The organism is Porticoccus sp. GXU_MW_L64 (assembly GCF_052983295.1).
Map to the genome: position 1 here is coordinate 114,161 of NZ_JBRKJK010000006.1, position 115,343 is coordinate 229,503.

Sequence of the window (115,343 nt, forward strand, 5' to 3'; positions counted from 1 at the left end):
CGGCGGTAGCACACCAGGTCGAGCACAATGTCTTTCTTGAATTCGTAGCGGTAATCCATGGCCAGCAAAGTGGCAAACATCACCGCATCCGGGTCATCGCCATTCACATGAATAATGGGCGCCTGCACCATCTTGGCGATTTCTGTGGAGTATTCGGTGGAGCGGGCATCTTCTTTGCGACTGGTGGTAAAACCCACCTGATTGTTGAGCACGATGTGGATGGAACCCCCGGTCTTGTAGGCCCGGGTCTGTGACATCTGGAAGGTTTCCATCACCACACCCTGACCGGCAAAAGCGGCATCGCCGTGGATCAAAATGGGCACCACCTGGCGACCTTGCGGGTCGTTGCGGCGATCCATACGGGCGCGGCAGGAACCTTCCACTACCGGCGAGGCAATTTCCAGGTGCGAGGGGTTAAAGGCCAGCGCCAGATGCACTTCGCCACCGGGGGTCAGCACATTGGACGAGAAGCCCTGGTGGTATTTCACATCGCCGGAGGTGTTGACCAGCTTTTTGCCTTCAAACTCCTCGAACAGCTCTGCCGGATTTTTACCCAGCACATTCACCAGCACATTGAGGCGACCGCGGTGGGCCATGCCCAGCACGATTTCCTTGGCACCGTACTCACCGGCGCGACGAATCAGGCCGTCGAGCATGGGAATCAGGCTCTCACCCCCCTCCAGGCCAAAGCGTTTGGTACCGGGGTATTTGGAGTCCAGGTGTTTTTCCAGACCTTCAGCGGCGGTGAGCCGCTGCAAAACATCGATGCGCGCGCTGCTGTCGTAGTTGGGGCGCGAATGTACGCTTTCCACCCGCTGCTGCAGCCAGCGCTTTTCCGACAGGTCGGTGATGTAACCCACTTCCGGGCCAACGCTGCCGCAATAAGTTTCTTCCAGGGACTGAACAATTTCCCGCAGAGTGGCTTCGTCTTTGCCAATAAACAGGGAGCCGGTTTGGAAAGTGGTGTCCAGGTCGGCGTTGTTGAGGCCGTGGAATTGCAAATCCAGATCCGGTGAACCGGGGCGCCGGGCGAGACCCAGAGGGTCCAGCTTTGCCTTGAGATGACCGCGCGAGCGGTAGGCGCTGATCAATTGCAGAACTTTGACCTGCTTGCGCTCGTATTCGATATTGACCCCGCCGGAACCGGGGGCCGGCGTCATGCGCGCCTTGCGCCGCCCCAACAATTCAAAATGCTGTTGAACGGTGGCGTGGGAAGTATCCGGGCCTGCACCATTGACGCGGGGCAAAGAATCAAAAAAGGCGCGCCACTCGCCGGGCACGGCATTGGGGTCGTGCAGGTAATTTTCGTAGAGCGCTTCCACGTAGTCGGCATTGCCACCGGAAAAATGGCTGCTGCGGATAAACTGATCCATGATGCTTTCTGGCATCGTTAGATTTCCCTCAAAACTCTTTAAAAAGTCAGGCGGATTACGCTTTGCTAATCCGCCCTACGTGCGACTTGCCATAATTTTGCAGGGTGGATTAGCGAAGCCTAACCCACCACCCGGAATCAGCCCTTGTTGGACAGCAGCATATGGCGGATATGGCCAATGGCTTTGGTGGGGTTGAGTCCCTTGGGGCACACCGCCACGCAATTCTGGATGGTATGACAGCGGAATACGCTGAAAGGGTCACTTAAATTTTCCAGCCGCTGTGCGGTGGCGGTATCGCGGCTGTCCGCCAGGAAACGGTAAGACTGCAACAGCCCCGCAGGGCCGATAAACTTGTCCGGGTTCCACCAGAACGACGGGCAGGAGGTGGAGCAGCAGGCGCACAAAATACATTCGTACAGGCCGTCCAGTTTCTCGCGATCTTGCGGGGACTGTTTGCGCTCAACACCCTCCACCGGGGTATCGTTCTGCAGGTAGGGTTCCACCTTTTTGTACTGGGCGTAGAACTGGCTCATGTCCACAACCAGGTCGCGAATCACGGGCAGGCCGGGCAGCGGGCGCAGTACCAGCTTGCCTTTGGGGGCCACTTCCGACAGCGGCTTGATGCAGGCCAGGCCGTTTTTGCCGTTCATGTTCATGCCGTCAGAGCCACATACCCCTTCCCGGCAGGAACGGCGATAGGCCAGGCTGCTGTCCTGGGCCTTGAGCAATTCCAATACGTCCAACACCATCAGGTCGCGACCCTTGGTATCCACCTCATAGCTTTTCATATAAGGGGCGCTGTCGGTTTCGGGGTTGTAGCGGTAGATTTCAACTTTCAACATTGTGCTCATCCCCTCTTAGTAAGTACGTGCTTTGGGTTTGAAGGTATCGACGGTGTTGGGCGTAAAGTTCACCTCCCTCTTGGCCACCCGCTTGTCTTGCGGGAAGTACAGGGAGTGGCACAGCCAGCTGTCGTCGTCGCGTTCCTGGAAGTCTTCGCGGGCGTGAGCGCCGCGAGATTCCTTGCGTTCTTCCGCCGCCACTGCCGTTGCTTCCGCCACTTCCAGCAGGTTTTGCAATTCCAGGGCTTCGATACGGGCGGTGTTGAAAGCGGCGCTTTTGTCGTCCAGGCGCACATTCTCAATACGGGTGCGCAGCGCTGCCAGCTTTTCGATGCCCTCTTTCATAAAGTCGCCACGGCGGAACACGCCAAAGTGATTCTGCATGATGCTCTGCAGCTCGGCCCGCAGCTCGGCGGCGCCTTCGCCATCGTTGCTGCTGTTGACGCGGTTGAGGCGCGCCATGGCTGCGTCGATGTCGGCAGCGCTGGCATCGTCCAGCTCAATGCCTTCGCGCAGCTGTTTCTCGATAAACAGGCCGGAGGCGCGGCCAAACACCACCAGGTCCAGCAATGAGTTACCACCCAGGCGGTTGGCACCGTGCACCGATACACAGGCGGCCTCGCCACAGGCGTAGAAGCCGGGAATAACCACGTCGTTGCCGTTTTCATCCTGGGTCAGCGCCTGGCCATTTACGTTGGTGGGAATGCCACCCATCATGTAGTGACAGGTAGGCACCACCGGAATCGGGTCTTTCGCCGGGTCGGTGTGAGCGAAGGTTTTGGAAAGCTCCATAATGCCGGGCAGACGGCTGTTGAGCACTTCTTCACCCAGGTGATCCAGTTTCAGGTAAACGTGATCGCCGTTCTCGCCACAGCCGCGGCCATCGAGAATTTCCAGAACCATGGAACGGGCCACCACATCGCGCCCGGCCAGGTCTTTGGCGTTGGGGGCGTAACGCTCCATAAAGCGCTCGCCGTCCTTGTTAATCAGGTAGCCGCCTTCGCCGCGACAGCCCTCGGTCACCAACACGCCGGCACCGGCAATACCGGTGGGGTGGAACTGCCACATTTCCATATCCTGCATCGGGAAGCCGGCGCGCAGGGCCATGCCAATACCGTCACCGGTATTGATGTGGGCATTGGTGGTGGAGGCGTAGATGCGGCCAGCGCCGCCAGTGGCAAATACTGTGGCTTTGGATTTTACGTACACCACTTCGCCGTCTTCGATATTGATGGCGATAACACCCACCACCGCACCGGAGCCATTCTTCACCAGATCAACCGCAAACCATTCATTCAGGAAGGTGGTGTTGTTTTTCAGGTTGCTCTGATACAGGGTGTGCAACAGGGCGTGACCGGTGCGGTCAGCGGCGGCACAGGTGCGTGCCGCCTGGCCACCTTCGCCAAACTCTTTGGACTGGCCACCAAAAGGGCGCTGGTAGATGCGGCCTTCTTCGGTGCGGGAGAACGGCAAGCCCATGTGTTCCAGTTCAAACACGGTTTCCGGGCCAACCTGACACATGTATTCAATGGCGTCCTGGTCGCCGATATAGTCCGAACCTTTTACGGTGTCGTACATGTGCCAACGCCAGTCGTCGTTGGGGTCGGCGCTGGCAATGGCGCAGGTAATGCCACCCTGGGCAGATACCGTGTGCGAACGGGTGGGGAATACTTTGGTGATCACGGCAGTGTTAAAGCCGGATTGTGCCATCTGCAGCGCCGCGCGCATGCCGGCACCACCACCGCCCACAACAATACCGTCAAATTCAATAGTTCTTATATCAGCCATGGGTTTTGTATCCCCTCGGATTACGCTGTTGTCAATGTATCGGGATCTGGATGGACGCCTTCTCAGACTCCAACAGTGGCGGATATGGGATGCCGGCAGACCCTTACAAATGGCTCTTTATGTGTTTTGCCATGGGGTTTTCCAGACTTTCCGCAAAAGCCCCCACCCCTTTAAAGCCGGCTGATTATAGGATCGTTACAAGGCCATTACAAATACATAACCACTGTATTTCCCCGGGCTGCAGGCTTTTGTTTCGCCACCCGTGGAAAACACCGTCACAATCGTGTAAATCAGTTACAAAACAGCAATATGAGTTGACATAAAACCCGCCAAACGATAGCTTTCTCCACGGTTATTTATCCAGTTTTTAAGGGTTTCCCCTGTTTCTGGCCTGTTATTTTCTTACACACCTATCCCGATAGTGGTACAGGTGCCCAATTGGAGTTTGTATGTCTGACAAAAAAGCATTTCTTACACTTGAAGGTAGCGACACCCCCATTGAGTTACCTGTATACAGTGGTACCGTCGGCCAGGACGTCGTCAACATCGCTCCATTAGCATCCAACAACCTTTTTACCTTTGACCCGGGCTTTACCGCCACTGCCTCCTGCGAATCAAAAATCACCTATATCGATGGCGCCAACGGGGTTCTATTGCACCGGGGTTACCCGATTGGGCAGTTGGCGGAAAAATCCGAATTTCTGGAAACCTGCTTCCTGCTGCTGAACGGCGAACTACCCAACGCCGAGGAAAAGAAAGACTTTTACAACACCATCACCTATCACACCATGGTGAGCCGCTCTATTGAAGTGTTCCTCAACGGCTTCCGCTACGACGCCCACCCCATGGCCATCATGTGCGGCTCTGTGGGCGCCATGTCCAGCTTCTATCACGACTCACTGGACATCGCCAACCCGGAACACCGGATGATTTCCGCCCACCGCCTGATCGCCAAAATGCCCACCCTGGCAGCCATGTGCTACAAGCACTTCATCGGCCAGCCCTACATCTACCCGGATAACTCCCTGAGTTACTCCGAAAACTTCCTCCATATGATGTTCAACACCCCCTGTGAACACAAGGAAATCAACCCCATTCTGGCCCGTGCCATGGACCGCATTTTTATCCTGCACGCGGACCACGAGCAAAACGCCTCCACCTCAACCGTGCGTTTGGCTGGTTCTTCCGGCGCCAATCCGTTTGCCTGTATCGCCTCCGGTATTGCCGCACTGTGGGGCCCCGCTCACGGCGGCGCCAACGAAGCCGTACTGAACATGCTGGAAGAAATTGGCGACGAGAGCCGTATTGACGAATTTGTCGCCCGCGCCAAAGACAAGAACGACCCCTTCCGCCTGATGGGTTTTGGTCACCGGGTGTACAAGAACTTCGACCCCCGCGCCACCATTATGAAGCAGACCTGCGACGAGGTACTGGAAGCCCTGGGCGTGGAAGACCCCCTGCTGAAAATTGCCAAGCGCCTGGAACAAATTGCCCTGGAAGACGAATACTTTGTGGAGAAAAAACTCTACCCCAACGTGGACTTCTACTCCGGCATTATCCTCAAAGCCATGGGCATTCCGGTGGAAATGTTTACCGTTATCTTCGCCACTGGCCGCACCGTGGGGTGGATCGCCCACTGGAACGAAATGCTCAGCAACGCCTACAAAATTGGCCGTCCGCGGCAACTGTATACCGGCCATGCGCAGAGGGACTATCCGGGATAATAGCTTCGTCAGTTAGTCATAAAGAAACCGTCCAGTTTGGGCGGTTTTTTTGTAGTGGTCGCACGTCTGACGTCGCACGTCGCACGCTAAAACCAATTCCCCCATTGCTGTCATCCTGAGCGTAGCGAAGGATCTCGTACTTCGCTTGAACTGCGAGATCCTTCGCTACGCTCAGGATGACAGTATTGCAGTGGTTTTAGCGTGCGACGTCAGCTTTCTTTGGAACGTAAGGCGTCGTGCGGCCAACGTCTTTACCGATAACCCGCAAACCCATACACTTACCCCCATAAGCACAACAACCACTCCCAGCCGTATGGTGCCGATACTCGCCCGCTTTGTTACTCCCCTGCTCTGCCTCATGGCGGCACTGATTGCCCTGCCCCATGCGGCCAATATCCCCGGCGAGCAACTCGCTGCACTGCCCTACGTAATTTGCGGTCTGGCGGCACTGATCGCCCTGATTGCCCACCAGGGGCGGGAACTGGCCACCGCGCTGCTGGCCATGCTCTGTTACTGGTTAATTCGCAGTTATCTACAAGCGGCGCTATCCAGCCAACCCGCGGGGCAAATATTCTCCCTGCTGGCTCTGTGGCTGCCCATCACCATCGGCGCTCTGCTGCTGTTGCCAGACACCAGCTGGCGCCATCCCAGTGGCCTTATCGCGGTGCTGGCAGCACCGCTGACCACGCTGCTGATGAGCGGCCTGTTTGCCATCAACCCACTGTGGTTCAGCGACCAGGCCAGCGCTTTGCTGGCTACCAGTTTTCACGGTTTAAAACTCCCCACACTGAGCGCATTCCTGTTTATCGCCGTATCATTGCTGGCAACTTTCCGATTGCTGTGGCGCAACAACTACGCTGACAGCAGCCTGCTGGGTTGCGCCCTGCTGACCGGCATTACCCTGGGCTGGCTGCAACTGGCCAACATCTCTGCTCTGCTGTTTGCCACCGCTGGCCTGGTGTTATTGATCAACCAGGTGTTGAGTTTCCTGCACATCGGCTACCGGGATGAACTCACCCAAATCGCCAACCGCCGCGCCCTGCACAAAGCCGCCAAAGAACTGCGCAGCAACTACAGTCTGGCCATGGTGGACATCGATCACTTTAAAAAAATCAACGACAAACACGGTCACGATCTGGGGGACCAGGTACTCAAAGTGGTGGCTGGCAAACTGCGTCAGGTAGGCAGTGGCGGCAAAGTATTCCGCTATGGCGGTGAAGAATTTTGCCTGCTGTTCAATGGCAAAAACGCCGAGCAAACCGAAGACGAACTGGAAAAACTGCGCCAGACCATCGCCGAATACGACATGGTCATGCGCGACAAACACAACCGCCCCCGGCGACAAAAAAACGGCATCAAAAAACGCGGCGCCACCCGCCGCAAAAGCAATATTCGGGTAACAGTGAGCATGGGGCTGGCAGACAGCTCAGTGGCCGATGGCGCTTTTGAGCGGGTAATGAAAGCGGCGGATAATGCACTTTATGGGGCCAAGAGAAGTGGGCGAAATCGGTTGAAGGTGGCGGCGTAACCTGCCTTGCAGGTTACGCTGCCATCCTGAGCAAAGCGAAGGATTTTGTTGAAGAAACCAGGATCTTTCGCTGCGCTCAAGATGACAGTTCTTATCCTCCGTTCCATGCGGGCTAGTCCTGAGTCAATTCTGAGCGTTCAACAACCCGCTTTAAATTCTCCAAACCCGCTTGATAGTCGGGCCCTACAAGACCATCCATCATCAAACCAAAATAGCGGGCCAAAATATTCCAGCCATGGTCGGCGTCGAACGCCCAGATTATTTGGGTGGCATCACCATCGTCACTTAGTTTGAAATAAGCGACTGCGGTGCCTTGCGAGCCAAAATCCAAAAAGGTTTCCAGATATTCACTGGGACGAGAAACGGTGATTTCCTGAGAGCCCGAGCCAACTTGATCACTGTCGCTTTGCCAGGACATTTTGGCGCCAACGCCACTGGCCGGGCCGCTGAATTCATATCGGGTATCGGGATCTTTTGCCACCCACGGGGACCACAAGTTGAATTTTTGATAATCGTTGAGGTAGGCAAAAACTTCAGATTTGGGCGCATTGATTATTGTTGAACGTTCTACGTGGGTACTGCCCGGCAATATAAAACCCACAACCACCAGTAACAGCACAAGTAATAACAAACCTTTGAGTATCTTCATGGTTCTTTCTCCTTGTGATAAATAATGGAAACCACAGGTAGGGTGGATTAGCGAAGCGTAATCCACCAATGGCTCATGGGATGGCGGATTACGCTGCGCTAATCCGCCCTACGGCAATGATCGGGTGGTTTAAATAGCGCTAAAGCCCAACTCCAGGTCTGCTTTTATATCTTCAATATCTTCAAGCCCCACCGCCACGCGAATCAAGCTGTCGCGAATACCCGCCTGTTCCCGCTGTTCATCCGTAAGGCTGCCGTGGGTAGTAGTGGCAGGATGAACAATGGTGGTTTTGGCATCCCCCAGATTGGCAGTAAGCGACAGTAGCTGGGTGCTGTCGATCACTTTCCAGGCTTGCTCGCGACCACCGTGAATCTCAAAGGCCACCACGCCGCCAAAAGCCTTTTGTTGCGCTTTGGCCAGTTCGTGGCCGGGATGATCCGGCAGGCCAGCGTAGTACACTTTGGCCACTTTCGGGTGTTCGTTCAACCACAGAGCCAGCGCCATGGCGTTGGCGGAGTGCGCCTCTACCCGCAGACGCAGGGTTTCCAAACCTTTGAGGAATATCCAGGCATTAAATGGGCTCATATAAGGGCCGGCGGCGCGAATAAACATGCGCACTGCGTTGATATGCTCCTTGCTGCCTACCACCGCACCACCCAGAGCGCGCCCCTGGCCATCGATGTATTTGGTGGCGGAGTGAATAACAATATCCGCTCCCAGCTCGATGGGCTTTTGCAGCGCGGGCGTGCAGAAACAGTTGTCTACCAGCAGCAATGCTTTGTGTTCGTGAGCCAGATTCGCCAATTCGCGAATATCACCAACCACCGCACGGGGGTTGGAAGGGCTTTCGATAAACAGACCCTTGGTGTTGGGTTGTATGGCTGCTCGCCAGCCATCCAGATCGTCCAGCGCCACATAGGATACTTCCAGGCCAAAACGACTCAGGTGTTTGCTGAACAGGGCGATGGTGGCACCGAACACATCTTTGGAACAGATGATGTGGTCGCCAGCGTTAAATAACGCCATGCAGGTACAGAGAATCGCCGCCATTCCCGAAGCGGTACCAATACCTGCCTCCGCTCCTTCCATAGCGGCAATGCGCTCTTCAAAAGTCCTGACAGTGGGGTTGGTGTAGCGGCTGTACACGTTGCCGTCGCGCTCATTGGCAAAGGTCAGTGCCGCTTGCTCGGCGTTGTCGAATACATAGCTTGAGGTGAGGAACAGCGCTTCAGAATGTTCCTGTTCGTGGCTGCGGGAAGTGCCACCGCGAATGGCGATGGTGTCGAGGCTTAGTTTGTTGTTGTCGTTCTTGTTCACGTTTTGTACCCGAAAAATATTTACATCGTCATCGCGAGGAGCCGCAGGCGACGCGGCGATCTCCAACAAGGCACTCCGAAACATAAAGATTGCCACGGCCTACGGCCTCGCAATGACGGGAGTTGTAAGCTACCGTGCCGCCGAAGCGTTGTGAATGCCAATCAAATCTGAGGATTCCGACCCACCGTCTTTGCCACCCTTGGCGTTGTCGTTGCGGGCGGCATTCAGGGCATCCAGGTACGCCTGATCCACATCGCCGGTCACGTACTCGCCATTAAACACCGAGCAGTCAAAATAATTGATGTCGCTGTTGCCTTCTTTGGCGGAGTCAATCAGGTCCGCCAGGTCTTGATAAATCAGCTTGTCGGCGCCGATGCATTCGGCAATTTCCTCAACAGTGCGACCGTGGGCGATCAGCTCCTCCGCCGAGGGCATGTCGATGCCATACACATTAGGGAATTGCACTTCCGGGGCGGCGGAGGCCATATACACCTTATTGGCACCGGCGTCTCTGGCCATCTGGATAATCTCACCACTGGTGGTACCGCGCACGATGGAATCGTCTACCAGCAATACATTCTTGCCCTGAAATTCCAGCTTGTTGGGGTTGAGTTTCTGGCGCACGGATTTTTTGCGCTGCTTTTGCCCCGGCATGATAAAGGTGCGGCCGATATAGCGGTTTTTCATAAAACCTTCGCGCAGCTTCAGGCCAAGGCGCTCGGCAATACTCTGGGCGGCCACCCGACTGGTATCGGGAATGGGTATCACTACGTCGATGTCGTGGTCGGGCATTTCCCGCAGGATTTTTTCCGCCAGTTTTTCTCCCTGGCGCAGACGGCATTTGTATACCGATACATCGTCGATCATGGAATCCGGACGAGCAAAGTAAACGTGCTCGAAAATACAGGGCACCAGCTTGGGGTTGTCTGCACACTGACGGCTGTGAAGGGTGCCGTCCATATCCACAAACAGCGCTTCGCCGGGGTAGACACTGCGCACCAGCTCGTAACCCATGGTGTCCAGGGCAACGCTCTCTGAGGCAATCATGTATTCGCGGCCACCTTTGCATTCGCGCACACCATACACCAGGGGGCGAATACCCAACGGGTCGCGGAAGGCAAACAGGCCGTAATTGGCAATCAACCCCACCACCGCATAGGCCCCGGTGCAGCGACCGTGAAGGCGCTCAATGGCGGCAAAAATATCATCGGCAGCGGGTTTCAATTTGCCCTGGGATTGCAATTCATTGGCAAACACATTGAGCAGCAGCTCGGAATCCGAATCGGTGTTTACATGGCGCATGTCGGATTTGAAAATATGTTCGTGCAATTGCTCAGCATTGGTCAGGTTGCCATTGTGAGCCATGCAAATGCCGTAGGGGGAATTCACGTAGAACGGCTGCGCCAGTGCCGGGCTGGAGCTGCCCGCTGTGGGGTAACGCACATGGCCGATACCCACATTACCCACCAGATGTTTCATATGGCGGGTGTGGAAAACATCTTTCACCAGGCCGTTGTCTTTGCGCTGATGGAACAGGCCGTTTTCACAGGTGGTGATTCCCGCCGCATCCTGCCCCCGGTGCTGCAACATGGTAAGGGCGTCGTACAGTTCCACATTGACGTTACCATTACCAAAAATGCCGACTATGCCACACATATATCAAGGTACCTGAGATTCGCGGTCTGGCTGCTGCAAACCGGTTTGTAAAAAAGTATTTGGGGCTTCCTGCTCTCTGTTGAGCAGGTCTTTCCCCGATTCATACAGAGCGCCACCCATATCACCGGCCCACTGTTCAAACTTGAGAAATTGAGGAATCAACCGCGACTGCTGCCACCAGGGGTCTTCATCCACTGGCAGGGCTTTGGGTACCAGCACCAGAATAATCAACACCAACACCAGACCACGGGCAATGCCGAACAGAGAGCCGATCAGCCGGTCGGTGCCGCTCAAGCCGGTGGCTTTTACCAGCTGACCAATCAGGTAGGTCACCAACATGCCCACCAACAAAGTCGCCAGCAACAGCACCACCCAGGCAACGATCAGTTGCAGGGACGGAGTTTCGATCAGATTGGTAAACTGGCTGGCGAGTGACTGGTAAAAATTGGCGGCAACCACAACTGCAGCTACCCAGACGGCCAGGGAAAGCGCTTCGCGAACAAAGCCCCGCACCAGGCTAATCAGTGCGGAGAGCGCGACAATAGCGATAATCGCCCAGTCAGCCCAATTCATTGCTTGTTCCCACTCGCTACAGGTGGCGCGATTCTAACATTGCCCTATGGCTCAAAAGAAAGGATTTTTGATGTAACTTTGTACTTGCTGTCGATTTTCCCCTGCTGTGTGAGCAGGGTTTTCTTGTCCGCATCCGGGCCGACGTACACAAAGAACAAACCGCGAGCGGGGTTCTCACGCTGATAGGCCTTGTAACCATCCGCCAGCAGTGATTGTTCCAGGGTTTGCGCCCTGCCCTGCTCACTGAAGGCACCCACCTGAATCACCCAGGCGGCAAGTATGCCCTGGTCGTTCAATCCCGGCGTAGGCGGCACTTCCTCCACAACTTTTGGCTCTTCAGCTCCAGGCGATGGCTGCTCTGTTGCTGGCTCGCTGTCATCCGGCTGGAAGATACGCTCTGCGGGTTTGGGGTATTGAATATTTGCCGGGCGAACAGGCTCATCAAAAGACCGGGTGGAAATATCCGGCTGTGGCGGGATTTGCGAGTTGCGGTCGATGTAACGCTCGCCGCTGAAATCAAACAGCATGGGCAGGAAGATAATCGCCAACGCCGCCAATACAAAAGCGCCCACCACCCGTTGTTTCAGACCGTCATTCACTGTTCGCTCCCCTGAGCCACTGCAGTGCAGCTGCCACGGTAAAGAAAGACCCAAACACCACCACCGTACCACCGACTCCGGCCTTTTCCAGAGCCTGTTCAATGGCACCGCCAACACTGTCGACCGCGGTGGCCGAATGGCCGCTATTGTACAACAGTTGGCACAAATCGGAGGGCTGCGCGGCGCGAGGGTTATCCGCCAGGGTTGGCAGAAACCACTGCTCCATCAAGCCGTCAAATGGGGCAATCACTGCGGGCAAATCCTTATCCGCCATCATTGCCAATACCGCCTGACAACTACCGTCTTTGGGCAAGCGCTGCGCCAGCAATTGAGCCGCTGCGGGATTGTGAGCCACGTCCAGTATTAACTGGCGATCCCCCAAAGCAATGCGCTGAAAGCGGCCCGGCGGGTTGCTCTGTGGCAATTGCTCTGCCAGTTGATTGGTCGTCAACTCCACACCCAGCAACTGCGCCGCCTTTACCGCACAGGCGGCACTGGGGTATGGCAGGTGCCCGGGAACCAGCTCCGGGGGCAGGGTAAAGTCTTTGCCCAGATAAAGGTCCTGACAGCCGTATCGCTGCGCTTCGGCAATAAAGTTAGCGGGCAGATTTGTCTCGCCGCACAACAGCGGCCTGCCCCGCCGGGCAATACCGAGTTTTTCAGCGGCGACGGATTCGCGGCTATCTCCCAGGTATTCCCGGTGGTCCAGGTCGATACTGGTAACCACGGAAATATCCGCATCAATAATATTCACCGCATCCAGGCGCCCCCCCAGCCCCACTTCCAGAATGGCCACATCCAGTTCGCACTGTGCCATCACCACAAAAGCCGCCAGGGTGGTAAATTCAAAATAGGTCAGTGATACATCCGCTCGCGCCTGCTCCACCGTTGCAAAGGCATCAAGTAATTGGGCATCGCTCACCGGCTCGCCGTTAATGGCAATGCGTTCGTTAAAGCGCAACAGATGGGGGGAGGTGTAGGTAGCGACTTTCAAGCCACTGTGCTGTAACAGCGTGGCCAGGGTTTCTACACAGGAGCCTTTGCCGTTGGTACCGGCCACGGAAACCACCTTGCCAGCCAAAACCCTGTGGGCAAAAACAGCGTCGCCGAGGCGTTGATACACCTCGGCGATGCGATCCAAGCCCAGGTCAATTTCACTGGGGTGGCGGCTTTCCAGCAATGCCAGCCAGCCTTGAAGGGAATCCGGATTGTTCAATGGCTGCTACGGGGTTTCCTGAACTTCGGGTTCAGGTTCAGGCTCGTCGTCCTGAACAGGTGCCGCAAATTCTGGCCGGCCGGTAAATTTGGCCAGCAGGCGAGCCACCGTATCGCGCATTTCCGGGCGCGGAATAATCATGTCGATGGCACCGTGTTCCAGCAAAAACTCGGCGCGCTGGAAGCCGGCGGGTAATTTCTGGCGAATGGTCTGTTCGATGATATTGGGGCCGGCAAAGCCCGCACGTGCGCCGGGCTCGGCGGCATTGATATCACCTAACAGCGCAAGACTGGCGGATACACCACCGTACACCGGGTCGGTCATAATGGAGAAATACGGCGTGCCCTGCTGCTTGAGTTTTTCCACAATGGCGCTGGTTTTGGCCATTTGCATCAGCGAGATAAGCGCTTCCTGCATGCGTGCACCACCGGTAGCCGGGAAGCAGATCAGGGGGATATTTTCCTGCAGTGCGAGCTTGGCAGCGCGGGTGAATTTCTCGCCCACCACGTAGCCCATGGAGCCGCCATGGAAGGCAAATTCAAAGGCCACCACCACGATGGGCAAACCTTTGAGCGTGCCGCGCATGGCCACCACCGCGTCTTTCTCTCCGGTTTTTTTCTGGGCGTCTGTAAGGCGGTCCTTGTACTTTTTGATGTCTTTGAACTTCAGCCGGTCAATGGGCTCCACATCGGTACAGATTTCCTCACGGCCGTCTTTGTCCAGAAAAATATCCAGGCGTCGACGGGCGCCGACTCGCATATGGTGAGAGCATTTGGGGCACACATCCAAATTGCGTTCCAGCTCTGGACGATAGAGCGGCGCGCTGCATTTGGGGCATTTTTTCCACAGCCCTTCCGGTACGCTTTGGGTGCGGTCTTTCTTCTGGGTGGTAAGGCCCTGGGGTCTGATCTTTTCAAGCCAGCTCATTCTGTAAACCTGTGTATATTTTAAGCTTTTCCGTCATTGCGAGCGAAGCGCGGCGATGACAACTACTCAAGAATCAAGTGATGTGCGAATTTCGCTCACTATATCACTGATAATAGAGGGAATTGAGTCATTTTTCTCACCCGCCGCATTCCCCATGGCTGACACAATGGCACTGCCCACCACGGCGCCACTGGCCGGTGCTGCTGCCGCTTTTGCGGTAGCGCCATCTTTAATACCAAAACCAACGCAAACCGGCAGTTGTGTCAGGGAACGGATCTCCGCCAGCTTGTGCTCCACCGAGGCAATATCCAGGTGGCCGGCACCGGTAACGCCTTTCAGGGAAACGTAGTAAATAAAGCCACCGGCCTGGCTGACAATAGCCTGCTGGCGCTCCCTGGTGGTGGTTGGGGCAATCAGGAAAATATTTTCCAGCTGCCTGGTGCGCAACACATCGGTAAAACCCGCAGATTCTTCCGGCGGCAGATCCACCGTCAGTACGCCGTCAACTCCCGACTCGCTGGCAGCAGTGGCAAACTGCTCATAACCCATTTTCTCAATGGGGTTGGCGTAACCCATCAGAATTATCGGGGTATCGGCGTCCTGCTGGCGAAACTCCGCCACCATCGCCAAAATATCCCGCAAGCTGGTGCCGTGCTTCAAGGCCCGTTCGTGACCCAGCTGTATAACCGGCCCTTCCGCCATAGGGTCAGAAAACGGCACGCCGATCTCCAGAATATTGGCCCCCGCCGCTACCATGGCGTGCATGGTTGGCACAGTGGTTTCTGGTGCGGGATCTCCGGCGACAATGTAAGTCACCAAGGCTTTGCGACCGTCAGCTTCCAGCTGTTGAAGGGTTTTACTGATTCTGTTCACTTGATTATCCTGCTTTCAGTTGGACGTTTGATGTTGGGCGTTCGACGAATACCTCGATCTGGCTTTCGTCAAACGTCCAACATCGAACGTCAAACAGTTATACCGTCAATTTCGGCAACGGTAAGAATGTCTTTATCACCACGACCAGACAGATTCACCAGAACAACTTGCTCCGGGCTCATGGTCGCCGCCAGCTTTTCCGCATAGGCCAGAGCATGGCTGGATTCCAGCGCCGGCATAATGCCCTCTATCTGGGTGAGTTTACGGAAGGCCACCAAAGCCTCGTCGTCGTCGATGGTGACGTAATCCACCCGCCCCTGATCTTTGAGCCAGGCGTGTTCCGGACCAACGCCGGGATAATCCAGGCCAGCGGATACCGAGTGGGTTTCGATAATCTGGCCGTTTTCGTCTTCCATCAAGTAGGTGCGGTTACCGTGCAATACACCGGGCACACCCACCGTCAACGGCGCAGCGTGTTCGCCGGTTTCCACACCGTGGCCGCCCGCTTCCACGCCGTACATGGCCACGGACTCGTCGGCCAGCATCGGGTGAAACAAACCGATGGCGTTAGAGCCACCACCCACACAGGCCACCAGTGCGTCCGGCAATTTACCGGTCATCTCAAGACACTGGGCGCGGGCTTCGCGGCCAATCACCGACTGGAAGTTGCGCACCAACTCCGGGTACGGGTGGGGCCCGGCACAGGTGCCGATGATGTAGAAGGTATTATCGACGTTGGTTACCCAGTCGCGCATGGCTTCGTTCATGGCGTCTTTCAGGGTGCGGGAGCCGGAACTCACCGGGTGCACCGTGGCCCCCAGCAGCTTCATGCGATAGACGTTGAGTGCCTGACGGCGCACATCTTCTTCGCCCATATAGACGTGGCATTCCAGCCCCAGGCGCGCGCAAACAGTGGCGCTGGCAACGCCGTGTTGCCCGGCTCCGGTCTCGGCAATAATGCGGGTTTTGCCACTGTATTTGGCCAAAAGCGCCTGACCGATGGTGTTGTTGATCTTGTGGGCGCCGGTGTGGTTCAGGTCTTCCCGCTTCAGGTAAATCTGTGCGCCGCCGGTTTCCCGGGACCAGCGTTCAGCGTGATACAAAGGCGATGGCCGGCCTACATAGTGAGCCAGATCACGGTCGAATTCCGCTTGCAGCTCCGGGTCCGCCTTCAGGCGGGCATAGCTGGCTTCCAGCTCACTGAGAGCGTGCATCAGGGTTTCCGACACAAAGCGACCGCCGTAAGGCCCAAAGTGGCCACTGTTGTCCGGGTACTGGTTGAAATCAATAGTTGAAGAATTACTGCTCACTGTGATCTCCGGCTACGCGCTCTTGGCGCGTTCAATAAACTGTTGCATTTTTTCGGGGCTTTTGACGCCTTTTGCCGCCTCTACCCCGCCACTGACATCCACTGCGTAAGGGCGGACGGTTTTCACCGCCTCCACTACATTGTCCGGGTTCAGGCCACCGGCCAGTATCACGGGCTTGCCCAGTTGCGGTACTCGCTGCCACTCAAATACCTTGCCGGTGCCGCCGTATTTGTCTTTCTGCCAGGCATCGAACAGCAGCGCCTGGGCATTGGCAAACTTTTCCGCCTCGGCTACCACATCCAGATCCGGCGCCATGCGAATGGCTTTGCACCAGGGCATCCCAAACTGCTCGCAGAACTCGGGCGGTTCGTCGCCATGGAATTGCAGCAGTTGCAGGGGCACGGATTTCAGCACGTTGTTGATAGTGTCGGCACTGGCGTTCACAAACAAACCCACCAAGGTCACAAACGGGCCGACCGCAGAGGCGATTTGCCGGACCTGCTGCACCGAAACCGCCCGTGGGCTGGGCTCGTAAAACACCACGCCAATGGCGTCGGCACCCACATCCAGAGCCTGACGCGCATCGTCTACAGAGGTGATACCACAAATTTTTACACGAGTTGCCACGGCAAGGGTTAACAGGTGATTGCAAAGCGCGGATTCTAGCAAAATCACCTGTTGGCAGCTATGCAAAATATTGCCGTGGTATGACGAAAGTTGGGGGGGTATTGGGCGCGCCTGGGAGGTGGCTGGGAATTTAAGGATTTTCGTGGCACTGAATGGCAAAACGTGAACGACGACATTAAAAAGCGATACTTATTGAATACATATCGTATTCTATTAACAAGAGCACAACAGGGTTATGAGTAGCGCTTGCCGCGATCTATCGCTACAAAGAAGCGGTCAATGATGTAAACTTACCGCACTTTCTCGCTCGAATCCCCCCCCAACAAACCTCAAGGAAACAACCGCTGTCCACAAGGCGGTTGTCGCAATGGCTGGTGGACGCAATAAGGGCCGGCAGGCCATTGAGGGAAATTGAACTCTGCCGGATAGCTTACATTCACCAGATACAAACCTTCCGGCGGTGCGGTAATGCCCGCCTGGTTGCGGTCGCGCAGGGCCATTAATTCGTCGATCCATTGCGGTGACTTTTCGCCAACCCCTACTGCCATCAAAGCCCCGGCAATATTGCGGCACATGTGCAATACAAAGGCGTTGGCGCGCAGTTCGATAATTACCAGGTCGCCCTGACGCCATACATCCACATAGTGCATGTTGCGGTTGGGGGTTTTTGATTGGCAGCCCGCGCCGCGAAAAGAACTGAAGTCGCGTTCACCCAACAGGTAGTTGGCGCCCTGCTGCATGAGTGTTTCGTCCAGCGGCAGGCGCTGCCAGGTCAGGCCACCATGATTCAGCGCTGGCCGGTAGGCCTGGTTGCTGATTACATAGCGGTAGGTACGAGCAGTGGCGCTAAAACGGGCGTGAAAGTGCGCAGCAACCGGCGCAGCCCAGTGCAACCGGATGCTGTCCGGCAAATTGGCGTTGGCGCCGAGAATCCAGTTGCGCGGTTCCCGCTCAGCCAGGGTATCGAAATGAATCACTTGATTGGTGCCGTGTACGCCGGTGTCGGTGCGGCCGGCGCAGGCAATGGTGATGGTTTCCGCCGCTACTTTCGACAGGGCGCGCTCTACTTCTGCCTGCACGCTGGGGCTGTGGCTCTGCCGTTGCCAGCCACAAAAAGCACTGCCGTCGTATTCAACGACGGCAGCTATGCGGCGCATGCCTGGTGGCATTTTGTCTTCGGGGCTCAACAGGCGGTTGCGTTGATAGCCTTCAAGGGTGTCTGGCATGGAGTATTCTCATAACTCAGAGTACCTGAATGGAGATTACCGCGTCGCCTGCGGGTTGGCTCGCAATGACGGGCTACTATTACCCTCGTCATTGCGAGCAAAGCGAAGCAATCTCCATCCAGTTACCACCTAACTCACAAAACCCTCTGTCACATTGGTCGAGATCGCCACGCTTCGCTCGCGATGACGGGGTTAGGGCCAGTGATTCCTTAAAAGGACGAGCTATTCCAGGTCGTCGAGCAGTTTTTTGGCTTCGGCTTTTTGCTCGTCGTTGCCTTCTTCGATCACTTCTTCCAGCATTTCCCGGGCGCCGTCGGCGTCCCCTACATCACTATAGGCTTTGGCCAGATCCAGCTTGGTGCCAATCTCGTCCCCTTCCATATCCAGGTCGAAGTCGTCATCGCTGTCTTCTGGTTCGGGCTGTGCATCTTGCTCGTCGGCAGGGGCTTGATCTTGTTCGTCTGCGTCCTCCTCTGGCTCAGAGGTTTCTTCAGGTTCATCGTCAGAGGTGTCTTCTGCCAGCAGCGCGTCATCCAGGTCAAGCTCGGCTTCAAAGTCCTGGTCGTCGTCGGATTCTTGCTGTTCTCCTTCATCGGCTTCATCAAACTGAGTCAGCAGTTCTTCCAGGTCTTCATCTTCTTCCTCGCCCTGAAGCGTATCCTCTGGCTCGCTTTCTTCAAGAGATTCGTCTTCTTCCTCAAAATCGAACAGTTGGTCCTCATCGGAAAGGTCTACGACTTTTTCCTGGGGCTCCTCCTCCGGTTCGGGCTCAGATTCCTGTTCCTCCGGCCCGGTTTCGTTCAGCTCAGCAATGGCGGCTGCGGGTTCCGGCTCATCAAATGTGGGCTCAGGTGCTTCGTCAAAGACAAATGCATCTCCCTGATCGTCGTCTTTTTTGCGACGCAGGCCCAATGCCACCAACAGGACAAGCAGCAGGCCGATTCCCGCCATCAGGTAGTATTTGTACTGAGCCAGGAAGCCTTGCTCGGATTCTGTAGCCGCTGGCTTTGCAGGCGCTTTTTCTGAAGACGTTTGCTCTACAGTGGACGGAGTATCCTGCTGTTCCACTTTTGCCTCGGCAGCGGCTTGTTGTTCCGCTTGTTGTTGCAACTGTTGGTTCTGAACCTGTGCTTGCTGCGCCTCGCCCAAGGTGCTGTTTTGTATTTCCACAATGCGGTCATTGGTGGCCACTTGCTGCTCCAGCAATGCAATACGATCGCGGGCTTCTTCCAGCTCCCGGTCTTTGCGGGCCAGTTCTTCCTGGGCAATGGTCAAATCGTTGGACAGGCGCTCGCTGTTTCCAACACCGCCGGTCTCGCTGCCATCGTATTCGGATACTGAATGGTCCTCGTCACCGCTGGCAGCATCGTCAGTGGCCGCAGACAGCTTAAGTCTGCCATCGGATTGTGGCTGACTGCCTGCCGATGGTGCCGGGCTGTCGGTAGCGTCGATCAGTGCGCCGCTTTGGGTTTGCTGGCTGATGTCTGCCACGGCATCGCTGTGGCTGCTGTTGATTTGCGAACCGGCGGGCAAGCGTAGGATTTCACCGCGCTTCAGCAGGTTGATATCGCCCCGTACAAAGGCACCGGGATTGAGCTGGTGAATGGCCACCATGGTCTGATGAATGCTGGCGCCCTGGGGTCGGGAACGCTTGGCGATGCTCCACAGAGTATCGCCGCGAGTCACTTCATAGTCACTGCCCACTTCCAGATTGCGATTCACTGACGATTGTGGTGCGGGGGTTGAGGGTTGCGCGGCAGGCGTTGGTTGGGAGCTGCGACTGCTTTGCACCGCTTTGGGTTTGGCTTTCTCGTCGGAGTACACCGGCAGGTCGATCAGCAGCGTGTAGTTGCGCAGCAGGCGGCCACTGGGCCATTGCATTTCTACCAGAAAGTCCAGGAAAGGCTCGCGCACCGGCTTGTCGGATTTCACCACCACTTTGGGGCGCGCGCCGGACAGGTCAACGTCAAACTGCAAACCGTTGAGAAAAAAGTCGCGGGGTACACCGGCGCGGTCAAAGTCCTTGCGACTGGCGAGGTTAACGAATAATTCCAGTTCGTCCAGGTCCCCCACACTCAGCAGTTCGATTTCGGCATTGAGAGGCTCGTTAAGAGCGGAGTTCAGTTTGATCTCACCCAATCCGACTGCCGATGCAGCTTGAGATACCAGAAGCGCCAACGCAGCGCTGAGAGCTTTGACCTTGGGAGAAGCCATAATGTGATTGTCCTGTCTACATTATTGTATTGGTGCCCGCAGCGACCAATTATCCGGGCGTATTTTTACAGGTACGTTTCTATCAGCAATTCGGCGATTTGTACACTGTTAAGTGCGGCGCCTTTCCGCACATTATCCGACACAATCCACAGATTGATGCCGTTGGGGTGCGATATGTCCTCGCGGATACGGCCAACATAAACCGCATCCTTGCCCGCTGCATCACCCACCGGGGTTGGGTAACCGCCGGGTTGACGCTCATCCAGCAGCTCCACACCCGTGGCATCCACCATCAGGGCGCGCACTTCGTCTTCGCTGATGGGCACCCGGGTCTCCAGATGCACCGCTTCGGCGTGACCGTAAAACACCGGTACCCGCACGCAGGTGGGGTTTACCCGAATGCTGCTGTCGGCGAAGATTTTTTGGGTTTCCCACACCATCTTCATTTCTTCCCGGGTATAGCCATTGTCCTGGAAGTCGTCGATATGGGGCAGTACATTAAAGGCGATTTGCCTGGGGTAAACCGCTTCTTCCGCGGGCAGCCCATTGAGTAACCTGGCAGTCTGCCCGGCCAGTTCGTTGACCCCTTTGCGGCCACTGCCGGAAACAGATTGGTAGGTGCAAACGTTAATGCGTTCGATACCTACTTCGTCGTGAATGGGCTTTAATGCCACCAGCATTTGAATGGTGGAACAGTTGGGGTTGGCGATGATATTGCGGGTGCTGTAACTGGCCAGAGCATCCGGGTTCACCTCCGGCACCACCAGGGGCACATCCTCGTCGTAGCGGAACTCGGAGGTGTTGTCGATCACCACACAACCGGCATCCGCCGCGATGGGCGCATACTGTGCAGACACCGAACCACCGGCGGAAAACAGCGCGATTTGCACTTTGGAGAAGTCGAACTCCGCCAGGTTCTCCACCAGTACCGGACGCTTGTTAAACAATACGGTTTCGCCAGCGGAGCGTTCGCTGGCCAGGGCGTAAATCTCGCCCACGGGAAATTCGCGCTCTGCCAGCAGTTCCAGAATCGCCTCGCCAACAGCGCCGGTGGCACCAACTACCGCAATATCGACATTGTTGTGTTCGTCCACCAATCAAGACTCCAGCAGAATTCGCAGCATACGGCGCAAGGGCTCGGCAGCGCCCCACAACAGTTGATCACCAACCGTAAATGCAGACAGGTATTCGCCACCCATGTGCATTTTACGCAAGCGCCCCACCGGAATATGCAGGTGGCCGGTGACCGCTGTTGGAGTTAAATCACGAAGGCTGTCCTCCCGCTGATTGGGTACCACCTGCACCCAGTCGTTGGCTTGCGCCAACATGGATTCCACTTCGTCCATGGGCACATCGCGGTTGAGTTTTACCGTCAGCGCCTGGCTGTGGCAGCGCATGGCGCCAATGCGCACGCATACACCATCCACAGGAATTATCTTGGTGCTGCGCAGGATTTTGTTGGTTTCCACCTGGGCCTTCCATTCTTCTTTGGACTGGCCGTTTTCCAGTTGCACATCGATCCAGGGCAGCAGGCTGCCCGCCAGGGGCGCACCAAAGTTGTCGGTGGGAAAGCTGTCGCTACGCATGGTATCGGCCACCTTGCGGTCGATATCCAAAATGGCGGAGGCCGGGTTGTCCAGCTCCACCGCCACATTGTCGCGCAGCACACCCATCTGGCTGATCAACTCGCGCATATTGCGGGCACCGGCGCCGGAGGCCGCCTGATAGGTCATTGCGCTCACCCAGTCCACTACGCCGTTTTTGAACAGTCCGCCCATGGCCATCAGCATCAGGCTGACGGTGCAGTTGCCGCCAATAAAGTTTTTCACGCCGTTGGCAATGCCGTCTTTGATCACATCCAGGTTGACCGGGTCCAGCACAATCAAGGCACTGTCGTCCATACGCAGGGCAGAGGCGGCATCGATCCAGTAGCCGTTCCAGCCCGCTTCACGCAGTTGCGGATAAACCGCTTTGGTGTAGTCACCGCCCTGACAGGTGACAATAATATCCATGGCGCTGAGTTGGGTGATATCGGTAGCGTCTTTCAGGGTTTCGGTGGCCTCTGCCGGGCCCGCCTGTCCTACCTGGGATGTGGTAAAAAATACCGGTTCGATATCGGCGAAATCGTTCTCGGCACGCATGCGCTCCATCAATACGGAGCCCACCATGCCGCGCCAACCTACAAGACCTACTCGTTTCATCGCACTTCTCTTTTTAAACCTGATTATTTACATTGCGGTGATGGCCCAAGTTTGAGCCACCTTTATTTACTGTGTCATTCGGGATAACCCTATTCGACAGTCACGCTTCGCCCAAAACCTCAACGACCGCATCACCCATCTCACCGGTAGAGACCCGTACATGGCCATCGGTGTAAATATCGGCGGTGCGCAGGCCTTTATCCAGCACGCTATTCACTGCACTTTCAATGGCATCTGCCGCTTCACTCATGTTGAGGGAGTAGCGCAACATCATTGCCGCAGACAAAATGGTGGCCAGCGGGTTGGCAATGCCCTGACCGGCAATATCCGGTGCCGAACCATGGCAGGGTTCGTACATACCCTTGCCGCTGGCATCCAGTGACGCGGATGGCAGCATGCCGATGGAGCCGGTGAGCATGGCGGCGGCGTCGGAAAGGATATCGCCGAACATATTGCCAGTGACCATCACGTCGAACTGCTTGGGGGCGCGTACCAGTTGCATAGCGGCGTTGTCCACGTACATGTGGCTCAGTTCCACATCCGGGTAATCTTTGGCCACTTCTTCCATGACTTCGCGCCACAAAATAGTGGCTTCCAGCACATTGGCTTTGTCTACAGAGCAAACGCGGCCACCGCGCTTGCGAGCGGATTCAAAAGCCACCACACCAATACGGCGGATTTCTGACTCGCTGTACTTGTAGGTGTTGTAACCCTCGCGCTCGCCGTTTTCCAGGGTGCGGATACCGCGCGGTTGGCCAAAATAAATGCCACCGGTGAGCTCGCGTACAATCAGAATATTGAGCCCGGATACCACTTCCGGCTTTAACGAGGAGGCATCTGCCAGTTGCGGGTAGAGAATCGCCGGGCGCAGATTGCCAAACAGCTCCAGCTCAGAACGAATGCCCAGCAGACCGCGCTCCGGACGGATATCCCGCTCTATGTTGTCCCATTTGGGGCCACCGACAGCGCCCAGCAGCACCGCGTCCGCAGCCCTGGCCTTTTCGGAGGTTTCCTGTGGGTAGGGTGAACCGTATTTATCGATGGCCGCCCCACCCAGCAGACCGTGATCAAAGGTCAGGCCCAGGTTGAATTTTTCGTCCACCACACGCAGTACACGCTCGGCTTCAGCGATAATTTCCGGGCCGATACCATCGCCGGGGAGGATTAGAACCTTGTTGATCATATTGTTATCTCTCATGTCGATTTTTTGGAGTCGCACGTCTGGCGTCGCATCCAGCTATTCTGCCATCCTGAGCGAAGCGAAGGATCCTAGACTTCATTGCAAGGACGAGATTCTTCGCTTCGCTCAGAATGACAAAAAGTAGGAGTACGCCTTCAGCGTGCGACGTCTGACGTGCGACCCAAGTTTTTTTACTTTATCGCCCCAAACAACCAGGGGCACTGTTCCTGCCAACCCGTTTCAAACTCACGAATGGCATCGGCGTCTTGCAGGGTCAGGCCAATATCGTCCAGGCCGTTGAGCAGGCAGTGCTTGCGGAATGGGTCTACGTCGAAGGGAATGGCATCACCGTCCGGGCGTTTGATCAGTTGGGCATCCAGATCAATGGTCAGCTGATAGCCTTGATTGGCCTCTGTGGATTTAAACAGATCATCAACAATATTTTCTTTTAAAACAATGGGCAATAAGCCATTTTTAAAGCTGTTATTGAAAAATATATCCGCGTAGCTGGGGGCAATTATGGCGCGAAAACCGTAGTCCACCAGCGCCCAGGGAGCGTGTTCACGGCTGGAACCGCAGCCAAAATTTTCCCGCGCCAGCAGAATGGAGGCGCCCTGGTAGCGAGGCTTGTTGAGCGCAAAACCCTCGTTGATGGGGCGCACACTGCAGTCCTGCCCCGGGTAACCTTCATCCAGATAGCGCAGCTCGTCAAACAGGTTGACGCCAAAACCGGTGCGCTTGATGGATTTCAGAAACTGCTTGGGGATGATCATATCGGTATCCACATTGGCGCGATCCATGGGCGCGGCGATACCTTGCAGAACGGTAAACTTGTCCATCTTTATGCCTCCATCATCTGGCGAACATCGGTGAAGTGACCGGCAATAGCCGCCGCCGCTGCCATCGCCGGGCTCACCAGGTGGGTACGGCCCCCAAAACCCTGGCGACCCTCAAAGTTGCGGTTACTGGTAGAGGCACAGTGTTCGCCGTTGCCCAGTTTGTCGGCGTTCATGGCCAGGCACATGGAACAACCGGGCTCGCGCCACTCCATTCCAGCGTCGATAAAAATCTGATCCAGCCCTTCCGCTTCTGCCTTGGCTTTTACCGCTTGCGAGCCAGGCACGATCAATACCTGCTTGACGGAATCCGCCACCTGACGCCCTTTGGCCACTGCCGCGGCTTCCCGCAGGTCTTCCAGGCGGGAGTTGGTGCAAGAGCCAATAAATACCCGGTCCACAGGAATACTGCTGATGTCCTGCCCCGCTTGCAGGCCCATATATTCCAGGGCGCGGCTGATGCCGTTGCTTTTTACCGGGTCGCTTTCGTCCGCCGGATTGGGCACGCTAGCATCCACTGGCAGCACCATTTCTGGCGAGGTGCCCCAGGAAACCTGTGGCTTGATATCGGCACCATTCAACTCCACGACAATATCGAACTGCGCATCCGCGTCGCTGTGCAGGGTATTCCAATAGGCAACCGCCTTGTTCCAGTCTTCCCCTTCAGGGGCGTACTCGCGGCCTTTAACGTAATCGATAGTGGTACCGTCCACTGCCACCATACCGGCGCGGGCGCCCGCTTCAATGGCCATATTGCACACGGTCAGACGCCCTTCCATGCTCATATCCCGGAACACCTGGCCGCCAAACTCAATGGCGCAGCCGTTGCCACCGGCGGTGCCAATTTTGCCGATAATGGCCAGTACCACGTCTTTGGGGGTAACCCCGCTTCCCAGTTCGCCGTCCACGCGCACCAGCATGTTTTTCATTTTGCGCTGAATCAGGCACTGGGTGGCCAGCACGTGCTCCACCTCGGAAGTGCCGATACCGTGAGCCAGTGCCCCCAAAGCACCGTGGGTGGAGGTGTGGGAATCGCCGCACACCACCGTCATGCCTGGCAAGGTAGCGCCCTGCTCCGGGCCGACCACGTGAACAATGCCCTGGCCGGGATCGTTGATGCCGTGTTCGACAATGCCGAATTCGTCGCAGTTTTCATCCAGGGTTTTTACCTGAATGCGGGATGTTTCGTCTTCAATGCCATCCACACCCGCCAGGCGCTCGGCACTGGTGGTGGGCACATTGTGATCCGGCGTGGCCAGGTTCGCGTCTATCCGCCAGGGCTGGCGATTCGCCAGACGCAAACCTTCAAAGGCCTGGGGGGAGGTCACTTCGTGCAGCAATTGACGGTCGATATAAATCAGCGCAGTGCCATCGTCGCGCTGTTTGACCAGGTGCGCATCCCACAACTTGTCGTAAAGGGTTTTTCCCGCCATTGGCTAATCTCCTGAATGGGTTGAGCGTGGCTTGTGAAGGATAAGTGCCCGGCATTTTAGTCTTCTCTTGCAATAAAATAAATTCATCTTTTTAATACATTGAATTCCTAACAGGAATTCAATCTGTGAGATGAAAGACGGGAGACAAGGGATGGACACATCACTGTTAGCGGCCTTTGTTGTGGTGGCAGAAGCAGAATCTTTTTCCGTGGCGGCCGACCAACTGCACCTTACCCAATCTGCAGTCAGCAAGCGCATTGCCCTACTGGAACAACAACTGGATTGCCGTCTGTTTGACCGCATCGCCCGCACTGTTAGCTTAACCGGCAGTGGCCGCGAGTTGCTGCCCAGAGCCCGCAGCATTCTCAGCGAATTGCAGGCCACCCGCCAGGCCATTACTGATCTCAGCGGTTCCGTAAGCGGCACTTTGCGCCTGGCCATCAGCCACCACATTGGCCTGCGGCGATTGCCAAAGGTATTAAAGCGTTTTACCAGGGAATATCCGGACGTTTCTATTGATATGGCCTTTATGGATTCGGAGAGTGCCTACGACAATATCCTGCACGGCCATTTTGAACTGGCCATTATCACCCTGTCACCCCAGCAGCACCCGAAGGTGGTAGCACACAGCATCTGGCCCGACGACTTGACCTTTGCGGTGGCGCCGGATCACCCATTGGCGCAAGTGCCGTTTACGCTGGAAAGGCTGCAGCAATACCCGGCCATACTGCCGGAGCTGAATACCCACACCAGTCAGATAGTCACCGAACTGTTTGCTCGCGAGAAGTTACAACTGAATACCGCCATGACCACCAACTACCTTGAAACCATCAAAGGCATGGTGGCCATCGGTATGGGTTGGAGCCTGCTGCCCTGGACCATGGTGGACGACAGCCTGACGGCGCTGCCATTGCGGGAAAAACCGCTGCTGCAACGGCAGCTGGGCTATATCCACCACAACGAAAAAACCCTGTCCAATGCGGCCAGGGCTTTGATAACCATGCTGCGGGCTACGGGCAGCGAGCCACGAGCAGACCGAGCGTAATTGTCATCCTGAGCGCAGCGAAGGATCTCGGGGGTAAGCCAACTTGCGAGATCCTTCGCTGCGCTCAGGATGACGGGATTCCACCATTCTGCTCGCAGCCCGAAGCCCGCCGCTCGTAGCTGAGTTAAAACTGATCTTCCGCCAACTCCATGGTGGCTTCATGACCGGAAATAATCGCCTGCAAATAACCCAGAGTACGGGGCAGTACTTGCTCGGCAAAGAAGCGTGCGGTTACCAGTTTGTTTTTGTAGAACTGAGCGTCACCTTCTCCGGCGTCCAGTTTCGCCTGTGCCGCCAGTGCCGATTGCGCCAGCAGTGACCCAGCCGCCGTAGTACCCAGCAACATCAGCAGGTTAAAGGACACTGCGCCGGGGAAGCTCCAGTCTGCCATCACGTTAGTAAAGATATGGCGAATGGCCTTGTCACTGGCGTACAGGGCCTGGCCCAAACCTTTATGGACTTCTCGCAACGGCTTACCCGCTGCTTCCACTTGAGCGAGGGTCTTCTGAAATTCCGCCGCCAGTTCTTGCAGGGATTTACCCTGGTCTTTAAGCAGTTTGCGACCAATCAAATCCAGCGCCTGAATGCCATTGGTGCCTTCATAGATTGGCAGGATACGGGCATCGCGCTGATGCTGAGCGGCGCCGGTTTCTTCCACAAAACCCATACCGCCATGAATCTGTACACCCAGGTAGGTCACCTCCTGAGCCATTTCCGTACACCAGCCCTTCACCAGCGGCGTCAACAAATCCACCCGGCGCTGATGGAAGGCCGCCTGTTTTTCGTCCGGATTGTGCAACGCTTTGTCTACCTGAGCCGCCGCTTCGTAGGCCAGCACACGGCCCGCTTCGATCTGGCTGCGCATCAACATCAGCATACGGCGCACGTCCGGGTGTTTGATAATGGGCACGCGGCCATCCACACCAATCATTTCACCCTGAACGCGGTCGCGGGCGTAATCGCGAGCCTGCTGATAGGCGCGTTCACCCAGGGAAACTCCCTGCAAGCCCACCGACATGCGGGCGTGGTTCATCATGGCGAACATGTACTTGAGGCCCTGATTTTTCTCACCCACCAAATAGCCCACTGCACCACCTTCATCGCCGTAGCTCAATACGCAGGTGGGGCTGGCATGAATACCCATCTTGTGTTCCACAGAAACTGGATACATGTCATTGGCGCCGGTTGTGGCGCCATTTTCGTCATGCAGGTTTTTGGGCACGATAAACAGGGAAATGCCCTTCACACCTTCCGGTGCATCCGGGAGGCGCGCCAGTACAAGGTGAATGATATTGTCGGTGAAGTCGTGGTCACCCCAGGTGATAAAAATTTTCTGGCCGCTGATCAGGTAGTGGTCGCCCTGGGGCACCGCCTTGGTGCGAATGGCCGCCAGATCAGTACCAGCCTGGGGCTCGGTGAGATTCATGGTGCCCGCCCACTCGCCGGAAATCAGCCTGGGCAGGTAAAACTGTTTTTGCTCCTCGCTGCCGTAGTTCTCCAGAGCCGCGATTACGCCTTTGCCCAGCAGCGGACAGAGGCTAAACGCCATATTAGAACTCTGGCACATCTCGTCCAGCGCTGCCCCCAGCAAGTGCGGCATACCCTGGCCGCCATACTCAGAATTGCCTGCCAACCCCAGCCAGCCTCCCTGCACCATGGCGTTATAGGCTTCTTTCAGGCCGGGAGCTGCAACCACCTGCTTGTCCACGACTTTAGAGCCCGCCTCATCCGCACTCCGGTTGGTGGGGGCAATCACTTCGCCAAAAAAGCGCCCACCTTCGGCGAGCACCGCTTCTACAATATCGTCTGTGGCCTGTTCATAGCCCGGCAGCTTGGCGATATCGCCAAGCCCTAAAACCTCTTGCAACAGAAATTGAATATCTTGCAGGGGTGCCTGATAGTCGGACATGGTGTCTCCTTAAAGAATCACGACAATGGAATTTATTTGTCCAACAATAGTATGGAATTATCCCGTGGTGATAGGCCGTTTCGTGACTGGAGGGTTTTAAGAATTGACCAGATATGGAATTTTGGTCACGGCATTCAAAAGGCAATCAGTCGCCACGCTTTAATGAATCGGGATCAGCAATGTCCCCCTGTTCATTCAACTGCGGATATTGCAAACCCTTGGCCTTGCAGTAATCGGCAATCACCGGGTGACACCATTCAAACAGGGTTTTGCGATATTGCGGGTCAGGCAGGCGGCGTCGATGGTAAAAACCCGCAGCCTGACGCTGGCGTTGAGCTTCTGACAGGATAATGGCGCAGGCAACACTGACGTTAAAGGACTCCACCATACCCAGCATGGGCACGGTAATTTCCTGATCTACCCCGCGCAGCGCAGTATCGCTCACCCCTTCCCTTTCGGCACCCAATAACAGCGCTGTGGGCTTGCAGTAATCCACCTGGCGAAAATCCACTGTCTTGTCGGACAAGTGTGCAGCGATAATTTGAAAGCCTTGGGCTTTCAGGGTTTCGATAGGCTCCGCAACTGTTGGCCAGATATTGGCGTGTACCCATTTCTGGCTGCCCATGGCGGTACCGGTGTGAGGGCGATATTCGCCTTTGGAGTACACCGCGTGAATCTCTGGAATACCAACGGCATCGCAGGTGCGCACAATGGCAGACAGATTCTGCCCCTTGTGCACATCGTCGGTGATTACGGTGAGATCGGGTTGCCGCTTGTTCAGTACAGCAACAATTCTTTGAAAGCGTTCAGGGGTCACTAATCGTACTTCGAGATCCAGATAGGGATAAATATTGTAGAAAGGAGCAGTCCAAGAAGCTACTGGTTAGTATGAACAGTGGTCATCGCGAGCGTAGCGCGGCGATCCAGTGACTATGCTTACGAAGCAGTGATTAAAAGGCACTGGATTGCTTCGCTACGCTCGCAACGACGAGTTAGGCCTTTATCGAATAGCAATTCAGAAACTACTGAATGGTGTGGCTATTGGAACCCATCTGCTGGCTAAAGGTTTCCGCGCTCATGGGCTTGCCGTAGAGGAAGCCCTGGGCGAAGCGGCAGCCAACCCCGTGCAGGTATTTTTCCTGGATGGAGCGCTCTACCCCTTCTGCCACCACGTCCACACCGAGCACATCGCCCAGGCCGATAATGGCGCGCAGCAGGCTGTCGTTTTGTTTGCCGATCTTGATGTCGTTCATCAGCTTGCGATCCACCTTGATCACGCTCACTGGCAGTTCTTTCAGGTAACCGTAAGGCGCCTTGCCGGTGCCAAAATCGTCGATGGAAACCGCCACCCCAATATCCTCTAACTGCTGGATAAACTGTTTGCTGTGGTCCAGGTCCACCAGAATGCTTTTCTCGGAAATATCCAGCATCAGGCATTTCGCCGGCAGGCCGGATTTCTCCAGCGCCCGCTCCACCATTTTGGGGAATTTGGGGTCCTGCATTTGGGTGAGCGACACATTCACCGACATAAACTGAATAGGCGCCCCCTGTTCACGCCACGCGCTCATGCGTTGACAGGCAGAATCCAGAGCCCAGTGTCCCAGCTCACGAATCAGCCCCGCCTGCTCCGCCAGGGGAATAAACGTATTGGGCATAACCTGGCCTCGGGAGTGGTGGTTCCAGCGCATCAGCGCTTCACAGCCGATCACCTCGCCGGTGTGAATCAACACCTGGGGCTGGTACACAAGGGACAGCTGATTGCGCGGAATCGCCATGCGCAGTTCCGAATTAAAGAACAGATCGGAATTTTCGTTATTCGCTTGTTTGGCAGACAGGTAATAGTAGCCATTGCGACCTTCCGCCTTGGCTTTGTACATGGCCGCATCAGCGCCTTTCATCAGGGTAATCAGGTCTTCGCCATCGTCCGGGAACACACCGATGCCAACACTGGCAGACACATAAAACTCTTTGTCGTGCAGGTTAAAGGGCAACTCGAAAATGCCGAGAATCTTCTTGGCCAGGCTGCGCACCTGACCGTTGCCGCCGACGTTTTCCGCAATGATGGTGAACTCGTCACCGGCCAGCCGCGACACGGTGTCCGCCTCGCGAACAATACCCCGCAAACGCTCACCCACCTCTTTCAGCAGGCTGTCGCCCACGTGGTGACCGAGGGTGTCGTTAATCTGTTTGAACTCATCCAGATCGATAAAGTACACCGCCAGGCGGTCTTTAACCCGGCGCGCCCGCTTGATGCCCTGGTCGAGGCGATCGAGAAACAAACGGCGATTGGGCAGGCCGGTCAGAGAATCGTGGTTGGCCAGGTAACGCAGTTCTTCCTGGGAGCGTTTCAGGTCGGTAACATCCGAGAAGAAGGCCACGTAGTTGCTCACTTCACCATCGGCGTCGTATACGGTTTTCAGGGTCATGCGGCCGGAGAACAATTCACCGGATTTGCGCTTGCTCCACACCTCGCCACGCCATACGCCACGCTTTTTCAGGTCGCGCCACACCTTCTTGTAAAAAGACACATCCTGGCTGGCAGTGCGAGGCAGGCCCAGCTTTTCGCCCAGCACATCTTCGGCGGTAAAACCGGTAATTTCGGTAAAGGAGTTGTTGACCGACTCGATCATGCGGCGGTTGTCGGTCACCACAATGGCATCGGCTGTAAAGGAAAAGATTTTTGACGACAGACGCAGCTGTTCTTCCAGCTCTTTCTCGCGGGTCAGGTCCACCGACACACAGTGAACCATGTCCACACTGCCACCATTGGTTTCATGGCTCTGGAAGTGGTGGCGGAAAAAGCGCCCGTTGACGGGCTGGTAAGACATAAACTTGCCGCCCTTTTTGGCACGTTCGATATCGCGCAACAATCCGGGGGAGCTGCGGAACACCTGGCGCGCATCACTGCCGGTCACCGCTTTACTGGCATCAGACACGTTCTTCTGGGCGCGACCGCGAATTTCAGCAATTCGGCCGTGGCTGTCGATGGACCACACCATCACCGGTGAGGAAGAAGAAATAACGTCCAGCAACAGACTTTTATTGTCCATCTGATGTTGCTGACGGCGCTGCAACAGGTCGGAATACAAAACCACAGAAACACAAAGCCAGACAATCGCTGTCATCACCATCAGCTGCCACAGGTTGGTGCCACTGTGCATGTTCTGCACCAATAGCAGCTCAATCAGTGCAAACAGTATGGTTATGCCGATCTGTTGTTTGATATAACGCCAGTCCAAGGCTCTTCTCCGTCAGTATCCGTGGGTCGCTTTGAGAACTGTGGTAATTATTGTTGTGACGCAGTTCCGATTTGAATTATACGCAGTTCCCCCGGATAGTCACCGCATTACTCATTACTAATACTTAAACGGTAGATAAAACCCATTGAGTGCGAAATTAGTACTATTAAACAACCAAACAATGGTGATTTTCGACCGTTGACACTCTCGCTCAGCTCTTCCACACCCCCTCCAACCTCACAACCAATCAAACGCTCCAATACAGTGCATCATCGTCAGTCTTCCAATTACCGCACCAGAGAAGTGCAGGAAAGCGTGGTCGGAACAGACAGCAATAACCCAACATACTGAATATATTGAATTTTTTTAAACTGGCACAGCACATGCTAAGTAGCTGGGCAATCGAAATGTACAGCAATGCCGCTGACAGGTTTTATCAGGCCTGTCTGCGGCATTTTTTTTGGTGGGTGAATTATCAAAGCCCCTGCATCTCGGTTTCAGTATTACTTTAACCAAACGGAGAACACCCATGTCCTACATAGCACCTGCAGAGTTCGCTACAAAAATGGTAGATGCTGGTGAATCGAAAATATTCATGTCCACCAAAGACACGTTGATTCGCGCTTTTATGGCCGGAGCAATCCTGGCCCTGGCCGCCGCATTCGCGGTGACTGTTGCGGTTAACACCGGCAACTTCCTGATTGGCGCACTGCTTTTCCCGGTGGGTTTCTGCACCCTTTACTTGCTGGGTTTTGACCTGCTCACCGGGGTATTTACCCTTTGCCCTCTGGCACTGCTGGACAAACGCCCCGGTGTAACCGTCAAAGGCATGCTGCGCAACTGGGGCCTGGTTTTTCTTGGCAATTTTGCTGGCGCCTTTACGGTCGCCATTTTCATGGCCATTATTTTTACCACCGGTTTCAGCCACGAAGCAAATGCCGTTGGCCAAAAAATTGGTGTCATCGGTGAATCCCGCACGGTGGGCTACGCAGACGCAGGCTGGTCCGGCATGCTGACCCTGTTCATTCGCGCCGTGATGTGCAACTGGATGGTATCCACCGGTGTGGTTGCCGCCATGATGTCCACCTCCGTATCCGGAAAAGTAATCGCCATGTGGATGCCGATCCTGATTTTCTTCTACCTCGGCTTCGAACACTCCATCGTCAACATGTTTCTGTTCCCCTCAGGCCTGTTATTGGGCGGCGATTTTACCGTGATGGATTACCTGTTCTGGAACGAAATACCCACTGTTATCGGCAATCTGGTGGGCGGCCTGACGTTTGTGGGTGCCATGATTTATTCCACCCACTACAAAACCTCCCCCAAGCGCACTCCGAAAGTTGCTGCACCAGTGGCCACTGCCGAGTAAATAACAAGAGCAAACAAGGCCCGGCCTGCGCCGGGTCTTGTTACCCATTGATGACAAACCTGACCACAAAAGACCCCAACCTGCTGGCAGCCTCTATAGGCCAGTACTCCAGTGCAGGGCAAAAGCCGACCAACCAGGACTTCTACGGCGCACTGGTGCCGCAAGGCAGTGACCTTTACCTGAAAGGTATTACTCTGGCCGTTGCCGACGGTATATCTCCCAGCCCGGTGAGCCAGCAGGCTGCTGAAACCTGCGTCCAGGCCCTGATGTCTGACTACTACTGCACGCCCGATGCATGGCGCGTTAAAACCGCCGCTTCAAAAGTGATTGCCGCCACCAACTCCTGGCTGTACATGCAAAACCGCCATGCCCGGATCAGCGATGCAGAGAAAGGCTATATCTGTACACTCTCTGCTCTCATCCTGAAAGGCCATAAAGCGCATATTTTTCATATTGGGGACAGCCGCATATACCGGCTATCCAATAACAGCCTTGAACCTATGACCCAGGACCACAGAGTGGCCCTGTCTGCACATGAAAGCTATCTGGGGCGCGCCATGGGCGCATCCCCCCAGGTAGAAATCGACTATCACGGGCTGGCACTCAATGGCGGCGATACATTTGTACTCACCACCGACGGCGTCCATGAGTACTGGAACCCCAAAGCGGTTATTGAACTGCTTGGCAAAGACACTTCACTCGATAACATTGCCGAACAGATTGGCCTGCATGCCCTGCAACAAGGCAGTGACGACAACCTGACCGTACAAGTAGTGCGTATCGAGCACCTGCCCAGGGGAAAAAAAGCCTCGACATTTACTGCAGCCGACCTGCCACCGGTTATAAACCCTCCCCCCAAAGAGGGCGACGAGATAGACGGCTTCGTTATTGTGCGCCCACTGGCTCAATCTGCCCGCAGCCATATTTTTCTGGCTCGAAGCTCCGATGGCCAACAGGTGGCACTCAAATTCCCCGCTATCAGTATCGCTGACGATACCCAACACCTGCATCACCTGATGCTTGAAGAATGGGTTGCCGCACGTATTGATAACCCCTATGTTCTGAGCACAGGCAACTTCACCGGAAAAAGAACAGCGCTTTACACCATCAGCGAATACCTGCCAGGGCAAACGTTGCGACAGTGGTTGCGAGACAACCCCACCCCCTCACTGGAACAGGTCAGAGACTTTATTGAGCAAATCACCAAAGGATTGCGGGCACTTCATCGCCGGGAAATGTTGCACCAGGACTTGCGCCCGGAAAACATCATGGTTATGCCCGACGGCAGGCTGAAAATTATTGACTTCGGCTCCATACAGATCGCCGGCGTAGAGGAAAGCTCACCAATAGAAAACCTCGACAACATCCTCGGCACAGTGCAATACACCGCGCCGGAATACTTTTTGGGTTACAGCGGAACGACCGCCTCCGACCTTTTTTCACTGGGTGTTATCGCCTACGAAATGCTGACCGGACAACTGCCATTTGGCAGCAAGGTCAACCATATTCGCAACTGGAAAGATTTACGCAAGCTGAAATACAAATCCGCACTGTTGAACAGAAACCCACCGCCAGACTGGGTGGATTACGCCTTGAGCCAGGCCGTTCACCCGGACCCGACCAAACGCTATCTGAACTTTTCCCAATTCTTGATGGATATGAAAAAGCCCAGTAGCGAATTCCGGCAACTAAAAACACGCTCACTGATTGAACGCAACCCAGTGCGTTTCTGGCAAGGGCTGAGTGCATTGTTGGCACTCACCACACTTGCCCTGTTGATACTCAATATTCAAACCACAACCGTAAATTAAGGAGACATCATGTCACGAGAACTCGTAACCGAAAAAATTGTAGCCAGCAAACTGGCTCAAGATTTAAGCTGGGCAGAGATCGCCGGCAAAATTGGGCAATCCAAAGAGTGGACCACCTGTGCTCTGCTCGGGCAAATGGCCATGTCCACAGAAGAAGCGGCAATCGCAGCAAAAATCTTCGAACTCACTGATGAAGAAGCCAGGTGGCTCACCGTACCACCCTATCGCGGCGCACTTGGGCAGAGCGTACCAACAGACCCACTGCTATACCGTTTTTATGAACTCATTCAAGTCTACGGCCCTGCCATAAAAGGGCTGATTGAAGAAGAATTTGGCGATGGCATCATGTCCGCCATCGACTTCTCAATGGACATATCGAAAGAAGAAAACCCTGCTGGAGACAGGGTAAAAGTACTGCTGAACGGCAAATTCCTGCCCTACAAACGCTATTGATCAAAAGGAGTGGCCGCAAAGGAGCAGCGGCCGCTGCACTCTTGAGAAGCTCGCGACAAATATTAAACCGGCAACCTTATAGATTGCGTTTATTGGTGCGGGTAGACGGACTTGAACCGTCAAGGCCGTGAGGCCGGCAGATTTTAAGTCTGCTGTGTTTACCAATTTCACCATACCCGCAAGGGATGTCGGCAGAACGCCAGATGGAAAGTGGAGGCGCGGGCCGGAATCGAACCGGCATCAGCGGATTTGCAATCCGCGGCATAACCATTTTGCTACCGCGCCTTTCAGGGCATCGCCGGTCAGCGGCGAAGGCGGCTATTCTAGGGAATCCGACAAAAGAATCAAGATCATATTGAGTCGGATTTCACCAATTCGTCCCAAGCCGCTTTCAAGTACACATACATGGACCACAGTGTCAGTACCACTGCCCCGTAAAGCAGTACCAGGCCAATGATGTGGTAAACCCTGTCGGTATCCGGGTTGAAGAACAACAGCACGCTGATGGCCACCATTTGCAGAGCGGTTTTCAGTTTGCCCACCATGGAAACCGCGACACTGGCGCGCTGACCGATTTCGGCCATCCACTCACGCAGTGCGGATACCACAATTTCACGGCCAATTATCACCAGCGCAGGTACGGCGAACCAAAAATGGGGGTTGGCCGCCAGCAGCAGAATAAGCGCTGCACTGACACTGAGCTTGTCCGCCACCGGGTCCAGAAAGGCACCAAAAGGCGTGCTCTGCTCCAGCTTGCGGGCCAGGTAACCATCCAGCCAATCGGTGATTGAGCCAAGAATAAATATCCCCGCAGTAACCGGGTAACGCCACTCCCAGGGCAGGTAAAACACCACAATAAAAATGGGGATCAAGGCGATTCGCATCAGCGTCAGAATATTGGGGAGGTTCCACATATAGAGGCTCGGTTGTGCCGTTTTCTGTCTATTTGTTAGTTGTTCCGTCATTCCTGCGAAGGCGGGAATAACGGCATTAAATCAGTGGCTTAGGAGTGACCATCACGAGATTGCCGCGTCGCCTGGATTGACTCGTACCATCCCTGGTGCTCGGCCTACGGTCGTGTTCGACGCCCAAATCGGCTGTCCTGCCGATTTGTGTCGCAATAACGAGTCTGCATTGCAAGTTACTCGTTGTGCAGGGCACTGTAAACCGTTTCCGCCAGTTTTCTGCTAACGGTTGGCACTCTGGCCAAATCCGCAACACTGGCCTGCTGCACTTGTTGCAGACCACCGAAGAATTTCAGCAGCTCCCGGCGGCGCTTGGGGCCAATACCCGGTATACCCTCCAGCGGTGAGGTGCGGCGCTTTTTGTCCCGCCGCTGTTTGTGGCCGGTGATGGCAAAGCGGTGGGCTTCGTCCCGCACCTGCTGAATCAGGTGCAGCACCGTCTGCTCGGCACTCAGTTCTTTATCGCCGCTTTCGTCGGCCAGATAAAGCGTTTCCAGCCCCGGCTTGCGAGTAACCCCTTTGGCAATACCCACCAGGGCCACCCCCACCACCCCCAGCTCTGCCAGAATTTCCTGCGCCCGGTGCATCTGACCTTTGCCGCCGTCGATAAAAAGTACATCCGGCAACTTGCCTTCGCCTTTTTGCAGGCGGGTATAACGCCGTTTCAACGCCTGAGCCATGGCTGCGTAGTCGTCACCGGGGGTAATGCCGTCGATATTGAAACGGCGGTAATCAGACTTCACCGGGCCGCTGTGGTCGAATACCACACAAGAAGCCACTGTCGCTTCGCCGCTGCTGTGGCTGATATCAAAACATTCCACCCGCTGAGGAACATCCTCCAAGCCCAGCATGGCTCCCAGGGATTCAAAGCGACTGTTTAAAGACGCCAGCGCCGCTATCCGCCCGGTGAGGTTTTCAGCGGCGGTGCGAACCGCCAGCTCCAGCCAGCGCGCGCGCGTGCCGCGCACCTGATGCTTGAGTTGCAGGCGGCGGCCCACCTGGTCGCTGAGCACCCCCTGTATCAGCTCACTGTCGGGAATCGCACTGTTGACGATAATTTCATCCGGCGGATCTGCTGCCCCCCTGCCCCGCAAATACAGCTGGGGGACAAAGTCTGCCAGCAGCTGCGATTCTTTAGTGGCCAGGGGCACTTTCGGGTGATAGCTGCGGCTGCCCAGAATGCGTCCGGCGCGCACGTAGAGCACGTGCACACAACAGTGGTCACCCTGCATAGCGGCCGCCACCACATCGCAGTTGCCGGTGCTGCTTTCAATCACCTGTTGGGCCTGCACTTTGCGAACAGAGGTAATCTGATCACGCAACTGCGCCGCGCGCTCAAAGGCCAGCTCAGCGGCGGCCTGTTCCATCTGGCGCTCTAGCTCAGTCATTAGCGAATCGGCGGTGCCATCCAGAAACATGCGACTGTGCTTTACATCCCGCTGATACTCGTCTTCACTCACCTGACCAACGCAGGGGGCGGTGCAACGCTTGATCTGGTACTGCAGGCAGGGTCGGGAGCGGTTGCGAAAGAAGCTATCTTCACACTGGCGCACGCGAAATGTCTTTTGCAAAAAACTGAGGGTTTCCCGCACCGCCTGCACGCTGGGAAAGGGGCCAAAGTAAGTGCCCTTGCGCTTTTTCATGCCCCGGTAAAACCCCAGGCGGGGGAACTGATCCCGGTCGGACAGAAAGATATAGGGGTAAGACTTATCGTCCCGCAGCAGAATATTGTAGGGCGGGCGGTATTGCTTGATCAGGTTCTGTTCCAGAATCAACGCTTCCGCTTCGGTCTCGGTAACGGTGACTTCCACACCACCGATACGGCTTACCAGAGCACGGGTTTTCGGTGCCAGGCCACCGGTTCCAAAATAACTGCTGACCCGTTTGCGCAGGTTTTTGGCTTTGCCCACATAGAGTACTTTGCCCTCGCCGTCGAGCATCTGGTAAATGCCCGGGCGCTGGGTAAGCTGTTTCAGAAAGGCCTTGCTGTCGAATGAAGCGGAAGAACTCATAGGCTCTCGGACGGGTCCACCAGGCCGTGGCGCACCGCCGCCAGGGTCAGTTCCACGTCGTTAGTGGCGCCAATTTTTTCGTAAATGCGGTACTTGTGGGTGTTGATGGTTTTCGGGCTGATTTTGATGATGGCGGAAATTTCGTTGGCGCGGTAACCGCTGGTGATCATCTGGGCAATCTGCAATTCCCTCTCTGTCAGCTGAACAAAGGGAGAGGCGCCATCAACCCCTTTAAGACTGCCAACTGCCATTTGCCGGGCCACTTCCGGGCTGATATAGGAATCCCCTGCCATCACCGTATCCAGGGCATCGCGCACTTCGCTGGCATCGGAGTTTTTGGCAATATACCCCCGCGCTCCGGCGCGCAACATTTTGGTGGGGTACAGCTCATCACTGGCAGCGCTGAGGCCAATCACTACCAGGTCGGGAAACAGGGTAATCAGCCGGGAGGTAGCCTCTATACCACCCATACCGGGCATGCGGATATCCATAAACACCACATCCGGATTGTGGTCGCGCACCAGATCGACGGCCTCCTCGCCACTGGTGCCTTCGGCAACAATCTCGATGTCACTCACCTCGGACAACAGGCGGCGAATACCCAGGCGCACCAAGTCATGATCGTCTACCAGTATTACCCGCGTCATCTCTACCCTCACCTGTACTTGCATTAGCGCGTAGCAGCCTATCATCCCTGTAAGATATTTCCTACAAAATGGGACAGATCGACGGTTTTGCTCGCCGCTTTAAAGCACTATGATAAGACCCTGATGCCGTGCTTATAAGGACATATCAATGCAAATAATAACCCGCACTCTGCTTCTTTTATCTGCCACCCTGTTATTGCCCGCCTGTGGCGGCGGAGGTGGCAGCAGTAATGGCAGCCCCAACCCCAACAACGCCACAACCACCCCGGTATTTCAACAAAGCGTCTTCGACCCCGCCAGCAATTTTGAAAACCGTTGCGAAACCCCGCGCAGTGGAACCAACCCGGCGACAGGCCGGGCCTATCCGGACCGCCAGGGCTCCACCCTGCTGGAAAATTACTGGTTGCGCTCCTGGAGCAACGATCTGTACCTGTGGTACGACGAAATCACCGATCGCAACCCGGCGAATTTCAGCGACACCGAAAGCTACTTCGAGCAGCTGAAAACCAACGCCCTGACCTCCTCCGGAAACCCAAGGGACAATTTTCACTTCACCTTTGATACCGAGCGCTGGCGGCAGCTGTCGCAATCCGGCGTCTCCGCCGGCTACGGCGCAAATTTCGCAGTGCTGCAAACTACCCCACCGCGCAGAATTGTAGTGGCCTATGTAGAGCCCGGGTCTGCCGCCGCCAATGCGGGCCTGAGCCGTGGCACCGAAGTACTGCAAGTGGATGGGGTGGACGCCGTCAACGGTGGCAGCCAGGCCGATGTAGACGTGCTTAACGCGGGCCTGCTGCCCAGCGCTACCGGACAGTCACACACATTTGTTGTGCGCGATGCGGGCGCCACCAGCTCCTACAGCGTTACCCTGCAATCCGCCAATATCACTTCCACACCGGTGCTGACCACCAGCATCATCAACACCTCCAGCGGTGATGTGGGCTACATCCTGTTCAACGATCATATTGCCACCGCTGAACAGCAACTGTTGGACGCCGTTCAGCAAATGGCCAACGCCAACATCACCGACCTGGTGCTGGACCTGCGTTACAACGGCGGCGGCTTTCTGTCCATCGCCAGCCAGATGGCCTATATGGTCGCCGGTTCCAACGCCACCTCCGGCAGAACCTTTGAAAACCTGGTATTCAACGACAAACACCGGGTAACCAATCCGGTCACCGGAGACCCCTTGGCACCCAGTCCGTTTCTGTCGGAAACCACCGGCTTGTCCGCCAGCGCAGGCCGGGCATTGCCATCTCTGAATCTGTCGCGGGTGTTTGTGCTCACCACCGGCGGCACCTGCTCCGCCAGCGAAGCCATTATCAACGGTCTGCGGGGTATCAATGTGGAGGTCATTCAGATCGGCTCCACCACTTGCGGCAAACCCTACGGCTTTTACCCCACGGACAACTGCGGCACCACCTACTTCACCATTCAGTTTGCCGGTGAAAACGATGCGGGCTTTAGCGATTACAGCGACGGCTTCTCACCCGCCAACGCCACCACCAATATCGGTGAACCGCTGGCCGGTTGCGCGGTGGCTGATGATTATTCCAGGCCACTGGGCGACCCCGACGAACGCCTGCTGGCCACCGCACTGCAATACCGTATTGACCGCACCTGCCCCACGCCCAGCGCCGTGATCGCCCGCCAGAATATTGGCAGCAGTGCCGCGTTGGAGGTGCCGGGCAGCGGAGCGATAATCAAACCCCTGTGGTTACAAAACCGCATACTGGAGCGCAACTGATGGCAGCAAAACCGCTGTGCAGGCTCTTGTTGGCAAGTCTTGTTGTTGCTCTGGCAGGCTGTCAGGTGCCCGCAAAAAGTGACCTTGTACCCGCCCGGCTAGTGTCGGAAAGCCAGCAACCAGGAGCACATCCACTGGCCCGCTTGATATCGGCCATGCTTGACGGCGCCAAAGTGACACTGGCGGACGATGCCTTTTACAACAGCAGCGAAGTGATTATTGAGGGCCCACGGCTGGGCCGCACGTTTGAAAAACCCAGGCACTTTCGCCTCTGGCTGAAGGATGGCCATTGTGTGTTAGAGCACGTTGAAAGCGCTCAGCGGTTTGTCGCTTATGGACTGGAGTGTGTGGCGGCTAACCCGATGTCATCCTGAGGAGTGAAACGACGGAGGATCTCGCAGTCACTGCTGTCCCATAAACTTTAAGTTTTCATCCCTGAATCACAGGAAAAATAAGGCCGTCAAAGAGTTTGGGTTCGCAGCAGACATGAATTGGGTATTGCTTGCTGTGACGCGCCGTAAACCCATCCATGGGGGCTCGAGGTCAGCATCCTTGCTGACCACGGTCACATCAAGCAATACCCAATTCATGTTGTTCGAGTTTGTGGGACAGCAATGTCTCGCAGTATAGATCCTTCGCTGCGCTCAGGATGACAGTGGGCTTTGGATGGCGGCGGCACGGTGGGGGTTACGAACACCCTACACCGTAATTGCCACCCGCAGCGAGTCCAGGCGCAATTCTGCCGCTTCCAGATAGGTGCACAGTTGCTCGCTGGTATCGCGAATGTGCCCAATTTCTTCCTGACGAATGTTGGGGTTTGCTTCTGCCAGAGCCTGTAAACGCTGCAGTTCCTGATTCTGCTGGCGCTGCATTTTTTCCAGTGCGGCCGCCACCAGTCCGCCCTGTTGTTTACCCGCCAGGGTTTGCGCCTGTTCAATCAATTCATTGATTTGCGGCCGTACCTGCCGCACCAGTTCCTGGGCGGTGGCAATGGCCACTTTTTTACCCAACCGCTGCAGGTGCTCCGGGGTCAATACCGCACTCAGGTCACGGCCATTGCTGTCCACCACCACCCGAACACTGCTCACCGGTAAATAGCGCTGCACTTGCAGGGATTTGGGCGCGCTGCACTGCAAGGTAAAGGTGGTTTCCAACAGTAGATTGCCGGGCTTTAATGGCGGCAGTTTCAGGGTGCACAGAGCGGTATTGCCAAAGTCGCTGCCGAGAATCATTTCCATGGCGCCTGACACCATAGGGTGTTCCCAGCTGAGAAAATGCATCTCCTCCCGGCTCAGCGCTTTGTTGCGATTGAAGGTTACCGTCATGCCATCGTCCAGCAGGCCCGGGAAGCGCTCAACCACCATATGCTCGCCGGGCTCCAGCACCAGAGCATCCAGGCTGTGGTGGTTGTGCTCAACACCGTACTGGTCGAACACTTGCTCCATATAGGCTTCCAGCTGACGCGGGCCCTCCGCCTCCATCAGCTGCTCCACCACCTGTTCGGCCTTTTGCGGGTGGCAGGAACTGAGTTCCAGCAAGCGGTCGCGGCCCTGTTGAAATTCGTGCAATGCCGCTTCAGTGGCCACCCGGGTATCTTTAATCAGTGGCTCCACCTCTGCATTACCCAACAGGCAACCTTGCAGGCGCTCTGCGTAGTGGCTGTGCACTGCACTGGCCACCGGACACACCCGCTCAAAGGCGTCAAGACCATCGTGGTACCAGCGCAGCAGTGTGCGCTGCGGGCTGTTGTCGTAAAACGGTACGTGAATCTGCACACTGTGGCGCTGGCCAATGCGGTCCAGGCGGCCAATGCGCTGTTCCAGCAAATCCGGGTTCAAGGGCAGATCAAACATCACCAGGTGGCGGGCGAACTGAAAATTGCGGCCTTCACTGCCAATTTCCGAACAAATCAACGCCTGAGCGCTGTCGTCCTCGTCGGCGAAATAGGCGGCGGCGCGATCCCGCTGCACCAGGCTCATGCCTTCGTGAAACACCGCAGACTGTACGCCGCAGCGAATATTCAGGTGGGCTTCCAGTTGTTCCGCTGTAGAGGCATCGGCGCAAATCACCAGGGCCTTCTGGTTGCGATCTTGTTCCCGCAGATTCGCCAGCCAATCCGCCAACCACTTCACTCGGGGGTCCAATGCCAACCAGCCAGCACCGAGCAGGTGCTCCGGTTTTAGCCGCTGTTCAACAGGGGCATCTTCCAGTTTACTGGTGTATTCCACGGGGGCAGGCAGCTTGCAGGGGTTGAGGCGACGCTCTGGAAAGCCCGCTACTGCGTCGCGGGTGTTGCGAAACAGCACCCGGCCAGTACCGTGACGATCCAGCAGCGAACGCACGGTGTCATCAATCACCTGGTCGACGGCTTCGTCACCATCCAGAGCCTGCAACAGCACATGGCTTTCATCACCCAGATAGTGTTGTAATTCATCTTTTAACACAGACGAATGGCGCAATTTTTCCGCCACATCACTGGCGGTCAACTGCTCCACCAGTTCGCTGACGCGCTGGTAGTCGCTTTCTTCATCGCAGAATGTTTGCAGGTCGTAGTAGCGATCCGGGTCCAGCAAACGCAGGCGGGCAAAGTGGCTTTCGATACCCAATTGCTCCGGGGTGGCCGTCAGCAGTAACAGGCCGGATACGGCTTGTGCCAGAGTTTCGATGCATTGATATTGCGGGCTGGCTTGTTGTTCGCTCCACTGCAAATGGTGGGCTTCGTCCACCACCATCAAGTCCCAGCCAGCGGTGGCTGCCTGTTGCAGGCGCTCGCCATTGTCCGTCAGAAATGACAGGTTACAGAGCACCAGTTGAGCGCTTTCAAAGGGGTTTTGTATGCTGTCGTTATCTTCACCACAAAGGGCCTGGCAACGTTCTTCGTCGAGAATGGTAAACATCAGGTTAAAGCGGCGCAGCATTTCCACCAGCCACTGATGTACCAGGCTGTCGGGGACCACTATCAGCACCCGACCGGCGCGACCAGACACCAATTGCTGGTGAACAATCAACCCCGCTTCGATGGTTTTGCCCAGGCCCACCTCGTCTGCCAGCAACACTCGCGGCGCATGGCGGCTGGCTACTTCGTTGGCAATATACAACTGGTGCGGCAGCAACTGCACTCTGGCCCCCAGCAAACCGAATACCGGGCTCTGCTGATGGCGGTGGTTATAAGCCAGGGTTTGCTGGCGCAGCTCGAAGCGGCTGAGCTTGTCGATCTGACCGGCGAACAGGCGATCCTGGGGCTTGCTGAACTGCACAAAACTGTCCAGATCCAACTCTTCAATGCAGCATTCATTACCCTTGTGGTCGCGGCCGATATAGGTGATATAACCGCCCTCCTCCCGCGCCTCCAGCACCTCCAGTTGATCGCCCTCGGCGTTGCGAATGCGATCTCCCGGGTTGTAGCACACACGGCTCAAAGGGGCGTTGTCTGCGGCGTAGGTACGCTGCTCACCAATCGCCGGAAAGCTCAAGGTTACCCGGCGATGGCCGGCCTCCACCACAATGCCCAGCCCGGCATCGGACTCGGTATTGCTGACCCAGCGCTGGCCCGTAATAAACTGGGAATTGCTAAATCGGGAATGACTCAAGGACGCTTACACCAAACAGGAACAACAGAGGGCGCAGATTATACCCGCTGGCGTGTGAAAGTTGTGACACAATCACCCCTTTGTGACCCGGAAATTGACCCATGCCAACCTGCCCATGTGGATCAGATCAAAACTATTCACATTGCTGCCAACCCCTGCACCGTGGCGCGGCGGCAAGCAGTGCAGAAGCGTTGATGCGCTCCCGTTACAGCGCATTCAGCATGGGCTTGATCGACTACCTGATAAGCAGCCACCACCCCGGCAAACGCACCCCTAATGACCGTCATAATCTGCAACAAACCATGGAGAATACCCGCTGGCTGAATCTGCAAATTATCGACAGCACATCGGAAAACAGCGTTGAATTTATCGCCACCTACGAGGAAAAAGGCGGCCTTGGCCAGTTACACGAACGCTCCAGCTTTGTGCACGAAAACGGCCACTGGTACTACCTGGATGGCGACCAGCTAACGTCCCCGAAAATCAACCGCAACGATCCCTGTCCGTGCGGCAGCGGCAAGAAATTTAAGAAGTGTCATAACGGCTGACTGACACAAAAAGGGGGACGTGTGATATTCACCTGTACAGAAATCACGGACACTTCACCCAATTCAATGCTATTTCGGCTAATTTCGTGCCCTTGGCAAAATTGCGTAGGGTGGATTAGCCGCGAAGCGGCGTAATCCACCAATCAGGGCTCAAAATTGGCGACCAAACCATATATAAGCACTCACTGCTGTCCCACAAACTTTGAGCCCAGAGTTCCTAAACCGTGGGAAATACAAGAGTGTCAAAGGATTTAAGTTCTCAGCAGACATGAATTGGGTCTTGCTTACTGTGACGCGCCGTGAACCCATCCCTGGGGGCTCGAGGCCAGCATCCCTGCTGGCCACGGTCACATCAAGCAAGATCCAATTCATGTTGTTCGAGTTTGTGGGACAGCAATGATAAGCACTATGTGGTGGATTAGGGTTTTGGCTAACGGTTACTGCCAACTGTCGCCGAACTTCATACCTAACTCCGCAGCTTCCGCCAGAGTGTTATCATTCTCAACCATTCTTGAATGCAGCCAAACCAGTGACAACAAACCGCATCCTGATTATTGGCTACGTCTGGCCAGAACCCAACTCCTCCGCTGCCGGTGCGCGTGTTATTCAGTTAATCCAGTGCTTTCAGCAGCGGGGCTGGCAGGTTCATTTTGCCACGGCGTCAGCTCCCACAGAGCATATGGCCAACCTGCCTGCCATGGGCGTGGGTACGAAAAGTATTCTGATCAATGATTCCAGTTTTGACACCTATGTACAGGACTTGCAGCCGGATGTTGTGGTGTTCGACCGCTTTGTGAGCGAAGAACAATACGGCTGGCGGGTGGAAAAACAGTGCCCGAATGCCCTGCGGGTACTGGACAGCGAAGACCTGCACTGCCTACGGGATGCCCGCCATCGAGCCCACCGCCAGCAGCGTCCGCTGGAACCCGCAGACTGGGTCAGCGATATGGCCCTGCGGGAAGTGGCGGCCATATACCGCAGTGACCTCACGTTGGTGATTTCCGAATACGAAATGTCACTGCTGCAAGAGGTTTTTTCCGTCCCCGCAAACCTGTTACACCACTGCCCCTTTATGCTCGACCTCAGCGGCATGACTGCTGAGCGGTTACCGACATTTGACGAGCGCAGTCAGTTTATTTCCATTGGCAATTTTCGCCACGCCCCCAACTGGGATGCGGTGCTTTATTTAAAAGAAACCATCTGGCCGCTTATTCGCCAACAACTGCCCCATGCCGAGCTGCATATTTACGGCGCCTACCCGCCCCCCAAGGCAACCGCACTGCACAATCCCAAACAGGGATTTATGGTCAAAGGCTGGGCCCACGACGCCTTTGCAGTGATGCGCGCCGCCCGGGTCAACCTGGCGCCACTGCGTTTCGGCGCTGGTATCAAAGGCAAGCTGGCCGATGGCATGCTGTGTGGCACCCCTTCGGTGACCACGGATATTGGTGCCGAGGGCATGACCGGCGGGCTGTCCTGGGGTGGCACCATTGCCAACAATCCGGAGCAATTCGCCGACGCTGCTGCCAGCCTCTATCAACACCCAGGCAACTGGCAACAGGCACAGCAACAAGGCTTTGCCATTGCCGACAAACTGTTCGACAAACATCGTTGTGGTCACAGCCTGATTCAAACCATAGAAATCTGCCAGCAAAACCTGCAGTCACACCGCTTGGGTAATATCACCGGTGCCATGCTGCGCCACCACCATCATCGCAGCACCCAGTTTATGGGCCAGTGGATAGAGGCCAAAAACCGCCTGCTAGAAGCAGAGCAACCCCCTAAGTAGCAACGCCCCAAAACCGGGCACCACACCCTCTCATCGCACCACAGTTGTGCACCAAAGATACATTTAGCTTTAAATATCTTCCATAACACCTTGTTTTTAATGCGCCATATAACTGGGCGTAGATATTGCATCAATGTGACGCGCACTGGCGTATACCCTATAAACGATTACAACAACACTGAAATCCCGGGGGATAAATGAAACTGATTACTGCCGTGATAAAACCCTTCAAGCTGGACGAGGTTCGCGAGGCCCTGTCCGCTGTTGGCATCAGCGGTGCCACAGTCACCGAAGTGAAGGGCTTTGGCCGTCAGAAAGGCCACAATGAAATCTACCGTGGCGCGGAGTACGTGGTGGACTTTCTGCCCAAGGTCAAACTGGAAGTGGCCGTTGACGACGAACTGGTGGACAGCGCCATCGAAGCCATTGTCGAAAGCGCCCGCACCGGCAAGATTGGCGACGGCAAGATTTTTGTTGCCTCACTCTCAGAAGCCATCCGCATACGCACCGGTGAAACCGGCTGCAACGCTCTATAAGGAACACACCATGAAAACCAAACTGCTTTTGGCAGCCTGCATGCTGCTGCCCGGCCTTGCCGCCGCTGACGAGCTCAACCCGGCCAACACCTCGTGGATACTTACCTCCACCGCCCTGGTACTGTTTATGACCCTGCCCGGCCTGGCGTTGTTTTACGGCGGCCTGGTGCGGGTCAAAAATGTACTCTCGGTTTTGATGCAGTGCTTTGCCATCGCTGCTGCCGCTTCTCTGATCTGGTTTATCTGCGGCTACAGCCTGGCTTTTTCCGAAGGCAACGCCTTTATCGGTGACTTCAGCAAGATACTGATGGCCGGGATTGGCAAAGACACCCTGTCTGGCGACATCCCGGAATCCCTGTTTATGATGTTCCAGATGACTTTCGCCATCATCACCCCGGCGCTGATTGTCGGTGGTTTTGCGGAACGCATGAAGTTCGGCGCCATGCTGCTGTTCAGCTGCATCTGGCTGCTGCTGGTATACGTGCCCATCACCCACTGGGTGTGGGGCGGCGGCTGGCTCGGCTCCATGGGCCTGTACGACTTTGCCGGTGGCACTGTGGTGCATATCACCGCCGGTGTCGCTGCACTGGTGGCCGCCATTGTGCTGGGGCCACGGCGCGGCTTTCCCGCCGTTGCCATGCCGCCACACAACCGCACCATGGTGGTGACCGGTGCCGGTATGCTGTGGGTGGGCTGGTTTGGCTTTAACGGCGGCAGCGCCCTGGGAGCCAACGGCGATGCAGCCATGGCAATGCTGGTTACCCACATCTCTGCCGCAGCCGGCGTGTTGACCTGGTCGGCTATCGAATGGATTCGCTTTGGCAAACCCAGCGTGGTGGGCGCGGTTACCGGCATGGTGGCCGGGCTCGGCACCATTACCCCCGCATCCGGTTTTGTCGGCCCCGGTGGTGCCCTGGTAATCGGCTTGCTGGCGGGCTCAATCTGCTTTTACGCCACCCAATACATCAAGCACAAACTGAAAATCGATGATTCACTGGATGTGATGCCTGTGCACGGCGTGGGCGGCATTCTCGGCACCCTGATGGCGGGTATTTTCTGCAGCACCGGTCTGGGCATATTCAGCGGCTACGGCTTTGCCGATGGCATAGAATCCATCGGCGGGCAATTGAAAGTACAGGCAATTGGCGTACTGGCTACCGCCACCTACACCGCGGTGGTGACCTGGGTGATTCTGAAAATTGTTGGCGCAATGACCGAGCTGCGCGCCAGCGAGGAAGAAGAAGTCAACGGCCTGGACCGCTCCGATCATGAGGAAGAAGGGTACAAGCTGTAAAAACAGTATTTTGTCATCCTGAGCGCAGCGAAGGATCTCACAGTGCAGCACTTTCGAGATTCTTCGTCGCGCTAATGATTAGGGGGCCCTGACTTGAATAGCACTTACCTGAATCCGTGATTTCAGAGTGAGTGTAGAGTGCAAGATATTGGTTTCACCATTAAAGGGGTCCACCATTAAAGGTGTCATTAAAGGGGTCACATTAAAGGGGTCAGAGCCCTTTAGCAGCACCCACCTCATCATCCCTAATCTTACCGGGCCGCCCTCGCCGCGTTTGTCCAACCTTCATGCCTAGTTTTTTCTCCATTAAAGGGGTCAGTATTTATTAAAGGGGTCAGAGCCCTTTAGAGTATTAAAGGGGTCAGAGCCCTTTAGCAGCACCCACCTCATCACCCCTAATCTTACCGGGCCGCCCTCGCCGCGCTTGTCCAACCTTCATGCCTAGTTTTTTCTCAATCTTTTCCTTAAAAAGATCACTACCCAACGGCGTTCCAGTTTGCCAGGCAGCACGAATATCTTCCAGAACATCTTTATCTAAATGGGCCTTGAATAGTTCTTTGTAGGCAGTTTGCCTTTCTGTCGGAGCCTTACCCAACGATGCATACAAGCCATGGTGAGTGACAAGTGGATTAACCCTTCCCTGCCCATTGCAACGATAGCTCGACCAGCGGTAGTGGGCAGGTGATTTCACCATATTGGCACGCACAGGATTCAGTTCAATATAGCGCATACAGGTCAGCAGGTATTCATCGTCCGACACCAGACTGGCCTTATAACGCCCCTCCCAAATAGAACCACTGGTGCCGTACGTGTGGTTCACATAGGGCACATAACGACGGCCAACGTACTGCATCATACGGGTAATGGAATCTTTATTCTGCGGGGTTGCAAGAATATGAACATGGTTGGTCATCAAGACATAGGCGTGAATCGCACAATGGTAGCGTTTGGCGCCCTCCTCCAGCCAGCTCAGGTAGGCTGCATAATCCGAATCTTCAAAAAATACCGGATCACGGCTGTGGCCCCGCTGGACAATATGTGCCGGGACTCCGGGAATGAAAAATCTGGGTTTTCTAGGCATTGGAGGGCTTCTTATTGGGATTGACGGAAGGATAGCACCTGAAGGCATCAACTTAAAGGGCTCTGACCCCTTTATTGCAGCACGTTATAGATTTTGACAGAGAATATTGAACTCCATAATAAGAAACAGGGGGAACCATGCTCAATAAACTTCGTAACCTGGGTCCTGGCGTATTGGTTACCGCCGCCTTTATTGGCCCCGGCACTGTTACCGCCTGCACCGTTGCCGGTGCCAGCTTTGGCTATGTGCTGCTGTGGGCGCTGCTGTTCGCTACTCTGGCCACCATTGTTTTGCAGGAAATGTCGGCGCGCCTGGGCACCATTACCCAGAAGGGCATGGGCGAAGTTCTGCTGCACAGCTTGCAGCAGTCACCGCTCAAGTGGCCACTGTTTATTTTGGTATTGCTGGCCTTGTACGCCGGTAACGCCGCTTACGAAGGTGGCAACCTGGCGGGTGCGGCGCTGGGAGTAGAGGCAGTTTTTGGCGATTCACCGCTGGTTTTCAACAGTGCCGTAATCGCCTTGACCCTGCTGGGGGGTACACTGCTGTTGCGGGGCAGCTATCGGCAAATTGAAAAGGTATTGATCGGCTTGGTACTGCTGATGGGCATTGCCTTTATTGTCACCTTCTTTGTGGTTGGCCCCTCTGTTACGGATATGCTAGCCGGCATGTTTTCGCCGCAAATCCCCGAAGGCAGCTTGCTAACGGTTATCGCCCTGATAGGCACCACCGTAGTGCCCTACAACCTGTTTCTGCACGCCTCCGCCGCCAAGACGCGCTGGAAAGGGGAAGGTGATTTATCAGAGGCTCGCAGCGACGCGGTAATCTCTATTGGTTTGGGCGGTTTGATCGCCATATTGATTGTCTCCACCGCTGCTGCCAGCCTGTTTGCCAACCAGATTAGCGTTAACAGTGCCGCTGATATGGCGGTGCAGTTTGAGCCACTGTTCGGTTCGTTTTCAAAATACCTGCTCGGTCTTGGCCTGTTTGCCGCTGGCTTAAGCAGCACCATTACTGCGCCCCTGGCCACCGGCTATGCGGTGTCGGAGATACTGCAATTAAAAGGTGGAGCCAGCGGCAAAGGGTTCAGAATTATTGCGGTCAGTATTTTGCTGATTGGCGCGGCATTGGCTCTGACCGGCATTAAGCCAATCAAGATTATCTTGCTGGCGCAATTCGCCAATGGTCTTCTATTGCCTATCGTTGCCGGGTTTTTGCTCTACGCTATGAACCGCAAAAACCTGTTGGGTGAACACGCCAATGGCTGGCTGGCCAATAGCTTAGGCATTGGGGTAGTGGTACTGACGGCTGGTTTGGGGGCAAGGATGATCGCCAAGGGGTTGGGGGTGATGTAGCGCATACCTGCACCACCCTCAAGCATGAGAGTAGCTACACTATGGCGAAAGAGGTTGCAGACTCCCCTTCTTAGGAGATTCTTCGCTACGCTCAGAATGACAGTATAGCTACTCAGCCACGTCTGTATTTTGCCCACCAAAAGCCGCTAACAAGCTGCGAATCAGCTCCGCCAGTTCCAGCGTCATAATGGAAAAGTCCACGTCAAAGCGTTCGGCGGCGTCACTGGTATACACCTCGTCCGCTTTGTCCTGAATCATATCCCCGTAACGAATGCGCTTGATGGTGAATTTCTCGTCCACCAGGCAGGCAATGCCGCTTTTTGAGATCAACTCAATCTTGCTGACGTACATACCCGCCTGAATGTGATTGCGGATTTCAGCGGCGGTCAGCAGTTGGTTTTTGCAGCGAATTACCCCGCCTTCGTCGCTGGGGTCGCGCAGTTCGCATTCCGTACCCAGCTCAAAGCCTTCCGGAGCCTGGCCGGATTGCAGCCAGCCGGTCATTACCTGGGCGGGAGTATCCATGGTAGTCAGTGGCACCACCGGCAGAGAACCCAGCGCCGCACGCAGCCCTTCGCAAAAGTCTTCGCCACCTTTGGCAGAGGCGGAATTCACCACCAGAAATTGGCCTTTGCTATCCACATATCCGTGCTGAATGCGGGAACGCACAAAAGCCCTGGGCAGCAGGGAGAAGATCATCTCGTCCTTGATTTCCTGGCGCTCCTTGCGGCCCACCTTGCGGCCCTGTTGCGCCTCGATCTCGTCCACTTTCTCCTGCACCTGCTCATTGACCACGGCGGCGGGCAATACCTTGTCCTGGCGTTTGGCAGCGAGCATGTGAAAGCCGTTACTGCTGTGCAGAAACAGCCCGTCTTCCCCCGCCCTGCTTCCACCCAGGGGCGGCACCCAACCGATGCGACTGACATCCTGACTGCCACAGGGTGTAAACGCCTGCTCCGCCAATTGGTTGTGCAGCGCACTCTCGTCGATATCAAAGGACTGGGTAAAACGGAAGACCTGGATATTTTTGAACCACATACCGGGGATGCTCTTGTTATTTTCGGGCGGCGACTATAGCAAAATTTGTCGGCATGTTTGTTAGAATGCCTGTCCATTTATGACAATACCCTGCCATGCAACAAATCCAGTGGTACCCCGGCCATATGCACAAAGCCAGCAAAGAGATGAAAAAGCTCTTGCCGGAGGTGGACCTTATTATCGAAGTGCTGGACGCGCGCATTCCGTTCAGCAGCGAAAACCCCATGATTCGCAGTATTCGCGGCGACAAGCCCTGCATCAAAGTGCTGAGCAAAAGCGACCTGGCAGACCCCCGGCGCACCGCCATTTGGCAGCAATACCTGGAGCGGGAGCAAGGGGTGAAAACCCTGGCCATCACCACTGAAGACCCCAACCGGGCGCTGCAAATCACCGACCTGTGCCGCAAAATGCTGCCCCACAAAGACCAGGGCGCGAAAAGCATTAACGCCATGATCATGGGCATTCCCAACGTGGGCAAATCCACCCTGATCAACCTGCTGGCCGGGCGCACCATCGCTAAAACCGGCAACGAGCCGGCTGTCACCAAAGGCCAACAGCGCATTAACCTGCGCAACGGCATTGTGTTGCACGACACCCCCGGCGTACTCTGGGCCAATCTGGAAAACCGCAATACCGGCTATCGTTTGGCGGTGACCGGGGCGATTAAAGATACCGCCATCGACCACGACGACGTGGCGTTTTTTGCCGCTGACTTTTTACTGGCCAACTACCCCGGGCAAGTAGCCGAGCGCTACAACATTGCCCGATTGCCGGACCCGCACAGCCCCAGCCCGGCACTGGAATTGCTGGAACTGGTAGGCGCAAGGCGCGGCTGCCTGGGCAGCGGTGGCCGGGTAGACCTGGATAAAGTAGCGAAAATACTGTTGACTGAGCTGCGCGCCGGCACCATCGGCCCGCTGACCCTGGAAACCCCACAGGAAATGGAACAAGAGCTGGCACAACTGGATATTATCCGCGCAAAAAAAGCCGCCAGACAGGACGCCCGTAAACAACGACACAGAGGGAACGCTGAATGAAATCGCTAACAATCATTATCCTTACCGCCGCCCTGGTGGTGGGGGCATTTTTTCTGTTCAAACCTCAAACCACTGACAATGGCAACCCCATTACCCCACCCTGGGATATCACAGTACACGAAGACGGCAGCAGTTCCGTATTCGGCATTCAACTGGGTGAAACCGCTTTTATAGAGGCCGCTCACATTCTGGGCTGGGACCGGGAGGTGGCCATACTGATTGGCAACGACGATGTAGCCAGTCTGGAAATGTACTACAGCCGCTTCCGCAGCGGCGCTTTTACCGGCAAACTGGTGGTGGCCTCCAATGCATCACCCCACGTGGCCGCGCAACTGGCAGAACAATCCGCGGGCGGCGAATACCTGGGCACCGGCTCCCGGCGTTTCGATATCGAACTGTCGCAACTGGACAGCAGTCAAAAACTGGCGGTAAAGACCCTGAGCTTTATTCCCACTATTAACCTGGATGCGGAAATTATCGAAGGTCGCTTCGGCAAAGCCACAGAAATTATAAAAGTCGGCGACAGCCAGCACTTCCTCTACCCGCAAAAAGGGCTGGATATCGCCCTCAACCCCAAGGGCAAGGAAACCCTGCAGTACATCGCCCCAAAGCACTTTCACCTGCTGCATCAGCCATTGGTGCAGCAACCGCCTGAGCAACCTCAATGAGCAATCAACACAGTGCCGACATTCTCGGCAAAACCAACCAGCTGCGAGTCGTCAAACAGCTGGATTTTGGCGTCTATCTCGATGGCGGTGAACTGGGGGAAATTCTGCTGCCCAACAAATGGCTGCCGGAAAACTGCAAACCCGGCAACCTGGTAAAAGTGTTCGTCTACCTGGACAGCGACGACCAACCCATCGCCACCACCCAGCGCCCACGCATTCAGGTAGGCCGCTGCGCGCATTTGACATGTGTGGAGGTAAACAAAATCGGCGCCTTTATGGATTGGGGGCTGGCCAAAGACCTGTTGGTGCCCTTTGGCGAACAAAGCAAACCCATGCGCGAAGGTTACAGTTACACCGTATTCGCCTATGTAGACAACGCCAGCCAACGCATTGCCGGCAGCACCAGGCTCAACCGCTTCTTGCCAGAAACCGCTGATGGCAATTTCAGCCCTGGGTTGCCGGTAAAACTGCTGATAAGCGGCCGCACCGACATGGGCTACAAGGCCGTCATTGACGGCACTCACCTGGGTCTGCTGCACAAAAGCGAAGCCCTGCAAGGCATACAAATCGGTAAAAAAATTGACGGATTTATCAAAGATATTCGTGACGACGGCCGCATTAACCTATGCCTGCAAAAACACAACAAAGCCAGCCGGGATCAGTTGCAACAGCAAATCCTGGATTATCTAAAGGAGCAGGGTGGGGTTTCTTACCTGACTGATAAAAGTCTGCCGGAAGCGATTTATGCGCAGTTTAAAGTGAGTAAAGGAAGTTACAAGAAAGCGCTGGGTGGGCTGTACAAACAACGGCTGATTGAGATTGATAACGAAGAAATTCGCTTAACCTTGTAGGGTGGATTAGCGCAGCGTAATCCACCATGTCCGAAATAGTTGGTGGATTACGCTGCGCTGACCCTACAAACAACCCTGTTCAGACCGCCACCGCGCACGAAGGAAAGAACCAGGATACAAAAGCTATAGATTCCCGCCTGCGCGGGAATGACGAAATCCAACCTTCCCCCAAATTACCACCAACACCCCACCCAAGATCAGCACTGACGCCAGCAGCAATCGCAAGGTAATTCCCTCCCCTGCAAACACCACACCACCAACAGCGGCAATCACCGGCACCAATAACTGCACCACTGCCGCCTGCACAGACGTAATGCCCTTTAAAGCCACGTACCAGATGGCGTAACCCACACCAGAGGTGAGCGCACCGGAAACAATCGCCAACATAACCCCCCGTGACGACAACTGGGCAAACGGAAATACAATGGCCAGCAAAACTGCAACCATTGGCATGGTATGCAAAAAATAGCGTGCGGTGTCCAACAAGGGATTTTGCGCCCCTTTGCCAGCAAGGGTGTACAGCCCCCAGGCGATACCGGCCAGGCACATCAACGCACTGCCTGCAAAAGCAGGTGCGCTATAAGAGGTTGGCAACACCAGATAAACAAACCCTGAAAAAGCGACCAATGCGCCAACCCATTCGGCAATAGTCAGTTTATTGCCCGACCAAAGCCCGGCAACAATAATGGTAATTTGCACAGTACCGAACAACAGCAACGCCCCAATACCCGTAGGCAACGAAATATAGGCATAGGAAAATGCCGCTGCGTAAACAAAAAGGTATAGAGCGCCTTTCCAGTTACTGCGGGTCTGTTCGGTTTTGTCTCGAACAAGAACAGACACCAGCAGCAATAAGGTAATCGCACCTGACAGCAACCGAATGGCCGTAAAGCTGCCTGCATCAATAACCCCTTCTGCCAGTGCAAGACGGCACAAAATCGAGTTACCGGCAAACGCCAGCAGTGCCAGCACAGTGCAAACAAGGATTTTCATAGAGGTGATTATTGAGTGAGTATTTCGCCGGGGTCAAGGCAAAACGGTTCTGCCTTCAAATACATCCACTCAGGCAGATCATCGACATCACAAAGCTGGCACCCGCACGCACCCTTCCATCAGAATTCTCGCACTGCGACTCATAATGGCTTTTGTCACACTCCATTGGTCACCCTGCTCTACCGCTTCTGCCCCCACTTTTAAAGTGCCGGATGGGTGCCCAAAGGTAACCGAATGACGTTCACCACCCCCGGCAACCTGATTGACCAAAGTACCGGGAATCGCCGCGGCGGTGCCAATGGCAACCGCAGCGGTGCCCATCATGGCGTGGTGGAGTTTGCCCATGGACAGTGCGCGCACATTCAAATCGATGCTCTCGGCGGTGATGCTCTTGCCGCTGGAAGCAGTGTAATTTTGCGCGGGGGCGACAAAGGCAAGTTTGGGTGTATGCTGGCGCTGCGCAGCCTCATCTATGGAAGCTATCAGGCCCATATTAACAGCACCGTATGCGCGCAACGTTTCCAGTCGTTCCAGTACAGCTTCGTCGCTATTGATACTGTCTTGTAGCTCAGTTCCGGTGTAGCCAAGGTCAGCGGCATTGACAAAAATAGTGGGAATACCCGCGTTGATCAAGGTGGCTTGAATGGAGCCACTGGCCACAATATTTTCTGGCACTTCGATGCAATCAACCAGATTGCCGGTGGGGAACATGGAGCCTTCAGCGTCTGCCGGGTTCATAAATTCCAGCTCAATTTCAGCGGCGGGGAAAGTTACACCGTCCAACTCAAAATCGCCGGTTTCCTGTACCTGAGCGTTGGTGATCGGCACATGGGCAACAATGGTTTTGCCGATATTGGCCTGCCAGATACGCACTACCGCTACACCATTTTCGGGAATACGATCCGCACTTAACAAACCGCTGTGTATGGCAAACGGCCCCACCGCCGACGACAGGTTGCCGCAGTTGCCACTCCAATCCACGAAGGGTTTGTCGATGGACACTTGGCCAAACAGGTAGTCCAGATCGTGACCGGGCTGGCTGCTTTTGGAAACGATTACGGTTTTGCTGGTACTGGACGTTGCGCCGCCCATACCATCAGTCTGCTTACCGTAAGGGTCCGGGCTGCCAATCACACGTTGCAGTAACTGATCGCGAGCTGCGCCGGGAACCTGAGCGGATTCCGGCAAATCTTCAAGGCTAAAAAAAACGCCTTTGCTGGTGCCACCGCGCATATAGGTGGCGGGGATGCGAATTTGGGGGGCGTGGTTCATTACATTGTCTCGCACTATTTTGTAGGGCGGATTAGCGTCAGCGTAATCCGCCGCTCTTTCTGGTGGATTACGCTGACGCTAATCCACCCTACGGGTCGTATCATTCTGAGGGAGCGGCAAGAAAATCCTGCGCAAAACGTTGCAATACACCACCGGCTTGGTAAATCGACACCTCTTCGGCAGTGTCCAAACGGCAGATAACGGGCACTTCTTCCCTGTCACCATTACTGCGAGTAATCACCAATGTCAGAGTCGTCCTTGGAGCTGGTTTTCCCTGCACATCGTAAATTTCAGTGCCGTCGATACTCAGGGTGTGGCGAGTAACGCCGGGCTGAAACTCCAGTGGCAATACACCCATGCCAATCAGGTTGGTGCGGTGTATGCGTTCAAAGCCTTCCGCCACGATCACTTCCACCCCGGCCAGACGTACGCCTTTGGCGGCCCAGTCCCGGGAGGAGCCTTGTCCATAATCCGCACCGGCAACGATAATCAGCGGCTGTTTGCGCTGCATATAGGTTTCGATGGCTTCCCACATGCGGGTGACTTTGCCGTCCGGTTCGATACGGGCCAGGGAGCCCTGCACCACTTCGCCATTTTCCTGCACCATTTCGTTGAACAGTTTCGGATTGGCAAAGGTGGCACGCTGAGCGGTGAGGTGGTCACCCCGGTGGGTGGCGTAGGAATTAAAGTCTTCTTCCGGCAGGCCCATTTTCGCCAGGTATTCGCCGGCAGCGCTGCTGGCCATAATCGCGTTGGAGGGCGACAGGTGGTCGGTGGTGATGTTATCGCCCAGCACTGCCAGTGGGCGCAAGCCACTCAAACTGCGCTCGCCAGCCAGTGCGCCTTCCCAGTACGGCGGGCGGCGGATATAGGTACTTTGTGGACGCCAGTTGTACAGGGGGTCACTTTTTTCCACCCCATCCTTTTCCAAGTCAAACATTGGAATATACACATCGCGGAATTGCTGCGGTTTTACTGCCTTTTTCACAATGGCGTCGATGTCTTCATCGCTTGGCCAAATATCTTTCAAGGTAATGGGCTTGCCATTCTGGTCGTGGCCGAGCACATCTTTTTCAATATCAAAACGAATAGAGCCCGCCAGTGCGTAGGCCACCACCAGCGGCGGCGATGCCAAAAACGCTTGCTTGGCGTAGGGGTGAATACGGCCATCAAAATTGCGGTTGCCGGACAGCACCGCCGTTGCGTACAGGTCGCGATCGACAATTTCCTGCTGAATGACCGGGTCCAGGGCACCGCTCATGCCGTTGCAGGTGGTGCAGGCAAAGGCCACCACACCAAAGCCCAGTTGTTCCAATTCTGGCAAAAGGTCCGCTTCTTCCAGGTACATTTTTACGGTTTTGGAGCCGGGTGCCAGAGAGCTTTTTACCCAGGGTTTGCGGGTTAAACCCAGGCGATTGGCATTTCGCGCCAGCAATCCGGCGGCGATAATATTGCGCGGGTTACTGGTGTTGGTGCAACTGGTGATGGCGGCAATAATAACTGCGCCGTCTGGCATTTCGCCTTCGGTCTCGGTGTACTCGGCGGCAACACCCCGCTCCGCCAGTTGTGCCGCAGGCAACAAGGCGTGCGGGTTGGATGGCCCGGCCAGGTTGCGACCAACAGTGGATAAATCAAAGGTTAATACGCGTTCGTATTGAGCGTTCTTCAGGTCGTCTGCCCACAAACCAGTGTGCTTGGCGTACTGTTCTACCAGGGCCACCTGCTCGTCGTCGCGGCCTGTCATTTTCAGGTAATCAATGGTTTGCCCGTCGATAAAAAACAGGCCAGCGGTAGCGCCAAATTCCGGGGTCATGTTGGCGATGGTGGCGCGGTCGCCCAGGCTGAGCCTGGAGGCACCCTCGCCATAAAATTCCAGGTAGGCCCCCACAACCCGTTCGCGGCGCAAAAATTCCGTCAGCGCCAGTACCAGGTCGGTACCGAGAATACCCGGCTGTAATTCGCCGGTTAATTTCACACCGACAATATCCGGCAAACGCATCCAGGAGGCCCGGCCCAGCATCACGCTTTCCGCTTCCAGGCCACCAACACCCACAGAAATCACTCCCAGAGCATCCACCATAGGCGTGTGGCTGTCGGTACCCACGCAGGTGTCCGGGAAGGCCACGCCATCGCGCACCTGCACCACCGGCGACATTTTTTCCAGGTTGATCTGGTGCATGATGCCGTTGCCTGGGGGAATCACATCCACATTGTCGAAGGCGGTTTTGGTCCAGTTGATAAAGTGGAAACGGTCGTCGTTGCGGCGGTCTTCGATGGCGCGATTTTTTTCAAAAGCGTCTTCTTCAAAACCGGCGTGCTCCACTGCCAGGGAGTGATCCACAATTAACTGAGTGGGCACCACCGGGTTTATTTGCGACGGGTCGCCACCTTTGTCAGCAATGGCGTCACGCAAACCGGCAAGGTCCACCAGTGCGGTCTGGCCGAGAATATCGTGGCACACCACCCGCGCCGGAAACCAAGGGAAATCCAGCTCTCGCTTGCGCTGAATAATTTGTTTTAACGAATCGGTTAATCTGTGCGGGTCGCAACGGCGCACCAGATTTTCCGCCAATACGCGGGAGGTATATGGCAGTTTATCGTAGGCACCAGGCTGAATGGCTTCCACCGCTGCGCGGGTGTCGAAAAAATCCAGCTCGGTGTTGGGTAGTGGCTTGCGATATTGAGTGTTCATAACTTGGCTCGCTGTTCGTCATCGCGAGCGTAGCGCGGCGATCTCCAGCCAGGCACTTCGGCTTTAGAAGATTGCCGCGTCGCTGCGCTCCTCGCAATGACGGGTGTATGGAAATTACCTTTCAGTTATGGGCGATACAGTGCGGTTTTCTGGCCCGGTATATTCCGCAGACGGGCGAATAATGCGGTTGTCGGCGCGCTGTTCAAATACGTGAGCGGCCCAGCCGGTGACGCGGCTCATAACAAAAATGGGCGTAAACAGTTTTGTGGGTATGCCCATAAAGCTGTAAGCAGAGGCGTGGAAGAAATCGGCGTTACAGAACAAACCTTTTTCCCGTTTCATTACTGCTTCGACGCGTTCGGAAACGGCGTACAAATGCTCATCGCCCACATCGTCGGAAAGCAGTTTTGACCAACCTTTGATAATGGCATTACGCGGATCGCTTTCGCGATATACCGCGTGACCGAAGCCCATGATTTTTTCCTTGCGTTCCAGCATGCCGAGAATTTCTTGCTCCGCTTCGTCGGCACTTTTCCAGTTTTCGATCATAGCCATGGCCGCTTCGTTGGCACCGCCGTGCAGCGGGCCGCGCAGTGTGCCGATAGCTCCGGTAATGCAAGAATGCAGGTCGGAAAGAGTGGATGCGGTTACCCGGGCGTTAAAAGTCGAGGCATTAAATTCGTGTTCGGCGTACAGAATCAGCGAAGCGTGCATCACTTTTACATGCAGGTCGCGGGGCGCTTTACCGTGCAACATAGTGAGAAAGTGGCCGCCGATGGAATCGTCAGCAGTTTCTGTTTCAATACGTACGTTGTCGTGGCTGTAGCGGTACCAGTAGCAGATAATACTGGGGAAAGCAGCCAGCAGGCGGTCGGTTTTTTCATCTTGTTCGGAAAAGTCGTTTTCCGTTTCCAGGTTGCCCAGCATGGAACAACCGGTGCGCATCACGTCCATGGGGTGGGCATCGGCGGGAATGCGTTCCAGCACATCTTTTACCGGTTGGGGCAAGCCGCGCAGGGCTTTCAGTTTGGCTTTGTAGTCCGCCAGTTGCTGGCTGTTGGGCAGCTCGCCTTTAAGAATCAAATGGGCGACTTCTTCAAATTCACAGTTGGCCGCCAGGTCTTCAATATCATAGCCGCGGTAGGTCAGGCCAGAACCTTCCACACCGCAAGTACACAATGCAGTTTTACCCGCCACCTGACCCCGCAGGCCAGCACCACTGAGTTCTTTTTTCATTCTAAAAACCTCTTAATTAAGAATATTCGCCATCGCGAGGCCAAAGGCCGTGGCAATCTCCTGATATCAACGTAACCGGGCCGAGATTGCTTCGCTACGCTCGCAATGACGGGAGTAAAATATCGTTACTTGTTTTTCCCTTCCGCAAACAGACTATCCAGCTTTTGTTCGTAGTCGTGGTAATTCAAAAAGTCGTACAACTCCATGCGGGTTTGCATGCTGTCCACCACCGCCTTCTGGTCGCCGTCTTGCAGCAGGTGTTGATACACATTGACGGCGGCCTTGTTCATGGCTCGGAAGGCACTGAGCGGGTACAACACCAGGTCGGCACCGTTATCCACCAGCTCCTGTTTGTTGTACAGCGGCGTCTGACCAAACTCGGTGATATTGGCAAGGATAGGCACGTCCAGTGCTTCGCGGAAGGCGCGGTAGTGTTGCAGCTCTGTAACGGCTTCGGCAAAAATGCCATCGGCACCGGCTTCCACAAATGCCTGGGCCCGTTCAATGGCCTCCTGCAAACCACACTGGGCAAAGGCATCGGTGCGCGCCATAACAAAAAAGCTGTGGTCGCTGCGGGCATCTACGGCAGCCTTTACCCGGTCGCACATTTCCTCGCTAGACACCACTTCTTTATTGGGGCGATGGCCACAGCGCTTTTGCGCCACCTGGTCTTCAATATGCACCGCCGCCGCACCTGCCTTTTCCATGTCTTTAATGCTTTTGGCGATATTGAATGCCCCGCCCCAGCCGGTATCGATATCCACCAACAGTGGCAATTCAGTGGCAGCGGTAATGCGGCGCACATCTGCCAGCACATCATTAAGACTGGTCATACCCAGGTCGGGCAAGCCGTAGGACGCATTGGCAACGCCACCACCAGACAGATAAATGGCCTGGTGCCCTACCCGCTCGGCCATCATTGCGCAGTAGGCGTTGATGGTGCCCACCACCTGCAGGGGTTTGTTATCGATAATCGCCTGACGAAACCGGGCGCCGGGTGTTGTAGAGTTGGTCATTTAATTTCCTCAGTGCTAGTGCCTGTTATTCTGAGCGCAGCGAAGAATCTCATTGCTGTATTGGCTGTGAGATCCTTCGCTGCGCTCAGGATGACGTAAATAAACAGTCAAGATGACAACTTGCTCAATTGCATTTCAACATGACGCCTTGACGTGCGAATATGGCGACGCATCAACATCTCTGCCATTTCGCCGTCGCCATCGGCAATGGCGTCGGCGATAAAACGGTGTTCGTTAAAGCCCGCTTTGACTCGCGGCGTACCCATGGAAAACTGGTAGCGGTACATGCTGACTTTGGGGTACAGCTCGTCGCACAGCAGCTGGATCAAATTGCTGTTTTTGCTGCCGTGTATCACCTGATAGTGGAAGTCCAGGTCGCCATTGCGGTAGCGTTCCTGATTGGTATTGCTGGCCTGTTGGCAGCTGCTGTCCACCAGTTGTTGCAAGGCGGCCACTTCTTCTTTGTCCATATTGCGAGCCGCCAGACGGCAGGCCAGCCCCTCTAATGATTCGCGAATTTCGTACAGCTCCCAGAGTTCTTCAACACTCAGTGTGGCCACCCGCGCACCCACGTTGATACGGCGAGTCACCAGGCGGGCTGCTTCGAGGCGGCTGATGGCCTCGCGAATGGAAGAACGGCTTACCTGATAATTGCGGGACAGCTCCGGCTCGCTGATTTTTGAGCCACTGGGAATGGCGCCGGTAATGATTTGCGCCACCAGTGTGGTGTAGACCTGATCGACCGTTGACTGAGGCGAACCCTGGGAGGTAACTAAGTGCATAGCAATTCAGATTGTCTGACAATTTGAGCGGATATTACGCTTTGCAATACAAATAATCAATTTTTTAAGAGATATTGTCGACATATGTCTAATGCTGACTGAAATTCCCACAAACACCAATCGAGAGCCCAATCGGGAGTTCCTTTGCCTGGATATTAGGGTCATAATGACTGCGGGATCGACAGGAATTTACTCAAAAAAACACAGTCTCACCCCCTATGCCAAGAAAACTGATACGCCGCTGGATGCCCGATCCCGAGAAAGTCACCCGCCAACGGGGGCTGCGCTGGCTAGGCCCTTTGCTGGAAGACCCCAACCTGTTTCATCTCACCCGCCACTCGGTTTCCCTTGCCTTTCTGGTGGGTATTTTTATGGCGTTTATCCCCATTCCCTTTCAGATGCTGGTGGCCGCATTGCTGGCCTTGTGGCTGCGCTGCAACCTGCCTATTTCTGTTGGTCTGGTATGGATTACCAACCCCATTACCATCCCGCCCATGTTTTACGGCACTTATCTGGTGGGCACACTGATTCTGGGCATCGAACCCATTGAGCTAACCATCGAAGTAGATTGGGAATGGCTAAAAACCGAAGGGGCAAAAATCTGGAAGCCGCTGCTGATTGGCAGCTTGAGCTGCGGGGTGTTTTTCAGTGTGCTGAGCTACTGGGCGATTCGCCTGCTGTGGCGCTGGCATGTGGTGTATAACTGGGAGAAAAGGAAGAGAAAGGTGACAGGTGACAGGTGACAGGCACACTAATGAATTTCCTGTGGCCTTTAGCGCAAAGCGCGTCCTGTTACCTGTTTACTCGTGTCTTAATTCATCCGCCGGTCTCACTTTCCCCGCCCGCCATGCCGGGTGCAGGGTGGCCAGCATATTCAGGGTAAATGCCACCGCCACAACGACCGTCACATCCCCCCACATCAGGTGCGATGGCAGAACATCCACTGGATAAACTTCGGTATTTAGCAGGGTAACCCCAAGCTGCTGCTCCAGCCATTTGGCCCATTGACCCACATAACTGGCGATCAGAACACCCAGGCTGGCACCAATGGCGCAGCCCATCAGCCCGATCAATGTGCCTTTGACGAAGAAAATCCCCAGTATGTCGCGGCTGCTGCACCCCAGGGTTTTGAGAATGGCGATGGCCGGGCGTTTGTCGGACACCGCCATCACCAGCATGGACACCACGTTGAAGGCTGCGATGGCGACAATCAGAAAAATCAGAATCAGCACCAGGTTGCGAGAGCCCTGAATGGCCTGATACAGATTGCCGTAGCGACTGGTCCAGCTGCGTACATACACACCGGGAATATCTCGCTGCAACAGATAACCCTGCTGACTGGCGGAAAAAATATCCTGCACTTGCACCTGCAGTGCTTGAGGCCTGTCACCCTGCCCGGCCAGCTCACTGGCCAACGACAGGCGGGTAAACGCCAGTTGCTGATCCAGCTCGGTACCGGTATTGAACAACCCCACCAGGGTGAACACCACAATGCGGGAAGCGCGTCCAGCGCCGCTGTAATCAGTAGCTGCAGGCACCACCATACGCAGCCGCTCACCAATCGCAACCCGCAACTGTCGAGCCATTTTTTCGCTGATGTAGAGTGGCTTCTCCACACCATCGGCAGCGCCCAGATCGAGTTGAGACTGCAGTGCCGGGTTGCCATTGCCAAACCGCTCACCATGAAGCACCACCGGTTGAACCCGACCGCGATGGCTGAGCATGCCGGTAACGTCGGTAAACGGCGTCACCGAAAGAATCCCCGGCCGCTCAGCAACCTTACCCGCCAGTAGCTGCCAGTCGTCAATACCGCCGTGCTCGTACACCTGAATATGCGTCACAAGATCGAGAATTTTGGTGCGCAGCTCCCGGTCAAAACCGTTCATGACCGCCAGCACCACAATCAACAGCGCCACCCCGCACACCAGGCCAGTCACCGCCAGACCGGAAATAAACGACACCAGTTTATTGCCGGAACTGGCAAAGAAATAACGCAGGCCGACGAAAAGCGGAATGGATTTAAACACCGTCGACGTCCAGCAGCTGCCCGCGATCCAACTTCAGGGTACGCCCCATTTGCGCCGCCACCTGGCGGTCGTGAGTCACAATCACAAAACTGGTTTGCCGCTCCCGATTAAGGCGCAGTAACAACTCCAAAATGGATTGTGCGGTTTCAGAATCCAGATTGCCGGTGGGCTCGTCCATCAACACACAGCCGGGCCCGGATACCAATGCCCGGGCAATAGCCACCCGCTGACGCTCACCGCCAGACAGCTCTGCGGGCTTGTGAGTAAGCCGCTCACCGAGCCCAACCTGGGACAATATCTCTGCCGCACGCTGGCGAGCTTGCGCAACCGGCGTTTTGCCAATCAGCAACGGCATAAACACATTTTCCAGCGCGGTAAATTCCGGCAACAGATGGTGAAACTGGTAAACAAACCCCAGGTGACGATTGCGCCACCGGGCACGCTCGTTTTCCGAACAGGGGCCGATTTCCTTGCCGGCAATAGCGACGGAACCCTGGCTGGGATCATCCAGCCCGCCCATCAGGTTCAGCAGCGTGGTTTTGCCAGAACCGGATGCGCCGATAATGGCGATGGACTCCCCTTTTGCCACGCTCAATTCCAAACCGCTAAGCACCTCAATTGTCTCTGGCCCCTGCTTATAGGTTTTCGTCAGAGCACAACATTGCAGCACAGTTGATTTATTCATTTCCTGATTATTCCACTGAAGGTTAAAGCACAATTGCGGTTTGGGTGTTTGTGACCGTTGACAGCAGGGACGCTGTCAACGAGCCTCCAGGGACGGATCCACGGCGTGTCACAAACACCCAAACCGCAGTTGTGCCTAATGATCGTACCTCAAGGCTTCCGCCGGCTGGATACGGGACGCCTGCCAAGCGGGATACACCGTTGCCAACAGACTCATCAACACCGCACCACCGCACACGGCCAGCACATCCTGAGGCAACAATATGGAAGGCAGCGTGGTGGTGTAATACACATCCGGGTCAAATACCGTAGCCCCAAGCAACTGCTCAAACCAGGCCACCACATCCCCCACCGCTGCTCCCAACAGACAACCAACGGTGGCCCCAAGAACAATCCCCAACAAGCCGGTCATGGTGCCCTGAACCATAAAAATGCCCACCACCTGCCCGGCGGAAGTGCCCATAGAACGCAACACTGCGATGTCCTTGCGCTTGTCCGATACCATCATCACCAGATTGGCGACAATATTGAAAGCCGCCACCGCGATCACGATAGCCAGCAGCAGCCCCACCACCACCTTTTCCATACGAATAGCGGCGGACAAACTGCCCAACTGCTCCTGCCAGTCAATCAACTTGTACTGCTCTGGCAAATCAACACCCAGGCGTTGCGCGACACCTGTGGCGGCCATGGGCTCAACCAGGCGAACCCGCAAACCATCCACCTTGTCGCCACGGCGATACAGGCGCTGGGCATCCGCCAGGTGCAAAAACAGCAGTCCACTGTCAACCTGAGCCCCCACCTCAAACACCCCGATAACCGTGATGTTCTTTTCACGGGCGAAGACCCCCATGGGTGTGGCAGACACCACCGGCAGCGTCATGCGAATACGGTCCCCCACTACAGCCCCCAACGTGCGAGCAGTCTGGGCACCGATAATAGCGCCGAATTCACCGGGAGCCAGCAGTGCAAAATCCCCCAACAGCATATTGTCGTCAATCTGGCTGACAGTGCGCTCCTGCTCAGGGTTTATGCCCTGCACCTGCACCCCTTCAGTGCGGTTTTGCAGGCGCAACATGGCGTAGCCTTGCACAAACGGAGCCACCGCCTGCACCGCATCATCTGCCAGTAATTGTTTACCCTGTTGCTCTATACCTGCCAGCGAAGCACTGCCGCCATCACTGCCCTGCAACACCATATGGGGCACAACATTAAGCACACGACTGTATATTTGCCCCGCCAGGCCGTTCATCACCGAGAGTACAATAATCAGCGCCATCACCCCCAGCGCCATGGCACCAAAGGAAAACCCGGACACAAACGAGACAAAACCCGTGCGGCGCTTGCTGCGGATATAACGCAGGCCGATAAACAGAGGCAGGTTTGCAGTCATAGGATTGGGTAATTTTTGAGGAAAGTGCCGGGATTAAAGCGAAATAACGGTGCCAGCACAACTGTGATCTGGTGCGCTTTATTGCCGCAACCACTTGCACTTTAACGCCGAATACCTACTATGGGGGTTAAAGGAACCAACGATGGTGGACAATACGATGCCTATGACAATAAAAGCAATAAAAGCCACAACAACTGCCCTCGCCCTGATCGCCGCAGGCGCAATGTTCAGTGCCACTGCAAGTGCTGACGAACTGCGAGTTCCAGTTGGCAAGCAGGCCGCTGACAAGCAGGGCATGGAAAAACCCCGCAACGGCGAAACCAAGCAACAGGTGCAAGACAAGTACGGTAACCCGGATAAACAAAACGGTCCTGTGGGCGATCCGCCCATTTCATCCTGGGAGTACAGCGATTACGTGGTGTATTTTGAATACGACCGGGTATTGCATGCGGTACTTAAAGGCAGCGCCAAACCGGTTCAATAAGCCGTTTTAGGGGCAAAAAAAACGGGCGCTCAATCGAGTGCCCGTTTTTTATGCTTTTCGCTAAATTAGCTGTGCAGCTAACTATGCAGGAATGAAAACCTTACTCAGGATTTACGTTCTCTGCTTGTGGGCCTTTTTGACCCTGAACAACGTTAAAGCTAACCGCTTGGCCTTCGGCCAGGGTTTTAAAGCCGTCGCCCTGAATTGCACTGAAGTGTACAAATACATCGGGGCCAGATTCTTGCTCAATAAAACCAAAACCTTTGGATTCGTTGAACCATTTTACTTTACCAGTGGTTTGAGACATGGGTCTTTCCTTCAAAATTACACATTACTGCCTTCCGGCGTGGAATGGAAAACAGGTGTTGCCTATGGAGCTTAACGAATGTGTATCTTTGCAGAAAGTACACGACCTTTAACGTACCAAGGTAAAAACTGAATCCCAGCCCGGATTATAGCCATCCGGCGATGGGGGTCAATGACGATCTTGTGACAATTGACAGAGTAAACGAGTTATCTCGCTGACTCTGTCACCCTGAGCGCAGCAAAGGACCCCTCTGCTGAGTTTCACAACAAGATCCTTCGCTGCGCTCAGGATGACGGGTGCTTTTTCGTGGCATCGTAGGCCAAATCGCTATTTCCAGCGTCTTGCGCCTGAATGGATTCGCACTTGTTGGGGTCGCCGCCGCACAGGTCACAGCTGTAATCTTTCTCGCCCAGGGCCGCGCCCACTCCACCGCAGGAACCCGCCAGGGGTTTGCGGCCCATAATTACACCGATGGCCATACCGGTGATCAGCAATACAACAAGCCCGATGGCGAGTACAAATGTCAGCATGTGTGTTTCTTAAATTGTGTCATCCTGAGAAGCAACGCGAGGAAGGATCTCAGAGGTTGGGTACTCAGAGGTTAGTACACCGGGATCCTTCACTGCACTCAGGATGACGGGTTGATATAGTGTTCAAAATAACGGCTATAACGGGCTTCGAAGCCCTGCCCCTGTTTGACCAGCAGATACACCGGCAGTTGCAGCTGCTCCGCCAGCGCCAGGGCACGGTCTTCGCCCATCACCATAAAAGCGGTAGCCAGGGCATCAGCGCGGGCGCAATTATCGGCGATTACCGTCACCGACGCCAGTTTATGAGTCACCGGATAACCGGTTTGCGGGTCAATGGTGTGGGAATAGCGCACCCCGTTGCGCTCAAAATAATTGCGGTAGTCACCGGAGGTAGCCACCGCCGCATCGGTAACGTCCACTCCAATGCGAATGGCCCGGGGACCAGTGGTGGGCTTTTCGATGCCAATACGCCAGGATGTGCCGTTGTCCTTGACACCACTGAGGCGCATTTCACCGCCCACTTCCACCAGATAGTTGGTCAGCCCATAAGAGGCCAGCAATTCACTCACCAAATCCACCCCGTAGCCCTTGGCCACTGCCGACAGGTCAATACGGATATCAGCGGTTTTGTGGGCTTTGAGGCCTTCCAGTATCAATTTGTCAAACCCAATTCGCTGCTGCTGCCGCTCAATATCTGCAGCGCCGGGCACGTTGTCGCCTGTAAATTCTGGCCCAAACCCCCACAAATCCACCAACGGGCCAACCGTGGGCTCAAATGCACCTTCACTGTCGCGATATATGCCCTTGCTGATGGCAAGCACCTCCATCAACTCCGGCGCCAACACCATGGTTTTGCCCACCGGCAATTGATTGAACTGACTCAGCTGTGAATCCGATTTGTAGGTGCTCATCAAATCATTGACCCGATCCAGCACATCCTCAATCTGCTGTGGCAAATCCGAGGGCACGCTTGGGGCAATCACCGTCACATTGTAAACAGTGCCCATGGTGGCACCGGCAAATTTGTGAGCTTTTGCCTGGGGGGTGGGTTGGCACGCTGTTAGCGCTGTAAGCAGCACAAGCGAAGCAATCCGTTTGACGTTCGACGTTGGACGTTCGACGAACTGGCTTCGGAGCTGTCGTCCAACGTCCAACGTCCAACGCCCAACACCGACCTTCAACCAAAAAAACAGGGCCAATGGCCCTGTTTTCGTCTGTCTTCTGACTTCTGTCATCCGACCTCTGTTACCCCCCAAAGTCATCCAGGAAGATATGGTCACTTTCCACACCCATATCCTCGAGCATTTTGATCACAGCGGCGTTCATCATGGGCGGGCCACACATGTAGTATTCGCAGTCTTCCGGCGCTTCATGGTCCTTCAGATACTGTTCGTACAAGACATTGTGGATAAAACCGGTGAGCCCGTCCCAGTTGTCTTCCGGCTGCGGGTCCGACAGGGCCAGGTGCCACTGAAAGTTGTCGTTCTCAGCGGCCAGCATGTCGTACTCATCGTCGTAAAAGCACTCGCGCAGTGAACGGGCACCGTACCAAAAGCTCATCTTGCGCTTGGATTTGATGCGCTTGAGTTGGTCGAAGATATGCGAGCGCATGGGGGCCATACCAGCACCACCGCCAATAAACACCATCTCGTTGTCGGTGTCTTTGGCAAAAAACTCACCGAACGGGCCGTATACCTTCACCTTGTCGCCGGGCTTCAGGTTAAACACGTAGGAAGACATTTGCCCACAGGGAATGCCCTTGGAACCGGGAGGCGGTGTGGCAATGCGGATATTGAACTTCACCACACCTTTTTCTTCCGGGTAATTGGCCATGGAGTAGGCGCGAATTACGGTGTCATCCACCTTGGATTCCAGGTCGAAGAAGCCAAAGCGCTCCCAGTCATCACGGTATTCTTCTTCGATGTCAAAGTTGGAATATTTGACGTGGTGTGGTGGGCATTCCAGCTGTACGTAACCACCGGCGCGGAAGTCTACATTCTCCCCTTCCGGCAGTTTCAGGGTCAGCTCTTTGATAAAGGTGGCCACGTTGGGGTTGGATTCCACCGTGCATTCCCACTGCTTGACGCCAAACACTTCTTCCGGCACTTCGATTTTCATGTCCTGCTTGACGGGAACCTGGCAGGACAAACGCCAACCTTCATTGGCTTCGCGCTTGGTAAAGGCGGATTCCTCGGTGGGCAGAATGGAGCCGCCACCGGATTCCACCACACAGCGACACTGGGCGCAGCTACCGCCGCCGCCGCAGGCCGAGGGCAGGAACAAACCCGCCTCTGCCAAGGTTTGCAGCAGCTTGTCGCCAGCGGGCACATGAATGGTTTTCTCGCCGTTAATATCAATGGCCACATCACCACTGGAAACCAGCTTGGAGCGAGCGCTGAGAATAAAGGCCACCAGCGCCAGCACGATGATCGTGAACATGGCAACGCCGATAACGATAGTCATATTTTCCATCTATTCTACTCCTGGCGCTTACAGGTCGATGCCGCCGAAGGACATAAAGCCCAACGACATCAAGCCAACGGTGATAAAGGTAATACCCAGGCCGCGCAGACCTTCCGGTACATCACTGTATTTCATCTTTTCGCGGATACCCGCCAGAGCGACAATGGCCAGCGCCCAGCCAACACCGGAACCCAGGCCAAACACCACGCTTTCGCCAAAGTCATAATCCCGCTCAACCATAAACAGTGAGGCCCCCATAATGGCGCAGTTCACGGTAATCAGCGGCAGGAATACACCCAGGGCGTTGTACAGCGCGGGCATGTACTTATCCAGCACCATTTCCATAATCTGCACGATGGCGGCAATCACGCCGATGTAGGACAACAGCCCCAGAAAGCTCAGGTCAATGGCTTCGGCACCGGGTATACCGGTCCAGGCCAGTGCACCTTCGGCCAGCAAACCGGAATAGATCAGGTAGTTCACCGGCACGGTAATGGTGAGCACCACAATCACCGCAATACCCAGTCCCAGTGCTGCCTGCACCTTTTTGGAGATCGCCAGGAAGGTACACATTCCCAGGAAGAACGCCAGCGCCATGTTTTCGATAAACACGGAGCGCACGAATAAACTCAAATAATGTTCCATTACGCCACCTCCGCCGGTGCTGAGTTGGGTGCCATCTTGAATTCCGGCTCCTCCACCTGATCTTTGTGCTTCTCGCGAATAGCCCAGATAATCAGGCCAATCAGGAAGAAGGCAATAGGTGGCAGCAGCATCATGCCGTTGGGTACGTACCAGCCGCCGTCAGTTACCAGGGGCAGAATCTCGTAGCCCAACAGTTTGCCCGCACCCAGCAGTTCGCGAACCACCGCCAGGGCGATCAGAATAAAGCTGTAACCCAGGCCGTTGCCGATGCCGTCGATAAAGCTGGGCAGCGGCGGGTTCTTCATGGCGAAGGCTTCGGCGCGGCCCATCACAATGCAGTTAGTGATAATCAGGCCCACAAACACCGACAGGGTTTTACTGATTTCGTAGCTGAACGCCTGCAGCAACTGATCCACCACAATCACCAGCGAGGCGATAATGGTCATCTGCACAATAATGCGGATGTTGCCGGGAATGTGGTGGCGCACCAGGGAAACAAACAGGTTGGCAAACGCCGTTACCGCGGTCAGCGCCAGGCACATGACCAGGGAAACACTCAGGCTGGAGGTAACCGCCAGGGCAGAACAAATGCCGAGAATCTGCAGGGCAATGGGGTTGTTTTTAAAGACTGGATCAAACAGCGTGTCTTTCGTTTTGCTCGACATGATTTATGCCTCCCCTGCTTTCAGGTTTGCCAGGAAGGACGCAAAACCGCTGTCGCCCATCCAGAATTGCATCAGGTTGTGAACACCTTTACTGGTCAAAGTCGCACCAGACAGGCCGTCAACCTGGTAAATCGCATCCGGCTTGCTGCTGTCCACAGCGCCCTTGACCACGGAAATGGCCGCACGGTCACCGTCGTAGACTTTTTTGCCTACCCACAGAGCTTTCCAGTTGGGGTTGTCGATTTCGCCACCCAGCCCCGGAGTTTCCTTGTGCTCGTAAAAGCCAAGGCCGGCAACGGTGTTGAAGTCGGCCTCCAGAGCCACAAAACCGTACAGGGTGGACCACAGAGCGTAGCCCTTCACCGGCAGGATCAGTTTCTCAATGCCGTTTTCGCCCTCCACCATGTAGACGGTGGCGTATTTCTCTTTGCGGCCAATTTTGGCGATGTCCTGCTCGCCAGAGAGCTTGTCGGACAGCGCCGGATCTTTCGCCGCCTTGCGCTGATCGTAGCTGGCGACATCTACCGCGTCGGTGTACTTGCCAGTGCCGAGGTCAACCACTCTGGCGGTGACGCTCTGAAACTGTTCATCGATGGAAACCCCCTCCTGATACAAGCCAGCGGCTTTGAGGATGTTGCCTTTTTTGTCCAGCTCTTTGTTGGTTTGCTGCATATCCCGCAGGCCAACCGCTGCACCGGATACCACCACGGAGCACACCAGGCACAGTACCAGAGCAACCAATATCGTATGTTTTACCGTATCTTTAGCCACGTGCCAGCCTCCGTTTGATGTTGCTTTCCACCACAAAGTGGTCGATCAGGGGCGCGAACAGGTTGGCAAACAGGATCGCCAGCATCATGCCCTCGGGGAATGCGGGGTTGAGTACACGGATCAGTACCACCATCACACCGATCAGAATACCGAAGTACACTTTGCCGGTATCGGTCATGGACGCAGACACCGGGTCGGTGGCCATAAACACCATGCCGAAGGCAAAGCCGCCCACCACCATATGCCAGTACCAGGGCATATGCATCATCGGGTTGGAGCTGTCGCCAGCCACCGTATTCAGCAGCGTCGACAAACCAATCATGCCCAGCATCACACCCAGCATAATGCGCCAGGAAGCGATCTTCATCAGCAGCAAAATAGCACCGCCAATAAAGATGGCAAGGGTAGAGGTTTCACCAATGGAACCCTGAATATTGCCGTAGAACGCATCCAGCCAGCTGATTTGCTGTTCCAGTACCGCCATGCCGTCGCTGTAGGCAACCGACAGTGCAGTGGCGCCGGTAAAGCCGTCTACCATGGTGGCTGCGCCGGTGGCCCATACCGCATCGCCGGACATGGATGCCGGGTATGCAAAGAACAGGAAGGCACGGCCGGTCAGCGCCGGGTTGAGGAAGTTTTTGCCGGTGCCGCCAAATACCTCTTTGCCGATCACCACACCAAAGGTAATACCAATGGCGGCCATCCACAGGGGCAGGTCTGGCGGGCAAGACAGGGCGAACAGTATGGAGGTGACAAAGAAACCTTCGTTCACTTCGTGGCCGCGCTTCATGGCAAACAACACTTCCCAGAAGCCACCGACGATAAAGGCAACCGCGTAAATAGGCAGGAAGTACATGGCACCGTGGACCATACAGTCGTAAATACTGTTTGGACTGAAACCCGCCAGTGCAGCAGTGGCGGCTATACGCCAGCCTTCAACCGCCGCCGGGTCCGCCAGGGTCGACAACCACAGGTTGGCCTGGTGGCCCACGTTGTACATGCCGTAGAACATGGCCGGGAATGTGGCCAGCCACACGGTGATCATCACCCGTTTCAGGTCAACCCCGTCGCGCACATGGGAGGCGTTCTTGGTGGTTGCCTTGGGGGAGAAGCAAATGGTGTCTACCGCTTCGTACAGGGCAAACCACTTTTCGTGCTTGCCGCCCTTGTGAAAGTTGGGCTCGATCTTTTCGAGATAACTACGAAGACTCATCGCGATCAGCCCTCCTTCTCAATGCGGGTTAAGTTGTTGCGCAAAATGGGGCCGTATTCGTACTTGCCCACACACACATAGGTGCACAGCGCCAAATCCTCTTCGTCCAGTTCCAGACAACCCAGCTTTTGCGCCATATCCGTGTCACCAACAATCAGCGCACGCAGCAGTTGAGTGGGCAGAATATCCAGCGGCATCACGGTTTCGTATTGGCCCAGTGGCACCATGGCGCGCTCACTGCCGTTCACATTGGCGGTGAAATTGAGCTTTTTGCCCTTGCTGAGGCTGGACAGGTAAATGGGCATGGCGGAGTGACGGTTGACACCCGGGGACAGATAGCGAACCACCTCGCGGATGGCCCCCTCCTCGATCACCGATACCTGAGTGTGATAGCGGCCCAGGTAAGTAAAGGCACCGGACGCCTTGCGACCAGACAGCACCGAACCGGAGATTACCCGGTTGTCGCCGTCTTTGGCACTGCCCGCCACCAGCTCATCCGTATTGGCGCCCAAGCGGGTGCGCACCAGTCCGGGGTTGTTTACCTGCGGGCCAGCAACCGCCACCACACGGCGGGTGTCGATACGGCCAGTGGCAAACAGCGCACCGTAGGCGATTACATCCTGATAACCAATGGTCCAGACAAATTTGTTGTGGTCGGCGCCCACCGGGTCGACAAAGTGAATGTGAGTACCGGCCAGGCCAGCGGGGTGCGGGCCGCCAAACTGGTGCGCTTCCACACCGGGGACGTCAGCACCGGGCACGTCCGCACCACCGGCGGTACACAGGTGTACCTTGCCACCGCTGAGGTTGGTCAATACCTTGAGGCCGTTGACAAAATCCTCACTGCGATCGGCAATAATCACCGCCGGATCCGCCGCCAGCGGGTTGGTATCGATGGCGGTTACAAAGATAGAGCTGGGCACCGCGTCCAGGGCCGGCACTTTGGAATAAGGGCGGGTGCGCAGAGCCTGCCACTGGCCGGCTTCCACCAAATTTTCTACTACTTTTTCCCGTTCCAGAGAACCCAGCTCGGCGGTGTCGTATTGCTGAAAGCTGATTTCCCCACTGCCTTCCACATCAATGACGACCGACTGCAACACACGGCGTTCACCGCGGTTGATGGCGCTGACCGTACCGGTAGCCGGTGCGGTGTACTTCACCCCGGCTGTTTTCTTGTCGGTAAAAAGAACCTGGCCCAGCTTGACCTTGTCCCCCACTTTGACCGCCATGGTGGGTTTCATACCATGGTAATCAAAGCCAATAACGGCGACAGAGCCTGCAGCGGGACCATCCTGAATCACCTGTTCGGGCGCACCCGAAATAGGTAAGTCCAATCCGCGACGGATTTTATTCATAGGTGGTGCCTACTCACGCAAGTATAAAGAAGACGGTAAAAACGCCCCGGCAGCTGACTAAAGCCCCGCAAGCGTAAAAATTACTTGTATTTTAGGTATTTCCGCAGCCTGACAATCACAGACCAAACGGCGCGGAATTATAATGGCAGGCAGCTTTGATTACCAGACGCACTTTGGGGGTATTACCACCATTGGCTAGGATAAAACCAGTTGCGGGTTGCGGGTTGCGGGTTGCGGGTTGCGGGTTGCGGGTTGCGTCATTCTGAGCACAGCGAAGAATCTCACAACTCGCAGCCAGTACAATATCCTTCGCTATGCTCAGGATGACAGCTACGCTCGATCTACTCGCAGCCCGAAACACGCAACCCGTAACAAAAAACAAAACCCCGCCGAAGCAGGGTTTTGTAGAAGACCAGATCGGACAGTACGCCCTATCCAACTTCCTTCGGATACACATCCCAGCTAACACCCGCCATCTCTTCCAGGCAGCGCACTACCTGACAGCTGTAGCCGAACTCGTTGTCGTACCAGCAGTACAGCACGGCGCTGTCGCCGGAGATAATGGTGGCTTTGGCATCGTAGATACAGGCGTGACGGGAGCCAACGAAGTCGCTGGATACCACTTCCGGAGAATCGGTGAAATCGATCTGCTGCTGCAAGGGCGAGTGCAGCGCCACAGAGCGCATGTACTCATTGAATTCTTCCTTGTCGCTGGGCTTGCTCATTTTCAGGTTGAGAATCGCCATGGACACATTGGGCGTCGGCACCCGAATGGCATTACCGGTAAGTTTGCCCTCCAGCTCCGGCAGCGCCTTGGACACCGCACTGGCGGCGCCGGTCTCGGTGAGTACCATATTCAACGGTGCAGAACGGCCACGGCGCTCGGCCTTGTGGTAGTTGTCGATCAGGTTCTGGTCGTTGGTAAAGGCGTGCACGGTTTCCACGTGGCCGTGCTCAACGCCGTACCTGTCCATCACCGCCTTCAACACCGGGGTAATGGCGTTGGTAGTACAGGACGCGGCAGACACGATTTTGTCCTCCGGCAAAATGGCTTTGTGGTTAATACCGTACACCACATTTTTCAGGTTGCCTTTACCCGGTGCAGTCAACAGCACTTTTGACGCTCCCGGGCACTCCAGGTGTTGCCCCAGGCCAGCCTCGTCGCGCCACACACCGGTGTTATCGATCACGATGGCGTCATTGATGCCGTATTCGGTGTAATCCACCTCAGACGGACTGTTGGCGTAAATAATTTTGATGGGGTTGCCGTTACACACCAGCACGTTATTTTCTTCGTCGATGCGAATGGTGCCGTGAAAGGTGCCGTGCACAGAGTCCCGGCGCAGCAGGCTGGCGCGTTTCACCAGATCGTTTTTGGCCTTGCCCTGGCGTACCACAATGGCGCGCAAGCGCATCACATCGCCACCGCCGGTTTTTTCAACCAGCAGGCGCGCCAGCAGGCGACCAATACGGCCAAAACCGTACAACACCACATCCTGTGGTTGCGGCAATGGTTTGGAATCCTTGTTGAGAGCATCCGCCAGTTCAACCCGCAAAAAATCTTCCGGAGACTGGCCGTTGTCCAGGTCCATGTGCTTGGAAGTCAGCTTGCCCAAATCGACATGAGCGTGGCCCAGATTGAGGTCCAACAAGGCTTTCAACATGGGGTAGGTTTCAAACTCGGAGACTTCATTCTGCTCCGCCTGACGAACCCGGCGGTGGGCTTTCATAATGTCGATAACCGACTGGTTTACCAGGGTGCGGTCGTAGAGGTAAATGCCCACATTGCGTTCACGATTGAGCTGGCCAATCAGGGGAATCATGGCTTCCGCCAGTGCTTCACGTTCTTTCCAGTCGACAAAAAAATCGGCGGGTTGGGGTCTGGCTTGTTTCACGATGACGTCCTGCGCTTAGGCATTGAGTTGAGGAAATTGCGCGCATTATCAACACAGCCAAACCGTTGCGCAATACATTCTATCCAAAAGTGTATAGGCCACATGATTGGCAGAAAGTGAATTACAGAAAAGCGCAAAAACAGCTTTTTTCAGCGGAAAAAATCACCGCCAATTGAAAGTAAACAACAAAAATACATACCCACAAATCGTGCAAATGCCCCTTTAAAACCTGGCTCATCCATTTTTTTTCATATTGCCTTGTACATTTTCCTCGGTAATGCGTCTGAACAAATCAGGAAGAAAATATTAACCAAGCATTGACGCAACCAGACCAATAACTGATAGAGGATAGAAAAAACCATGAAACCATTCCCAAGCAAAATCACCGCAATGGCCGCTGCAGTGGCCGCCTTAAGCAGTGGCGCGGCTGCACCTTCGTTTGCAGAAGAGAAAGAAATTCAAGAGGAGGTAATAACCATCGGCTCACGCCGTCAAGCCCGCTCAGCTTCAGACACTGTCGCACCGGTTGATGTAATCAACGCCAATGACATTCTGGATCAGGCCTCAACAGACATTTCGGACCTGATCCGTACCGTAGTACCCTCTTATCAAGTAAATACCCAGCCGATTTCTGATGCAGCAACCATCGTACGCCCGGCTAACCTGCGCGGTTTGTCACCGGATAACACCCTGGTTCTCCTCAACGGCAAACGCCGCCACCGCTCAGCAGTCATCTCCTTTTTGGGTGGAGGCATCGCAGATGGTGCACACGGCCCAGACATTGGCGTGTTCCCGGCTCTGGGTTTGAAACAGGTTGAAGTACTGCGCGATGGCGCTTCATCACAGTACGGTGCAGATGCAATTGCCGGGGTGATCAATTTTCAGCTGAAAGACAATCGCGAGGGCGGCACGGTTGAAGTGAAGTACGGCTCCACCTATGAAGGCGATGGTGACAATGTAAAAATTGGCGCCAACATTGGTCTGCCTCTGGGCGAAGAAGGCTTTTTAAGCATTACCGGTGAATTTGCTGAATCAGACGGGACTTTTCGTTCAATACAACGTGACGACGCACTGGCGTTGATTGCAGCGGGCAATACCGCTGTGTCCAACATCAACGTGAATACTGAAACGGCGGATACTGTGCAGTATTGGGGTCAGCCGGAAGTAAACGATGACATCAAACTGTTCTTTAACTCCGGCTTTAAAATTGCCGAGAATGTCGAAGGTTATGCATTTGGTAACTATGCCGAGCGCCAGGTAGAAGGCGGCTTCTTTTTCCGTAACCCAACCGACCGCGGTGGCGTGTTTACCGGCCCGACTGTTGACCCCCTGACCGGTGCGGCCAGTGACACTGGTGTGCCATCAATTCTGGTGGGTGATCTGTCCGGTGACACCGCAGGTGATTGTCCCGCAGGCATCCCGTTGCAAAATGGAGTTAACAGCCTGCCGGATCCAACGATTTTGGCGCAGGTGGCGAACGATGCAAATTGCTTCTCATTTGTTGAACTGTTCCCGGGTGGATTCACCCCGCGCTTTGGTGGTGACTCACAAGACAAAAGCCTTGTATTTGGCGTACGCGGCGAATTCAAAAACGGTTTAACGTACGATGTCAGCTACACCTATGGCGAGAACGAGGCAGCCTTCTTTATCAACAACACGGTTAATGCCAGCCTGGGGCCGGACACACCAACCTCATTCCGCCCTGGTACCTATACGCAAACCGACAACAACTTCAATATCGATTTGACCTACTCGGTACCGGTTTCCGGTTTTGCGTCTGAGCTGAGCATCGCAGGTGGTATTGAATACCGCGAAGAAGAGTTCGATATAGAAGCAGGTGACGATGCGTCATTTGCGTTAGGCCCACTGGCAACACCATCATCGGCCTTTCCAAATGGCCAGGGCTTTGCATCCAGCTCCAATGGCTTTGGCGGTTTCAGCAATGCATCGGCAGGCACCAACACGCAGGACAACACGGCGGTATATATCGACCTGGAGGCCGATGTAACCGAGGCAGTAACCCTGCAAACAGCCGTTCGTTATGAAGATTTCAACACCTTCGGCGATACCACCAATTACAAATTGGGCGCTTTGTGGCGCGCAGCGGAAGGAGCGACTTTCCGCGCCACGTTCTCAACAGGCTTCCATGCACCGACCACTGGTCAGGCAAATGTAACCAACATCACCACAGCGTTTAACGGCAGCATATTGGTTGACCAGGGCACGTTGCCTCTGAATACCGCCGCAGGCCAGTTTGTCAACGAGCAATTGGGTAATCCATTTACCCTGGGGCCCGAAGAAGCGGATAACTTTTCAATTGGCGGTGCCTTTGAAATTGGCGCCCTGAGCCTGACAGTGGACTTTTTCCGCATCGAGGTGGATGACCGCATTGCGATTACTGACCAGCAAGACTTCCGTGGATTACTGCTTCAAGCAGGTGCCGATGCCGGCGTTACACTTCCAGCAGACGCGCAAACCAGCCAGATTCTGAATGCACTGAACGCGGCAGGTGTTATCAACTCCGCCGATTTTATCGGTTCAGAAGACCTGGGGTCTTTCGGCTTCTTCGCAAATGACTTTGATACCCGCACCCAGGGAACAGATATCGTGGCAAACCTGCCTGTCGACCTTGGCAGCGGTTCGAGCACACTGGCATTGGCGGTCAACTATACCGATACAGAGGTCACTCGCCGTGGTAATTTGAGCGACACCCGCTTGCGCCAACTGGAAGACAGCCTGCCAAACCTGAAAGGCAATCTGAGCTTTCGCCACAGTGCGGATAACTGGCGTGTACTGGCACGAGCCAACTTCCATAACTCCTACTTCGAAGCGCACCTGGATTCCGGGGACCTGCCCATCGAGCCAGGCGGTGAGATTACATTTGATGTGGAATTCGGTTACACCTTTGGTGAAAACTTTGACGTCATTATCGGTGCTGCCAATCTGTTCGACGCACTGCCTGATGAAAATGAGTTTTCTGGCGTAGCAGGCGCACGCTTCCCGGCCACTGCACCATTCGGTTTCAGCGGCGGTACGTACTACCTGCGATCCAACTACAACTTCTAACCGGCAGCGTACTGGAGAAGTGCTAAATTTCGCACCACTCCAGTACCCGCTTTGGAGAATAACCGCAGCTTGGGCTGCGGTTATTTTTTTCCCACAAAGAATGTACTCCCAGAAGCTCCCATAAACACAAGGCCTTATCCATGCAAGCTGTTGTTGACTTCCTCAATACTATTATCTGGAGCCCGGTACTGATTTATCTGTGTCTCGCTGCCGGACTGTTTTATACCGTACTGACTCGCGGCATGCAGATTCGATTATTCAGGGAGATGCTGCGATTAATAACGTCAGGAAAAAGCTCAGAAAAAGGTATCTCGCCCTTTCAGGCACTGGCCATGTCGCTCTCTGGCAGGGTCGGCACCGGTAACATTGCCGGCGTAGCCGCCGCCATCGGATTTGGAGGCCCAGGTGCCATATTCTGGATGTGGGTTGTGGCTATTTTTGGTGCTGCTACGGCCTACGTTGAGGCATCCCTCGCGCAAATATACAAAGAAGTTCACGAAGGTGAATATCGTGGTGGCCCAGCCTACTACATTGAAAAAGCCATTGGGCAAAAGTGGTACGCTTGGCTATTTGCCATTGTCACCATTCTCGCCTGTGGCTTTTTATTACCCACCGTACAGTCCAATGCAATTGGCAATGCTGTAGTACATACGATTGGGGAAGGCAGTTTGATCCAAACCTCAATGGGAACATTCAGCACGACTAAAATCATCACCGGCGCAACCATCGTGACCATTCTCGGTTTTATTATCTTTGGCGGGGTCAAGCGCATTGCCAGTTTCGCACAAATTGTGGTTCCGTTCATGGCGCTGGCTTACATTATCACCGCTTGTATTGTTGTGTTCCTTAACATTGACCAATTACCGGGTATCTTTAGCATGATTTTTAATGATGCCTTTACACCAATGGCCGGATTTGGTGCGGCGATCGGCTGGGGCGTCAAGCGAGGTGTGTACTCCAATGAAGCCGGACAAGGTACCACTCCTCATGCAGCTGCCGCAGCAGAAGTACAACACCCTGCACAACAGGGGTTGGTGCAAGCGTTTTCCGTCTATATCGACACATTATTTGTATGCACCGCAACTGCGTTCATGATTTTGATTACCGGAGCCTACAATGTTGGCACCGCAGAAACCGGATTTTTAATTCAAAACTTACCAGCAAATGTCAGCGCTAACAGCCCGGCTTTTACCCAACTGGCCATTGAAAGCGTGATACCTGGCGCTGGCAGCCCATTTATTTCAGTGGCGTTATTTTTCTTCGCATTTACCACAATAATGGCCTACTACTACATTGCTGAGAGCAATGTAATGTACTTAAAGCGCTCCTTAAAACTGCCGGGCGTCATTCTGGCGTTGAAGATTGGCCTGATGATCGTGGTATTTTACGGCACTGTAAAAGCGGCTAATCTGGCTTGGGGGTTAGGTGACATCGGAGTTGGCTTAATGGCCTGGACCAACATTATCGGCATGCTAATTATTTTCTTCCTGGGCAGGCCAGCCATTAAAGCGTTGCGCGATTACGAAGCTCAACGTCAGCGAAAAGTTGATCAGTACAACTTCGATCCTGACAAACTGGGAATTAAAAATGCCGACTTCTGGCGCAAATAACAAACCCCACTGGAAGAATACGCTGCATGGATCTGGTTTTACAAATCTGGGGAGGTGGGTTTTATCTTCTCAATAAAATTTTGTTCGGCTTTTCTGAAAGTCAGCAAGGCGTTTTCAAGAAAAAACTGAAAATTACCGCCTGGGCTGCCTATATTATGGGCGTCCCGGCCTGGGTGATCATTTTAGCAGGGCATCAAAACTGGATTGCGGCCTCCATCGAAGCCGGTGGTGTTCCAGCAATGTTGCTCGGTTTGTACAACACCTGCCATGATCATAAAAAGCCACACAAATTTTTTAACCAACTTGTCAGTGTTCTAACATATGGATCTCTGGCTTTTGGCCTTCTCTATAGCTTCAGTCTCCACGGTGGCATTACCTCTATTAGCCAGATTTTGGAGATTGGGGTTATGCTTGGATTCCTTTTGGGCAGTTACTACATGGCCAAAAACCATTCAAGTGGCTGGCTGTATTTTATGCTGATGAATCTGAGTATGGCCTGCCTGATGTTTTTACAGGAAAAACCAATACTAATGGCGCAGCAATTATTGTCATTCTGTTTTGTCTTTTATGGCTTCAACAAAGGAAAATAAGGCGTCATGGCAGGAATAGCGAATATAAAAGAACTGCTGGATTCAATGAACCCGGTGTTGATGAAAACAGAATTCGTATTTTGTACTGTCGAAGGCATCCTCGAGGATTATTTAGGGCTGCATCCAATTGCAACCTTTATAGAGCCTGAGGGCCTGACACTAATACTTGAAAAGCCGACTGCAGAGGCAGCTGCTTTGTCTTTTGAAGGCACTTACCGTCAAATCACACTGAAAGTGCATTCCAGCTTGGAGGCGGTAGGTCTTACTGCAGCAGTATCAACCAGGCTAGCTTCAATAGACATCAGTGCGAACATGGTGGCTGCCTATTACCATGACCATATTTTTGTACCAAGCAGCAAAGCGGATGACGCATTATCGGTATTAAAGGAGCTTAATGGTCAATAGTGGCAATGCTCGCCAAATTATTTTGAAACCTACCCACTTCGGAAAAATACATAAAAAACAAAGATATACACTCAAGCCGCACCCGTAACCAACTTCCAACCAAGCCATAGAGTGTCCAATTGGCACCGCATTCAGGCAACAGGGTAAAACCTCGCCAAATAAAAAATCTTGTACATTTCTGCCCTTTAGGAGTCATATATAGAGGAGCACTCTATTTTGGCAAATTTGACCGTATTTCTTTGGGATAGTATATCCGTGACTAACAGGCAACATGAAAAAGGCGTACCCTCCCCTGCCAGTAATGGCACGGCGGGAAAAACCAGTGTCATCGACAGCTTCAAGCGCCATGAGAAATCCCTCCGGCACTACATCTCCGGGTTCTTTATCACCCCGCAGGATATTGAAGATATCACTCAGGAAACGTTTCTGCGCACCTTCAAATCCGACATCAAGGAGCGCGTACAAAAGCCCAAGCCGTTTATGTTTCGGGTTGCCAAGAACCTGATCATGTCGGAGTACCGGCGCTCCAGCTACAAACTCACCGACTACATTGAAGATATTGGCCCCGACAGCGAACCACTGGCCATTGACGATCTGGAAAACAACCGCGAAGTGCAGCAGAAGCTCGGTTTGTTCTGCGAAGCGCTGGCGGGCCTGCCGGAACAGTGCCGGCGAGTGGTGATTATGCGCAAGGTATACGGTTTTTCCATCAAGGAAATTTCAAAACGATTAGATATGCCTACCAGCACCATTAACTGGAACATTGCCAAAGGCATGACCGCGTGTGACAACCTGATTGAGCAAGCTGAAAACACGACATCAGAGAAACAACTGTCAGGAAACAGCAAATCGAGCTCATGGAGGATTGGAAAATGAGCAACGTAACAGGGTTTGCCAACCCCCAGAAAATTAAAGAAGAAGCCGCCTTGTGGCTGCTTAAAATAGAAGAAGAATCCCCCCTCCCCCCGGAGGAAGTGGCCAACCTGCGCCAGTGGGTAGACACCAGTGAGGTACACCGCCAGGTGATCGTACACATGTCACAAACCTGGGGAGACATGGAGATTCTTTCCGAAATGATGGCCCCACCCACTGCGCGCCAGTGGTCTTTCTGGGAGCTGCTCAGAACCTGGCTGCTGTCGCCGCTGGTGGCCTTGTTGTTGCTGATTATCAAGCCGGTTCGCACCACGCCCCAACCAGGGTTCGCGTTGGCATGCAGCCTTGCCATAGGGGTTCTGGTAACACTGTGGGCATTGAACCCCCAGAACAACGAACCCTCCAACCGCTATCTGACGCAAGTCAGCGAACAGGCGCATTACACTCTGGCCGATGGCTCGCAGCTGTGGCTGAACAGCAACAGTGAAGTTGAAGTCATCTACAGCGATAACTTTCGGCGCATACGCCTGCTTCGCGGCGAAGCACATTTTGACGTAAAAAGGGACACACAACGCCCCTTTGAAGTGTATTCCAACGATCGACTGGTGCGGGCTCTGGGTACCGCCTTCTCTGTGTATCGCTCCAAAGACAGTATCGAGGTGTTTGTCTCTGAAGGCAGGGTTGAACTTGCCATCGTGGATGAAACCCTGGTGATTACACCGGATGACCTCCCCTCCGGGTCGGCGGCGCTGCCAGCTGGCAAAGTCGGTTTGCCGGTAACCCGGGAAGCCCCCGCCGCCATCAAAACTTATGTGGGTGAGCTGGCGGCAGGTCAAAGCGTATCCATCCCCACAAAGAACGGCGATGCTCCCGTAGAAATGCACAGTGAGGATATTGTTGAACACGACGCGGGGGAAGTGATTCGCAAACTTTCCTGGCTGGATGGCAAGCTGGTATTTGCCGGTGAGTCACTGGAGCAGGTGGTGACCGAAATCAGCCGTCACACATCCATGCGTATCGATGTCGCAGACCCGGCGCTGAAAACAATGCGTATTGGCGGCCACTTTCAAGCCGGCGACACCGACGCGCTGTTTTATGTCTTGGAGTCCGGTTTTGGCATACAGGTGAACAAACTCAACGAAAATCATGTTGAATTGCAGGCAAAGCAATAATTATTTTTAATTTTTTTGAAAAAAATACTATTTTGAATTATACAAAATCGGTTTTTAAACGTCCCTATTATCGACGAGGAACAGGTCGCAACAACCTGCTTGCGACCAGACTTTTGCATAGGGGACCAAGAAAACCGTTTTTTATTATTGCCTGTATTTTCGGTTTATTTTTCAGCCAATTTGCATACAGCAAAGCCGAGGAAGACAAATACTTTTTTGATCTTGTGAGACAACCGCTCAGCCAATCATTGGGTATTCTTTCCGAAGTCACAAAACGATCTTTTCTTTTCCCCTATGACCTTGTCGCAAACAAAGAGGGCAATCCGGTTCAAGGGCATTTCACCGCCCAGCAAGCACTGGATCTGTTGTTGAAAAACACAGGGTTTGAAGGCCAGCTCTCTGAGAAAAAGGTGTTTTTGGTAAAGCCGGTAGCGGCGGCGCCAATGCCAAACGACAATTCAGGGGGTAAATCCATGAACAAAAACAGCAAGAAGTTAAAGGTCGGTTTTTTTGCGGCATTAACCAGTATTTTTACAGGTACGGCAGGCGCACAAGATGCATCTGAAACCGCCGACAGTGCCAAGGACACATCGGTACTGGAAGAAATAACCACACTCGGTTCAAGGCGTGCGGCAAGATCCGCTCTTGATTCCGCTGTACCGGTGGACGTAATCAGCAGCCAGGACATCAAGCGCCAGGGCAGCACAGACCCAATCGACGTACTCACCGCCATTATTCCCTCCTTCAACGCCAACCGCGAACCGATTTCCGATGCCGCCACACTGGTTCGCCCCATCAACCTGCGGGCCCTGCCATCGGATCACACCCTGGTTCTGGTGAACGGCAAACGCAGACACCGCGGAGCGGTTGTGGGCGAATTTGTTTCCGGCGTAAACCGGGGCGCTCAGGGGGTAGACGTAAATCCGCTGTTCGGCGCTGCCATCAAACAAGTGGAAGTTCTACGGGATGGTGCAGCCGCCCAGTACGGAGCAGACGCCATTGCCGGGGTAATGAACTTTTCCCTGGAAGATGACCCCAACGCGCGAAAAATTTCCGTTCAACTGGGCGAAAGTTACGAAGGCGATGGCAGGAACTACCAGGTTTCCGGCGCCTTTGGCCTGCCTGTGACCGACGATGGTTTTGCCGTACTCGCCTTCGAGCTGAAGAACGCTGACCCCACCAGCCGTGGCGTGCAGGATGGTGAAGGTACCAACAGTGGTGCTGCCGCCCTGGAAGCGGCGGGCTTTCCGGTGGCAAACCCGGTGGTTGTATGGGGCGCACCGGAAGTGGAAGATGACTACAAGCTGATTCTGAACACCGGTTTTAACATTAACGAAACTACCGAACTGTACGGCTTCGGCAACTACGCCACCCGGGATGTGGATGGCAGCTTCTTCTACCGCAACCCCACGAATCGCGCCGGTGTATTTACCAACGGTGGCAATGTACTTTTCGCCGATGCAACCGGCGATGGTTGCCCCACCGGTGCACTGCCCACCACCAGCTTTGCAGACGCCCAGGCATTTCTTGCTGCTGCGCCAGCCAACTGCTTTGCCTTCCAGTCCATATTCCCAGGCGGCTTCACACCGCGCTTTGGCGGTAACGTCACAGACACCAGCCTGACCTTTGGTGTTCGCGGGGAATTTGCCAACGGCCTGATCTACGATATCAGTGCAGGCACCGGCGAAAATGACGTTCAGTACGCCATTTCCAATACCATCAACGCATCGCTGGGGGCGGCATCACCAACGGATTTCGAGCTGGGCTCACAGATTCAGAGCGAAACCATCTTCAATGCGGATTTTGTCTACGCCGTAGAAGCTGGCCTGGCCTCGGAACTCAATATCGCCTTCGGCCTGCAATACCACGACGAGGAATTTGAGATTCTCGCCGGGCAGGAAGAATCCTTTATCGCTGGCCCCTTCGCCACCCAGGGTTTCTCCGTCGGGGCCAACGGTTTTCAGGGTTTCAGCGACGATATAGCGGGAACTTTCAGCCGTTCCAGCGAAAGCGCTTATGTCGACCTGGAAGCAGATATAACTGACCGCTTTCTGCTGAGCGCCGCCTTCCGTTACGAAAACTTCAGTGACTTTGGCAGCACCAGCAACGGTAAAATTGCAGCGCGCTATCGTTTTTCCGACAGCTTCTCGCTGCGCAGTGCGGTGAGCACTGGTTTCCGTGCCCCCACCTTGGGCCAGTCCAACCTGCAGCGGGCATCTACCGGCTTCCAGAATGGTGTATTGGTTGAGCAATTGGTGATTGCCAGTACCGACCCCATTGCGGAATTTTTCGGTGGTGGCCAATTGTCACCGGAAGATGCGCGCAACTTCAGCATCGGCCTGACTACATCGGTGGCTGGCTTTGATATCACTCTGGATTATTTTGACATCGAAGTGGACGACCGCGTGTCTCTCACCAGCGCAAACATCGGTGATGCGGAACGTGCCCAACTGGTTGCCCTGGGCAACCCGGAAGCCGCCACCATCAGCAACGTGCAGTTTTTTGTGAACGACTTCGACACCAAAACCACCGGCCTTGACCTGGTTGCCAACCGCTCGTTTGAATGGGCCAACAGCAGCACCAACCTGACTCTGGCTTTGAACCACACCGATACCGAAGTCACCAACCGCGGTGCCACCATCGGCGATGGCCGCGAGCGGGAAATCGAAGAAGCCATTCCCAGCATTCGCGCCACCATCACCCTGAACCATCAGGTAGGCAACCTCAACGCGCTGATTCGCACCAATTACTTTGGCGAGGCCTACGAGTCCCTGTTCAACGACGAAACCCTGCCAGTGGTCACCGATGGTCTATTCATGGTGGACGCAGAGCTGGCCTGGCAGTTGAACGATTCGCTGAACGTTGCCGTGGGCGCCAAAAACCTGTTTGACGAGTTCCCGGACGAGTGGATGACCGCTGGCTTTACCGGCCGTGATGGTGGCTTCCTCGGGGCTATTTATCCCCTGAACCACCCTGCCGGTCTCGGTGGTGGAAGCTACTACCTGAGACTTCAGGCAGATTTTTAAGGCCTTTTAACCCCGCATTTTCCAATGCACCCCTCTTAACAGCAGGTATGTACACAGCAGTATGTGTACCGCTACCTGCTTTTTTTTGTGGATAAAAATCTATGAATATTGGCATCTACATCTCTCTCGGCCTTTATTTTGCCGTTATGCTGGGTATTGGCTTTTACAGTTATTCGGTCACCAAAAATGATGTCTCCGGCTTTCTGCTCGGTGGTCGCAACTTGAGCCCATCGGTGACCGCACTTTCCGCTGGTGCTTCGGATATGAGTGGCTGGATGTTGATGGGCCTGCCCGGTGCCATGTACGTTTCCGGCCTGTCCAGTTCCTGGATTGCCATTGGCCTGATTGCCGGCGCCTACCTCAACTACCTGGCGGTAGCGCCCAGACTGCGTGTGTACACCGAAATTGCCGATGATGCCGTCACCATCCCGGAGTTTTTTGAACGCCGCTTTGACGACAAACGTCACCTGTTGCGTGTATTCAGCTCGGCAATCATTATTATTTTCTTCGCCATCTACACCACTTCTGGCGTGGTTGCCGGAGGCAAACTGTTTGAAACCTCGTTTGGTCTGAGCTATCAGCTGGGCCTGATCATTACCGCTGGTGTGGTGGTGGCTTACAGTACCTTTGGGGGCTTTCTGGCAGTCAGTACCACCGATTTTGTGCAGGGCTGCATCATGTTTGTGGCACTGGTGATGGTACCCATTGTTGCCATTGGGCAAGTGGGCGGCGCAGTGGAAACGCAGCAGCAAATTGCCGCTATCGATAACAATTTATTGACCTTTGGCGGCACCTCCATCCTGGCCATTATTTCAGCACTGAGCTGGGGGCTGGGCTACTTTGGGCAGCCGCACATCATCGTTCGCTTTATGGCCATCCGCTCCGTCAGGGAAATTAAAGTGGCCCGGCGTATTGGCATGAGCTGGATGGTGGTTGCCCTGATCGGGGCAACTGCGGTGGGTATTGCTGGCCTGGCTTACGTCACCGCAAGCGGTGCCACCTTGCACGACCCGGAAACCGTATTTATTTTTCTGTCTACCACCCTGTTTCACCCGCTGGTGGGCGGTTTTCTATTGGCCGCCATATTAGCTGCCATTATGAGCACCATTTCCTCCCAACTGTTGGTCACTTCCAGTTCATTAACGGAAGACGTTTACCATACGTTCCTGCGCAAACAAGCCGCGCCGCAAGAACTGGTATTGGCAGGCAGAATATCCGTAGCAGCCGTTGCCTGCCTCGCCGTGATTCTGGCGCAAAACCCCAACAGCAGTATCCTGTCCCTGGTAAGCAACGCCTGGGCTGGCTTTGGGGCGGCCTTCGGTCCAGTGGTATTACTGAGCCTGTTCTGGAAGCGGATGACATTCACCGGCGCTCTGGCGGGAATGATCGTGGGAGCCATGACGGTACTGGTATGGGTGTACGCTCCGTTTACCATTCAGGGAGAGAAACCCAGCGACTTCCTGTTTGAAATTGTGCCGGGATTCACTTTAAGCACCGTGGCAATTGCCGTGGTAAGCCTGCTGTCGACAAAACCATCGCCCGCCATTTGCAAAGGGTTCGATGCCATGAAATCAGAACTGTCGCACAGCTTGCACCGTCAACCGAAAACACCCTGACTTCTGTCTGCTGTTTTCTGTCGGCTGACCTCTGAATTCAGAAGCCATACATCTGCGGCAACAACCAACTGATGGTGAGCCACAGAATCACCGTCAGTGGTACGCCGACGCGCACAAAGTCCATAAAGCTGTAACTACCGGTGTTCATCACCAGCAAGTTGGTTTGATAAGCCATGGGCGTGGCAAAGCTCATATTGGCACCAAACAGTACCGCCAGTACAAACGCCTCCGGCGGCAAGCCCAGCTGTTGGGCGATGCTGACGGCGATGGGTGTGCCGATCACCGCAGCGGCGTTGTTGGACACCACATTGGTGAGTATCGCCATCAACAACACCAGGCCGGCAAACAGGCCGTGAATGGGCAAATAGGCGGCAATTTTGACAAACCCGGACGCCAGCCAGTCCGTTGCTCCGGTAGAGATCAGTGCATTGCCCAGAGCTAAACTGGCCACCACTATCAACACCACCTGCACACTCAGCGCCCGCTGCACATCCCGCCAGGTCAGGCAGTTGGTAAACATCATCAGCAACGCCCCGCACACCGCACTGATGGCGATGGGCAAGATGCCCAGCGCCGCCACCACAATCACCGCGGCCATCACCCACAGGGCGCGGTGAGCCCGGTGGGAATGGGGCAGTTCGGTGGTGGCATCCAGCACCAGCAACTGACCGCTGCGCCGGATGTCTTCGATGTTTTCCCCCGGCCCCTGGATCAACAGCACATCCCCCAGACGCAGCTTTACCTTGCCAATGCCATCGGGCATTTCTTCCAGCACCCGGCCCTTGCGATGAATGGCGATCACCGCTACCTGGTAGCTGTGCAAAAAGCGGATTTCGTTGAGGGTGCGGCGCACCAGTGGCGAGCCGCGATCCACCACCAGTTCCGCCATGTGTTGATCCGGGTCGGTGAGGGGATTTTCCTCGTCCACCAGTTTGCCGGACGAAAACAACTGCCCCCCCAGCAGGGATTCGTACTCTTTCAGTTTTTGCGGCGTATCCCGCACCAGTAAACGATCACCACCGCGCACCGTGGCATCGGGCAAGGGAAATACATAGTTCTGTTTACTGCGGCGAATGCGGGTTATCTGAATACAGCCATCGGTTTTATCGATAATCTCCCGTACCGTCAGGCCAGCGCAGTCGCCGTCTTCCGGTATCAGCAGATGAGCGGTAAAAATGCGCGGCGAGTCGTCGTCCACCAGAGCGCCGCGCGCCGGCAGCAAGCGGGGAGCCACCAACCACAGGTACAACACCCCTACCCCAGCCATGACCAAACCGGGAACAAAAAAGTCGAACATGCCGATTTCTTTCAAACCCAAATCCGCCGCCACACTCACCACCAGCAAGTTGGTAGAGGTGCCAATGGTGGTGAGCATACCCCCCAAAATAGTGGCAAAGCTGATGGGCATTAACGTGCCGGATACAGAGGTTTTGGTGCGGTTGGCCACGGTCACCAGAATCGGCAACAACAGCACCACAATGGGCGTGTTGTTTACAAAGGCGCTCAGCAACGCCGCCACCACCAGGGCCACAAACAGCGACAGAAACGGGCTGTAGCCCCACAGCCGCGCCAACACCCGGCCCACCGGTTCCAGCGCACCGGTGCGCACCAGGCCGTGGCCGACAATCATCAGCGCGCACACCGCAATCAAGGCCTGATGGCCAAACCCGGAAAAAAAACTGGTGGGGCTTAGAGCAACGCCCTCGGCACTGGTATAGGGGAACAGGGTGAAACCGATGGTCAGCAGCACCACCACAAACAGGCTTGAGGTTTCCAGGGGGATGCGCTCGCGGGAAAACAGGAATAAGGCGAACACCGTCAGAATCAGGGAAGCAATGGCATGGGCATTCAAAGCGCCAGAAGCTATTTCCATGGAATTATTCGTTTTATGACCCGAGGGCATTGCATGCTAACACGACAATGCGCGCTACTGAACACTCCATTACGTCCCATGTTCCACCCCTATGTGTACCCCTGAATCCGTGACTTCAGAGCGGCGCATAGCACAAGCTCTTGATTCCACAGCGGTTTGAAAAATGCCCACTTAACCGACGGGTAAAGCTAAGATTTTTCAATTCCACTGTGAAACCAATATCTTGAACTCTACACTCACTCTGAAATCACGGACTCAGGGTACCTATAAAGTTATAGCCTCAAGCGGTGTCAATTATCTCTTAAGTGGGCCTTGCAAGGCTTTATTCCCGGCACCTGTTCCAGATCAATTGCCCCCCTTCTCCAGAGTCACAAAATCGTCATCAGACAGACATTCACATTCTGGAGAAACACCATGAAAAGCACCTCAAAAACCCTGCTCAGTGTCGCCGTGGCCGCTGCGGTTTGCGCATTTGCCAACCCCACCTACGCAGACGATGCCAACTCTCTTTCCGATGCCTTTAAAAACGGCACCGTGAAGGGCAACTTCCGCCTGCGCTACGAAGAAGTGGATAACACCTCCAGCGATGGCGCACTCACTTTGCGCAGTCGGCTGACCTTTCAGAGTGCAGAATACAAAGGTTTTAGCGCCCTGTTGGAAATGGATGATGTGAGTCACTTTGGCAGCGACAATTTCGTTGGCATTCCCGACCCGGAAGGCAGCGAGGTCAACCAGTCATGGATTAAATACAACTTCGGTAAAAGCGATGCGACCTTTGGTCGCCAGCGTATCAACCTGGACAACCAGCGTTTTGTGGGTGGCGTTGGCTTCCGTCAGAACGAGCAGACCTACGACGGCATCAGCTACACCGACAAACACCTGAAAGACACCACCGTGTTTGTGGCCAACATCAACAACGTCAACCGCATTTTCGGGGAAGACTCCCCCATCGGTGACCACGACAACGACAGCTGGCTGGTAAACGCCAATTACAGCGGCTTTAAAAACGGCAAACTGTCCCTGTACGCCTACCTGCTGGACAACAGCAACGCCGCGCTGTTCTCCACCGACACTTACGGCATTCGCTACAGCGGCAAGGCCGGCAAATCCTTCAGCTACAATCTGGAATATGCCACTCAGTCCGACGCCGCCAACAACCCCCTGGACTACAGCGCTGAGTACCTGCTGCTGGAAGGCTCCCTGCAAACCAAGCCAGTGAAACTCACTCTGGGTTATGAACTGCTCGGCTCGGACAATGGCGACACGGGCGGCTCCCTGCTCAACGATGGCCGCTTTATTACCCCGCTGGCCACCCTGCACAAATTCCAGGGCTGGACCGACATGTTTATCGCTGGCGGTACCGGCAACATCGACACCGGCGTGGAAGACCTGTACTTCTCCGTCAGCGGCAAAGCCGGTGGCTTTAAACTGGTGTTTGTCTACCACGACTTCAGTGCCGACAAAGCCTCTGCCACTGTAGACGACTTGGGTTCCGAATGGGGCTTTCTGGTAGGCCGCAAAATCAACGACAACCTCAACCTGTCATTGAAATACGCGGACTACAGTGCGGATGATTTTGGTACCGATACCGAGAAATTGTGGCTAACTGCGCAGTTTGCTTTTTGATAACGGCCTTAAAATCACGCGACAGGGACGTCGCCTCTGACAATGAGTTGCAGACATCACTGGTTTTGACAAAACCGTAGGGTGGATTAGCGATAGCGTAATCCACCACTTTGCTGGACCGTATGCGACAAGGATCTCGCATCCGAGCGTACAGGGAAGTATGTACAGCGAGTCCAGTAAAGTGCTACCTATCTCTGATCGCCACCCAGGGCGGTTGCGTTCAACAGGCAATACGGCAGTCAATGGATGAGATTGCCACGGCCTGTGGCCTCGCAATGACGGTATCACCCCGCTAAAATGGCGCCCCCAATGAACCGCCAGAAGTAGAACCCCATGCCGTTACTGCACCCACCCGAGCCCCCACCCGCTGGCCAAAAACACCGCTGGGGCGGTTTGCAGGGGGCGGGACAGGCACTGGCCATTAGCGAAGCCGCACAACAGTTTGATGGCTTGACGCTGGTGATTACCGACGGCGCGAAATCAGCAGCACAGTTGGAAACCGAATTACAGTTTTTCAACAGCGAACTACCGGTGCTGCACTTCCCGGATTGGGAAACCCTGCCCTACGACCTGTTCTCCCCCCACCAGGACATCATTTCCGAACGCCTGCGCTGCCTGTACCGGTTGCCACAGGTCAGCAAAGGCATTTTGATTGTGCCCGCTTCCACGCTGATGCACCGCCTGGCACCGCCGTCTTTTATCAGCGGTCACTCTTTTGTGTACAAAGCTGGCGATACCGTCAACGTAGATCGCCTGCGGGAACAGTTGCAACAGGCTGGCTACCAGTGTGTGGACACGGTGTACGAACACGGGGAATACGCCGTGCGCGGCGCTTTGGTGGATATTTTCCCCATGGGCTCGAAACAACCGTTTCGGCTGGATTTGTTCGACGACGAAATCGAATCCCTGCGCAGCTTCGACCCGGAGAGCCAGCGCACCATTGACCAACTGGACGCCATCGACCTGCTGCCCGCCAAAGAAGTGCCACTGGACAAACCGGGCATCCGCCGCTTTCAGGACAACTGGCACAGCCGCTTCGACGCCGACCCGCGCAGCTCCGCCTTATACCAGGACGTCAGCAACGGTGCCGCCGCCCAGGGCATTGAATACTTCCTGCCGCTTTTCTTTGGGGGAGAGTTTGAACAGTGCGCCACCCTGTTCGACTACCTGCCCGGTGACACCCAGGTATTCACCAGCGGCAATCTGGAAACCGCTGCCGGGCAATTCTGGCAAGAGGCCAGCAACCGCTTTGAAGAATACGGTGTAGACCGGGAACGCCCCCTGCTGCCACCGGCAGAGGTATTCGTACCGGTAAACGAACTGTTTGCCGCGCTGAAACAATGGCCGCGTATCGACCTGACGGCCAACCAGCAAAGCGGCACCGGCGCCAGCAACTTTTCGCTTCAACCCGCCCCCGATGTTGCCGTGGATTCCCGCGCCAGTAACCCGTTGCTGGCTCTGCAAAGTCACTTGTTCGAAAACCAACAACGAGTGCTTTACTGCGCTGAATCCGCAGGCCGCCGGGAAACTCTGTTGGAGTTGCTGGCCAGCATTCGCCAGCAACCGGTGGAAGTTGCCAACTGGCAGGAATTTTTAAACGGCAACCACCCCAGCTCTATCACCATCGCGCCGCTGGATCGCGGACTGACTTTAGAGCACCCGGCCATTTGCCTGATCAGCGAAGGCGACCTGTTCGGCCAGCAGGTATTGCAGCGCCGTCGCCGTTCCCGTACTCAGGACCAGGCCGACAACGTTATTAAAAACCTCACGGAGTTGCGTGAGGGCGCACCGGTGGTACATATCGATCACGGTGTGGGCCGCTACCGGGGGCTGCAAACCATTGGCGTCAACGACGAGATGCAGGAATTCCTCACCCTGGAATACGCCGATGACACCAAACTCTATGTACCGGTATCGTCCCTGCATCTGATCAGCCGTTACAGCGGCAGCGAGGAAGACACCGCCCCCCTGCACCGGCTGGGCAGCGACAGCTGGAAAAAAGCCAAAGACAAAGCTGCCAAAGAGATTCGCGACACCGCCGCTGAGCTGTTGCAGGTGTACGCCCAACGCGCTGCCCGCCAGGGTTTCAGCTTTAGCGACCCGGCAGAGGACTACCTGGCCTTTAGCCGGGACTTTCCCTTTGAAGAAACCCCGGATCAGCAGGACGCCATCGACGCGGTAAAAAAAGACCTGTTGGCAGAACAACCCATGGACCGCCTGGTGTGCGGCGATGTGGGATTTGGCAAAACCGAAGTGGCCATGCGCGCCGCCTTTATCGCGGTGAGCAACAGCAAACAGGTGATTATTCTGGTGCCCACCACCCTGCTGGCCCAGCAACACTACGAAAACTTCAAAGACCGCTTTGCCAATTGGCCGGTGACCGTGGAAGTGCTGTCCCGCTTCCGCACTGCCAAAGAGCAGGAAGCCGTTATCCAGCGCGCCGCCGACGGCAAAGTGGATATTTTGATCGGCACCCACAAACTGCTCAACAGCCGCATCAAATACAAAAATCTGGGCCTGCTGATTATCGACGAAGAACACCGCTTTGGGGTGCGCCAGAAAGAGGCAGTCAAAGCTCTGCGCGCCGAGGTGGACATACTCACCATGACCGCCACCCCCATTCCCCGCACCCTGAATATGGCCTTTGGCGGCATTCGCGACCTGTCCATTATCGCCACGCCACCGGCCAAGCGACTGGCGGTAAAAACCTTTATCCGCCAGAGCGAAACCCGCCTGATTCGCGAGGCCATACTGCGGGAAACCCTGCGCGGCGGCCAGGTGTACTACCTGCACAACGAAGTCAAAACCATCGACAAGGTGGCCCGGGAGCTGCAGGAACTGGTGCCGGAGGCTCGCATCGGTATCGGCCACGGCAAAATGCGCGAACGGGAATTGGAACAGGTGATGTCCGATTTCTACCATCAGCGCTTTAACCTGTTGGTGTGCACCACCATTATTGAAACCGGCATCGACGTACCCAGCGCCAACACCATTATTATCGACCGTGCCGACAAATTCGGTATCGCTCAGCTGCACCAGTTGCGGGGTCGGGTAGGCCGCTCTCACCACCAGGCCTACGCCTATTTGCTGACGCCTCACCCGAAAACCATGACCAGGGACGGGGTCAAGCGTCTGGAAGCCATCGAAGCTGCCGACCATCTGGGCAGCGGTTTTACCCTGGCCACGCACGACCTGGAAATTCGCGGCGCCGGCGAACTGCTGGGCGACGAACAGAGCGGCCATATCCAGCGCATCGGCTTTACCCTGTATATGGAACTGCTGGAGAAGGCGGTACAGGCCATTCAGGATGGCCGCGAGCCGGACGTGGAAGCCGCCATGCACGACAACGTGGAAATCAACCTGCGTATCCCCGCTCTGATTCCCGACGACTACCTGCCCGATGTGCCCATGCGCCTGCAAATGTACAAACGCCTGGCCAGCGCCAAAAACAACAACGGGCTGAAAGAACTGCAAGTGGAAATGATCGATCGCTTTGGCCTGCTGCCGGACTACCTGAAAAACCTGATTCGTGTCACTGAGCTGCGTTTGCAGGCTGAACAGCTGGGTATTACCAAAATTGAAGCCAACGCCACCGGCGGCGGCCTTACCTTTGGCAGTGCCACAACTGTGGAGCCCATCACCATCGTACAACTTGTGCAACAGCAGCCAGACCGTTATCGTTTCCAGGGTGCTACTGAACTGCGCTTTTCAGCGGCCATGAAAACCAGTGACCTGCGGATTAATACGGTGAAGAAACTGCTGGAATTGTTACAAAGCGGATCAAATTGATAACCGTCATCGCGTGCGCAGCGTGGCGATCTTGACCGGTGTGGCAGGGGACTTGAGACAATGTCGCAATCGAATGGAGATTGCCGCGTCGTCTTCGACTCCTCGCAATGACGGCAATGCCCCACCCTCGCAATAGTGCAAAAACAGGAGACCAGAAATGAGAGACAATAAACGGACAACCGTATTCAGAGCCATACGGCAGCTTTTGTGTCTCTCGTTATTGCTACCGGCCCTGCCCGCCACCGCCGCTGACGATGCCGAAAAGTGGTACCAGGTGGAAGTGATTGTCTTCCAGCAGACCGACCACTACGGCCAGGAACAGCCGCGCCGGGATGTAACTCTCACCTACCCGGACAACCACCTGGAATTGTTCGACCCCAATCAGGTAGTTGAAAACGAGGAAGCCGCTACAGAAGTTGTTGAGACTGTCGCAAAAACACCCAACTCCATCCTGCTAACGCCGGAGCCCGATTCTGCAATACCCGAACAGGAACAACCTTTTCAGGTGCTGGAGTCAGGCCAGCGTCAACTGAACAACTACGCCACCGCCCTGCATCGTCGCTCCGGCTACCAGGTGCTGTACCATCAAGCCTGGCGTCAACCGGGTATCAGCTCTGCCCAGGCGCCCTGGGTACTGGTGCGCGCTGGCGACCGCTACGGCGAACACTTTGAACTGGAAGGCAGCCTGCGCCTGGTGCGCTCCCGCTACCTGCACCTGGAAACCAATCTGTGGCTGAGCCGCTTTGTGGAAAATCTGGATTCGCAGCCCTCTGAATTCGAGCGTTTTGAAGGCTTTGAAAACTCTCAGGGAGCCGACGATCTGTGGCCACTGTTGCCGGAATACCCCATTGTGGAAATCCCCCCTTCCGCTGAGCCGGAAGAAGAACAGGCACTGTCTTCAGGCACCCAAAATCCTGCTGAATTTGGCGAATTGATTCTGGAACCCGCAGATACCTTGCCACTGTTCCAGATTGGCGAACTGCCCCCTGAAACACCGCAATTCAAAACAGACCAAATTAACCTGTTTAAAACCAGCCGCCGCATGCGCCGTGACGAACTGCACTACCTGGACCACCCGAACATGGGGGTTCTGGTGCAGGTGACTCACTACGAAGTGCCGGAAACAGAAACGGAAAAACCTGAGACTACGCCTACACCGCTATTGCTCAATAAATAGCAGGCAGCATCACCGTTACCTGGCAACTTGTAATTCACCAGTGGCGACAAACGTAGCCGGGTTGAGCTACGCTGCACCCGGGCTACACCCTGCACTACAGAGGAGGTATATTTATCAAAGTCACCACATATCCCTCCCCCTGCAAATAACGCCCGCAAAAGGCTTGCCCACTCTGCCAGCGACTATTAAGCGATTCTCGCAACTCAATCACAAAGCTTGTATCCGTCAATTCCAGCAGTTGCGCTTTGTCAAAACCAAAATACTGATTAACCGTGGGATACAGCGCTTTAAACAGGCTTTCCTTGGCAGAGAACAGCAGTGTTAAAAACCAGGCCTTATCCCAGGGGCCGCCATCCAGCACCTGAGTATCTTGCGGCACCGCAATAGTGCTGTAGATGCGTTCACAAACATCGTTACTCACCAGCATTTCGCAATCTATGCCAATACCCGCGTAATCCTGCTGTCTGGCGGCGATAGCTACGGCTTTGCCGGCGGTGTGGGAAATGGACCCGACGGCATTTGCAGGCCACAGGGGAATGCGGTTTTCACCGCTTTGTACAATCAGGTTATCACTGCCCAGGGCACGGAGTGCGCGCGCGGCGCAGTAGCGCCCGGCGAGAAATTCCGCCTGTCGTTTGGGTACTGCTTTGCCAACACGTTGTGGCAGAGGAATGTCCAGGTCCCGGTAGCAGTTGGGGTGGTAGTTGTTCAGGTCAAAACCTGTGGATTCAACCACCAGCCCCTGCCCGGCCAGGGGCGCGGCAAAATTATCATTTACCAGAAAAGGCATGGGATTATTTTTCAACAGGCGGAACGTCGTCTTTATTCAGTTGTTCAAGTTCAGCGCGAATGTCATCCGCTGCCTGCTGCATTTCCCGGGCAGTATCCTGCAGTACGGAACTCATTTCGCGAACCGCGCCATCCAATGCGCCATCCACTGCTTCGCCTATGGCGTCACCGGCTTCACTGATGGTATCTGCCAGGGCACCCTGCAATTGCTGAAACGAGCTGCCCAGCATGGATTGGGTGGTGCGATTAAAATTTACCCGCCACTGGCCCTGCTGTTGTTCCAGTACGGTGTCGAAGGTTAACGTAATTCGGCTGTTGCCCTTCACGGATTCAAACGCTGTAGCCACCAACGAACTCTGTTCACTCTCATCCAGGCTGACCTCGCCAATATGCAGGCTTTCGATACGGCGTTTGCCGCTAATGCTGATGCTTTCCATGCTGCTTTTGGTGGCGAGTGCTTTGGCGGCATCGATATTGCCAGCGGCCACAGCTTGCCAGAACTGTTGGGATACCGCTTGCGGGGAAGCGTTATCGGCACAGGCGGCAAGCAACAATACCGCCAGCAGTAATCCATAAAACAGAACATTGCCGCGCCGCTTTGCGGCTCGCAATGACGGTGTTATTTGTTGTAGAAAATTCATCGTTCAACTCCTGTCGAAATCATCTCGCAAGTGCGCACCAATGCCCGGCGAATCAGGGGAATCCTGCTGTCCAGCACCCGCTGGATATCCGCCATGGTGATGTTATCAGGGCCGCGCCCGGCGGCCGGGTTCACCACCAGCGCCAGGCACGCGTAATCCAGCCCCAACTCCCGCGCCAATGCCGCTTCCGGCATGCCAGTCATGCCCACCAGATCGCAGCCGTCCCGTTCCAGGCGGTCTATCTCGGCAGCACTTTCCAGTCGCGGCCCCTGGGTAATGGCGTGCACACCACCGTCGATGGGGTTGGCATTCTCTGCTTGCAAAGCCGCCACCACATGTTGGCGCAGTTCGTCGCTGTAGGGCTGGGTAAAGTCGATGTGTTGCAACGGTACATTGGCACTGTCGCTGTAAGTGTGTGCCCGTCCCCAGGTGTAATCAACAATCTGATTGGGCACTACCAACGCCCCCGCGCCCATATCTTCGCGAATACCGCCCACCGCATTAACAGCGATCACCGCGTTCACCGCTTCCCCTTGCAAAGCAAACAGGTTGGCGCGGTAGTTTACGCAGTGGGGCGGGATACTGTGGTCGTTGCCATGGCGGGCGAGGAACACTACTTCGGCACTGCCCAGCTGACCACACAACAACGGCGACGAGGGTTCGCCGTATGCCGTAGTAACGGATTTTGTTTCAAGGATTTTCAGCTCCGGCATTGCAGTGAGGCCGGTGCCGCCGATAATGGCGATTTTTTTCATAGCTTGTTGTTTGACACTGTCATCCTGAGTGCAACGAAGGATCCCTGTGGTCAATCGGCGCTTGAGATCCTTCGTTGCGCTCAGGATGACAGGATCACTCCCATTCCACCTTCAATCCATAAATCCCCGGCAGATTGCGCCAGTACCCCAGATAATCCATGCCGGAGCCAAACAGGTAGAGATCACTGGTGCTCAGGCCGACAAAGTCCGGGCGTTGTTTGGCGCGCTCGCGGTCGTGGCGTTTTTCCACCAGTACGGCGGTAAATACTTCTTCGGCGCCCTGAGCGCGGCAGTGTTCGGCGATGGCTTCCAGGGTAAAACCTTCGTCAAAAATATCGTCCAGTATCAATACGGTGCGGCCTTTCATGTCCAGCTGTGGCCGGGCCAGCCAGTTGATATCGCTGCCAATCATTTCGCCTTGATAGCGGGTGGCGTGCAGGTAGTCCAGTTCCAAGGGGAAGCGCAGCAGTGGCAACAGCTGGCCGGTAAACACTACGCCACCGTTAAGCACGCAGATCACAATGGGATTTTTGTCCGCCAGCTTTTCAGTGATGTCGGTAGCGATGCGTTCGATAGCGGCGTCTACTTCTTCGCCGGAGCTCAGCTCCAGGGCGTAATCGAGAATTTCTACAACGTCTGGCAAATTATTTACAGATGAATCACTCAAAAGGTTTATGCCCCTGCGGTGTTGGTGGTGCGGTGTTAGTGGTTATGCCATCTGGCACGTGGAGAGTGGATGTGGGGTACGCGATTTCTGCGCCGTGGCTGTCGATGATGGCGGCAATCTTCAACAATACGTCCTGCTTCACTTCGTGAAACTGCACCCAGTTGCAGGTTTTGGTAAAGGTGTAGACAAAGAAGTCTACGGAAGATGCCGCAAACCCATTGAAATTAACAATCAGGGTTTGTCTGGTATCGATTTCATCGTGGGCCTGCAGCATGGCTTTTACATCGCCAACAATGGCGTTCATGGCGGCGATGTCGTCGTAGCGAATACCAATGGTTTCGTAGATGCGGCGGTTGGTCATGCGCGACGGATTCTCGATGGATATTTGAGTAAACACCGAGTTGGGAATATACAGCGGGCGCTTGTCGAAGGTGCGAATGCGGGTCATGCGCCAACCGATATCTTCCACAGTGCCCTCTATTTCCTGATCCGGTGAACGCACCCAATCCCCCACTTTAAAGGGGCGGTCGAAGTAGATCATCATGCCGCCAAAAAAGTTGGCCAGTAAATCCTTGGCGGCAAAACCCACGGCAATGCCACCGATACCGCCGAACGCCAGCAGGCCGGAAATGCTAAAACCAAACACCTGCATCACAATCAGCAGGGCACTGATAATCACTGCCGCCCGCAGCAGTTTGCCCACGGCTTTGGCGGTGGTTTCATCCACTGGCGGGGTCTGATATTCCGGGTTGAGGAAATTGCGTTCGGCGCGCTTGAGGAAGTTAAGCAGAAACAGCATCACCAGGAAAATCACCGCTACTTTATTGGCTTGAGCAATAAGATTTTCCCAGGCCGGGTCGCTGCTAAAGGCAATTTCTGCGGCGAAGTTAATACCCAGAATCCACACCAGCCACACCAGTGGCCGCCGGAAGGCTTCGATCAGGGCATCGTCCCATACAGTTTTGGTTTTCGCAGCCTGTTTCTCCAGGCGGTTAATCACTTTATTGACCAGAAAACCCAGGGTCAGCGCAATAAGGACGATCAGAAACACTTCCGCCATCCACAGGAATTTCGCCCCGACAACGGCGGCCAGCCAGCTTTCTATTTGCTGCACATCAATCTCCTTGCACCAGCTGTTGCAGCCGGGTTTGGGTATTCAAATAACGGGGGTTAGACCGCAACTGCTGCCAATCTACGGTGCCCCTGCCAGCCATGCGCTGCAAACGCTCAGGGCTGGGTAGCGGCTGTTGTAGGGCCTTTTTTTGCGTCTCTTGTTGCATCTCTTGTTGCATGTTTTCTTGTAAGTGCGCCAGCACCTCCAAGGCACCTTCGCGGCAATTGCATGCCAGCACCATATCACAGCCAGCATTCAGCGCAGCAGCGGCTTTTTCGGCGTAACTACCGGCGACATCGGCCCCTTTCATGGACAGGTCATCACTGAAAATCACACCGTCAAACCCCAGCTCGCCACGGAGTATGTCCTGCAGCCAGAATCGGGAGAAACCCACGGATTCCGGCACCACTTGCGGAAATACGATATGAGCGGGCATCACCGCTGTACAGCGACCCGCCAGCCGTGCGAAGGGAATCAGGTCGTTACTGCGAATGGCATCCAGAGGGCGTTGATCAAAAGGGGTTTCCAGATGGCTGTCTGCCCGCACCGCACCGTGGCCGGGAAAGTGCTTGCCGGTAGCCGCCATGCCCGCTTCTGCCATACCGTCGATAAACGCGCCAGCACAGGCCACCATCTGTTCCGGGTTGTCGGAAAAAGCTCTGTTGGCAATTACGGTGCAGCTGTCTTTATCCAGATCCAACACCGGTGCAAAACTGAAGTCGATACCGCAGGCGCGAATTTCGCTGGCCATCAACCAGCCAGTATCCCGGCACAGGGCCAGGCCCTGCTCAGTATCCTGGCGATAGAAATCACCCAGGGTTTGCATCGCTGGCAGGCGTGTAAAGCCAGCTTTAAAACGTTGTACCCGGCCACCTTCCTGATCCACTGCCAATAGCAGTTCAGGGCGAATCGCACGAATATCATCCACTAACGCGCAGATCTGCTGCCGGGATTCAAAATTGCGGGCAAAAAAGATCACGCCACCCACTTGGGGCTGTTGCAGTAACTCGCGTTCGTCAGCGCTGAGAGCAACGCCCTCCAGATCGAGCATCAAGGGGCCTATGGGCATATCACTTAACCCTATGGACAGGTGGTAAAGGAGGCCACGTTAAGAGCCCCCCGCGGCAATGTCAACGCATCTTTTTACCACCATCCGCCACTCCATACTGGTTGCTTTTTGAGCAACCGGATTTGTGGACTCACTACCAGCTGGCACCTAAAATAGTGGTTCATTTCCGCCGCCTTTGGAAAGCCCTTCCCATGCCCCATACATTTCTGCAACACCTCTCTGCTGAACTCGAACAAATTCACGCCGATGGCCTGTTTAAAGGCGAGCGCATCATCACCTCCCAACAAGCCGCTGACATTACCGTGGAAGGTGGCCAGCGAGTGCTGAACTTCTGTGCCAACAACTATCTGGGACTGGCCAACCACCCGACGTTGATCGACGCGGCCAAAAGCGGCCTGGGCAAGCACGGCTTTGGGGTGGCTTCGGTACGTTTTATCTGCGGCACTCAGGATATTCACAAAACTCTGGAGCAGAAGCTGAGTGAGTTTTTGGGCATGGAAGACACCATCCTCTACTCCTCTTGCTTCGACGCCAACGGCGGTCTGTTTGAAACCCTGCTGGGCCCGGAAGACGCCATTATTTCCGATGCCCTCAACCACGCCTCCATTATCGACGGCGTGCGCCTGTGCAAAGCCAAACGCTTCCGCTACGCCAACAACAATATGGCGGAGCTGGAAGCCCGCTTGCAGGAAGCCTGCGAAGCCGGAGCGCGCTTTAAACTGATTGCCACCGATGGCGTGTTTTCCATGGACGGCGTGATCGCCGACTTGAAATCCGTGTGCGACCTGGCAGACAAATACGATGCCATTGTGATGGTGGACGATTCCCACGCGGTGGGTTTTTTGGGAGAAAACGGCCGCGGCTCTCACGAATACTGCGATGTGATGGAGCGGGTAGACATCATTACCGGCACCCTGGGCAAAGCCATGGGCGGCTCCTCTGGCGGCTACACCGCTGGCCGCCAGGAAATTATCGACATCCTGCGTCAACGCTCCCGGCCATACCTGTTTTCCAATTCACTGGCACCGGCGGTGGTGACTGCCTCTATCAAAGTGGTGGAAATGCTGTCCCAGAGCAAAGACCTGATCCAGAAGCTCAACGACAACAGCCGCTACTTCCGTGAACAAATGACCGAGGCCGGTTTTACTCTGGCCGGGGCAGACCACGCCATTATTCCGGTGATGATCGGCGACGCTCGTCAGGCCGCCGAGTTCGCCGACAAAATGTTGGCAGAAGGCATCTATGTGGTGGGCTTTTCATTCCCGGTAGTGCCCAAAGGCCAGGCCCGCATTCGCACCCAAATGTCTGCCGCCCACAGCCGCGAGCAATTGGATAAAGCGATTGCGGCGTTTGTTAAAGTGGGCAAGGAATTGGGGATTGTTTGACGTTCGATGTTAGACGTTTGACGAAAAAGCAGTTCGGAGCGCTGAGCTCAATTCGTCCAACGTCGAACCTCAAACGTCCAACCGAGGGCGTAACATGAAAGCACTATCGAAGTTAAAACCCGAACCCGGCATCTGGATGACCGATGTGGCCAGGCCGGAGATGGGCCACAACGACCTGCTGATCAAAATGCGTAAAACCGCCATCTGCGGCACGGACATGCATATCTACAACTGGGACAAGTGGTCCCAGGACACCATTCCGGTGCCCATGGTGGTGGGCCATGAATTTGTCGGCGAGGTGGTAGACATGGGCCAGGAAGTGCGCGGCTTTGCCGTGGGTGACCGGGTGTCCGGCGAAGGCCACATTACCTGCGGCCACTGCCGCAACTGCCGCGCCGGACGCCGCCACCTGTGCCGCAATACCGAAGGTGTGGGCGTGGATCGCCCCGGTGCTTTTGCGGAATACCTTGTGATTCCCGCCTTTAACGCCTTCAAGTTACCCGACGACATCCCCGACGACCTGGCAGCCATTTTCGACCCCTTTGGCAACGCGGTGCACACCGCCCTGTCGTTCGATCTGGTGGGCGAGGATGTACTGATTACCGGCGCTGGCCCCATAGGTATCATGGCGGTGGCCATTGCCAAACACTGCGGCGCGCGCCACGTGGTAATTACCGATCTCAACGACTACCGCCTGGACCTGGCCCGCAAAATGGGCGCCAGTCGCGCTGTCAATGTGGCCAATGAGAAATTGCCCACGGTAATGAAAGAACTGGGCATGACCGAGGGTTTTGATATCGGCCTGGAAATGTCCGGCGTACCGGTGGCCTTTAACGACATGCTGCACAACATGAACCACGGCGGCCGCATTGCCATGCTGGGCATCCCACCTGGCGAGATGGCTATCGACTGGAACCAGGTGATATTCAAAGGGCTGATATTAAAAGGTATTTACGGCCGCGAGATGTTTGAAACCTGGTATAAAATGAGCAGCCTGATTCAGAGCGGCCTGGACCTGGCACCCATCATCACTCACCACTACCCTGTGGATGATTTCCAGCAAGGGTTTGAAATGATGGCCTCCGGGCATTCGGGGAAAGTAATTTTGGATTGGCTCAAATAATATTGTCATCCTGAGCGCAGCGAAGGATCTCGATGTTCATCCACACAATGAGATCCCTCACTGCGTTCAGGATGACGTAACTGGAAAACAACGTCTATGAAAATAAACATCATCACCACCGGCGGCACCATCGACAAAATTTACTTCGACGCCAAGAGCGACTACCAGGTGGGCGACCCGGTGATTGGCGAGCTGCTTAAACGCATGGAAGTGGGCTTTGAGTTTGAAGTGACCTCTGTATTGCGCAAAGACAGCCTGGACCTCACCGACGAAGATCGCCAGCTTATCGTCGACCGGGTAAAAAACTGCGACAGCGATTATGTTCTGGTAACACACGGCACCGACGGCATGGTGGAAACCGGCAAATGGTTGCGGGAACAGGTACCGGGGAAGCACATTCTGATGACCGGTGCTCTGCAACCGGCGGTCTTCCGCGAGACCGACGCCATCTTCAATATCGGCTGCGCCCTTGGCGCTCTGCAAGCGGTGCAGCCAGGGGTTTATATCACCATGAATGGGCAACTGTTTGACGCCACCCGAGTGGTAAAAAATGTCGCCGCCAACCGCTTTGAGCCCGCAAACCCGTAAAACCCACTTTTTATCCGTATCAAAAGGGTCTTAACGGCCCTTTTCACCGTCATTTCTTTAGATATTTTTTTCATTACCCAGCCGCTTTTTATTCTTCTCTCCTATAAGCAAAATCACTTTTCCATCGCTAATTCCTTGAATTTACGATGCTTATAAAAAACCACTGTTGCCGTAAAAACCAATGCGCGCTGTAGGCACCCAACGGCGATAGGCAAGCCACTTCAGCAATGATAGGGTTTTAGGGCCTGTTCACACTAATTGAATCGCCACTGTTGTAACTCGATTAGTGTGAACAGGCCCTAACTCAACATCCAGATGGGAGCACAGCCGTGGCCAAACACTACCCTGAAATTGGTTCCTGGTATCAGGACGCTGCAGAGGATGTGTTGTTTGAAGTGGTCGCGGTAGACGACAGTGCCGGCACCATTGATATTCAATTACTGGGCGGCGAAATCAGCGAACTGGATTTTGAAACCTGGGGGCAAATGCTGATACTCAGCGCCGAAGCGCCGGAAGACTGGCGCGCCTCCTACGAACTCAGCCGCGAAGACAGCCACGAACTGGACGACATTGTTATTCCCGACAACGTTCAGGACCCCCTGGCAACCCTCGATATAAACAACGGCTAACTCCTCAACTTCAAGCAACTCTACCCTGCTTTCCAACGACTCTGTCATTGCGAGCGCAGCGAAGCAATCTCGACCAGAACACCGCAAACAGCATAAGATTACCGAACTGCTGTGCTTTTCGCCATGGCAGCACAGTTTGGAAATTCAATAGTTTGGAAATTCCCCTTGCATCCACGCCCTCACAGAGCCATACTGGACAAAGTTACAGCTGTATATAAATCCACATTTATGTTTGCCAAGACTTTCCCAGCCAAAGGAAAATCCAATGATTGACCTCACCGCCCGCCAGCAGCAAATTCTCGAACTGATCAAAGAGTATATCTACGATACCGGCTTCCCACCCACCCGTGCCGAAATTGCCGAAACGCTGGGCTTCCGCTCTGCCAATGCCGCCCAGGAGCATCTCAAGGCACTGGAGCGCAAAGGTGTTATCGAGATTGTTCCCGGCGGCTCACGCAGCATTCGCCTGCTGGTGGAAGACGGCGTACCGGATGGCTTGCCGGTGGTGGGCCGGGTAGCTGCTGGCAGCCCGATTCTGGCAGAGGAAAACGTCGAGGATTACTACGAAGTACCAGAACAACTGTTCTACCCTGCCGCTTCCTACTTTTTAAAAGTACAGGGCATGAGCATGAAGGACATTGGCATTATGGATGGCGACCTGCTGGCGGTTCACCGTCAACAGACAGCGGAAAATGGCCAAGTGGTGGTGGCTCGGGTGGACGATGAGGTTACTGTGAAACGCCTGAAACGCACTCGCAGCAAATACGAAATTCACCTGTTGCCGGAAAACGAAGACTTCGAGCCCATTGTGGTAAATCTGCGGGAACAGGAATTTGCCATCGAGGGGCTGAGCGTGGGGGTTTTACGAACGGATATGTAATTCATCCCGTCATTGCAAGGAGTCCGGAGAACAACCTGGCAATCTTGATAACCCCCGTTGGCTGCGCTCGCAATGACGGGGTTTTAATGCAACAACCGCGGCGATTCCTCGCGCACTTCCTGTTCCATCGCTTCTTCTTCATTGATCTGCTCAACCACCTCAATACCCGCATCAATCATGGCTCTGGCCACTTCCACACTGGATTCTTGCAGATAATGCCGGGCCTCTTTGGAAAAACATATTCGCACCAATGGCTCGCCGCCACCATCCGTGCGTTGCAACGCGTAGTCACCGTTGGAGAGTTGAACAATTTCGTAAAGCGTAGTGGGCATGGGGTTACATCTGTTAAACCAGAGAATTGGGAGAGTTTAGCACAAAACAGAGGTGACAAAACGGGAGCTGCACCCGCTACAGAATACAGTTGCCCCCCCCTGTAAGCGCACAAGCGCGCCCTGTTACCTGTGAGCGAAGCGACCTGCCACCTTTATTTCTTCTTGCGCTTATCCTCAATCTCCCACTTGCCGCCCTTGTACCAGGCGCGGAAGCCGGTGGACTTACCTTCCACCTCCGCCTGCACATATTGCTCCTTGGTTTTACGGCTGTAGCGCACGTAGGTGGGCACACCGTCCGGATCGGCTACCGGAGCAGACCACAGGAAGCTGTATTTGGGATCGATGGAGTCCTTATGAGGCAGCATCTCGGCGATTTGCGGCGAGCGGGTTTCCCGGTGCTTGGGAAACTGACTGGCGGCCAGGAACAGGCCGCTGGCACCATCGCGCAGAATGTAGTGGTCGTCCACTTTCACACACTGCAATTCCGGCATGGGCACCGGGTCCATTTTTGGCGGTGCCGGCTGGCCGTTTTTCAGCAGTTTGCGGGTGTTCTTGCAATTTTCGTTGGTGCAGCCAAAGAACTTGCCAAAGCGACCGGTTTTTAGCTGCATTTCGCTGCCGCATTTGTCGCAGTCCAGCACCGGGCCTTCGTAGCCCTTGATCACAAAGGTGCCCTGCTCTACCTCAAAACCATCGCAATCCGGGTTGTTGCCACAGATATGGATTTTGCGCTTTTCGTCGATCAGATAATTTTCCATGGCGGAGTTGCATTTTTTGCAACGGCGCTTGTCCATCAGCTGACGTGCTTCCGCTTCGTCATCGTCGTCTACGTTTATCGCCTCATCCCCGGGCAGCAGGTTTAGGGTGCCTTTGCAGCGCTCTTTCGGCGGCAGGGCGTAGCCCGAACAGCCCAAAAACACCCCGGTACTGCCAGTGCGCACCATCATATGACGGCCACATTTGGGGCAGGGAACATCGGTTTCCGAGGGCGCATTGGGGCGCATGCCCTGTTCGCTCTGCGCCTGTTCCAGCTTGGCGGAAAAGTCGCTGTAAAAGCGGTTGAGTACGTCCTGCCAATCCAGGTCGCCGTCTGCCACCTTGTCCAGGTATTCCTCCATGGCGGCGGTAAAACCGTAGTCCATCAGGTCGGTAAAGTTCTCGTTGAGGCGGTCGGTGACAATATCGCCAATTTTTTCCGCGTAAAAACGCCGGTTTTCCACCCGCACGTAACCGCGATCCTGAATGGTGGAGATAATCGATGCATAAGTGGATGGGCGGCCGATGCCGCGTTTTTCCAGCTCTTTGACCAGTGACGCCTCGCTGTAGCGCGCTGGTGGTTTGGTGAAGTGCTGGTTGGGAATGAGGATATTCAGGTTCAGTTCGTCGCCCACGGCCAGGTCCGGCAATTCCACATCGTCGTCTTTCTTGCGATGAGCAGGCAGCACTTTCAGGTAGCCGTCAAAACGAATCACCCGGCCCTTCACCCGCAGTTCGTAATCACCGGCGGTGACGGTAACCGTGGTGCTGGTAAATTCCGCAGGCACCATCTGGCAAGCCACAAACTGCTGCCAGATCAACTGGTAGAGCTTGCGGGCGTCCGCCTCCATGTCCGACAGGTCACCGGGCATGATGTCGATATTGGAAGGGCGAATGGCTTCGTGAGCTTCCTGGGCGCCGGATTTGCTGCTGTAGGCAATGGCGGCGTCGGGCAGGTATTTATCGCCAAAACGCACGCCAATAAATTCCCGACAGGCCTCCACCGCCTCTTTGCTGAGGTTGGTGGAGTCGGTACGCATATAAGTGATGTAGCCAGCCTCATACAATCGCTGGGCCATCATCATGGTTTTCTTCACCCCGTAACCAAGGCGGGTACTGGCCGCCTGCTGCAGGGTGGACGTGATAAATGGGGCTGATGGCTTTGAGCGGGTTGGTTTGTCTTCCCGATGGCTGACTTGATAATGGGCCGGTTTCAGCTGCGCCAGGGCAGCGTCAGTTTGCGCTTTGTTGCCGGGACGAAAGGCTTTGCCCTGATGACGGGCCACATCAAAGCGGATGATTTGCTCAAGGTCGTCGGCACAACGCTCCAGATCCGCCTGCACCGTCCAGTATTCTTCTGGCACAAAGGCGCGAATTTCCCGTTCCCGCTCCACCAGCATTTTCACCGCCACGGATTGCACGCGCCCGGCGGACAGACCACGGGCGACTTTTTCCCACAGCAGCGGCGACACCATATAACCCACTACCCGGTCGAGAAAGCGGCGCGCCTGCTGCGCGTTAACCCGGTTGTTGTCCAGTTCGCCGGGTTCGGCAAAGGCACCTTTAATGGCACTTTTGGTAATTTCGTTAAACACCACCCGCTTGTAGCGGCCCAGGTCACCGCCAATGGCTTCCTGAAGGTGCCAGGCAATGGCCTCCCCCTCTCTATCCAAGTCCGTGGCCAGATAGATATGGTCGGCGTCTTTGGCGAGTTTTTTCAGCTCCGCCACCACCTTTTCCTTGCCTGGCAGAATCTGGTAATTGGCCTTCCAACCGCGATCCGGGTCAATGCCCATGCGGTTGACCAGTTGTTCTTTGGCTTTGCGGCGCTTGTGTTTGGCTTTTTCTTCCGGCGACATTTTACGGGTCAGGGCAGCGGCCTTGGCGCGAGCCTTTGGGTCTACGGGCTGGCGAGCACCACCGCCGGTGGGCAGATCACGAATATGACCCACACTGGACTTCACCGTATAATCCTTGCCCAGATACTTGTTGATGGTTTTCGCCTTGGCCGGCGATTCCACAATAACCAGTGATTTTCCCATATAGTTTTCAATCCGATTAGCAGCTCATCCCGGCCGCAAAGTCAATACCAACGTCAAACGATCGCCCCAAACTGAACCCTCAGCGGGGTGAAAGTGGCGAATATACACGCACAGAACCGGCACAGGTCAAGAAAAATTTTTTCTTCCCAGAAAATAACTGATAGTAATGAAGGCTACTTTTGCAGGGTTTGTCGCAGGGTTTTGAGAACATCCACAAGGGCGCAAACATCCCCCTCCTCCCCCTGTTCCAGCCAGTGAACCGCCAGCCCCTGACGGGACGCAACAAGGCCGGTAACTCCGGAGGGCAGGCTGGGCAACAACTGCCCCAGCGATTCCTCAATACTCAGTTCGGCAGGCCCCTGAAACCAGCGCCAGTTGGACCATTGCGCCTCCATACCACGACGACTGTTGTGGGTTAACACCCAGGGCCGCAACCCCTCCGGGGCATTGCCACCCCAGGGCAAAAGATAGCTGACAGAATCCAGATCGCGCTCATCATCCCGGGCATCCGGACGGCGGGCAAGTTTCACATGCAAGCCGGCGGCGGAAGCGCAGCGGCGCAGGGTTTCCAGTTTTTTTTGCCTTGGAGATGATTTAAGTCCAATAATGGGCGAAAGAATCAGCGCCAACACCACAATGACCCAAATATATTCCATACTTTCAATAGACCTTTAATTAATTGAGGAGACTGCCCATGTCCAGCTATCAACACATCCTGGTCGGCCTGGATTTGTCACCGGAATCCCGGCAAGTGGTAGACCGGGTCGCCGAATTGTATGCCAGTAACCCCAACGAGCGGCCGAAAATCACGTTGATGCACGTACAGGAACCGCTGTCATTTGCCTACGGCGGCGATATACCCATGGACTTGTCCGAGGTTCAAAGCCAGCTGGAGGAACAAGCCCGAAGCCGTCTGGCGCAGCACGGTAGCACACTTTCTGTGGCCGCAGAGCAGCAGAGGGTCATGGTAGGCCAACCAGCTCACGAACTGCATCGCTACGCGCAAGAAAACCAGGTAGACCTGATTGTGGTGGGCAGTCACGGTCGCCACGGTCTTGCCCTGTTGCTGGGGTCGACCGCAAACGGCGTTATACATGGCGCAGACTGCGATGTACTGGCGGTGCGAATAAGGGAGGAAAACTGAATTTTACATTCATAATCTATGAAGAACTGTCGATAAAAGATAAAGTCAAACATTTGTTTTAACAGTATCTCAGGGCTTTTTATGAAGTGGCGCGCTATTTTCGCGATTTCAGCATTTATCGGCTGTGGCAGTTTGGTTGCCGCGCCGGAAAGCAGCGACATCACCAGCGGCGCGATTGTTATCAACCCCGGCTCACTCAACAGCGTTGACAGCAGCCAGCTGGAACAACAACGGCAAGACTACCAGCAAGCCCTTAAAGCCCTGCGCCGGGGCAACAGCAATGAGTTCCACCGGCTACTGGGCAAGCTGCAACACTACCCCCTGAAACCCTACCTGGAATACGCGCACCTCCAGCCCCGGCTGCACAAGCTGCCACGCCTTGAGATAGACAGTTTTCTGGACCGTTACCAGGGCCAGCGCATCGCCGACAGGGTGCGTTTACAGTGGCTTCGCGCCCTGAAAAACAGCAGGCGTGGCAGCGACTTTGTGCACTACTACAAGCCCAGCCTTGCAGACGCCAAACTGCGCTGCTACTACCAGTACGCCCGCTACCGCACCGGCAACGAACAGCAACAACAAGATGCTTTGCAGCAGGGGTTGGTTCTGTGGAACCAGGGCAAATCCCAACCCAAAGCCTGCAACAAGTTGTTTGCGCAGCTGGAAGAACACCAACTGATCGATGACAAGCTCATCTGGCAGCGCTACAGCAAAGCGCTTTCCAACCGCCAGTACAAGTTGGCCCGCTACCTGCAAAAACGGCTTAAGGCAGAGCCCTACTCCACCTGGGCTGCCAATGCCAGCGCTGCCAGTAAAAATCCTCATCGCATTGGCAACTATGCCCAGTTTGCCGATCAAAGCCCGGAAATGCTGGCGGTAATCGAGCACAACCTGCGCCGCCTCAGTCGTGAAGACCCACAGGCAGCGCTCAAGCACTGGCAGCGTTATCGCAGCAGTCACTCTTTCAAAATGCAGGCCAAGGGCCAAATTAACGAGCGCATTATCAAAGGCCTGCACAAAGAGAAAGCCAGTGCAGCGGCGGATCAGTGGCTGCATCAGACCCTGCCCGAAGCAACCCCTGCACTGTTGGAATGGCGCATTCGCCAGGCCCTGAACGCTGCTCAATGGAGCGATGCTCAGCAGTGGCTGCAGCTTTTGCCCCAGGAATATCGCCAGGAGTCCCGCTGGCAATACTGGCAAGCGCGGCTGGCGCAAAAACTCAATGGCGAAGACCCGGCACCGGTGTATGCAGAGCTGGCTCAGCAGCGCAGCTTTTATGGTTTCCTGGCCAGCGAATGGCTGGGGGGCAGTTACCAGATGAACCACACACCGGCGCAAGCCAGTGATGCCGATGTGAAAATGCTGGCGTTGATTCCCGCCATGGCCCGCGCCCGGGAGCTGTATCACCACGGCGACACACTGGCGGCCCGGCGAGAGTGGCAATACGCCAGCCGCAATTTCAGCGAACGCCAGTGGCAACTGGCCGCAGAACTGGCGCAAAGTTGGGGCTGGAGCAACCAGGCCATCGTCAGCATGATCCAGGCGAGTTTTTGGAATGACATTGAGCGCCGCTTTCCCATCGACCACCACTCGCAATTCGCCCACCAAAGCACCGAACTGGCTATCCACAAGCACTTGCTGCTGGCCCTTGCCCGCCAGGAAAGCGCCCTGGCCACAGACGCCATATCTCCCGTTGGCGCCCGCGGCCTGATGCAACTGATGCCCGCCACCGCCCGGCAAACCGCCCGCAAGTACAAAATCCACCTGGCAAATAATGAGCAACTGCTGGACCCGCAAAAGAATATCGAACTGGGCAGCCGCTATTACCGGGAATTGCTGGACCGCTTTAACAACAACCGCATCCTCGCCACCGCCGCCTACAACGCCGGCCCTCACCGGGTAAAGCGCTGGCTGGAAAACAGCGACATGCAACTGCATTTTGATGCCTGGATTGAAACCATTCCCTTCAAGGAAACCCGCCACTACGTGCAAAACGTGCTGGCGTTTTCCATGATCTACGCTCACCTGCTGGGTTCGGATAGCCGCATGCTCGACGAGCAGGAAAAGGCCCAGCTGCTATAACCCATCGAGATAATCTTTCCGTAGGGTGGATTAGACGCGTAGCGGCGTAATCCACCGACTTCCTGTAGATTTGGCGCAGGACATGAATCCCCAGCTGCTTGCCGTGACTCGCCGTAAATACATCCCTGTAGACTCGTCGCCAGCATCCATGCTGGCCACGGTCACGGCAAGCAGCTGGGGATTCATGTCTTCAAGTTTGGGCGCAAAGCGATACACTACCCATCCTGAAAATTAACAAACCTCTAAACACCGTGAACTCTTTAATCGATATCGGCCTTAACCTGGCCAGCAAAGCCTTTGCCAATGACCGCGATGACATTTTGCAGCGCGCCTTGGAAGCCGGTGTTCAGCATTGTGTACTTACCGGCACGGATATGGAAAGCAATGAAATTGTCGCCCAGCTGTGTGAGTACTATGCCGAGCAATTCCCCAATATGCTGTACTGCACCGCAGGCGTGCACCCCCACCATGCCAGCGAATGGACAGACAACAGCGCCGAAGACTTGAAAGCCTTGGCGAGTAAATCTCAGGTAGTCGCCATTGGCGAAACCGGGCTGGACTTCAACCGCAATTTTTCCACCCCCGAGGAACAACAGCGAGCCTTTGAAACCCAACTGCAAGTAGCAGCAGAAGTGGGTTTACCCGTATTTATGCACGAACGGGACGCCCACCAGCGGCAACTGGAAATCCTTAGGGAATATCGGGATCATTTGGTAGATGGGGTTATCCACTGTTTTACCGGCACCAAACAGGCCCTGTTCAATTACCTGGATATGGATTTACATATCGGCATCACTGGCTGGATATGCGACGAACGCCGGGGCACCGAACTGCAGCAACTGGTAAAAAACGTCCCCTTGCAAAGGTTAATGCTGGAAAGCGACGCCCCCTACCTGCTGCCCCGTACTATCGACCCAATGCCCAAACACCTGAAAAAAAGCCGCCGCAACGAACCGGCGTTTTTGCCTTGGGTATTGCAGGAAGTGAGCCGGCATTATGAATTGCCAGAGAAGGAAATAGCGGCGGGG

General features: G+C 55.1%; 95 protein-coding genes and 2 tRNA genes (2 of these 97 running past the window's edge). 37 read left to right on the forward strand and 60 right to left on the reverse strand.

The window, feature by feature from the left end; translation table 11 throughout:
- The 3 genes from ACVBEJ_RS05990 to sdhA all read right to left on the reverse strand — a co-directional run.
- A protein-coding gene (locus ACVBEJ_RS05990; protein ID WP_447128703.1) for a 2-oxoglutarate dehydrogenase E1 component crosses the window boundary here: on the reverse strand, nt 1-1,388 show its beginning. 1,444 nt of this gene lie to the left of the window's left edge; 1,388 of the gene's 2,832 nt are visible here — the first part of the coding sequence; the start codon lies at nt 1,386-1,388; its stop codon lies off the left edge, out of view.
- A gap of 122 nt (nt 1,389-1,510) precedes the next feature.
- A complete protein-coding gene (locus tag ACVBEJ_RS05995) occupies nt 1,511-2,215 on the reverse strand; it encodes a succinate dehydrogenase iron-sulfur subunit (protein WP_447128704.1) in 705 nt (234 codons plus the stop codon).
- Nucleotides 2,216-2,230: 15 nt separating this feature from the next.
- A complete protein-coding gene (gene sdhA, locus ACVBEJ_RS06000) occupies nt 2,231-4,003 on the reverse strand; it encodes a succinate dehydrogenase flavoprotein subunit (RefSeq protein ID WP_447128705.1) in 1,773 nt (590 codons plus the stop codon).
- 449 nt (nt 4,004-4,452) lie between these two features.
- Here sdhA and ACVBEJ_RS06005 point away from each other — a divergent pair, with 449 nt between their 5' ends.
- Nucleotides 4,453-5,727, forward strand: a complete 1,275-nt coding sequence (locus ACVBEJ_RS06005) for a citrate synthase (RefSeq protein WP_447128706.1) — start codon at nt 4,453-4,455, stop codon at nt 5,725-5,727.
- A 190-nt stretch (nt 5,728-5,917) separates the two neighbouring features.
- Nucleotides 5,918-7,255, forward strand: a complete 1,338-nt coding sequence (locus ACVBEJ_RS06010; protein ID WP_447128707.1) for a diguanylate cyclase — start codon at nt 5,918-5,920, stop codon at nt 7,253-7,255.
- 112 nt (nt 7,256-7,367) lie between these two features.
- Here ACVBEJ_RS06010 and ACVBEJ_RS06015 read toward each other — a convergent pair whose 3' ends face one another.
- The 17 genes from ACVBEJ_RS06015 to leuC form a co-directional block, all read right to left on the reverse strand.
- Nucleotides 7,368-7,904: an SRPBCC family protein gene (locus ACVBEJ_RS06015; RefSeq protein ID WP_447128708.1), complete on the reverse strand. Its 537-nt coding sequence runs from the start codon at nt 7,902-7,904 to the stop codon at nt 7,368-7,370.
- A 129-nt stretch (nt 7,905-8,033) separates the two neighbouring features.
- The gene (locus ACVBEJ_RS06020) at nt 8,034-9,305 is read right to left on the reverse strand and encodes an O-succinylhomoserine sulfhydrylase (RefSeq protein ID WP_447128709.1); all 1,272 of its coding nucleotides are present in this window, start codon (nt 9,303-9,305) and stop codon (nt 8,034-8,036) included.
- 45 nt (nt 9,306-9,350) lie between these two features.
- The gene (purF, locus tag ACVBEJ_RS06025; RefSeq protein WP_447128710.1) at nt 9,351-10,877 is read right to left on the reverse strand and encodes an amidophosphoribosyltransferase; all 1,527 of its coding nucleotides are present in this window, start codon (nt 10,875-10,877) and stop codon (nt 9,351-9,353) included.
- A 3-nt stretch (nt 10,878-10,880) separates the two neighbouring features.
- Entirely contained in the window at nt 10,881-11,450 is a 570-nt protein-coding gene (locus tag ACVBEJ_RS06030; protein WP_447128711.1) for a CvpA family protein, read from the reverse strand.
- Between the two features lie 44 nt (nt 11,451-11,494).
- Nucleotides 11,495-12,049 carry an SPOR domain-containing protein gene (locus ACVBEJ_RS06035; protein WP_447128712.1) on the reverse strand — a complete coding sequence of 185 codons (555 nt, stop codon included), beginning with the start codon at nt 12,047-12,049 and terminating at the stop codon, nt 11,495-11,497.
- Complete coding sequence (locus tag ACVBEJ_RS06040; protein ID WP_447128713.1) at nt 12,042-13,265, reverse strand: bifunctional folylpolyglutamate synthase/dihydrofolate synthase; 1,224 nt, start codon at nt 13,263-13,265, stop codon at nt 12,042-12,044. The genes ACVBEJ_RS06035 and ACVBEJ_RS06040 overlap by 8 nt, the downstream gene beginning before the upstream one ends.
- A gap of 6 nt (nt 13,266-13,271) precedes the next feature.
- A complete protein-coding gene (accD, locus tag ACVBEJ_RS06045) occupies nt 13,272-14,192 on the reverse strand; it encodes an acetyl-CoA carboxylase, carboxyltransferase subunit beta (RefSeq protein WP_447128714.1) in 921 nt (306 codons plus the stop codon).
- A gap of 66 nt (nt 14,193-14,258) precedes the next feature.
- Entirely contained in the window at nt 14,259-15,065 is an 807-nt protein-coding gene (trpA, locus tag ACVBEJ_RS06050) for a tryptophan synthase subunit alpha (protein WP_447128715.1), read from the reverse strand.
- 89 nt (nt 15,066-15,154) lie between these two features.
- Nucleotides 15,155-16,375 carry a tryptophan synthase subunit beta gene (trpB, locus tag ACVBEJ_RS06055; RefSeq protein ID WP_447128716.1) on the reverse strand — a complete coding sequence of 407 codons (1,221 nt, stop codon included), beginning with the start codon at nt 16,373-16,375 and terminating at the stop codon, nt 15,155-15,157.
- A gap of 12 nt (nt 16,376-16,387) precedes the next feature.
- The gene (locus ACVBEJ_RS06060) at nt 16,388-17,002 is read right to left on the reverse strand and encodes a phosphoribosylanthranilate isomerase (protein ID WP_447128717.1); all 615 of its coding nucleotides are present in this window, start codon (nt 17,000-17,002) and stop codon (nt 16,388-16,390) included.
- A 329-nt stretch (nt 17,003-17,331) separates the two neighbouring features.
- Nucleotides 17,332-18,228: a tRNA pseudouridine(38-40) synthase TruA gene (gene truA, locus ACVBEJ_RS06065; RefSeq protein WP_447128718.1), complete on the reverse strand. Its 897-nt coding sequence runs from the start codon at nt 18,226-18,228 to the stop codon at nt 17,332-17,334.
- A 222-nt stretch (nt 18,229-18,450) separates the two neighbouring features.
- Nucleotides 18,451-20,442, reverse strand: a complete 1,992-nt coding sequence (locus ACVBEJ_RS06070) for a FimV/HubP family polar landmark protein (RefSeq protein ID WP_447128719.1) — start codon at nt 20,440-20,442, stop codon at nt 18,451-18,453.
- 65 nt (nt 20,443-20,507) lie between these two features.
- Nucleotides 20,508-21,536, reverse strand: coding sequence for an aspartate-semialdehyde dehydrogenase (locus ACVBEJ_RS06075; RefSeq protein WP_447128720.1), 1,029 nt, complete (start codon nt 21,534-21,536; stop codon nt 20,508-20,510).
- Nucleotides 21,537-21,539: 3 nt separating this feature from the next.
- A complete protein-coding gene (gene asd, locus ACVBEJ_RS06080; RefSeq protein WP_447128721.1) occupies nt 21,540-22,643 on the reverse strand; it encodes an aspartate-semialdehyde dehydrogenase in 1,104 nt (367 codons plus the stop codon).
- 100 nt (nt 22,644-22,743) lie between these two features.
- Nucleotides 22,744-23,826, reverse strand: a complete 1,083-nt coding sequence (gene leuB, locus ACVBEJ_RS06085; RefSeq protein ID WP_447128815.1) for a 3-isopropylmalate dehydrogenase — start codon at nt 23,824-23,826, stop codon at nt 22,744-22,746.
- A gap of 188 nt (nt 23,827-24,014) precedes the next feature.
- The gene (gene leuD / locus ACVBEJ_RS06090; RefSeq protein WP_447128722.1) at nt 24,015-24,662 is read right to left on the reverse strand and encodes a 3-isopropylmalate dehydratase small subunit; all 648 of its coding nucleotides are present in this window, start codon (nt 24,660-24,662) and stop codon (nt 24,015-24,017) included.
- Nucleotides 24,663-24,664: 2 nt separating this feature from the next.
- On the reverse strand, nt 24,665-26,092 hold the full coding sequence (gene leuC / locus ACVBEJ_RS06095) for a 3-isopropylmalate dehydratase large subunit (RefSeq protein WP_447128723.1): 1,428 nt from the start codon (nt 26,090-26,092) through the stop codon (nt 24,665-24,667).
- A gap of 151 nt (nt 26,093-26,243) precedes the next feature.
- On the opposite strand from leuC, the gene ACVBEJ_RS06100 reads away from it, so the two are divergent.
- Nucleotides 26,244-27,137 carry a LysR family transcriptional regulator gene (locus ACVBEJ_RS06100; protein WP_447128724.1) on the forward strand — a complete coding sequence of 298 codons (894 nt, stop codon included), beginning with the start codon at nt 26,244-26,246 and terminating at the stop codon, nt 27,135-27,137.
- A 124-nt stretch (nt 27,138-27,261) separates the two neighbouring features.
- Here the strand turns inward: ACVBEJ_RS06100 and ACVBEJ_RS06105 are convergent, their stop codons facing one another.
- The 3 genes from ACVBEJ_RS06105 to ACVBEJ_RS06115 form a co-directional block, all read right to left on the reverse strand.
- Entirely contained in the window at nt 27,262-29,046 is a 1,785-nt protein-coding gene (locus tag ACVBEJ_RS06105; RefSeq protein WP_447128725.1) for an acyl-CoA dehydrogenase, read from the reverse strand.
- Nucleotides 29,047-29,191: 145 nt separating this feature from the next.
- The gene (trmH, locus tag ACVBEJ_RS06110) at nt 29,192-29,863 is read right to left on the reverse strand and encodes a tRNA (guanosine(18)-2'-O)-methyltransferase TrmH (protein WP_447128726.1); all 672 of its coding nucleotides are present in this window, start codon (nt 29,861-29,863) and stop codon (nt 29,192-29,194) included.
- Between the two features lie 205 nt (nt 29,864-30,068).
- Nucleotides 30,069-32,285 (reverse strand): putative bifunctional diguanylate cyclase/phosphodiesterase, encoded by a 2,217-nt coding sequence (locus ACVBEJ_RS06115; RefSeq protein WP_447128727.1) that lies wholly within the window; start codon nt 32,283-32,285, stop codon nt 30,069-30,071.
- A 529-nt stretch (nt 32,286-32,814) separates the two neighbouring features.
- On the opposite strand from ACVBEJ_RS06115, the gene ACVBEJ_RS06120 reads away from it, so the two are divergent.
- The 3 genes from ACVBEJ_RS06120 to cynS are packed head-to-tail and all read left to right on the forward strand — an operon-like array spanning nt 32,815 to nt 35,918.
- Nucleotides 32,815-33,654, forward strand: a complete 840-nt coding sequence (locus ACVBEJ_RS06120) for a formate/nitrite transporter family protein (RefSeq protein WP_447128728.1) — start codon at nt 32,815-32,817, stop codon at nt 33,652-33,654.
- Between the two features lie 50 nt (nt 33,655-33,704).
- Nucleotides 33,705-35,465: a protein kinase domain-containing protein gene (locus tag ACVBEJ_RS06125; RefSeq protein WP_447128729.1), complete on the forward strand. Its 1,761-nt coding sequence runs from the start codon at nt 33,705-33,707 to the stop codon at nt 35,463-35,465.
- Between the two features lie 9 nt (nt 35,466-35,474).
- Nucleotides 35,475-35,918, forward strand: coding sequence for a cyanase (cynS, locus tag ACVBEJ_RS06130; protein ID WP_447128730.1), 444 nt, complete (start codon nt 35,475-35,477; stop codon nt 35,916-35,918).
- Nucleotides 35,919-36,011: 93 nt separating this feature from the next.
- Here cynS and ACVBEJ_RS06135 read toward each other — a convergent pair.
- The 5 genes from ACVBEJ_RS06135 to ACVBEJ_RS06155 form a co-directional block, all read right to left on the reverse strand.
- Nucleotides 36,012-36,098: transfer RNA gene (locus tag ACVBEJ_RS06135), tRNA-Leu, on the reverse strand.
- 31 nt (nt 36,099-36,129) lie between these two features.
- A tRNA-Cys gene (locus ACVBEJ_RS06140) sits at nt 36,130-36,203 on the reverse strand.
- A 65-nt stretch (nt 36,204-36,268) separates the two neighbouring features.
- Nucleotides 36,269-36,832 carry a CDP-diacylglycerol--glycerol-3-phosphate 3-phosphatidyltransferase gene (gene pgsA / locus ACVBEJ_RS06145; protein ID WP_447128731.1) on the reverse strand — a complete coding sequence of 188 codons (564 nt, stop codon included), beginning with the start codon at nt 36,830-36,832 and terminating at the stop codon, nt 36,269-36,271.
- Nucleotides 36,833-37,059: 227 nt separating this feature from the next.
- A complete protein-coding gene (gene uvrC, locus ACVBEJ_RS06150) occupies nt 37,060-38,895 on the reverse strand; it encodes an excinuclease ABC subunit UvrC (protein WP_447128732.1) in 1,836 nt (611 codons plus the stop codon).
- Nucleotides 38,892-39,542 carry a response regulator gene (locus ACVBEJ_RS06155; RefSeq protein WP_447128733.1) on the reverse strand — a complete coding sequence of 217 codons (651 nt, stop codon included), beginning with the start codon at nt 39,540-39,542 and terminating at the stop codon, nt 38,892-38,894. Before ACVBEJ_RS06155 ends, uvrC begins: the two co-directional genes overlap by 4 nt.
- A 148-nt stretch (nt 39,543-39,690) precedes the next feature.
- Between ACVBEJ_RS06155 and ACVBEJ_RS06160 the strand changes: the two genes are divergently transcribed.
- Both ACVBEJ_RS06160 and ACVBEJ_RS06165 read left to right on the forward strand, forming a co-directional pair.
- Nucleotides 39,691-41,289 carry a S41 family peptidase gene (locus ACVBEJ_RS06160; RefSeq protein ID WP_447128734.1) on the forward strand — a complete coding sequence of 533 codons (1,599 nt, stop codon included), beginning with the start codon at nt 39,691-39,693 and terminating at the stop codon, nt 41,287-41,289.
- Nucleotides 41,289-41,663 (forward strand): hypothetical protein, encoded by a 375-nt coding sequence (locus tag ACVBEJ_RS06165; RefSeq protein WP_447128735.1) that lies wholly within the window; start codon nt 41,289-41,291, stop codon nt 41,661-41,663. The genes ACVBEJ_RS06160 and ACVBEJ_RS06165 overlap by 1 nt, the downstream gene beginning before the upstream one ends.
- 324 nt (nt 41,664-41,987) lie before the next feature.
- On the opposite strand, the gene rapA is transcribed toward ACVBEJ_RS06165, so the two are convergent.
- Nucleotides 41,988-44,879, reverse strand: coding sequence for an RNA polymerase-associated protein RapA (gene rapA / locus ACVBEJ_RS06170; protein WP_447128736.1), 2,892 nt, complete (start codon nt 44,877-44,879; stop codon nt 41,988-41,990).
- A 101-nt stretch (nt 44,880-44,980) separates the two neighbouring features.
- On the opposite strand from rapA, the gene ACVBEJ_RS06175 reads away from it, so the two are divergent.
- From ACVBEJ_RS06175 to ACVBEJ_RS06190, 4 genes are all read left to right on the forward strand, one after another.
- Nucleotides 44,981-45,427 carry a YchJ family protein gene (locus ACVBEJ_RS06175; protein WP_447128737.1) on the forward strand — a complete coding sequence of 149 codons (447 nt, stop codon included), beginning with the start codon at nt 44,981-44,983 and terminating at the stop codon, nt 45,425-45,427.
- Between the two features lie 529 nt (nt 45,428-45,956).
- Nucleotides 45,957-47,216, forward strand: coding sequence for a glycosyltransferase family 4 protein (locus ACVBEJ_RS06180; protein WP_447128738.1), 1,260 nt, complete (start codon nt 45,957-45,959; stop codon nt 47,214-47,216).
- A gap of 197 nt (nt 47,217-47,413) precedes the next feature.
- Nucleotides 47,414-47,752, forward strand: a complete 339-nt coding sequence (locus tag ACVBEJ_RS06185) for a P-II family nitrogen regulator (protein WP_447128739.1) — start codon at nt 47,414-47,416, stop codon at nt 47,750-47,752.
- 10 nt (nt 47,753-47,762) lie between these two features.
- Nucleotides 47,763-49,046 carry an ammonium transporter gene (locus tag ACVBEJ_RS06190; RefSeq protein ID WP_447128740.1) on the forward strand — a complete coding sequence of 428 codons (1,284 nt, stop codon included), beginning with the start codon at nt 47,763-47,765 and terminating at the stop codon, nt 49,044-49,046.
- Nucleotides 49,047-49,407: 361 nt separating this feature from the next.
- Here ACVBEJ_RS06190 and ACVBEJ_RS06195 read toward each other — a convergent pair whose 3' ends face one another.
- Nucleotides 49,408-50,127, reverse strand: coding sequence for a transposase (locus tag ACVBEJ_RS06195; protein WP_447128741.1), 720 nt, complete (start codon nt 50,125-50,127; stop codon nt 49,408-49,410).
- A gap of 137 nt (nt 50,128-50,264) precedes the next feature.
- Between ACVBEJ_RS06195 and ACVBEJ_RS06200 the strand changes: the two genes are divergently transcribed.
- Nucleotides 50,265-51,482: an Nramp family divalent metal transporter gene (locus tag ACVBEJ_RS06200; protein WP_447128742.1), complete on the forward strand. Its 1,218-nt coding sequence runs from the start codon at nt 50,265-50,267 to the stop codon at nt 51,480-51,482.
- Between the two features lie 108 nt (nt 51,483-51,590).
- Here ACVBEJ_RS06200 and rdgC read toward each other — a convergent pair whose 3' ends face one another.
- Entirely contained in the window at nt 51,591-52,520 is a 930-nt protein-coding gene (gene rdgC / locus ACVBEJ_RS06205; protein ID WP_447128743.1) for a recombination-associated protein RdgC, read from the reverse strand.
- Between the two features lie 95 nt (nt 52,521-52,615).
- On the opposite strand from rdgC, the gene ylqF reads away from it, so the two are divergent.
- The 3 genes from ylqF to ACVBEJ_RS06220 are packed head-to-tail and all read left to right on the forward strand — an operon-like array spanning nt 52,616 to nt 55,076.
- On the forward strand, nt 52,616-53,557 hold the full coding sequence (gene ylqF / locus ACVBEJ_RS06210; RefSeq protein ID WP_447128744.1) for a ribosome biogenesis GTPase YlqF: 942 nt from the start codon (nt 52,616-52,618) through the stop codon (nt 53,555-53,557).
- Nucleotides 53,554-54,225, forward strand: coding sequence for a hypothetical protein (locus tag ACVBEJ_RS06215; protein ID WP_447128745.1), 672 nt, complete (start codon nt 53,554-53,556; stop codon nt 54,223-54,225). The genes ylqF and ACVBEJ_RS06215 overlap by 4 nt, the downstream gene beginning before the upstream one ends.
- Nucleotides 54,222-55,076, forward strand: a complete 855-nt coding sequence (locus ACVBEJ_RS06220; RefSeq protein WP_447128746.1) for a CvfB family protein — start codon at nt 54,222-54,224, stop codon at nt 55,074-55,076. Before ACVBEJ_RS06215 ends, ACVBEJ_RS06220 begins: the two co-directional genes overlap by 4 nt.
- 123 nt (nt 55,077-55,199) lie before the next feature.
- Here ACVBEJ_RS06220 and ACVBEJ_RS06225 read toward each other — a convergent pair whose 3' ends face one another.
- From ACVBEJ_RS06225 to ACVBEJ_RS06250, 6 genes are all read right to left on the reverse strand, one after another.
- The gene (locus tag ACVBEJ_RS06225; RefSeq protein ID WP_447128747.1) at nt 55,200-56,069 is read right to left on the reverse strand and encodes a DMT family transporter; all 870 of its coding nucleotides are present in this window, start codon (nt 56,067-56,069) and stop codon (nt 55,200-55,202) included.
- Nucleotides 56,070-56,156: 87 nt separating this feature from the next.
- Nucleotides 56,157-57,341, reverse strand: coding sequence for a 2-methylaconitate cis-trans isomerase PrpF (gene prpF, locus ACVBEJ_RS06230; RefSeq protein ID WP_447128748.1), 1,185 nt, complete (start codon nt 57,339-57,341; stop codon nt 56,157-56,159).
- 100 nt (nt 57,342-57,441) lie between these two features.
- Nucleotides 57,442-60,033, reverse strand: coding sequence for a Fe/S-dependent 2-methylisocitrate dehydratase AcnD (acnD, locus tag ACVBEJ_RS06235; protein WP_447128749.1), 2,592 nt, complete (start codon nt 60,031-60,033; stop codon nt 57,442-57,444).
- Nucleotides 60,034-60,147: 114 nt separating this feature from the next.
- Complete coding sequence (prpC, locus tag ACVBEJ_RS06240; RefSeq protein WP_447128750.1) at nt 60,148-61,269, reverse strand: bifunctional 2-methylcitrate synthase/citrate synthase; 1,122 nt, start codon at nt 61,267-61,269, stop codon at nt 60,148-60,150.
- 125 nt (nt 61,270-61,394) lie between these two features.
- A complete protein-coding gene (prpB, locus tag ACVBEJ_RS06245) occupies nt 61,395-62,285 on the reverse strand; it encodes a methylisocitrate lyase (RefSeq protein WP_447128751.1) in 891 nt (296 codons plus the stop codon).
- A gap of 107 nt (nt 62,286-62,392) precedes the next feature.
- Nucleotides 62,393-63,067, reverse strand: a complete 675-nt coding sequence (locus ACVBEJ_RS06250; RefSeq protein WP_447128752.1) for a GntR family transcriptional regulator — start codon at nt 63,065-63,067, stop codon at nt 62,393-62,395.
- A gap of 218 nt (nt 63,068-63,285) precedes the next feature.
- Between ACVBEJ_RS06250 and ACVBEJ_RS06255 the strand changes: the two genes are divergently transcribed.
- Nucleotides 63,286-63,810 carry a DUF2062 domain-containing protein gene (locus ACVBEJ_RS06255; RefSeq protein ID WP_447128753.1) on the forward strand — a complete coding sequence of 175 codons (525 nt, stop codon included), beginning with the start codon at nt 63,286-63,288 and terminating at the stop codon, nt 63,808-63,810.
- A gap of 57 nt (nt 63,811-63,867) precedes the next feature.
- Here the strand turns inward: ACVBEJ_RS06255 and ACVBEJ_RS06260 are convergent, their stop codons facing one another.
- From ACVBEJ_RS06260 to ACVBEJ_RS06270, 3 genes are all read right to left on the reverse strand, one after another.
- A complete protein-coding gene (locus ACVBEJ_RS06260) occupies nt 63,868-65,094 on the reverse strand; it encodes an FtsX-like permease family protein (RefSeq protein ID WP_447128754.1) in 1,227 nt (408 codons plus the stop codon).
- The gene (gene lolD, locus ACVBEJ_RS06265; protein WP_447128755.1) at nt 65,087-65,779 is read right to left on the reverse strand and encodes a lipoprotein-releasing ABC transporter ATP-binding protein LolD; all 693 of its coding nucleotides are present in this window, start codon (nt 65,777-65,779) and stop codon (nt 65,087-65,089) included. The genes ACVBEJ_RS06260 and lolD overlap by 8 nt, the downstream gene beginning before the upstream one ends.
- A 135-nt stretch (nt 65,780-65,914) precedes the next feature.
- Nucleotides 65,915-67,171 carry a lipoprotein-releasing ABC transporter permease subunit gene (locus ACVBEJ_RS06270; protein WP_447128756.1) on the reverse strand — a complete coding sequence of 419 codons (1,257 nt, stop codon included), beginning with the start codon at nt 67,169-67,171 and terminating at the stop codon, nt 65,915-65,917.
- A gap of 157 nt (nt 67,172-67,328) precedes the next feature.
- Here ACVBEJ_RS06270 and ACVBEJ_RS06275 point away from each other — a divergent pair, with 157 nt between their 5' ends.
- On the forward strand, nt 67,329-67,655 hold the full coding sequence (locus tag ACVBEJ_RS06275; RefSeq protein ID WP_447128757.1) for a hypothetical protein: 327 nt from the start codon (nt 67,329-67,331) through the stop codon (nt 67,653-67,655).
- Nucleotides 67,656-67,755: 100 nt separating this feature from the next.
- Here ACVBEJ_RS06275 and ACVBEJ_RS06280 read toward each other — a convergent pair whose 3' ends face one another.
- From ACVBEJ_RS06280 to ACVBEJ_RS06325, 10 genes are all read right to left on the reverse strand, one after another.
- The gene (locus tag ACVBEJ_RS06280) at nt 67,756-67,962 is read right to left on the reverse strand and encodes a cold-shock protein (RefSeq protein ID WP_289151186.1); all 207 of its coding nucleotides are present in this window, start codon (nt 67,960-67,962) and stop codon (nt 67,756-67,758) included.
- A gap of 284 nt (nt 67,963-68,246) precedes the next feature.
- A complete protein-coding gene (gene nqrM, locus ACVBEJ_RS06285; RefSeq protein ID WP_447128758.1) occupies nt 68,247-68,492 on the reverse strand; it encodes a (Na+)-NQR maturation NqrM in 246 nt (81 codons plus the stop codon).
- Nucleotides 68,493-68,590: 98 nt separating this feature from the next.
- On the reverse strand, nt 68,591-69,499 hold the full coding sequence (locus tag ACVBEJ_RS06290; protein ID WP_447128759.1) for an FAD:protein FMN transferase: 909 nt from the start codon (nt 69,497-69,499) through the stop codon (nt 68,591-68,593).
- Nucleotides 69,500-69,737: 238 nt separating this feature from the next.
- Nucleotides 69,738-70,964 carry an NADH:ubiquinone reductase (Na(+)-transporting) subunit F gene (gene nqrF / locus ACVBEJ_RS06295; protein WP_447128760.1) on the reverse strand — a complete coding sequence of 409 codons (1,227 nt, stop codon included), beginning with the start codon at nt 70,962-70,964 and terminating at the stop codon, nt 69,738-69,740.
- Between the two features lie 18 nt (nt 70,965-70,982).
- Nucleotides 70,983-71,600, reverse strand: coding sequence for an NADH:ubiquinone reductase (Na(+)-transporting) subunit E (gene nqrE, locus ACVBEJ_RS06300; RefSeq protein ID WP_447128761.1), 618 nt, complete (start codon nt 71,598-71,600; stop codon nt 70,983-70,985).
- Nucleotides 71,600-72,265 carry an NADH:ubiquinone reductase (Na(+)-transporting) subunit D gene (locus tag ACVBEJ_RS06305; protein WP_447128762.1) on the reverse strand — a complete coding sequence of 222 codons (666 nt, stop codon included), beginning with the start codon at nt 72,263-72,265 and terminating at the stop codon, nt 71,600-71,602. Before ACVBEJ_RS06305 ends, nqrE begins: the two co-directional genes overlap by 1 nt.
- Nucleotides 72,266-72,268: 3 nt before the next feature.
- On the reverse strand, nt 72,269-73,036 hold the full coding sequence (locus tag ACVBEJ_RS06310; protein ID WP_447128763.1) for a Na(+)-translocating NADH-quinone reductase subunit C: 768 nt from the start codon (nt 73,034-73,036) through the stop codon (nt 72,269-72,271).
- A complete protein-coding gene (locus ACVBEJ_RS06315) occupies nt 73,029-74,249 on the reverse strand; it encodes an NADH:ubiquinone reductase (Na(+)-transporting) subunit B (RefSeq protein ID WP_447128764.1) in 1,221 nt (406 codons plus the stop codon). Before ACVBEJ_RS06315 ends, ACVBEJ_RS06310 begins: the two co-directional genes overlap by 8 nt.
- A 5-nt stretch (nt 74,250-74,254) precedes the next feature.
- On the reverse strand, nt 74,255-75,604 hold the full coding sequence (locus tag ACVBEJ_RS06320) for a Na(+)-translocating NADH-quinone reductase subunit A (RefSeq protein ID WP_447128765.1): 1,350 nt from the start codon (nt 75,602-75,604) through the stop codon (nt 74,255-74,257).
- 431 nt (nt 75,605-76,035) lie between these two features.
- Complete coding sequence (locus ACVBEJ_RS06325) at nt 76,036-77,502, reverse strand: glyceraldehyde-3-phosphate dehydrogenase (protein WP_447128816.1); 1,467 nt, start codon at nt 77,500-77,502, stop codon at nt 76,036-76,038.
- A 357-nt stretch (nt 77,503-77,859) separates the two neighbouring features.
- Here ACVBEJ_RS06325 and ACVBEJ_RS06330 point away from each other — a divergent pair, with 357 nt between their 5' ends.
- From ACVBEJ_RS06330 to putP, 8 genes are all read left to right on the forward strand, one after another.
- Nucleotides 77,860-80,565 carry a TonB-dependent receptor plug domain-containing protein gene (locus tag ACVBEJ_RS06330; protein ID WP_447128766.1) on the forward strand — a complete coding sequence of 902 codons (2,706 nt, stop codon included), beginning with the start codon at nt 77,860-77,862 and terminating at the stop codon, nt 80,563-80,565.
- Between the two features lie 140 nt (nt 80,566-80,705).
- The gene (locus ACVBEJ_RS06335; RefSeq protein WP_447128767.1) at nt 80,706-82,175 is read left to right on the forward strand and encodes an alanine/glycine:cation symporter family protein; all 1,470 of its coding nucleotides are present in this window, start codon (nt 80,706-80,708) and stop codon (nt 82,173-82,175) included.
- A gap of 26 nt (nt 82,176-82,201) precedes the next feature.
- On the forward strand, nt 82,202-82,765 hold the full coding sequence (locus ACVBEJ_RS06340; RefSeq protein WP_447128768.1) for a hypothetical protein: 564 nt from the start codon (nt 82,202-82,204) through the stop codon (nt 82,763-82,765).
- A 6-nt stretch (nt 82,766-82,771) separates the two neighbouring features.
- Nucleotides 82,772-83,170, forward strand: coding sequence for an ACT domain-containing protein (locus ACVBEJ_RS06345; protein ID WP_447128769.1), 399 nt, complete (start codon nt 82,772-82,774; stop codon nt 83,168-83,170).
- A 255-nt stretch (nt 83,171-83,425) separates the two neighbouring features.
- The gene (locus ACVBEJ_RS06350) at nt 83,426-84,046 is read left to right on the forward strand and encodes an RNA polymerase sigma factor (protein ID WP_447128770.1); all 621 of its coding nucleotides are present in this window, start codon (nt 83,426-83,428) and stop codon (nt 84,044-84,046) included.
- Nucleotides 84,043-85,215 carry a FecR family protein gene (locus ACVBEJ_RS06355; protein ID WP_447128771.1) on the forward strand — a complete coding sequence of 391 codons (1,173 nt, stop codon included), beginning with the start codon at nt 84,043-84,045 and terminating at the stop codon, nt 85,213-85,215. The genes ACVBEJ_RS06350 and ACVBEJ_RS06355 overlap by 4 nt, the downstream gene beginning before the upstream one ends.
- Nucleotides 85,216-85,658: 443 nt before the next feature.
- Nucleotides 85,659-88,241 carry a TonB-dependent receptor plug domain-containing protein gene (locus ACVBEJ_RS06360; protein WP_447128772.1) on the forward strand — a complete coding sequence of 861 codons (2,583 nt, stop codon included), beginning with the start codon at nt 85,659-85,661 and terminating at the stop codon, nt 88,239-88,241.
- A gap of 101 nt (nt 88,242-88,342) precedes the next feature.
- Entirely contained in the window at nt 88,343-89,857 is a 1,515-nt protein-coding gene (gene putP / locus ACVBEJ_RS06365; RefSeq protein ID WP_447128773.1) for a sodium/proline symporter PutP, read from the forward strand.
- 37 nt (nt 89,858-89,894) lie between these two features.
- On the opposite strand, the gene ACVBEJ_RS06370 is transcribed toward putP, so the two are convergent.
- Nucleotides 89,895-91,730 (reverse strand): SLC13 family permease, encoded by a 1,836-nt coding sequence (locus tag ACVBEJ_RS06370; RefSeq protein ID WP_447128774.1) that lies wholly within the window; start codon nt 91,728-91,730, stop codon nt 89,895-89,897.
- Between the two features lie 414 nt (nt 91,731-92,144).
- Between ACVBEJ_RS06370 and ACVBEJ_RS06375 the strand changes: the two genes are divergently transcribed.
- From ACVBEJ_RS06375 to ACVBEJ_RS06385, 3 genes are all read left to right on the forward strand, one after another.
- The gene (locus ACVBEJ_RS06375; protein ID WP_447128775.1) at nt 92,145-93,356 is read left to right on the forward strand and encodes an alginate export family protein; all 1,212 of its coding nucleotides are present in this window, start codon (nt 92,145-92,147) and stop codon (nt 93,354-93,356) included.
- A gap of 333 nt (nt 93,357-93,689) precedes the next feature.
- Nucleotides 93,690-97,145 (forward strand): transcription-repair coupling factor, encoded by a 3,456-nt coding sequence (gene mfd, locus ACVBEJ_RS06380; protein WP_447128776.1) that lies wholly within the window; start codon nt 93,690-93,692, stop codon nt 97,143-97,145.
- A 157-nt stretch (nt 97,146-97,302) separates the two neighbouring features.
- A complete protein-coding gene (locus ACVBEJ_RS06385) occupies nt 97,303-98,322 on the forward strand; it encodes a CsiV family protein (protein WP_447128777.1) in 1,020 nt (339 codons plus the stop codon).
- A gap of 94 nt (nt 98,323-98,416) precedes the next feature.
- Here ACVBEJ_RS06385 and ACVBEJ_RS06390 read toward each other — a convergent pair whose 3' ends face one another.
- From ACVBEJ_RS06390 to nagZ, 6 genes are all read right to left on the reverse strand, one after another.
- Nucleotides 98,417-99,112, reverse strand: a complete 696-nt coding sequence (locus ACVBEJ_RS06390) for a 4'-phosphopantetheinyl transferase family protein (protein ID WP_447128778.1) — start codon at nt 99,110-99,112, stop codon at nt 98,417-98,419.
- A gap of 4 nt (nt 99,113-99,116) precedes the next feature.
- Nucleotides 99,117-99,752: a hypothetical protein gene (locus tag ACVBEJ_RS06395; protein ID WP_447128779.1), complete on the reverse strand. Its 636-nt coding sequence runs from the start codon at nt 99,750-99,752 to the stop codon at nt 99,117-99,119.
- On the reverse strand, nt 99,749-100,507 hold the full coding sequence (locus tag ACVBEJ_RS06400) for an S-methyl-5'-thioinosine phosphorylase (RefSeq protein ID WP_447128780.1): 759 nt from the start codon (nt 100,505-100,507) through the stop codon (nt 99,749-99,751). Before ACVBEJ_RS06400 ends, ACVBEJ_RS06395 begins: the two co-directional genes overlap by 4 nt.
- Before the next feature lie 94 nt (nt 100,508-100,601).
- Nucleotides 100,602-101,174, reverse strand: a complete 573-nt coding sequence (locus ACVBEJ_RS06405) for a hypoxanthine-guanine phosphoribosyltransferase (RefSeq protein WP_447128781.1) — start codon at nt 101,172-101,174, stop codon at nt 100,602-100,604.
- Nucleotides 101,167-102,294 (reverse strand): mechanosensitive ion channel family protein, encoded by a 1,128-nt coding sequence (locus tag ACVBEJ_RS06410; protein WP_447128817.1) that lies wholly within the window; start codon nt 102,292-102,294, stop codon nt 101,167-101,169. Before ACVBEJ_RS06410 ends, ACVBEJ_RS06405 begins: the two co-directional genes overlap by 8 nt.
- A complete protein-coding gene (gene nagZ / locus ACVBEJ_RS06415; protein WP_447128782.1) occupies nt 102,290-103,357 on the reverse strand; it encodes a beta-N-acetylhexosaminidase in 1,068 nt (355 codons plus the stop codon). Before nagZ ends, ACVBEJ_RS06410 begins: the two co-directional genes overlap by 5 nt.
- A 191-nt stretch (nt 103,358-103,548) precedes the next feature.
- On the opposite strand from nagZ, the gene ACVBEJ_RS06420 reads away from it, so the two are divergent.
- The 5 genes from ACVBEJ_RS06420 to lexA all read left to right on the forward strand — a co-directional run bounded on the left by ACVBEJ_RS06420 (nt 103,549) and on the right by lexA (nt 107,962).
- The gene (locus tag ACVBEJ_RS06420) at nt 103,549-104,742 is read left to right on the forward strand and encodes a glycine C-acetyltransferase (protein WP_447128783.1); all 1,194 of its coding nucleotides are present in this window, start codon (nt 103,549-103,551) and stop codon (nt 104,740-104,742) included.
- A gap of 94 nt (nt 104,743-104,836) precedes the next feature.
- Complete coding sequence (tdh, locus tag ACVBEJ_RS06425) at nt 104,837-105,865, forward strand: L-threonine 3-dehydrogenase (RefSeq protein WP_447128784.1); 1,029 nt, start codon at nt 104,837-104,839, stop codon at nt 105,863-105,865.
- A 96-nt stretch (nt 105,866-105,961) separates the two neighbouring features.
- A complete protein-coding gene (locus ACVBEJ_RS06430; RefSeq protein WP_447128785.1) occupies nt 105,962-106,453 on the forward strand; it encodes an asparaginase domain-containing protein in 492 nt (163 codons plus the stop codon).
- A gap of 329 nt (nt 106,454-106,782) precedes the next feature.
- A complete protein-coding gene (locus ACVBEJ_RS06435; RefSeq protein ID WP_447128786.1) occupies nt 106,783-107,082 on the forward strand; it encodes a DUF6763 family protein in 300 nt (99 codons plus the stop codon).
- Between the two features lie 265 nt (nt 107,083-107,347).
- Nucleotides 107,348-107,962, forward strand: coding sequence for a transcriptional repressor LexA (lexA, locus tag ACVBEJ_RS06440; RefSeq protein ID WP_447128787.1), 615 nt, complete (start codon nt 107,348-107,350; stop codon nt 107,960-107,962).
- A gap of 83 nt (nt 107,963-108,045) precedes the next feature.
- Here the strand turns inward: lexA and ACVBEJ_RS06445 are convergent, their stop codons facing one another.
- The 3 genes from ACVBEJ_RS06445 to ACVBEJ_RS06455 all read right to left on the reverse strand — a co-directional run bounded on the left by ACVBEJ_RS06445 (nt 108,046) and on the right by ACVBEJ_RS06455 (nt 111,748).
- Entirely contained in the window at nt 108,046-108,294 is a 249-nt protein-coding gene (locus ACVBEJ_RS06445) for a hypothetical protein (protein ID WP_447128788.1), read from the reverse strand.
- A 152-nt stretch (nt 108,295-108,446) separates the two neighbouring features.
- Entirely contained in the window at nt 108,447-111,092 is a 2,646-nt protein-coding gene (gene topA, locus ACVBEJ_RS06450) for a type I DNA topoisomerase (RefSeq protein ID WP_447128789.1), read from the reverse strand.
- A gap of 173 nt (nt 111,093-111,265) precedes the next feature.
- The gene (locus ACVBEJ_RS06455) at nt 111,266-111,748 is read right to left on the reverse strand and encodes a hypothetical protein (protein ID WP_447128790.1); all 483 of its coding nucleotides are present in this window, start codon (nt 111,746-111,748) and stop codon (nt 111,266-111,268) included.
- A 38-nt stretch (nt 111,749-111,786) separates the two neighbouring features.
- On the opposite strand from ACVBEJ_RS06455, the gene ACVBEJ_RS06460 reads away from it, so the two are divergent.
- The 3 genes from ACVBEJ_RS06460 to ACVBEJ_RS06470 all read left to right on the forward strand — a co-directional run.
- Nucleotides 111,787-112,236, forward strand: a complete 450-nt coding sequence (locus tag ACVBEJ_RS06460; protein WP_447128791.1) for a universal stress protein — start codon at nt 111,787-111,789, stop codon at nt 112,234-112,236.
- Nucleotides 112,237-112,317: 81 nt separating this feature from the next.
- Nucleotides 112,318-114,315, forward strand: coding sequence for a transglycosylase SLT domain-containing protein (locus tag ACVBEJ_RS06465; RefSeq protein WP_447128792.1), 1,998 nt, complete (start codon nt 112,318-112,320; stop codon nt 114,313-114,315).
- Between the two features lie 251 nt (nt 114,316-114,566).
- Nucleotides 114,567-115,343, forward strand: the 5' portion of a protein-coding gene (locus tag ACVBEJ_RS06470; RefSeq protein ID WP_447128793.1) for a TatD family hydrolase. 36 nt of this gene lie beyond the right edge of the window; 777 of the gene's 813 nt are visible here — the first part of the coding sequence; it begins with the start codon at nt 114,567-114,569; its stop codon lies beyond the right edge, outside the window.

Bases quoted from the DNA above. Each gene is read 5' to 3' on its own strand.
- ACVBEJ_RS06430 (WP_447128785.1), top strand. From the start codon at position 105,962: ATGAAAATAAACATCATCACCACCGGCGGCACCATCGACAAAATTTAC.
- nqrE (WP_447128761.1), bottom strand. From the start codon at position 71,600: ATGGAACATTATTTGAGTTTATTCGTGCGCTCCGTGTTTATCGAAAAC.
- pgsA (WP_447128731.1), bottom strand. From the start codon at position 36,832: ATGTGGAACCTCCCCAATATTCTGACGCTGATGCGAATCGCCTTGATC.
- uvrC (WP_447128732.1), bottom strand. From the start codon at position 38,895: ATGAGTTCTTCCGCTTCATTCGACAGCAAGGCCTTTCTGAAACAGCTT.
- topA (WP_447128789.1), bottom strand. From the start codon at position 111,092: ATGGGAAAATCACTGGTTATTGTGGAATCGCCGGCCAAGGCGAAAACC.
- ACVBEJ_RS06105 (WP_447128725.1), bottom strand. From the start codon at position 29,046: ATGTCCGACTATCAGGCACCCCTGCAAGATATTCAATTTCTGTTGCAA.
- ACVBEJ_RS06165 (WP_447128735.1), top strand. From the start codon at position 41,289: ATGGCAGCAAAACCGCTGTGCAGGCTCTTGTTGGCAAGTCTTGTTGTT.
- ACVBEJ_RS06385 (WP_447128777.1), top strand. From the start codon at position 97,303: ATGAGAGACAATAAACGGACAACCGTATTCAGAGCCATACGGCAGCTT.
- ACVBEJ_RS06225 (WP_447128747.1), bottom strand. From the start codon at position 56,069: ATGAAAATCCTTGTTTGCACTGTGCTGGCACTGCTGGCGTTTGCCGGT.
- lexA (WP_447128787.1), top strand. From the start codon at position 107,348: ATGATTGACCTCACCGCCCGCCAGCAGCAAATTCTCGAACTGATCAAA.
- ACVBEJ_RS06290 (WP_447128759.1), bottom strand. From the start codon at position 69,499: ATGGGCACTGTTTACAATGTGACGGTGATTGCCCCAAGCGTGCCCTCG.
- ACVBEJ_RS06070 (WP_447128719.1), bottom strand. From the start codon at position 20,442: ATGGCTTCTCCCAAGGTCAAAGCTCTCAGCGCTGCGTTGGCGCTTCTG.
- ACVBEJ_RS06355 (WP_447128771.1), top strand. From the start codon at position 84,043: ATGAGCAACGTAACAGGGTTTGCCAACCCCCAGAAAATTAAAGAAGAA.
- ACVBEJ_RS06215 (WP_447128745.1), top strand. From the start codon at position 53,554: ATGAAATCGCTAACAATCATTATCCTTACCGCCGCCCTGGTGGTGGGG.
- prpB (WP_447128751.1), bottom strand. From the start codon at position 62,285: ATGACCAACTCTACAACACCCGGCGCCCGGTTTCGTCAGGCGATTATC.
- ACVBEJ_RS06465 (WP_447128792.1), top strand. From the start codon at position 112,318: ATGAAGTGGCGCGCTATTTTCGCGATTTCAGCATTTATCGGCTGTGGC.
- ACVBEJ_RS06015 (WP_447128708.1), bottom strand. From the start codon at position 7,904: ATGAAGATACTCAAAGGTTTGTTATTACTTGTGCTGTTACTGGTGGTT.
- purF (WP_447128710.1), bottom strand. From the start codon at position 10,877: ATGTGTGGCATAGTCGGCATTTTTGGTAATGGTAACGTCAATGTGGAA.
- ACVBEJ_RS06340 (WP_447128768.1), top strand. From the start codon at position 82,202: ATGGATCTGGTTTTACAAATCTGGGGAGGTGGGTTTTATCTTCTCAAT.
- ACVBEJ_RS06255 (WP_447128753.1), top strand. From the start codon at position 63,286: ATGCCAAGAAAACTGATACGCCGCTGGATGCCCGATCCCGAGAAAGTC.
- ACVBEJ_RS06375 (WP_447128775.1), top strand. From the start codon at position 92,145: ATGAAAAGCACCTCAAAAACCCTGCTCAGTGTCGCCGTGGCCGCTGCG.
- ACVBEJ_RS06280 (WP_289151186.1), bottom strand. From the start codon at position 67,962: ATGTCTCAAACCACTGGTAAAGTAAAATGGTTCAACGAATCCAAAGGT.
- ACVBEJ_RS06120 (WP_447128728.1), top strand. From the start codon at position 32,815: ATGTCCTACATAGCACCTGCAGAGTTCGCTACAAAAATGGTAGATGCT.
- ACVBEJ_RS06020 (WP_447128709.1), bottom strand. From the start codon at position 9,305: ATGTTTCGGAGTGCCTTGTTGGAGATCGCCGCGTCGCCTGCGGCTCCT.
- leuD (WP_447128722.1), bottom strand. From the start codon at position 24,662: ATGGACAAGTTTACCGTTCTGCAAGGTATCGCCGCGCCCATGGATCGC.
- ACVBEJ_RS06030 (WP_447128711.1), bottom strand. From the start codon at position 11,450: ATGAATTGGGCTGACTGGGCGATTATCGCTATTGTCGCGCTCTCCGCA.
- ACVBEJ_RS06160 (WP_447128734.1), top strand. From the start codon at position 39,691: ATGCAAATAATAACCCGCACTCTGCTTCTTTTATCTGCCACCCTGTTA.
- prpC (WP_447128750.1), bottom strand. From the start codon at position 61,269: ATGAAAAAAGAACTCAGTGGTGCTGGCCTGCGGGGTCAGGTGGCGGGT.
- ACVBEJ_RS06220 (WP_447128746.1), top strand. From the start codon at position 54,222: ATGAGCAATCAACACAGTGCCGACATTCTCGGCAAAACCAACCAGCTG.
- ACVBEJ_RS06305 (WP_447128762.1), bottom strand. From the start codon at position 72,265: ATGTCGAGCAAAACGAAAGACACGCTGTTTGATCCAGTCTTTAAAAAC.
- ACVBEJ_RS06275 (WP_447128757.1), top strand. From the start codon at position 67,329: ATGCCTATGACAATAAAAGCAATAAAAGCCACAACAACTGCCCTCGCC.
- sdhA (WP_447128705.1), bottom strand. From the start codon at position 4,003: ATGGCTGATATAAGAACTATTGAATTTGACGGTATTGTTGTGGGCGGT.
- nagZ (WP_447128782.1), bottom strand. From the start codon at position 103,357: ATGCCCATAGGCCCCTTGATGCTCGATCTGGAGGGCGTTGCTCTCAGC.
- ACVBEJ_RS06330 (WP_447128766.1), top strand. From the start codon at position 77,860: ATGAAACCATTCCCAAGCAAAATCACCGCAATGGCCGCTGCAGTGGCC.
- ACVBEJ_RS06360 (WP_447128772.1), top strand. From the start codon at position 85,659: ATGCCAAACGACAATTCAGGGGGTAAATCCATGAACAAAAACAGCAAG.
- ACVBEJ_RS06200 (WP_447128742.1), top strand. From the start codon at position 50,265: ATGCTCAATAAACTTCGTAACCTGGGTCCTGGCGTATTGGTTACCGCC.
- ACVBEJ_RS06345 (WP_447128769.1), top strand. From the start codon at position 82,772: ATGGCAGGAATAGCGAATATAAAAGAACTGCTGGATTCAATGAACCCG.
- ACVBEJ_RS06175 (WP_447128737.1), top strand. From the start codon at position 44,981: ATGCCAACCTGCCCATGTGGATCAGATCAAAACTATTCACATTGCTGC.
- ACVBEJ_RS06125 (WP_447128729.1), top strand. From the start codon at position 33,705: ATGACAAACCTGACCACAAAAGACCCCAACCTGCTGGCAGCCTCTATA.
- ACVBEJ_RS06270 (WP_447128756.1), bottom strand. From the start codon at position 67,171: ATGACTGCAAACCTGCCTCTGTTTATCGGCCTGCGTTATATCCGCAGC.
- ACVBEJ_RS06190 (WP_447128740.1), top strand. From the start codon at position 47,763: ATGAAAACCAAACTGCTTTTGGCAGCCTGCATGCTGCTGCCCGGCCTT.
- ACVBEJ_RS06390 (WP_447128778.1), bottom strand. From the start codon at position 99,112: ATGCCTTTTCTGGTAAATGATAATTTTGCCGCGCCCCTGGCCGGGCAG.
- leuC (WP_447128723.1), bottom strand. From the start codon at position 26,092: ATGGCGGGAAAAACCCTTTACGACAAGTTGTGGGATGCGCACCTGGTC.
- ylqF (WP_447128744.1), top strand. From the start codon at position 52,616: ATGCAACAAATCCAGTGGTACCCCGGCCATATGCACAAAGCCAGCAAA.
- ACVBEJ_RS05995 (WP_447128704.1), bottom strand. From the start codon at position 2,215: ATGTTGAAAGTTGAAATCTACCGCTACAACCCCGAAACCGACAGCGCC.
- ACVBEJ_RS06100 (WP_447128724.1), top strand. From the start codon at position 26,244: ATGGACACATCACTGTTAGCGGCCTTTGTTGTGGTGGCAGAAGCAGAA.
- leuB (WP_447128815.1), bottom strand. From the start codon at position 23,826: ATGATCAACAAGGTTCTAATCCTCCCCGGCGATGGTATCGGCCCGGAA.
- nqrF (WP_447128760.1), bottom strand. From the start codon at position 70,964: ATGGAAAATATGACTATCGTTATCGGCGTTGCCATGTTCACGATCATC.
- lolD (WP_447128755.1), bottom strand. From the start codon at position 65,779: ATGAATAAATCAACTGTGCTGCAATGTTGTGCTCTGACGAAAACCTAT.
- ACVBEJ_RS06155 (WP_447128733.1), bottom strand. From the start codon at position 39,542: ATGACGCGGGTAATACTGGTAGACGATCATGACTTGGTGCGCCTGGGT.
- ACVBEJ_RS06250 (WP_447128752.1), bottom strand. From the start codon at position 63,067: ATGCACTTAGTTACCTCCCAGGGTTCGCCTCAGTCAACGGTCGATCAG.
- ACVBEJ_RS06195 (WP_447128741.1), bottom strand. From the start codon at position 50,127: ATGCCTAGAAAACCCAGATTTTTCATTCCCGGAGTCCCGGCACATATT.
- ACVBEJ_RS06335 (WP_447128767.1), top strand. From the start codon at position 80,706: ATGCAAGCTGTTGTTGACTTCCTCAATACTATTATCTGGAGCCCGGTA.
- ACVBEJ_RS06320 (WP_447128765.1), bottom strand. From the start codon at position 75,604: ATGAATAAAATCCGTCGCGGATTGGACTTACCTATTTCGGGTGCGCCC.
- rdgC (WP_447128743.1), bottom strand. From the start codon at position 52,520: ATGTGGTTCAAAAATATCCAGGTCTTCCGTTTTACCCAGTCCTTTGAT.
- ACVBEJ_RS06005 (WP_447128706.1), top strand. From the start codon at position 4,453: ATGTCTGACAAAAAAGCATTTCTTACACTTGAAGGTAGCGACACCCCC.
- tdh (WP_447128784.1), top strand. From the start codon at position 104,837: ATGAAAGCACTATCGAAGTTAAAACCCGAACCCGGCATCTGGATGACC.
- ACVBEJ_RS06455 (WP_447128790.1), bottom strand. From the start codon at position 111,748: ATGGAATATATTTGGGTCATTGTGGTGTTGGCGCTGATTCTTTCGCCC.
- ACVBEJ_RS06370 (WP_447128774.1), bottom strand. From the start codon at position 91,730: ATGGAAATAGCTTCTGGCGCTTTGAATGCCCATGCCATTGCTTCCCTG.
- ACVBEJ_RS06185 (WP_447128739.1), top strand. From the start codon at position 47,414: ATGAAACTGATTACTGCCGTGATAAAACCCTTCAAGCTGGACGAGGTT.
- accD (WP_447128714.1), bottom strand. From the start codon at position 14,192: ATGAGCTGGCTTGAAAAGATCAGACCCCAGGGCCTTACCACCCAGAAG.
- prpF (WP_447128748.1), bottom strand. From the start codon at position 57,341: ATGAACCACGCCCCCCAAATTCGCATCCCCGCCACCTATATGCGCGGT.
- ACVBEJ_RS06420 (WP_447128783.1), top strand. From the start codon at position 103,549: ATGCCCCATACATTTCTGCAACACCTCTCTGCTGAACTCGAACAAATT.
- asd (WP_447128721.1), bottom strand. From the start codon at position 22,643: ATGAAACGAGTAGGTCTTGTAGGTTGGCGCGGCATGGTGGGCTCCGTA.
- ACVBEJ_RS06445 (WP_447128788.1), bottom strand. From the start codon at position 108,294: ATGCCCACTACGCTTTACGAAATTGTTCAACTCTCCAACGGTGACTAC.
- ACVBEJ_RS06395 (WP_447128779.1), bottom strand. From the start codon at position 99,752: ATGAATTTTCTACAACAAATAACACCGTCATTGCGAGCCGCAAAGCGG.
- putP (WP_447128773.1), top strand. From the start codon at position 88,343: ATGAATATTGGCATCTACATCTCTCTCGGCCTTTATTTTGCCGTTATG.
- ACVBEJ_RS06315 (WP_447128764.1), bottom strand. From the start codon at position 74,249: ATGAGTCTTCGTAGTTATCTCGAAAAGATCGAGCCCAACTTTCACAAG.
- mfd (WP_447128776.1), top strand. From the start codon at position 93,690: ATGCCGTTACTGCACCCACCCGAGCCCCCACCCGCTGGCCAAAAACAC.
- acnD (WP_447128749.1), bottom strand. From the start codon at position 60,033: ATGAACACTCAATATCGCAAGCCACTACCCAACACCGAGCTGGATTTT.
- truA (WP_447128718.1), bottom strand. From the start codon at position 18,228: ATGCCAGACACCCTTGAAGGCTATCAACGCAACCGCCTGTTGAGCCCC.
- nqrM (WP_447128758.1), bottom strand. From the start codon at position 68,492: ATGCTGACATTTGTACTCGCCATCGGGCTTGTTGTATTGCTGATCACC.
- ACVBEJ_RS06460 (WP_447128791.1), top strand. From the start codon at position 111,787: ATGTCCAGCTATCAACACATCCTGGTCGGCCTGGATTTGTCACCGGAA.
- cynS (WP_447128730.1), top strand. From the start codon at position 35,475: ATGTCACGAGAACTCGTAACCGAAAAAATTGTAGCCAGCAAACTGGCT.
- ACVBEJ_RS06400 (WP_447128780.1), bottom strand. From the start codon at position 100,507: ATGAAAAAAATCGCCATTATCGGCGGCACCGGCCTCACTGCAATGCCG.